Origin of the sequence: Larkinella knui (assembly GCF_003858645.1) — a bacterium.
GTDB classification, from domain to species: Bacteria; Bacteroidota; Bacteroidia; order Cytophagales; family Spirosomataceae; genus Larkinella; species Larkinella knui.
Genome location: NZ_RQJP01000001.1, coordinates 403,701 through 519,043, shown reverse-complemented (window position 1 = coordinate 519,043; position 115,343 = coordinate 403,701). Strand labels below are relative to the sequence as shown.

Annotated in this window: 88 protein-coding genes (2 of these 88 cut by a window edge); 50 read left to right on the top strand and 38 right to left on the bottom strand. The window is 51.3% G+C overall.

Annotated features, from left to right (window positions below):
- Window positions 1-1,117: the 5' portion of a molecular chaperone HtpG gene (gene htpG / locus EHT87_RS02050; RefSeq protein ID WP_124903332.1), read on the bottom strand. 713 nt of this gene lie to the left of the window's left edge; 1,117 of the gene's 1,830 nt are visible here — the first part of the coding sequence; it begins with the start codon at window positions 1,115-1,117; the stop codon falls past the left edge of the window.
- A 403-nt stretch (window positions 1,118-1,520) separates the two neighbouring features.
- Here htpG and EHT87_RS02045 point away from each other — a divergent pair, with 403 nt between their 5' ends.
- Window positions 1,521-2,945, top strand: coding sequence for an arylsulfatase (locus EHT87_RS02045; RefSeq protein ID WP_124903330.1), 1,425 nt, complete (start codon window positions 1,521-1,523; stop codon window positions 2,943-2,945).
- Window positions 2,946-3,058: 113 nt separating this feature from the next.
- Complete coding sequence (locus EHT87_RS02040) at window positions 3,059-3,367, top strand: rhodanese-like domain-containing protein (RefSeq protein ID WP_124903328.1); 309 nt, start codon at window positions 3,059-3,061, stop codon at window positions 3,365-3,367.
- A gap of 4 nt (window positions 3,368-3,371) precedes the next feature.
- Here EHT87_RS02040 and dapF read toward each other — a convergent pair whose 3' ends face one another.
- Both dapF and rplS read right to left on the bottom strand, forming a co-directional pair.
- Window positions 3,372-4,157 (bottom strand): diaminopimelate epimerase, encoded by a 786-nt coding sequence (gene dapF, locus EHT87_RS02035; protein ID WP_124905979.1) that lies wholly within the window; start codon window positions 4,155-4,157, stop codon window positions 3,372-3,374.
- 146 nt (window positions 4,158-4,303) lie between these two features.
- Complete coding sequence (rplS, locus tag EHT87_RS02030; RefSeq protein ID WP_124905977.1) at window positions 4,304-4,681, bottom strand: 50S ribosomal protein L19; 378 nt, start codon at window positions 4,679-4,681, stop codon at window positions 4,304-4,306.
- Between the two features lie 179 nt (window positions 4,682-4,860).
- Here rplS and EHT87_RS02025 point away from each other — a divergent pair, with 179 nt between their 5' ends.
- Together EHT87_RS02025 and EHT87_RS31200 are read left to right on the top strand one after the other, a co-directional pair.
- Complete coding sequence (locus EHT87_RS02025; protein ID WP_124903326.1) at window positions 4,861-6,360, top strand: NAD(P)H-hydrate dehydratase; 1,500 nt, start codon at window positions 4,861-4,863, stop codon at window positions 6,358-6,360.
- A 474-nt stretch (window positions 6,361-6,834) separates the two neighbouring features.
- Window positions 6,835-6,999 (top strand): hypothetical protein, encoded by a 165-nt coding sequence (locus tag EHT87_RS31200; RefSeq protein WP_185716119.1) that lies wholly within the window; start codon window positions 6,835-6,837, stop codon window positions 6,997-6,999.
- An 83-nt stretch (window positions 7,000-7,082) separates the two neighbouring features.
- Here EHT87_RS31200 and feoB read toward each other — a convergent pair whose 3' ends face one another.
- Both feoB and EHT87_RS02015 read right to left on the bottom strand, forming a co-directional pair.
- Complete coding sequence (feoB, locus tag EHT87_RS02020) at window positions 7,083-9,221, bottom strand: ferrous iron transport protein B (protein ID WP_124903324.1); 2,139 nt, start codon at window positions 9,219-9,221, stop codon at window positions 7,083-7,085.
- Window positions 9,222-9,283: 62 nt separating this feature from the next.
- Window positions 9,284-9,508: a FeoA family protein gene (locus EHT87_RS02015; RefSeq protein WP_124905975.1), complete on the bottom strand. Its 225-nt coding sequence runs from the start codon at window positions 9,506-9,508 to the stop codon at window positions 9,284-9,286.
- Between the two features lie 326 nt (window positions 9,509-9,834).
- Between EHT87_RS02015 and EHT87_RS02010 the strand changes: the two genes are divergently transcribed.
- The 7 genes from EHT87_RS02010 to EHT87_RS01980 all read left to right on the top strand — a co-directional run bounded on the left by EHT87_RS02010 (window position 9,835) and on the right by EHT87_RS01980 (window position 16,333).
- Window positions 9,835-10,503 (top strand): heme exporter protein CcmB, encoded by a 669-nt coding sequence (locus tag EHT87_RS02010; RefSeq protein ID WP_124903322.1) that lies wholly within the window; start codon window positions 9,835-9,837, stop codon window positions 10,501-10,503.
- A 7-nt stretch (window positions 10,504-10,510) separates the two neighbouring features.
- Window positions 10,511-11,209: a cytochrome c biogenesis protein CcsA gene (ccsA, locus tag EHT87_RS02005; RefSeq protein ID WP_124903320.1), complete on the top strand. Its 699-nt coding sequence runs from the start codon at window positions 10,511-10,513 to the stop codon at window positions 11,207-11,209.
- A 42-nt stretch (window positions 11,210-11,251) separates the two neighbouring features.
- Entirely contained in the window at window positions 11,252-11,461 is a 210-nt protein-coding gene (locus EHT87_RS02000) for a CcmD family protein (RefSeq protein ID WP_124903318.1), read from the top strand.
- A gap of 71 nt (window positions 11,462-11,532) precedes the next feature.
- Window positions 11,533-11,973, top strand: a complete 441-nt coding sequence (locus tag EHT87_RS01995; RefSeq protein ID WP_124903316.1) for a cytochrome c maturation protein CcmE domain-containing protein — start codon at window positions 11,533-11,535, stop codon at window positions 11,971-11,973.
- A gap of 110 nt (window positions 11,974-12,083) precedes the next feature.
- Entirely contained in the window at window positions 12,084-14,720 is a 2,637-nt protein-coding gene (gene ccsA / locus EHT87_RS01990; protein ID WP_124903314.1) for a cytochrome c biogenesis protein CcsA, read from the top strand.
- Between the two features lie 7 nt (window positions 14,721-14,727).
- Window positions 14,728-14,952 (top strand): hypothetical protein, encoded by a 225-nt coding sequence (locus EHT87_RS01985; protein ID WP_124903312.1) that lies wholly within the window; start codon window positions 14,728-14,730, stop codon window positions 14,950-14,952.
- Between the two features lie 85 nt (window positions 14,953-15,037).
- Entirely contained in the window at window positions 15,038-16,333 is a 1,296-nt protein-coding gene (locus tag EHT87_RS01980; protein ID WP_124903310.1) for a hemolysin family protein, read from the top strand.
- 11 nt (window positions 16,334-16,344) lie between these two features.
- Here the strand turns inward: EHT87_RS01980 and EHT87_RS01975 are convergent, their stop codons facing one another.
- The gene (locus EHT87_RS01975; RefSeq protein ID WP_124903308.1) at window positions 16,345-17,130 is read right to left on the bottom strand and encodes a LytR/AlgR family response regulator transcription factor; all 786 of its coding nucleotides are present in this window, start codon (window positions 17,128-17,130) and stop codon (window positions 16,345-16,347) included.
- 86 nt (window positions 17,131-17,216) lie between these two features.
- On the opposite strand from EHT87_RS01975, the gene EHT87_RS01970 reads away from it, so the two are divergent.
- Entirely contained in the window at window positions 17,217-17,666 is a 450-nt protein-coding gene (locus EHT87_RS01970) for a ferritin-like domain-containing protein (protein ID WP_124903306.1), read from the top strand.
- A 26-nt stretch (window positions 17,667-17,692) separates the two neighbouring features.
- Window positions 17,693-18,145 carry a ferritin-like domain-containing protein gene (locus EHT87_RS01965; RefSeq protein WP_310587503.1) on the top strand — a complete coding sequence of 151 codons (453 nt, stop codon included), beginning with the start codon at window positions 17,693-17,695 and terminating at the stop codon, window positions 18,143-18,145.
- Window positions 18,146-18,242: 97 nt separating this feature from the next.
- Here EHT87_RS01965 and EHT87_RS01960 read toward each other — a convergent pair whose 3' ends face one another.
- The 7 genes from EHT87_RS01960 to EHT87_RS01930 all read right to left on the bottom strand — a co-directional run bounded on the left by EHT87_RS01960 (window position 18,243) and on the right by EHT87_RS01930 (window position 25,135).
- Window positions 18,243-18,587 (bottom strand): hypothetical protein, encoded by a 345-nt coding sequence (locus EHT87_RS01960; RefSeq protein WP_124903302.1) that lies wholly within the window; start codon window positions 18,585-18,587, stop codon window positions 18,243-18,245.
- Window positions 18,588-18,667: 80 nt separating this feature from the next.
- A complete protein-coding gene (locus tag EHT87_RS01955) occupies window positions 18,668-19,693 on the bottom strand; it encodes a sensor histidine kinase (protein WP_124903300.1) in 1,026 nt (341 codons plus the stop codon).
- Window positions 19,683-20,369: an ABC transporter ATP-binding protein gene (locus EHT87_RS01950; RefSeq protein WP_124903298.1), complete on the bottom strand. Its 687-nt coding sequence runs from the start codon at window positions 20,367-20,369 to the stop codon at window positions 19,683-19,685. Before EHT87_RS01950 ends, EHT87_RS01955 begins: the two co-directional genes overlap by 11 nt.
- Before the next feature lie 2 nt (window positions 20,370-20,371).
- Window positions 20,372-21,628 carry an ABC transporter permease gene (locus EHT87_RS01945; RefSeq protein ID WP_124903296.1) on the bottom strand — a complete coding sequence of 419 codons (1,257 nt, stop codon included), beginning with the start codon at window positions 21,626-21,628 and terminating at the stop codon, window positions 20,372-20,374.
- 97 nt (window positions 21,629-21,725) lie between these two features.
- Window positions 21,726-22,886 carry an efflux RND transporter periplasmic adaptor subunit gene (locus EHT87_RS01940; RefSeq protein WP_124903294.1) on the bottom strand — a complete coding sequence of 387 codons (1,161 nt, stop codon included), beginning with the start codon at window positions 22,884-22,886 and terminating at the stop codon, window positions 21,726-21,728.
- Window positions 22,876-24,186, bottom strand: coding sequence for a TolC family protein (locus tag EHT87_RS01935; protein ID WP_124903292.1), 1,311 nt, complete (start codon window positions 24,184-24,186; stop codon window positions 22,876-22,878). Before EHT87_RS01935 ends, EHT87_RS01940 begins: the two co-directional genes overlap by 11 nt.
- 172 nt (window positions 24,187-24,358) lie before the next feature.
- Window positions 24,359-25,135 (bottom strand): hypothetical protein, encoded by a 777-nt coding sequence (locus EHT87_RS01930; RefSeq protein ID WP_124903290.1) that lies wholly within the window; start codon window positions 25,133-25,135, stop codon window positions 24,359-24,361.
- A gap of 348 nt (window positions 25,136-25,483) precedes the next feature.
- Between EHT87_RS01930 and EHT87_RS01925 the strand changes: the two genes are divergently transcribed.
- The gene (locus EHT87_RS01925; protein ID WP_124903288.1) at window positions 25,484-26,725 is read left to right on the top strand and encodes a GTPase family protein; all 1,242 of its coding nucleotides are present in this window, start codon (window positions 25,484-25,486) and stop codon (window positions 26,723-26,725) included.
- An 88-nt stretch (window positions 26,726-26,813) separates the two neighbouring features.
- Here EHT87_RS01925 and EHT87_RS01920 read toward each other — a convergent pair whose 3' ends face one another.
- The 9 genes from EHT87_RS01920 to EHT87_RS01880 form a co-directional block, all read right to left on the bottom strand.
- Window positions 26,814-27,671 (bottom strand): prephenate dehydrogenase, encoded by an 858-nt coding sequence (locus tag EHT87_RS01920; RefSeq protein WP_124903286.1) that lies wholly within the window; start codon window positions 27,669-27,671, stop codon window positions 26,814-26,816.
- A 78-nt stretch (window positions 27,672-27,749) separates the two neighbouring features.
- On the bottom strand, window positions 27,750-28,925 hold the full coding sequence (locus EHT87_RS01915) for a pyridoxal phosphate-dependent aminotransferase (protein WP_124903284.1): 1,176 nt from the start codon (window positions 28,923-28,925) through the stop codon (window positions 27,750-27,752).
- 149 nt (window positions 28,926-29,074) lie between these two features.
- Complete coding sequence (locus EHT87_RS01910; protein ID WP_185716118.1) at window positions 29,075-31,747, bottom strand: ABC transporter permease; 2,673 nt, start codon at window positions 31,745-31,747, stop codon at window positions 29,075-29,077.
- An 84-nt stretch (window positions 31,748-31,831) separates the two neighbouring features.
- On the bottom strand, window positions 31,832-34,450 hold the full coding sequence (locus EHT87_RS01905) for an ABC transporter permease (protein WP_221621973.1): 2,619 nt from the start codon (window positions 34,448-34,450) through the stop codon (window positions 31,832-31,834).
- A gap of 77 nt (window positions 34,451-34,527) precedes the next feature.
- Window positions 34,528-37,152, bottom strand: a complete 2,625-nt coding sequence (locus EHT87_RS01900) for an ABC transporter permease (RefSeq protein WP_221621972.1) — start codon at window positions 37,150-37,152, stop codon at window positions 34,528-34,530.
- A gap of 88 nt (window positions 37,153-37,240) precedes the next feature.
- The gene (locus tag EHT87_RS01895; RefSeq protein WP_221621971.1) at window positions 37,241-39,826 is read right to left on the bottom strand and encodes an ABC transporter permease; all 2,586 of its coding nucleotides are present in this window, start codon (window positions 39,824-39,826) and stop codon (window positions 37,241-37,243) included.
- Complete coding sequence (locus EHT87_RS01890; protein ID WP_124903282.1) at window positions 39,823-40,161, bottom strand: PadR family transcriptional regulator; 339 nt, start codon at window positions 40,159-40,161, stop codon at window positions 39,823-39,825. The genes EHT87_RS01895 and EHT87_RS01890 overlap by 4 nt, the downstream gene beginning before the upstream one ends.
- A 193-nt stretch (window positions 40,162-40,354) precedes the next feature.
- Complete coding sequence (locus EHT87_RS01885; protein ID WP_124903280.1) at window positions 40,355-41,059, bottom strand: hypothetical protein; 705 nt, start codon at window positions 41,057-41,059, stop codon at window positions 40,355-40,357.
- Window positions 41,060-41,354: 295 nt separating this feature from the next.
- On the bottom strand, window positions 41,355-42,068 hold the full coding sequence (locus tag EHT87_RS01880) for a T9SS type A sorting domain-containing protein (protein WP_124903278.1): 714 nt from the start codon (window positions 42,066-42,068) through the stop codon (window positions 41,355-41,357).
- Window positions 42,069-42,357: 289 nt separating this feature from the next.
- Between EHT87_RS01880 and EHT87_RS01875 the strand changes: the two genes are divergently transcribed.
- The 4 genes from EHT87_RS01875 (at window position 42,358) to EHT87_RS01860 (ending at window position 45,188) form a co-directional block, all read left to right on the top strand.
- Window positions 42,358-43,227 (top strand): GNAT family N-acetyltransferase, encoded by an 870-nt coding sequence (locus EHT87_RS01875; protein WP_124903276.1) that lies wholly within the window; start codon window positions 42,358-42,360, stop codon window positions 43,225-43,227.
- 97 nt (window positions 43,228-43,324) lie between these two features.
- Window positions 43,325-43,888 (top strand): Crp/Fnr family transcriptional regulator, encoded by a 564-nt coding sequence (locus EHT87_RS01870; protein ID WP_124903274.1) that lies wholly within the window; start codon window positions 43,325-43,327, stop codon window positions 43,886-43,888.
- Window positions 43,889-43,967: 79 nt separating this feature from the next.
- On the top strand, window positions 43,968-44,435 hold the full coding sequence (locus EHT87_RS01865) for a hypothetical protein (RefSeq protein ID WP_124903272.1): 468 nt from the start codon (window positions 43,968-43,970) through the stop codon (window positions 44,433-44,435).
- A 24-nt stretch (window positions 44,436-44,459) separates the two neighbouring features.
- A complete protein-coding gene (locus EHT87_RS01860; RefSeq protein WP_124903270.1) occupies window positions 44,460-45,188 on the top strand; it encodes a DUF4386 domain-containing protein in 729 nt (242 codons plus the stop codon).
- On the opposite strand, the gene EHT87_RS01855 is transcribed toward EHT87_RS01860, so the two are convergent.
- Window positions 45,180-45,920 carry a hypothetical protein gene (locus EHT87_RS01855; RefSeq protein WP_124903268.1) on the bottom strand — a complete coding sequence of 247 codons (741 nt, stop codon included), beginning with the start codon at window positions 45,918-45,920 and terminating at the stop codon, window positions 45,180-45,182. The two genes, EHT87_RS01860 and EHT87_RS01855, sit on opposite strands and share 9 nt — an antisense overlap.
- A 294-nt stretch (window positions 45,921-46,214) precedes the next feature.
- Here EHT87_RS01855 and EHT87_RS01850 point away from each other — a divergent pair, with 294 nt between their 5' ends.
- From EHT87_RS01850 to EHT87_RS01835, 4 genes are all read left to right on the top strand, one after another.
- Window positions 46,215-46,508, top strand: coding sequence for a co-chaperone GroES (locus tag EHT87_RS01850; RefSeq protein WP_114407921.1), 294 nt, complete (start codon window positions 46,215-46,217; stop codon window positions 46,506-46,508).
- Window positions 46,509-46,603: 95 nt separating this feature from the next.
- Entirely contained in the window at window positions 46,604-48,238 is a 1,635-nt protein-coding gene (gene groL / locus EHT87_RS01845; RefSeq protein WP_124903266.1) for a chaperonin GroEL, read from the top strand.
- Between the two features lie 243 nt (window positions 48,239-48,481).
- Complete coding sequence (locus EHT87_RS01840; protein ID WP_124903264.1) at window positions 48,482-48,646, top strand: lmo0937 family membrane protein; 165 nt, start codon at window positions 48,482-48,484, stop codon at window positions 48,644-48,646.
- A 142-nt stretch (window positions 48,647-48,788) separates the two neighbouring features.
- Window positions 48,789-49,181: a hypothetical protein gene (locus EHT87_RS01835; RefSeq protein WP_124903262.1), complete on the top strand. Its 393-nt coding sequence runs from the start codon at window positions 48,789-48,791 to the stop codon at window positions 49,179-49,181.
- Between the two features lie 123 nt (window positions 49,182-49,304).
- Here the strand turns inward: EHT87_RS01835 and EHT87_RS01830 are convergent, their stop codons facing one another.
- Window positions 49,305-50,870 (bottom strand): glycoside hydrolase family 43 protein, encoded by a 1,566-nt coding sequence (locus tag EHT87_RS01830; protein WP_124903260.1) that lies wholly within the window; start codon window positions 50,868-50,870, stop codon window positions 49,305-49,307.
- 180 nt (window positions 50,871-51,050) lie between these two features.
- Here EHT87_RS01830 and EHT87_RS01825 point away from each other — a divergent pair, with 180 nt between their 5' ends.
- Together EHT87_RS01825 and EHT87_RS01820 are read left to right on the top strand one after the other, a co-directional pair.
- A complete protein-coding gene (locus tag EHT87_RS01825) occupies window positions 51,051-51,824 on the top strand; it encodes a toxin-antitoxin system YwqK family antitoxin (protein WP_124903258.1) in 774 nt (257 codons plus the stop codon).
- A 347-nt stretch (window positions 51,825-52,171) separates the two neighbouring features.
- A complete protein-coding gene (locus EHT87_RS01820; RefSeq protein WP_124903256.1) occupies window positions 52,172-52,939 on the top strand; it encodes a DUF2490 domain-containing protein in 768 nt (255 codons plus the stop codon).
- Window positions 52,940-53,044: 105 nt separating this feature from the next.
- Here the strand turns inward: EHT87_RS01820 and EHT87_RS01815 are convergent, their stop codons facing one another.
- From EHT87_RS01815 to EHT87_RS01800, 4 genes are all read right to left on the bottom strand, one after another.
- Window positions 53,045-55,264: a hypothetical protein gene (locus EHT87_RS01815; protein WP_124903254.1), complete on the bottom strand. Its 2,220-nt coding sequence runs from the start codon at window positions 55,262-55,264 to the stop codon at window positions 53,045-53,047.
- A 107-nt stretch (window positions 55,265-55,371) separates the two neighbouring features.
- The gene (locus EHT87_RS01810) at window positions 55,372-57,600 is read right to left on the bottom strand and encodes a ligand-binding sensor domain-containing protein (RefSeq protein WP_124903252.1); all 2,229 of its coding nucleotides are present in this window, start codon (window positions 57,598-57,600) and stop codon (window positions 55,372-55,374) included.
- A gap of 88 nt (window positions 57,601-57,688) precedes the next feature.
- Window positions 57,689-58,744: a polysaccharide deacetylase family protein gene (locus tag EHT87_RS01805; protein WP_124903250.1), complete on the bottom strand. Its 1,056-nt coding sequence runs from the start codon at window positions 58,742-58,744 to the stop codon at window positions 57,689-57,691.
- 105 nt (window positions 58,745-58,849) lie between these two features.
- The gene (locus EHT87_RS01800; protein ID WP_124903248.1) at window positions 58,850-61,099 is read right to left on the bottom strand and encodes a ligand-binding sensor domain-containing protein; all 2,250 of its coding nucleotides are present in this window, start codon (window positions 61,097-61,099) and stop codon (window positions 58,850-58,852) included.
- 164 nt (window positions 61,100-61,263) lie between these two features.
- Between EHT87_RS01800 and EHT87_RS01795 the strand changes: the two genes are divergently transcribed.
- From EHT87_RS01795 to aac(6'), 12 genes are all read left to right on the top strand, one after another.
- Window positions 61,264-62,658: a purple acid phosphatase family protein gene (locus EHT87_RS01795; protein ID WP_124903246.1), complete on the top strand. Its 1,395-nt coding sequence runs from the start codon at window positions 61,264-61,266 to the stop codon at window positions 62,656-62,658.
- 181 nt (window positions 62,659-62,839) lie between these two features.
- The gene (locus EHT87_RS01790) at window positions 62,840-63,379 is read left to right on the top strand and encodes an RNA polymerase sigma factor (RefSeq protein ID WP_124903244.1); all 540 of its coding nucleotides are present in this window, start codon (window positions 62,840-62,842) and stop codon (window positions 63,377-63,379) included.
- A 181-nt stretch (window positions 63,380-63,560) separates the two neighbouring features.
- Complete coding sequence (locus EHT87_RS01785) at window positions 63,561-64,607, top strand: FecR family protein (RefSeq protein WP_124903242.1); 1,047 nt, start codon at window positions 63,561-63,563, stop codon at window positions 64,605-64,607.
- A 129-nt stretch (window positions 64,608-64,736) separates the two neighbouring features.
- A complete protein-coding gene (locus EHT87_RS01780; protein WP_124903240.1) occupies window positions 64,737-68,414 on the top strand; it encodes a SusC/RagA family TonB-linked outer membrane protein in 3,678 nt (1,225 codons plus the stop codon).
- A gap of 21 nt (window positions 68,415-68,435) precedes the next feature.
- Window positions 68,436-70,076 carry a SusD/RagB family nutrient-binding outer membrane lipoprotein gene (locus tag EHT87_RS01775; RefSeq protein ID WP_124903238.1) on the top strand — a complete coding sequence of 547 codons (1,641 nt, stop codon included), beginning with the start codon at window positions 68,436-68,438 and terminating at the stop codon, window positions 70,074-70,076.
- A 115-nt stretch (window positions 70,077-70,191) separates the two neighbouring features.
- On the top strand, window positions 70,192-73,599 hold the full coding sequence (locus EHT87_RS01770) for a SusC/RagA family TonB-linked outer membrane protein (RefSeq protein WP_124903236.1): 3,408 nt from the start codon (window positions 70,192-70,194) through the stop codon (window positions 73,597-73,599).
- Window positions 73,600-73,622: 23 nt separating this feature from the next.
- The gene (locus EHT87_RS01765; RefSeq protein WP_124903234.1) at window positions 73,623-75,263 is read left to right on the top strand and encodes a SusD/RagB family nutrient-binding outer membrane lipoprotein; all 1,641 of its coding nucleotides are present in this window, start codon (window positions 73,623-73,625) and stop codon (window positions 75,261-75,263) included.
- Window positions 75,264-75,374: 111 nt separating this feature from the next.
- A complete protein-coding gene (locus EHT87_RS01760) occupies window positions 75,375-76,640 on the top strand; it encodes a hypothetical protein (RefSeq protein WP_124903232.1) in 1,266 nt (421 codons plus the stop codon).
- A gap of 64 nt (window positions 76,641-76,704) precedes the next feature.
- Window positions 76,705-78,081 carry a PhoPQ-activated pathogenicity-related family protein gene (locus EHT87_RS01755; protein ID WP_124903230.1) on the top strand — a complete coding sequence of 459 codons (1,377 nt, stop codon included), beginning with the start codon at window positions 76,705-76,707 and terminating at the stop codon, window positions 78,079-78,081.
- A gap of 72 nt (window positions 78,082-78,153) precedes the next feature.
- Window positions 78,154-79,935, top strand: coding sequence for a purple acid phosphatase family protein (locus EHT87_RS01750; RefSeq protein ID WP_124903228.1), 1,782 nt, complete (start codon window positions 78,154-78,156; stop codon window positions 79,933-79,935).
- Window positions 79,935-80,744, top strand: a complete 810-nt coding sequence (locus EHT87_RS01745) for a glycerophosphodiester phosphodiesterase (protein ID WP_124903226.1) — start codon at window positions 79,935-79,937, stop codon at window positions 80,742-80,744. Before EHT87_RS01750 ends, EHT87_RS01745 begins: the two co-directional genes overlap by 1 nt.
- Window positions 80,745-80,900: 156 nt before the next feature.
- Window positions 80,901-81,338 (top strand): aminoglycoside 6'-N-acetyltransferase, encoded by a 438-nt coding sequence (gene aac(6'), locus EHT87_RS01740; protein WP_124903224.1) that lies wholly within the window; start codon window positions 80,901-80,903, stop codon window positions 81,336-81,338.
- A gap of 50 nt (window positions 81,339-81,388) precedes the next feature.
- Here aac(6') and EHT87_RS31195 read toward each other — a convergent pair whose 3' ends face one another.
- A complete protein-coding gene (locus tag EHT87_RS31195) occupies window positions 81,389-81,970 on the bottom strand; it encodes an energy transducer TonB (protein ID WP_185716117.1) in 582 nt (193 codons plus the stop codon).
- Between the two features lie 686 nt (window positions 81,971-82,656).
- Window positions 82,657-83,940: a hypothetical protein gene (locus tag EHT87_RS01730; RefSeq protein WP_124903220.1), complete on the bottom strand. Its 1,284-nt coding sequence runs from the start codon at window positions 83,938-83,940 to the stop codon at window positions 82,657-82,659.
- Window positions 83,941-84,076: 136 nt separating this feature from the next.
- Between EHT87_RS01730 and EHT87_RS01725 the strand changes: the two genes are divergently transcribed.
- Both EHT87_RS01725 and EHT87_RS01720 read left to right on the top strand, forming a co-directional pair.
- Window positions 84,077-85,306: a DegT/DnrJ/EryC1/StrS family aminotransferase gene (locus EHT87_RS01725; RefSeq protein WP_124903218.1), complete on the top strand. Its 1,230-nt coding sequence runs from the start codon at window positions 84,077-84,079 to the stop codon at window positions 85,304-85,306.
- Window positions 85,307-85,414: 108 nt separating this feature from the next.
- A complete protein-coding gene (locus EHT87_RS01720) occupies window positions 85,415-87,733 on the top strand; it encodes a hypothetical protein (protein WP_124903216.1) in 2,319 nt (772 codons plus the stop codon).
- Between the two features lie 42 nt (window positions 87,734-87,775).
- Here EHT87_RS01720 and EHT87_RS01715 read toward each other — a convergent pair whose 3' ends face one another.
- The 6 genes from EHT87_RS01715 to EHT87_RS01690 all read right to left on the bottom strand — a co-directional run bounded on the left by EHT87_RS01715 (window position 87,776) and on the right by EHT87_RS01690 (window position 96,992).
- Window positions 87,776-88,483, bottom strand: a complete 708-nt coding sequence (locus EHT87_RS01715; protein ID WP_124903214.1) for a 3-keto-disaccharide hydrolase — start codon at window positions 88,481-88,483, stop codon at window positions 87,776-87,778.
- 33 nt (window positions 88,484-88,516) lie between these two features.
- Entirely contained in the window at window positions 88,517-88,975 is a 459-nt protein-coding gene (locus tag EHT87_RS01710) for a DUF1440 domain-containing protein (protein WP_124903212.1), read from the bottom strand.
- A gap of 188 nt (window positions 88,976-89,163) precedes the next feature.
- The gene (gene katG, locus EHT87_RS01705) at window positions 89,164-91,437 is read right to left on the bottom strand and encodes a catalase/peroxidase HPI (protein WP_124903210.1); all 2,274 of its coding nucleotides are present in this window, start codon (window positions 91,435-91,437) and stop codon (window positions 89,164-89,166) included.
- 338 nt (window positions 91,438-91,775) lie between these two features.
- On the bottom strand, window positions 91,776-92,939 hold the full coding sequence (locus EHT87_RS01700; protein WP_124903208.1) for a DNA-binding transcriptional regulator: 1,164 nt from the start codon (window positions 92,937-92,939) through the stop codon (window positions 91,776-91,778).
- Window positions 92,940-93,047: 108 nt separating this feature from the next.
- A complete protein-coding gene (locus EHT87_RS01695) occupies window positions 93,048-94,301 on the bottom strand; it encodes an MFS transporter (RefSeq protein ID WP_124903206.1) in 1,254 nt (417 codons plus the stop codon).
- Window positions 94,302-94,412: 111 nt separating this feature from the next.
- Window positions 94,413-96,992: a family 20 glycosylhydrolase gene (locus EHT87_RS01690; RefSeq protein ID WP_124903204.1), complete on the bottom strand. Its 2,580-nt coding sequence runs from the start codon at window positions 96,990-96,992 to the stop codon at window positions 94,413-94,415.
- An 88-nt stretch (window positions 96,993-97,080) separates the two neighbouring features.
- On the opposite strand from EHT87_RS01690, the gene EHT87_RS01685 reads away from it, so the two are divergent.
- Genes EHT87_RS01685 through EHT87_RS01665 form a run of 5 tightly spaced genes read left to right on the top strand, consistent with a single transcriptional unit; the run spans window position 97,081 to window position 105,084 of the window.
- Window positions 97,081-98,220, top strand: coding sequence for an acyltransferase family protein (locus tag EHT87_RS01685; protein ID WP_124903202.1), 1,140 nt, complete (start codon window positions 97,081-97,083; stop codon window positions 98,218-98,220).
- A 12-nt stretch (window positions 98,221-98,232) separates the two neighbouring features.
- Window positions 98,233-99,192 (top strand): metallophosphoesterase family protein, encoded by a 960-nt coding sequence (locus EHT87_RS01680; RefSeq protein ID WP_124903200.1) that lies wholly within the window; start codon window positions 98,233-98,235, stop codon window positions 99,190-99,192.
- A gap of 2 nt (window positions 99,193-99,194) precedes the next feature.
- Window positions 99,195-101,072, top strand: coding sequence for a sialidase/neuraminidase family protein (locus EHT87_RS01675; RefSeq protein ID WP_124903198.1), 1,878 nt, complete (start codon window positions 99,195-99,197; stop codon window positions 101,070-101,072).
- 1 nt (window position 101,073) lies between these two features.
- The gene (locus EHT87_RS01670; protein WP_229320795.1) at window positions 101,074-103,506 is read left to right on the top strand and encodes a beta-N-acetylhexosaminidase family protein; all 2,433 of its coding nucleotides are present in this window, start codon (window positions 101,074-101,076) and stop codon (window positions 103,504-103,506) included.
- 18 nt (window positions 103,507-103,524) lie between these two features.
- Window positions 103,525-105,084 carry a calcineurin-like phosphoesterase C-terminal domain-containing protein gene (locus tag EHT87_RS01665; protein ID WP_124903196.1) on the top strand — a complete coding sequence of 520 codons (1,560 nt, stop codon included), beginning with the start codon at window positions 103,525-103,527 and terminating at the stop codon, window positions 105,082-105,084.
- Between the two features lie 18 nt (window positions 105,085-105,102).
- Here the strand turns inward: EHT87_RS01665 and EHT87_RS01660 are convergent, their stop codons facing one another.
- Together EHT87_RS01660 and EHT87_RS01655 are read right to left on the bottom strand one after the other, a co-directional pair.
- Entirely contained in the window at window positions 105,103-106,083 is a 981-nt protein-coding gene (locus EHT87_RS01660) for a Gfo/Idh/MocA family protein (RefSeq protein WP_124905963.1), read from the bottom strand.
- A 92-nt stretch (window positions 106,084-106,175) separates the two neighbouring features.
- Window positions 106,176-106,994, bottom strand: a complete 819-nt coding sequence (locus EHT87_RS01655) for an HpcH/HpaI aldolase family protein (protein ID WP_124903194.1) — start codon at window positions 106,992-106,994, stop codon at window positions 106,176-106,178.
- Window positions 106,995-107,205: 211 nt separating this feature from the next.
- Here EHT87_RS01655 and EHT87_RS01650 point away from each other — a divergent pair, with 211 nt between their 5' ends.
- The 7 genes from EHT87_RS01650 to EHT87_RS01620 all read left to right on the top strand — a co-directional run.
- Window positions 107,206-107,910: an orotidine 5'-phosphate decarboxylase / HUMPS family protein gene (locus EHT87_RS01650; protein ID WP_124903192.1), complete on the top strand. Its 705-nt coding sequence runs from the start codon at window positions 107,206-107,208 to the stop codon at window positions 107,908-107,910.
- 61 nt (window positions 107,911-107,971) lie between these two features.
- Window positions 107,972-108,997, top strand: coding sequence for a zinc-binding dehydrogenase (locus EHT87_RS01645; RefSeq protein ID WP_124903190.1), 1,026 nt, complete (start codon window positions 107,972-107,974; stop codon window positions 108,995-108,997).
- A 72-nt stretch (window positions 108,998-109,069) separates the two neighbouring features.
- Window positions 109,070-109,846 carry an SDR family NAD(P)-dependent oxidoreductase gene (locus EHT87_RS01640; RefSeq protein WP_124903188.1) on the top strand — a complete coding sequence of 259 codons (777 nt, stop codon included), beginning with the start codon at window positions 109,070-109,072 and terminating at the stop codon, window positions 109,844-109,846.
- A gap of 112 nt (window positions 109,847-109,958) precedes the next feature.
- Window positions 109,959-110,849 carry a sugar phosphate isomerase/epimerase family protein gene (locus EHT87_RS01635; RefSeq protein ID WP_124903186.1) on the top strand — a complete coding sequence of 297 codons (891 nt, stop codon included), beginning with the start codon at window positions 109,959-109,961 and terminating at the stop codon, window positions 110,847-110,849.
- A 382-nt stretch (window positions 110,850-111,231) separates the two neighbouring features.
- Window positions 111,232-111,570, top strand: a complete 339-nt coding sequence (locus EHT87_RS01630; RefSeq protein WP_124903184.1) for an antibiotic biosynthesis monooxygenase family protein — start codon at window positions 111,232-111,234, stop codon at window positions 111,568-111,570.
- 30 nt (window positions 111,571-111,600) lie between these two features.
- Complete coding sequence (locus EHT87_RS01625) at window positions 111,601-112,575, top strand: hypothetical protein (protein WP_124903182.1); 975 nt, start codon at window positions 111,601-111,603, stop codon at window positions 112,573-112,575.
- A gap of 89 nt (window positions 112,576-112,664) precedes the next feature.
- On the top strand, window positions 112,665-115,343 hold the 5' portion of the coding sequence (locus EHT87_RS01620; protein WP_124903180.1) for a hypothetical protein. Its footprint extends 1,059 nt past the window's final position; the window shows 2,679 of its 3,738 coding nt (coding positions 1-2,679); the start codon lies at window positions 112,665-112,667; its stop codon lies beyond the right edge, outside the window.

Here is a 115,343-nt window from a genome sequence, read left to right as displayed (position 1 = left end):
TGATAATACCGTATTTCACAAACAAGCCGATGTCATCGAACTTCTGTTCAAAACCGGCGCGGTCGTTGCGGAAGAGCTCGCCCAGCTTATCGGCGACCTTGCGGGTGATATAGCCATTGATTTTCTTGACGTTGCTGTCTGCCTGAAGAAAACTCCGCGAAACGTTCAATGGAATATCCGGTGAATCAATCACCCCGTGCAACATCATCAGGAAGTCCGGAACAATGTCTTTTACTTCATCTGTAATAAAAACCTGACGGCTATACAACTGGATTTTTTCGCGCCGGATCTGAAAATCGTTCTTAACCCTCGGAAAATACAGGACGCCCGTCAGATTGAATGGGTAATCGACGTTCAGGTGAATCCAGAACAAGGGTTCTTCCGACATTGGATAGAGCTCCTTGTAAAAGTTCTGGTAATCTTCATCCGTCAGCTCAGAGGGCGACTTGGTCCAGATCGGGGTAGTATTATTGATGACGGTTCCGTCAAATTCGATTGGAATCGGCAGAAAACGCCCGTATTTGTCCAGAATGGACTGAAGGCGGTTTTTGTCCAGAAATTCTTCCGAGTCGGCGGCAATGTGCAGAATCACATCCGTGCCGTGTTCAGCGCGTTCGGCTTCGGTAATTTCAAACTCGGTCGAGCCATCACAAATCCAGCGGGCCGCTTCCGAACCTTCCCGAAATGATTTCGTAATGATTTCGACATGATCGGCCACCATGAACGAAGAATAAAAGCCCAGGCCAAAATGACCGATTATGGCCCCTTTTTCGTCCAGCTTGTCCTTGTACTTTTCCAGAAACTCGGAAGCTCCCGAGAACGCAATCTGGTTGATGTACTTTTTAATTTCCTCGGCCGTCATCCCGATGCCCCGGTCGCTGACCGTGATGGTTTTGGCTTCTTCATCGAGCGTTACGGTTACTTTTAAATCGCCCAGCTCACCGTTGAATTCGCCAAACCCTGACAGTTTTTTCAGCTTTTGGGATGCATCGACGGCATTTGAAACCAATTCCCGCAAAAAAATCTCGTGGTCTGAGTAGAGAAATTTTTTAATAATCGGAAAGATGTTTTCCGTATGAATCGAAATTTGACCTTTTTCCTGAATGGTCGAGCTCATGACAATAAAAATTAGAGTATGATTGACGCGATAAACTGATGCCCAGACGGTACCAACAACTGTTCCAGAGCGTACCGATGTGACAAGTTGGCAGACAATCGGGCTATCCTTTTACAAAACGGTTCATCAGCGGTTCTGCCACCCTTCCTCCGGCTGTTTCCGCAACCCGGTCTGCTTTTTTTCCCATTCATGTCGCATCCGCCACTTTTGACCTGTCCATGAGCAACCTGTCCAACAAATACAGGGTAGCCTTTTAATTATAAGGAATCTGGTAATAGAGCCACTGGCCGGTTTCGTCCATAAATTGGGGTCAGTAAAAATTTGATTTGGTAATCCCCGATGAGTTTTGTTTTTTGTCTATCCATAGCGCTTTTTGAGTAGCTCCTCCCTTCCCCTACTGTTTATGAAACAACTGACCTGTTTTCTTCTTGCCCTTGTTGGGTTGATACATAATCTGTCACTAGCGCAGGCTCCGGTAAAACGGCGTAACGACCGGCCCAACATTATTTATATCATGGCCGACGATCTGGGATACGGCAACCTGAGTTGTTACAACCCCGAGAGTCCGGTGAAGACGCCCAACCTCGACCAACTGGCTCGTGAAGGAACCCGTTTTACCCGTTTTTACGCGGGCAGCACGGTTTGCGCGCCTTCACGCTGCGCACTCATGACGGGCAAGCACATGGGCCATGCCTACATTCGGGGCAATGCGCCGGGCGGTGAGGTGCCCCTTCGGGACCAGGATACGACGCTGGCTCAACGACTGCAAAAAGCCGGTTATGCGACGGGCATGTTTGGCAAATGGGGCCTCGGAGCCGAAGAAACGACGGGCGCTCCGCACCTGAAAGGCTTCGACGCTTTTTATGGCTATCTGAATCAGCGGCACGCACACCATTATTTTACGGATCATGTATGGGAAGTGCAAAACCGGCAACTCCGGAAGGTACCGCTCGACTCGACAAAATATACCCACGACCTGATCATGGACAAAGCCTTCTCATTTGTGCGTTCCCATCAGGCCGAACCCTTCTTTTTGTATTTGCCCATCACGCTGGTTCACGCAGAATTGTTGTTGCCGGAGAAGGATATGAAGCCATTTTTGAAGCCCGATGGAAGCAGCATCTATCCCGAAAAACCATTCTACCGACAACCCAACGGAACCTACCATACCCAGTTGAAACCGCATGCGGCTTTTGCTGCGATGGTCACCAAAATGGATCAGGATATGGGGCGTTTAGGGGCGCTATTGAAGGAATTAGGGCTGGACGACAACACCTATGTTTTTTTTACCAGTGATAACGGGCCACATAAAGAAGGCGGTGCCGACCCGGAGTTTTTCAACAGCAGCGGTCCCTTGAAAGGCATCAAGCGGGATCTGTACGAAGGCGGTATTCGGGTTCCGATGATTGTCAAAGCACCGGGAAAGATTCCGGCTAACCAGGTTAGTTCGGCCATTTGGGCCAGTTGGGACGTTCTGCCCACCATCTGTCAGCTCGCTACTGTGGCAGTTCCCAAAGCCATCGACGGTGTTTCGTCCGTTACTATTCTGACCAACACCCTGCCGCCCGCCCGTCAACCGCTCTATTGGCAATTTAACGAAGGCCAGTTGAAAGAGGCTGTTCTGGTCAACAACTGGAAGTTGATCCGGTTTAAAACCAAAAACAAGCCGGAAGTGCTTGAGTTGTACAACCTGACCACTGACCTGGGAGAAAGCATCAATCTGGCGCAAAGCAATCCGGACCAGGTAAAGGAATTATACGAAGCCCTGCGGCAATCAAAACAGGTTGCCGAACATCCGCTTTTCGACTGGTCGGCCGTAGAACAATAAATGGGTTCCGGGGTCAATATTTTCCGGACAAACGTAAACACCGCTTGCCTTTTTCGCGTTTCGTGTGTAGTGAAGTCGGATAACACAGCCCGTCTATACCAGCCTTGTTACCTGTGAGCACGAAAACGTATACCGACATTACAACCGAGGAAATGGAATCGCTGGTGATGGCCCCGGAAACCGTCATCGTCGATGTGCGCGACGAATGGGAATTTGAAGAATTCAACATTGGCGGCCTGAATATTCCGCTTTCCGAAATTCGCAACAAACGGCATTATCTAGCACCGTACGACAATGTTATTGTGGTTTGTACCAACGGCGTTCGAAGCCGGGTGGCCGTTAAGGATTTTTGCCGACATCCCGAAATGGCCGAAAAACAGATTTACCACCTCAAAGGCGGTATTCTGGGCTCCGAAGACTAGGAAATCAGTCTGCAAGAAATTCATCCGGTATAGAACCTGTGAATACGCGAACAGCAGGGCCGGTCAGATACAGATCGTTAAAACTGCCATCGGCGGTAACCTCAAAAGAAACGCGTAAATTTCCACCAATCGTCTGGATGAGAACCGGGCTGTTCATTCCGAGTTGCTGATGGGCCACCAGCGCGGAGGCCGTCACACCCGTACCACAGGAATAGGTTTCGTCCTCAACACCCCGCTCATACGTTCTGACAAACAGCGTGTTACTACCAATCGGCTCAATAAAATTGGCATTGGTGCCCCCGGGCGCAAAACGATCATCGTACCGAACCGGCCGTCCTTCTGCCACCACATCCATCGACTCGACATCTTCCACCACTTTCACATAATGGGGTGAGCCTGTATTCAGAAAGGAATAGTCGGGTTGATGGTCGATACCGGAAATTTCGTTCATTTTCAGGGACACTTCCTCCTCCGTCACGACGGCATAATGCTCCCCATCGACGGCCAGGAAACGGGTTTCCTTTTCGAACAAACCCAAATCGTGGGCAAACCGGACAATGCACCGTCCGCCATTTCCACACATGCTGCCTTCAGCACCGTCGGCATTGAAATAAACCATCTGAAAATCGTATTCCGAATGATTTCGGAGCAGAATCAACCCATCGGCGCCAATCCCAAACCGCCGGTGGCAAAGCCGCGCAATGCGTTCCTGCGATGCGGGGAAAGTTTCGTCGCGATCGTCGATGAGGATAAAATCATTGCCGGTTCCCTGGTATTTGAAGAAGTCGATCATTGAAAATCAAAAGTTGAAAGAAGATTGAAATTCTTGTTTTCAGCCTGCGTTAGCCCACTTTTAACTTATAATTCTACCTGTTTTTTGGGGCACAAAAAAAGCCGCCTTTACGGGCAGCTTCCTTCCTGATGAGCAGTGCAGTACTACGCCTGTGGCTGAGTTACTTTTACCTTGCGCTCCTTGATCCGTGCGGCTTTGCCCTGACGACCACGCAGGTAGAACAAACGGGCGCGACGAACCCGGCCCATGCGAACCAATTCAACTTTGTCGATATTCGGTGAAAGAATCGGGAAAATCCGCTCTACACCGACACCATTTGAAATTTTGCGTACTGTAAACGTCTCTCCATTGGTGTTCGGATTCCGGCGTTGAATAACCGTACCCGAATAAACCTGAATCCGCTCTTTGTTTCCTTCACGGATTTTAACGTGTACATTCACTGTGTCGCCTGATTGAAAGGCCGGGAAGTTAGTCCGGCGACTTGCGTTTTCAGCTTCGACCAGTTTAATCAATTCACTCATGACCGTAGATATCTTCGGGGGTATGAAATTTCTTAATAAGCCGCAAATATAGCCATAAGTTTCCGTTTTATAAATAGTTGGCCTGAAATAAATTGAATGACGAACGAACCGTTGGAAGGTTAGCGGGTTTTTAGCTAATTCGCCATCGAAGACCATGATCAGCCATTTTACTAAATCGGATGAAGATTCTGAGTGTTGAACAAACCCGTACCCTCGATCAATACACCATCGAACATGAACCCATTGCGCCCATCAATCTCATGGAGAGGGCCGCTCAGGCGTTTACCGACTGGTATACGGCCCGTTTCGATAAAAGCCGGCCCGTCCGGATTTTCTGCGGATTAGGAAATAACGGGGGCGATGGTTTGGCGATTGCACGTCTGTTGACTCAACTGGAATATTCGGTTCAGACGTATGTGGTCCGGTATGCGCCCCGCGAATCGGAGGACTTTATGCACAACCACCGCCGTTTGAAGCTGATTTCGTCCATTACCTATATTGAGAATGAACGCGATATTCCGGTTATTCGCAACCGGGAAGTGGCCATCGACGCGATCCTGGGCCTGGGCCTGTCCCGAACCACGGAGGGCATTGTCCAATCGGTGATCGACGCCATTAACCACAGTCCGGCCACAGTGATTGCGGTCGATATTGCCAGCGGCCTTTTTGCCGATACCGCCAACGGCCCCAACTCTACGATTATTCAGCCGGATTACACGGTTACGTTTCATTTGCCCAAACTGGCTTTTCTACAGCCTACGCTTGGTCTCTACGTGGGCGAATGGCATTGGGTCGACATTGGACTGAGCCGGGCTTTTATTGAACGAACGCCCACCACGTATTTTTATACTACCGAAAAAGAAGTACGGCATTTGCTGCGTCCGCGAAACCGGTTTTCCCACAAAGGATCATTCGGTCACGCCCTTCTGCTGGTCGGTAGTTACGGAAAAATGGGCGCGGGCGTTCTCGCTTCCAGAGCCTGTCTGCGATCCGGTGTCGGTTTATTGACCGTACAGGTACCCCGCTGCGGGTACGAAATTTTACAAACCACCGTGCCGGAAGCCATGTGTCAGCCCGACGGCCATCTACACATTTTGTCGGGGCAACCTGATCTGGAAGCTCCGGAATTGAGCACCTATTCGGCGATTGGTGTTGGACCCGGCATCGGCACGGCCCCCGAAACGCTGGCGATGCTGCGCAAGCTCCTTTCCGAGGCCCAAAAACCGATGGTGATCGACGCTGATGCCATCAACCTGATTGCTAAAAACCGGGATCTAATCGACAAAATACCCAAAAACAGTATTTTAACACCGCACCCCAAAGAGTTTGAGCGATTGACCCGGCGTTGGACCAGTGATTATGATAAACTGGGAATTCTGCGGGATTTTGCTCAGCGAAACCGGTTCGTAGTTGTGCTGAAAGGAGCGCATACGGCCATTGCTACACCCGATGGAACCACTCATTTTAATTCGACCGGGAATCCGGGGATGAGTACCGGCGGCACCGGTGACGTTTTGACGGGAATTCTGACGGCTTTAATTGCTCAGGGATATGATCCGGTTGAAGCCGCCGTACTGGGCGTTTTTGAACATGGCCGCGCGGGCGATCGGGCTGCCCAGAACCGGGGGCAAATTGGCCTGATGGCTTCCGATATCACCGATTCCCTGCGCTGGGATTAACAAACCTGCTTTGCCTTTAGCCTGCTGACGTTTTCCCGATTCAACCGCGTTGAATCGGGAAAATACCCATGTCCAGAAATAAATTTCTATTTCTAAGTCTATTTCGCTTCCAACCCTCGTATATATTACCGGGTCCTGACTGTGTAAGGGATTCCCGATTGGTGTGGATATTATTCCACAATCTGCTTTCTTTTTTAAGGTTATCAGGAGGCAGCGAACAACCTTTTATGAATTTTTATCCGGGTAATCGTCTAGCAATCAAGCCGGTCTGTCTATTTATCAGACAAGACTCAAAATAGGTTTACATTGGAATACTATTTGAGCCAGAATTTAAGTACACAGGCTGATTTTCGATGTGAAAACTACTTGTTTTTAAAATCACGTAGTAGTACGCATTTCAAAATCGACCGGTTTGTTCAATTTTGTACCACATATCCAACACATACTATATCAACACCATAATTTGAAGTTACCATGAGAAATGTCGTACCCAAAGAATGGAGAGTAAACCGCCCAAGTCGCCGTTTTCGCTTTGAAATTGATCAGATTTCATTGCTGGGTGTACTGACGGTGATGATTTTTGCCTATATTCTTTTTCACTTCATTTATCCGATCATTTCGAAAGGATTGCTCTGGTAACGCATCTATTTTACAGTAGATACAAACAGATTTCATCAAGGGATATAGCCTTTAAAAACGGCTTTCTTGATGAAATCTGTTTTTTATTTCATGATCTGGTACACCAGAAACGCCGAGACGTAGGCCAGAACGCTCATGTACGCTAACTGAATCAGCGGCCATTTCCATCCTTTTGTTTCCCGGTAAACGGTTGCAATCGTACTCATGCACATCATGGCGAATACGTAAAAAACCAGCAACGAAAATGCCACCGCTGGCGTAAACATCGGACCGCCCGTTTCCGGATTGATTTCGGCAGCCAGTTTCTCCTTGATCGTACTACTGTTGTCGCCGTCGGCGCTGCCAATGCTGTAAATCGTCGCGATGGTTCCAACAAATACCTCCCGGGCGGCAAATGAACTGATGAGTGCGATACCGATTTTCCAGTCGTATCCCAATGGTTTTATGACCGGTTCCAGAATTTTCCCGAACCGCCCGGCATACGACGCTTCTAATTTCTCAGAAGCAACGCGGTTTTCAATCTGTTCAGCCGAAAGCTGGCGGTAGTCGCGCCGAACCCGGTTTTCGGCTTGCTCGAGTGCATCGCCGGGACCATAGGACGCCAGAACCCAGAGAACAATTGAAATCGCAATGATAACCCGACCGGCTTGCCAGACAAATGACGTAACGCTGTCCCAAACTGTAATGCCGACATGGTTCCAGCGCGGCCACTTGTAAGTCGGCAATTCCATCACAAACAGGCTTCTTTCCCTGGCTTTGATGATAAGTTTGAACGCGTAGGCTGCCACCAGAGCCGCTACCAGCCCGAGCAGATACAGGCCCATCATCACGATTCCCTGTAAATTCAGAAAACCCAGCACGGTTCTTCCCGGTACCACCAACGCGATTAGAATGGTATAAATCGGTAAACGAGCCGAACAACTCATCAAGGGCGTAACCAGAATGGTAATCAGTCGCTCGCGCCACGAACCGATGCTTCGGGTTGCCATTATGGCCGGAACAGCGCAGGCGACGCCCGAAATGAGCGGTACGACACTTCGACCGTTCAGGCCAAACTGCCGCATGATGCGATCCATCAAAACCATAACGCGCGACATATAACCGGATTCTTCCAGGAGGGAAACGAGCAGGAACAGAAAGGCGATCTGCGGTATAAAAACGATTACGCCCCCCACCCCGGCAATGATACCGTCGGTTAGCAAATCGGTTAACGGACCAGCGGGAAGTCGGTCGTGCAACGTGCCGTTTAGCCAGGCCACTCCCCCGTCGATCCCATCGACAAACGGCTGGGCCCAGGCGAAAATCGCCTGAAAAATCAGGAGAAGCACCGTAGCAAAAATGGCATAGCCCCAGACGGGATGCAGCAAAATCCGGTCGATTCGCTGGCTCCAGGTCGACTGGTCGAGCGGGCGCCTGTCGGTCACGACCGCTTTCACCACCTCGCCGATTCGCTTGTACCGCCCGATGGTTTCTTTTGCCTGAAAATCCACCTCGTTGAAATGGTATTTTTCAATCAAACCATCCAGTTTAACCCGCTGCGGACGAGCCAGGAAGGAAAAACCGTCGTGTTGAATGAGGTACTGCAAGGCCAGGTAATTGTTAGTCAACTGGTAGTGGTGGCGCACATCGGTAATCAATCCCTTCAGATCCTGATCGGGCGTGGATGCTGCCAGTTCCGGATCGAAAAAGAGTTCTTTGGTGATGACCGGTTGGCCGATTTGCTGCTCAATGGCTTGTTTCAGGAGTTCAAGTCCCTCTCCGACCCGCGCATTGATTTTTACCACCGGTACCTTCAACTGCATCGCTAACCGGACGGCATTGATTTCCAATTGCTGCTGTCGGGCAATATCCAGCATGTTCAAAGCCATAACAACCGGCACGCCCAGATCCTGAATCTGACTAAACAGCAACAAATTCCGGTTCAGATTGGAGGCATCCACGACCACAACGGCCACATCCGGATAATCGGGATGCTGCGGATTGGCCAGAATGTCCGTAACCACTTGTTCATCCGCTGATTTGGGATAGATGCTATAAACGCCCGGCAGGTCGATGACCGACATTTCGGTGGTATCATTCAGAACAGCGGTTCCTGACTTTTTATCGACGGTTACTCCCGGAAAGTTGCCTACTTTTTGACGAAGGCCGGTCAATTGGTTAAACAACGATGATTTTCCGGAATTCGGATTGCCCACAAGGGCGATTACAGGTCTTGATTTCAATGATGCAATAGAAGGTGAAAGCCGGTAACTAACGCGCAATCTCCGGCCAGACAGTGTTGATTTTATTCGACCAATATCGTAGCAGCTTCCGACTTTCGCATCGAAAGACAGTAACCGGAAACATTCAGACAAATGGGGTCGCCTAACGGCGCTTTACAGTGCAGACAAACCTCCGTGCCCGGTAAGCAACCCATTTCGAGTAGCTTTAGCGACATCCACTGATCACTGAACGAATCGATCACCGCTTTTTCACCAATTTTCAAATCCGCTACACTGCGCTTCTGTATTTTACGGTGGGGCATGAAATTATGATATTTAGACTCATTACAAATTAATGCAAGTTAACGGATATCCGTTCGCTTTTACAACAAATGACATAAAAATTCCCGGTTTGAAAGCGACTTCGTCTTAACGATAGATATAGTTAAAATCAGCAGTCGACCGGAAAACGATCAATTAATCGCAGACCTGTTTATGAATCTTGAAAAAACCGGTCTATTGATCAAGCTGAACTGGGGTTTGTGTTGTAATTTTGTAAAATCTGGTTTGAGCACTTGAATTAAGTAAATTTTGACCAGGTCAGGTAGGGATAAATGCCCTGCGCCCCAGTACGATGCAACAGATCCGGGTATTAATTGGTAAAGAGTTTCGGTTGGAATGGCGGCAACGCTACGCCCTGAACGGTATGCTGCTTTACATCGTCAGTACGGTATTTGTCTGCTTTCTGAGTTTCAGTCTCCGCCGGAATCAATTGACTCCCATGGTCTGGAACGCGCTGTTCTGGATCATTCTATTGTTCACGGCCATCAATGCCATTGCCAAAAGCTTTGTTCAGGAGCGTTCAGGGCGTCTTTTGTATTACTACACCCTGATCAGTCCGCAAAAAATCATCATTTCAAAAATTGTGTACAACACATTGCTGATGCTGGTTTTGGCCGGGCTGGGATTCAGCTTTTATACTCTGGTGATGGGGGTTCCGGGCGAAGGCATGGACATGCCCCTGTTTGTGGGCAATCTTTTACTGGGCGCGATCGGTTTTGCCGCTTCGTTGACCCTGGTGGCCGGCATTGCTTCCAAAGCCGAAAATAGTGCCACGCTGATGGCGGTTTTGAGTTTTCCGGTGGTGCTTCCTTTGCTGCTTATGCTGATTCGGGTATCAAAAAATGCACTTGATGGCTTAGATCGTAGCGTTAGTCTGGATGAAATCGGTACTTTGCTGGCAATCGATGTCATCGTTCTGGCCTTGTCGGTGATGTTATTTCCCTATTTGTGGAGAAGTTAAAATGACTATGAAAAAAAACTGGTGGAAAGCCCTGGCCGTTGTCATTATGACGTACGTAATCTGGGTCGGTCTTCTGGGAACGGTTCCCCGTCAACCTATTCTGAATGAGAGCATTCGAAACGTTTATTTCCACGTTCCGCTCTGGTTTTCGATGGTCATCCTGATGCTGACGTCCATGATTTTTGCGATCCGTTATCTGCGGAAAGGACAGCTGAACGACGATCATATCTCCGTGGAGTTTGCCAATACGGCCATTTTATTCGGTATTCTGGGCTGTGCTACCGGTTCACTCTGGGCCAGCGTGACCTGGGGAGATCCCTGGCCGAACGACCCGAAACTGAATAGCGTCGCCGTGGGAATGCTCATGTATTTTGCCTACCTGATTCTGCGTAATTCGTTTGATGATGAACTGCGTCGGGCCCGTATTTCGGCGATTTACAACATTTTTGCCTTTGCGGTTTTTGTACCACTCATTTTCATTCTGCCCCGGCTCACCGATTCGTTGCACCCGGGCAACGGCGGCAACCCGGCTTTTGGCAAATACGATATGGATAACGCGATGCGGCTGGTGTTGTATCCCAGTGTAATCGGGATGACGCTGATCGGCGTCTGGATTACCCAACTGCGGGTGAGGGTGCGTCGGCTGCGCGACCGGCTGGATCATGTCAATGATTCGGTACCCAGAGCCCATTCCACTGCGGAATGATTCGCGGTTCAAACTTGTTACCACTTTAGATCAATCATTACTATGATACCTAGATTCCTTATCCTGTTTTCTCTTTTGTTACTCTCGTTCAGCAGCCAGGCTCAGGAGATCGAGATGGCTGACCGGCTTCGGGCCGATGGTAAAATATGGGTTGTGGTCGCCGTGTTTTTAGTCACGTTTGCGGGTGTTATTTTTTACCTCATTCGACTGGACACGAAGATCAGTAAACTGGAAAAGGAGATTACTAAATAAGCCCTGGCGGTTTGACAAGAAAAACCGCCTTTCTGGCCTTTATTCCTGATCTAATCGCTTTCTTCTCAATCATGAAAAAAACACATATTCTCGGTATTATCGTAATTGCGCTCGCAATCGGCATTATAATCTCAACCGCTGGTGATGCCAGTTCGTATGTTACCTTTACCCAAGCCGCCGAGCTAGCAAAAAGTGGCGAATCCGATGGCGTCCACGTGGTTGGAAAACTGACCAAAAACGCCCAGGGGAAAATCATCAACATGGTTTACCAGCCGCAGGTCGATCCCAATCGTTTTGAATTTACGCTGATCGATAACGAAAACCACATGCAAAAAGTGGTGTATAACTCGCCCAAACCCCAGGATTTCGACCGTTCGGAACAAGTGGTCGTCATTGGCAGCATGCAGGGCGATCATTTCCGGGCCGACAAGATTTTGCTAAAATGCCCATCGAAATACCAGGAAAACAAACTGGAAACGAAGGAGTATGAAGCGAAAACGGCAACGTTATAAAATGCAGGATGGCGAAGGGTCGAATGGTTAAAAATGGCTGACTGAAATTTTGACCATTTTACCCATTTAACACTTTTGTCCCTCCTTTTAGCCATTCGAACCAATCAACCATGATTCATACGACTGTCGGTAATATCGGCCACCTTTTTGTCATTATTTCATTTGTAACGGCGCTGATGGCCACGTTCGCTTACCTCCGGATTTCTCTGGCGGGAAACGATCTATTGCAGAACAAGCGGGAAATAACCCAATGGCGCTGGCTGGCCCGTGGTGCTTTTTATGTTCACGGTGTGGCTATTTTTGGTATTGTCGCCTGCCTGTTCTACATCATTTCCAACCATTATTACGAGTACCATTACGCCTGGAGTTATTCATCACGGGCGCTACCGGCAGAATACATTATCTCCAGTTTCTGGCACGGTCAGGAAGGTAGTTTTCTGCTCTGGTTGTTCTGGAACGTGGTTTTGGGCATTATTCTGATTCATACTAACCGCGACGACCGTCCCCGCAGCCAGGGTTCGCGTCAATGGGAAGCCCCCATGATGACGGTTTTTGCTTTAGTACAGGCGTTTCTGGCTTCCATGATTTTAGGGGTTGTTTTTGGTGATACGTTCAAAATCGGGAGCTCACCATTTCTGTTACTGCGCGATGCCATGGCCGATGCGCCCATCTTCACGAGTAATCCCAATTACATCCCGGAAGACGGCAAGGGCATGAACCCGCTGCTGCAAAATTACTGGATGGTCATTCACCCGCCTACCTTGTTTCTGGGGTATGCAACGACGTTGATCCCGTTTGCTTTCTGCATTGCCGGTTTGTGGAAAAACGAACCGAAAGAGTGGATGCGCCCCGCCCTGCCCTGGGCCTTGTTCTCGGCGATGGTCTTGGGTGTCGGTATTCTGATGGGCGGTTACTGGGCTTATGAAACCCTCAATTTTGGTGGATACTGGAACTGGGACCCGGTCGAAAACTCGGTATTGGTGCCCTGGATGGTTTTGATTGCTGCCATCCACTCCATGCTGATTGCTAAAAAGAGCTCGACGGGTTTGAAAACCGCCATTATTTTGTCGGTTGCCACCTTCCTGCTGATTCTGTATTCTACCTTCCTGACCCGCAGCGGTATTCTGGGCAATGCCTCCGTCCACTCCTTTACGGATTTAGGACTGTCGGGCCAGTTGCTGATTTACATGCTGGTTTTTGTGGTGATGGCGGTCGTTCTAATCAGCGTCAAGTGGAAATTGATCGAAAAAGACGAAGAAGAAACTTCGGTTTATTCCAAAGAGTTCTGGCTGTTCATAGGTGCCATCATTCTTTGTCTGGCCGGTTTTCAGGTATTGAATACCACATCCTTCCCGGTTTACAACAAGATTGGTGAAGCCTTTGGTTTTAGTCCCAACATCGCCATGCCCGCCGATCAGGTGGCGCACTATAACAAATTCCAGATATGGTTTTTCTCCGCCATTGCTCTCCTGACGGGCATCGGTCAGTATGTCTGGTGGCGGAAAGTGGGCAAAGGAAACCTGAATGCCCTCATTACCTCCGCCATTATCACAATGTTTATCAGCGGTGGCCTGATTGCTTACGGCAACATCACCAAACCGGCGTTTATGGTTCTGCTCACCGCTTCGGTTTTTGCCATGGTGGCCAACGGGAGTATTTTGTGGGGCATTATCCGGGGCAATTACCGGCTTTCCGGTGGTGCCGTAGCCCATATGGGCGTAGCGTTGATGCTGATCGGTATTTTGTTTTCGTCGGGTTATTCAAAAATCGTCTCCCTGAACAATACGGGATTGCTGATTTCAAAAGGGGAAGATTTTACCAAAAATGACAATAAAGAAAACAAGGAAAACGTCATTTTGTGGCTGAATCAACCGCAGAAAATGAGTGGCTACCTGCTGACCTATCGGGGCCAGCGGATTGAGATTCGCGACGTGCCGGAATACGTCCCCCGCGACTGGGTTGAGCCCATTATTGGCGCAACGCCCGAACTCAGTTTCCATGGCATTGCACTGCGCGATATTGAACAGAACGGCAAGCTGTATCACAAAAAAGGGGACACCGTTGCCCTCCATCCCGAAAACACGTACTACGAAGTGGAATACCGCGAACCGGGTGGCAAGATTTTTACCTTGTATCCGCGCGGCCAGATCAACGAACAAATGGGAGCCGGTGGTTTTCTTCCGTCGCCGGATATTCGCCGGATGCCGGGAAAAGACTTGTACACCTACGTTGCCACGGTTCCTGACCCCAGTAGCGAAGGCACCTGGAGTCCGACCGAGACTTACCGGATTGCTCCCAAAGACACGTTCTTTGTGAACGATTACGTAGCGGTTTTTGACAACGTCGTGCAAACCCGCGACATTGAAGGAACGCCCCTTGGGCCCAACGATGCGGCCGTAAAAGCCGTGATTCGCGTCCTGGACAAAGAGCGGGAATACACCTTGTCTCCGGCGTTTATCATCAAAGACCGGATGGTGGGTCGGCAGGCTGAAACCAATACCGAACTCGGCCTGCGAATTCAGCTGAATGAAATCGACCCGCGTACGGGCCTGTTTACCTTCACAGCCAACACGACCCAGCGCGATTATATCGTGATGAAGGCCAAGGAAATGCCCCTGATCAACCTGCTTTGGATCGGCACGTTTGTGCTGGTGATCGGTTTTTCCATGGCGGCCATCCGTCGCTACCGCGAGTTTACCAAAATGAGGGACAAAAAGAAGCCGTCCCTAGTCAGCAGTTCTCAGTAGACCGTTTATGAAAGTATCTGAAACTGTCCTTGGCGCGCTTTCCATCGGGTGTCTGATTCTGTGGGTGCTGGAGTTCCGCCGAACCGGTACGTTTGGCGAACATTACTGGCTAATTATGCTATGTCTGGCGTTTTTGCTGGCTTTTATGTATGTTCGTGGAGTACACCTGAACCGGCCTGCCCAAAAACCGTCCGTTCCGGTGAAACAATCCAAACGCAAGAAGAAGAAATGAGCTGTAATTACGGTGATGTATAGACGATGAGGCTCTTTTTTGATCCTGACTCATCCTTTGCCTCACCGTAATCATAGTCCTTTATATGGAATCTTACAGTATTCTCCTCGGAGCATTCGTGGCACTGGTGTTGGCAGGCTTTTTCTCGGCGGTCGAGATGGCTTATCAGTCCGTAAACCGACTCTACTTTGAGCTACACAGCAAACAGGGGCCGTTGGGTGAAAAACTGGTTTCGACCTTTCTGAAGCAGCCTATTCTGTTTATAGGGACAACGCTGACGGGAAATACACTTTTTCTGGTCCTGTATGGCGTTCTGGGCGTAACGGTGCTCAACCCGTTTCTGTCGGCTTACCTTCCGGTTTCATTGACAAATCCCATCGCGCTGATCCTGATCGAGACGCTGATTCTGACTGTGCTGTTCATGCCATTTGCGGATTATGTGCCCAAAAGTCTGGCGCTGATTCATCCTGACGCGTTTATGGAGCGGCTGGCAATTCCGATCTGGGTCATTTACAAAGCCATTGCTCCGATTGTCCGGCTCATGGTCTGGTTGACCAAAGGCATCGTCAAAATTATTCCGGGAAGTCAGTATTCCGAGGTTCGGCCGGTATTTGGGCTGATCGACCTCAACCATTATCTCCAGCAATTCAATCAACAGAAGCAGCAGGACGATTCGAACGTTGAAGAAATCGATATCGATACTGAAATCCTGAACAACGCCATTGACTTCCGTAACGTGGCCGTACGCGATTGTATGATTCCGCGAACCGAAATAACGGCGGTGGATGTAGAAGACGACATCGAGGAATTAAAACGCTGTTTTCAGGAAAGCGGTCACTCGAAAATTGTCGTCTACCGCGATAACATCGACGATGTGATTGGGTATTGCCACGCCCTGGCCCTCTTCCAGAAACCGCAATCCATCGAGAGCATTTTGACTCCGATTCGCGTCGTTCCCGACAGTATGCCGGCCCGCTTGCTGCTCGAAAAATTTCTGGCCGAACGCAAAAGTCTGGCGTTGGTGGTCGATGAATTTGGCGGCACTTCGGGTCTGGTGAGCGTGGAAGACCTGGTTGAACAGATTTTCGGCGAAATTCAGGACGAATACGATACCAACGAAGACTGGGACGAACGGCAACTGGACGACACGACCTGGTTGCTGAGTGCGCGGCACGAAATCGAAAATCTGAACGAAAAATACGGCTGGAATATTCCGGAAGGCGATTACGATACGCTCGGCGGATTGATTTTGTCCATTAATGGTGAGATACCAAACGTGAATGATGTCATTGAAATGCCGCCTTTTACGTTTACCATTCTTTCCATGAATGAAGCCCGAATCGATCTGGTACGGGTTACAATCACGCCAGTCGAAGAATAACCGCCTGCTAATCAACCCTGCTCAAACCACTCCCGGAACAAAGCCGCCTTTTCTTTGCTAATGGTCAATTCCGAACTGGCCGGTTTCTGGAGCATCACAATCAGCTTCCCGCTATAATGCGATTGATACCCGGCAATGGCCTTCTGGTTGACCAGACACTGGCGGTTGGCCCGAATAAAAACCGCCGGATCAACCAATTCTTCCAGTTCGTCTAAAGAACCGTAATCCGTCACCAGTTTCTGGCCATCCATCGTATAAAGATAAATTAGCTCATCACGGCAGAAATACGCCACGTTTTCCTCGTCGACCGGAACAATAGTTCGGAGGTAGTGGGCGGTGAAGCGATGCTTGTATTTTTTGGTTGGAGCCGCTACATCAGCCAGTAAACTCCGGAGCTGATCCCGAAAATCGGTGGCGTTGCCTCCCTGTCTCCAGCGGTGGTATTTTTCAAAAGCCGCCTTCAATTCATCCGGTCCGATTGGCTTCAGCAGGTAATCAATGCTATTGAGTTTGAAGGCCCGAATGGCGTATTCGTCGTAAGCCGTGGTGAAGATGATGGGACATTTTGGATTGACTTCGCGGTAAATATCGAAACTCACGCCATCGGAAAGTTGAATATCGGACAGGATCAAATCCGGCTCGGGCTGATCCGACGCCCGCTGGCGACCAAACCAGTCAATAGCCGCCTGAACACTTTCCAGCGGACCCAGCAAATGGGCTTCGGGCTCCAGCTGACGAACAAGTCGCGCTAACGTTCTGGCAACCAGCAATTCATCTTCAATTAGTAAAATAGTCATTATCGTCTATACGAGTAAATATGAAGGCAGCAGCAAACAATTGACAGCCAGGGTTGTTTAAAATAGACGTCTATAAAACTACTGCAATGATTACGAACAAAGAAATTGTTGATTCGCTCAACGACCTGGTCAAAATCAATAACGACCGGATTCAAGGTTACGAAAAATCCGTTGAAGATACCGATGATGCTAATCTTGACGACATCTTCCGCCACAATATCATTCAAAGCCAGCAATTTCGCAGCGAACTGGCGGATCACATCGTCCGCATCGATGGCACTGGTGTATCCGATGCTACCTCGACCGACGTTTCCAGCAAAATTCACCGCGCCTGGATCGATATCAAATCGGCCCTGACTTCCAAGGACGATCAGGCGGTTTTGAGCTCCGTTGAGTTTGGCGAAAATGCCGCCATTGAAGCCTACGAAGAAGCCATTGAAAAAGATCACATTCCGGCCTACATCCGTGAAGTTCTGCAAAACCAGCTGAACCAGCTCAAAATTGCCCGCGACCGGGTGGTGGCACTGCGTAAATAAGTATCTTCTTACAATCTTATAGTATCATGACTAACGACGAAATTGTTGATTCACTGAACGATCTGGTTAAAATTAATAACGACCGGATCAATGGCTTTGAAAAAGCCGCCGAAGATATTAAAGATGCTGAACTGGCCTTGCTCTTCAAAAATCTGACGTCCCAAAGCCGGAAGTTCCGGAGTGAACTGGCTGATGATATCGTTCGATTTGGTGGGGTTGTACCCGGTATCGACGAAACCAGCACCGGCAGCAAAATACACCGCGCCTGGATCGACATCAAGTCCGCTTTTACGGGTAAAGACCGGAATGCGGTATTGGAATCCTGCGTTTTTGGCGAAAATGCCGCCGTTGAGGAATATGAAGAAACGCTGGAAGACGAAAAAATACCGTCTTACATCCGCGAAACCCTCAGCACCCAACTTGATGAACTCCGTCAAACCCGTGATCAAATCGCAACCCTGCGGGATGTTACGGAATAAGGTTTAACAACCGATAACTACCGAATAGGGACGAATGAAAAACGAACACGGGTACGTTCAGGACATTGTTGTTCACTATTCGGTAGTTTCACAATAGCTATTTTGATTTCCTTCCCAATCCCGTCGAAACGGCATCCAGTACCTTCGCCAGTTCTTCAAGTTTCACTTTCATTCCTTCATCCGCATCGTCGAGACTTTTCCGGGTCAGTTTGGCGAGCGAATGCAATGATTCCGCAATCAATAGGCTTTTTCCACTAGTCAATGCCGCTTTTAGCTGCTCCAGTTCGTCCGAAATGTCATCCAAAACCAGGTGGCCTGATCCAAGCGCGCGTACCCATTGGTCAATGAAGCTGCTGGCCAGCGGTTGCAACTGAACCGGATCGTTGTTCAACTCCCGAAGCGTAATGTCCAGAAGCTGGTCTGCGTTATTTGCGTGCGTCATAGCTTTGCTATAAATTGATGATGGCGCACAATGTACGACGATTGACCAATCATTTTCTACTTTTCGGGGTTCAAATTTAATTAAATCAAGGGAACACACACCCGAAACGATTCCTTTTGCTCTTCAACTTTCACTTCTCTTTCGCTTAAAAAATGGTATAAAGCTTTCAAGTTTGTCAACCCCTGACCATTGGACGTTTCAACCCGCTGTTTGCGTTGCAAATTATTTTCAACGATCACACAATCATCGACCGCCATAATGTGAATTGCCAGCGGTTGTCCGGTAGTAGCCACGTTGTGCTTGATGGCATTTTCGATCAGAATCTGCAACGTCACCGGCACAATGGCTTTATCGGCATACACGGATGGTATTTCTATCTGAATATCCAGTGAACCGTTAAACCGCGTTTTTAAAAGTAAAACGTAGTTATTTATAAAGTCTACTTCCGTTGTTAAGGTAACCAGGTCCTTGTCTTTATGCTGAATAACATAGCGGAATACTTTTGATAACTGTCGCAAAAACTGCGATGCTAAATCCGGATTTTCGTGAATCAATCCGTCGAGAGATGATAAGCTATTAAAAAGAAAATGGGGACTGATTTGATTTTTTAAACTATCGAGTTGAACCTGAACTTTCTCTTTTTCCAGTTGTGTTGCACGGATTGCATCTTCCTGCCAGCGTTTGAGAAAATGGCTGGCCATAAAGCCCAGGCAAACGACCGTATTGGCCAGAAAAATCGTAAAGCCAATGATGATGATCCCAAACCGATTTTTTTGACTAATGTCAGTAAATTGGGTTGAGAAATAAAACGTGGATACAATGTAGCCGGCAACCACAGAGATTGTTTTTACGATACTCCAACCACCAATTACCTGGACAAAAAACCGCAGTTTAATATTTTTTTCAAATGGTAAACGCCGGTTCAGAAAGTCGTTAAACCAGTAATGAAAACCCCAGATGGCGTTCAAAACAAGGAACGAAAGAAAAAATAAAATAACCTGAATTGGCCAGGTAATATCAGGAATCAGCCATTGACGTACAATAACCCCACCAATAGCCGCCCATACCAAAGCAATCTCGACGTATTTGTTAAACTTAATTTTCATGGCTGGAAATAATCATACCGTCCGACATTTCGATCACCCGGTCGCAACCGGCGGCAAAGTCGGGATCGTGGGTAACGGCAATAATGGTCTGGTGGTTTTCCCGGGCGATTTCGCGGAAAATATCGAAGACGATTCCGGTATTGGTTTTATCCAGATTTCCCGTCGGTTCATCGCCCATCACAATGGTCGGGTCGTTGATCAACGCGCGGGCAATGGCTACGCGTTGTTGCTGACCACCGGAGAGTTTGCTCGATAATTTTTTGGCGTGGTCTTCCATCCCAATCATTTTCAACTTTTCGTAGGCCCGGTGTTCCACCTCTTTTTCCGAATATTTCCCCAACTTTAAAGCCGGGAGCATGACGTTTTGCAAGGTGGTAAATTCGGGCAATAAAAAGTGAAACTGAAAAACAAATCCCAGGTGTTCATTCCGAAACTTCGATAAAAAATCCTGATTACGCCCGCTTAATAGCTGCCCATTGATTTCGAGCTTTCCTTCATACTCCGTATCCATCGTTGAAAGTAAATATAAAAGCGTCGATTTTCCACAACCCGACTTACCAACAATGGCCAGGAATTCACCTTTATCTACCTCAAATGATACGTCTTTCAAAACCTGAAATTTATCAGGTTCGTAAAAGTATTTATTGAAGTGTGATGCTTTTAAAACCTTTTCCATAATTACCCTCTTAATATCGAAACCGGATCCACCTTCGAAGCTTTCCGGGAAGGAAAATAACCCGCTAAAACCGTAGTAATCAACCCAAACAAAATACCCATTCCGTAGTATTTAGGTTCGAAAATAACGGGGAAGGTTTTGATGGTTATAAAGTCGCCGGTATTGAATGGCGTGATCGACAATAAATAGCTGAGCGTAAAGCCAATCAGCAAACCCAGTAAACCGCCTAACAGGCCAATAAAAATAGCCTGAAAGAGAAAAATCAGGACAATATCTTTTCCTTCAAAACCGGTCGCTTTCAGAATGGCGATGTCTTTTATTTTATTGATTACGTTCATGTTCATGATGTTGTAAATACCGAATCCGGCCACAACCAACAGGGTCATCGACACCACAAACGTCATCACATTTCGAATTTGCTCGCCCGCCAGAATAGCAGAATTGGCCGTTGCCCAATCTTCGGTGTAATACCCGTACATGGCCCGCAGTTTCCTGCCAAACGGGATTGCCTGCAAGGGATCGATCATCTTGATGTGAATGTCGGTAATGTAACCGGCGTCTTTTTGCAAAATCTCCTGGACCGTCGATAAATTGGCGTAACTCTTCGAATTATCGAGCGTCCCGATGCCAAAGCCAAACGTGCCCACTACCCGCAAAATCATCGTTCCGCCCGTCGGCGTCGTCACACTCACTTTATCACCCGTGTGCACATTGAGCTTTCGGGCCAGCACGTGACCCATAATCAGCCCGTTCGGATTGCTTTGCAAGGCGCCGATGGTTCCGGATTTTAACCGCGATTTCAGATTGTAAAGCCGGTTCTCCCGATCGATGTCGACACCGGCGATGGTACCCGAAATCTGAATTGGGCCATTGTTGTAGAAAACCTGCGTGCTGAGTTGGGGCGAAACGCCCAGAACACCCGGTTCCCTGCCAATGCGCCGGGCAATGAGCAACCCGTTTTTCAGGCGCGACAATTGCTCTTTCGGTTTCTGGTGGTAAATGACGTTAAAAGCCGAGTCGCTCCGGTTCAACTGGTCGATCAAAGCGGGCCGCTGCGTGTTCACTTCGTTATACATCCGGACGTGCGGGCTGGCGTCCAGTGCCGAATCTTCCAGGAACTGGTTGACGCCCTGCATGAACGAAATCATGGTGATGAACATAGCAATCCCGAACGTTACGCCCAGCATGGCAACGAGCGTTTGCCGCTTCTTCGCCATTAAATGGGTGCGGGCAATCTGGGTTGTAATTTTGAGATTCATAGACTTTAGAGAGTTATTTCGAGGAGGTCAGCGGAGGAAAAAGAGGTGAGCGAAGTTCTATTTTCTTTGCTAAACTCCGCGATACCACTTTTCAGCTTTATTCCGGATTAACGATCACCGACTTCTCGTTCAAACCGCCTTTCACCTGGACCAGATCGAAATTTTCGGCTCCTTTCACAATTTTTACTTTCTTTTTATCCCCGTTTTCGGTCACCCAAACGCTGTCGTTTCCCACAACATACGACTTGGGAATGGTCAGCACCCGGTTATTCTGGCTGATGATGATGTTAGCTTCGACCGTCAGGCCGTAATACGCATCGGGAAGCTCCCCCTCGAAATCAGCATCAACCCGAAACGACTGATCGACCCGGTTCAGTTTCGGATAGATTTTTCGAACCCGGGCCTTGAATACTTTATCGGGGTACACATCCGCTTTCACCATGACGGCCTGCCCTACCCGGATTTTACCAAAATCACTTTCGTCGACGGCCAGTTTCACAAACACGTCCCGCCCGCTGCCGATCAACGCCAGCTGGTCGTTCCGGCGAACCACCTCGCCCGGCTCTTTCAAAATTTCGTACACTTTACCATCCACAAAACTCCGAACGCGGGTGTTGCCCTGCTCCTGCCCCGTAGCCACGTATTGACTCCTGGAGTTTTGCAGATCGACATACAACTGATTCCGGGTTCGTTGCAGAGAACTGCGCCGGGCCGCATAGTCATTTCGCGACGTCTGATAAGCCAGTTGCGCACGCTCCAGTTCGGCTTTGGAAGTGGCATTCTGCTGGTACAAATCCCGGAACCGGCTGTAATTGACCGAGTCATTGGCCAGGCGGGTTTGGGCGGTCCGAACCTGCGCTTCGAGTTCAGCCAAAACCGGCGAGTTGGCCCCCAGATTGGCCTGTGACTGCCGGTAAATGTTGGCCGCAGCCTGTTCGCGCGCGCCCTGCGTAATGCCTTCCAGCACAAACAACAGTTGGTTCCGGCGCACGGAATCGCCTTCACTCACCAGTTTTTGCTGCAACGTTCCGTCGGCATTGGCCAGCACTTTGTATTCATTTCTCGGATAAATGCTGCCCGACGCGTATACCGCTTCGGTCAGGTCTTTCAATGCCGGATGGATGCCTTCTTCTTTTCGGTTACAGCCATACGCGATGGCAAAAGCCAGAAGCGTTCCAAGAATACCGGCAGTAGGTTTCCAGACAAAACCCGAACGGATGCGCCCGTTCGAAGCCTTGCGGTTTGATTCAGTGTCCATTTCTAATCTGCAAAATCGTCTGATAGATAAATACATTTGACAAAGTATTCAGGTAGCGGTTTTGGGCGTTCAGTGCTTCATTGAAAACGTTCAAATACTGGTCATACGCAAAGATGCCCGCCCGGTATTTAATCAGCGCGATTCGGGTATTTTGTTCGTTTAACTCGTAATTCTGACGATTAAAATTCAGTGAGCTGACGGCCTGGTTATACGTATTCACCACATCCTTCTGATCGGCCTCCGCCCGCGTCTGCTCATAAGCCAGTTCGGCCTGGGCCTGTTCAATCCGAAGCCGGGCGCGGGTCAGGTTCGCCAATCGCAAACCGCCCGAATAAATGGGAATGTTGAGTTGCAAACCGGCGACCCCAATGGGAAACCACTTCTGGCTAAAATCAAAAAAATTGAACTGCTTCCGCTGGGCCTGCGCCGAATACCGCGCATAGACCGAAAGCGTCGGCCAGCGCAGGGCATTTTCCCGGTTCAGTTGCTGCCGGAACAGCTCCAGTTGCGACCGCCGAACCGTCACCTGCGGGCGTTCGCCAAAACTGGTCGAAACGGAAAAACCGGTTTGCGTCACGGCCTCAAAGTCCTGTTCCAGCACCAGCGAATCCGACAAAGTGAGTCCCAATAACACCTTCATTTGATTCAGATTGCGGATATAAGTGAGTTCATTTTGCCGCAGAACATCCTCCGCCGTCAGCCGGATGGATTGCAGCCGGTTGTATTCCAGCGGTTCAATCTGGCCTTTTTCCAGCCGCTGCCGGGCGATGGTCGAAATGGTGTCGGCGTTGGCAACGTTTCGGCGGGTGATGTCGATGGCCGAGCGGGTCAGCAAAGTCGCGTGGTAAAATCGGGCTACCTGCGTCGAGGCTTCATCCTGCAACACCAGATTCTGGTCGTCGATAATCCGCAGATTCTGACTGGCTACTCCAACGTCCAGGCGGTTTGGACGACTCAGGATGGGCATCGTCACCTCCACCCCCGCTGTCAAATTGAACGGAACGCCAAACTGCAGCGACCGGAATTCGCCGGGCTTTCCACCCAGAAATTCGGCCGGAATCAATTGCGTCGGCAGGGCATAATTGTAATCCAGATTGGAGAAAGCCCGGGCCGTTGGCAAAAGCAGGGCTTGGGAAACGGCGCGTTGCTGATCCTGGGTAACGCGGTTTTGGCGGGCAATCGTCAGATCCGGGTTTCGCTGACGGGCCAGCTGAATGGCGTCCTGCACCGTCCGAAGAACGGTCTGCGCTCCCAGCTCACGGCTGACGATCAACAACAGAACGATGAATGCTTTTTTCATACACGAATCGAAATTCATGTACAAAGCAAAAAAACGTTTGCTCCCCGGCTTTTTTTACTTGAGCGAACCGGAAGAAATACCGCCCAAACCGGATGATTTGTCAGGCGAGTAAAAAAGAAAGGCAATCCAGGGGATTGCCTTTTTGTCAACAGCTGTAGCCAAGGATACAGCGTCAGTATTCATACCGGATGATTCCCGCGACCATGGCACAGAGCAACGGATTGTTTACCTTGGTTTCTTCCGTAGAAAGCCGTCCCTGTTTGTCATACGTTTTTTCAATCAGGGCAATCTGGTCGTTGCTGTTGGGCATATGTTCGCTGATCTGCCGACGATTTCCCGCAAACGAATGGGTAAATAACCGGGTAATTTTGTCGGTATCCGAATACCAGGTTTCACGAATCAGGACATTGTCTTTGTAGTCATTAACCACCCGGCGGTTTAACTTTCTGTTGGCATCAAACCATTTCTGTTCCACGATTTTACCGTCCTCGAACCTGTATTCGCTCAGGCCCGTCAGGACCCTTTTCTCCGGGTTTCGCTGGTTAAAATAATTCAGCTCGGTTTTTAAAACCCCATCCGCATACTCATATTCAGACTCATCGTAGGCGACCCACCCGGCATCATCACCATACTTCCCAAACCGGGTTTTACCCAGAAGCTGACCCTTCTGATTGTAGGTATATTCAACATAGGCGTACGTCTCGGTTTTTCCACTGGCAACCCGCCCGATGTACTCGATCCGCGTTAGTTTTCCGTCCGCGTTATAAGAATACTGCTCGAAGTTGTTGGGGCTGTCACAATTGGTGCCGTTACAAAACAGTTTCCGTTTTGGTGCCGCTTCGTCATTGTAGGTATTTCCGCCGGGTTCAATCCCAAAATCAGCCGAATCATTGGGCTGGCAGGCCAACCAGAAGGAAGCGGAAAGCAGCAGAAGGAGTCGTTTTTTCATAGTAGATCGGGGTTTGGTCGTTTAGAGGGTAGACCCCGTAGTAACCTGAACCGTTGGAAGTTATCCTGTTTTTTTGATTTACCCGTCTCCCAAAACCAATACCCCTTCAACAACACAAGCCCAAAGGGCTGACAATCATTAGCCCCGGACAACGTCCGGGGTATTAGGCGGATCGAAAAATTCCATAAATCGGGGATTTGAAATCCCCGGACCTCATCGGGCCTCACGAGACCATCGAGATGGCCTCCAGGGTCATCCAAACAAAAATAATGCAGATGATTCCGGCTAATTGACCAGTGATGTAGTTTACCTTCAAGATACCACCTGTTTTACCTATCATTGAGTACTATGAGCGTACCCCTGCAATCCCAAATCAGTGAGGTTCTCCAAAAGCTGGAATCCTTGCTGGACCGCCTACCGGAATCGGTTGGTAAAGACGTCCGCCATCAAATCAGTGAGTTTCGGCAGCTGCTTGTCGAAACCCGCTCGCCCCGGTTTGCGCTGGTGGGACGGCGGGGAAGCGGAAAATCGTCGCTGATCAACGCGATTTTTGGTCGGAAGGTGGCCGAAGTCGGTCACGAAAAAGCCCAAACCGGTGAGGCTACCTGGTGGCCGTTTTCAAGCGGTTTGGGAACCATCGAAATTCTGGACACCCGGGGTTTACAGGAAGGGTCGCGGCCCAGCGAGGCTGATGCAGCGGCTTCGCCCATCGAGTCGATCATGGCGGCCCTGACCCAGAAAGCACCCGATATGATCCTGTTTCTGATCAAAGCCACCGAAGCCGATGCGGGTATCGACCATGATCTCGAAGCCCTGAAGGAAATCAGTAAAACAGTCGAAAAAGTCCACAAATACCGTCCGCCCATTCTGGTGGTAGCAACGCACTGCGATACGCTCGAACCCAAAAATGTGCACTTGCACAAACCGGAGGGAGAAAATCTGGACGACCTGAACGAGAAACTACAGCGGGTGGTGGTCATCGAAAATATGCTGATTACCAAATTCATGGCCGACCCTGTGCTCAAAGAGCAGCTGGTGACGGTATTGGGCGTGTCGTCGTATCAATCCTGGAAAAATGACATACTCCGCACCGATGAACGCTGGCGAATCGACAAGTTACTCGACTACCTGTATAATGAATTACCGAAAGAAGGAAAACTGGAATTTGCCCGCCTGAGCCAGATGCGTACGTTACAGGAATCGATTTCGAACCGCCTGACGCAGGTGGTCGCGGCCATTTGTGGTGGCATTGCCGCCGTTCCCATTCCGTTGGGCGATATTATTCCGATCACGTCGTTGCAAATCACGCTCATCATCGCCATTGCCTACGTATCCGGGCGACAATTGAGTACCGAAAGTGCGAAAGAGTTCCTGACGGCCATCGGCGCAACCATCAGTGCCGGGCTGGTTCTGCGCGAGCTTGCCCGGGCGTCCATCAAATTCCTGTTTCCGGGCGGAGGCAGTGTGATTTCCGCCGGTATTGCCACCACGGCAACCCTGGGTATTGGAAAAGCCGCCATTGCTCATTTTGTTCAGAAGACAAGCATCGAAAAAGCAAAGCAGGTGTTTGAGGGCGAACGAAGGACGTGATGGGAACAGGGATGTAACGGATTGGACGGATTTGCACCGATAAAAAAATCCGTTCGGATCCGTCCAATCCACTGAATCCGTGTTCCCATCACTTCCGATCAATTCCTTCCAGAACCCGCCGGATCTGGTTGGCTTTGGCCATAAACTCAAACGAATCCTGCAAATTCTGATCGTCGATGACGGCCTTGAACTGTTGCAGAAACTCGATGTAATCCGCCAGCGCCTGCGACACATTTGTGCGATTCTGGTCGAAAATCGGTGCCCACATTTGCGGAGAACTTTTTGCCAGGCGCACCGTTGAACTGAAACCGGTACTGGCCATATCGAAAATCGCCTGCTCGTCTTTTTCCTTTTCCAATACCGTCAGTCCCAGCGCGAAAGCACTGATGTGGCTCAGGTGCGAAACGTAGGCCAGGTGCAGATCGTGTTCCTGCGGACTCATGTAAAAGAGTTTCATCCCAATGTCGCTAAACAGGGCTTCCACCAGTTTCAGGCTATCGGAATCGCTTTTCTCCCGGTCGCAAATGATGAGGTTTTTGCCGGGCAGCAACTCCCGAAAAGCCGCCCCCGGACCCGAATTTTCGGTTCCCGCCATCGGGTGGATGGCGACAAACTGCGATCGTTTCGGATGATTGTCAACCAGTTGGCAGATCAACTCTTTGGTTGAACCCAGATCCGTGACGGTTGCGCCTTTCGGCAATTGATCCAGAACCTGGGGCAGCAATTCCAGAATGATATTGACCGGGGTTGCCAGAACCACCAGATCGCTCACCGCGATGGCTTCGTCCAGCGGCTTCATTTCATCGACAAGGCCTTTGGCCAACGCCAGTTTTCCATGCACCGGCGAAGCATCCACGCCGACAAACCGGGCTTTCGGATATTTCTCCCGAACCGCCAGCGCGAACGACCCGCCCAATAAACCCACACCCACAATCGTGATTTTCATAGTCTTTTCTCTGATTACCTCTGATGCTCCCTGGTCAACTCTGAGAAACAATTATTACACAGAGTTAATCAGGGAGTATCAGAGGTAATCAGGGTTTTGGTTTGAGATTCTTTGTACGGCTTCCCAAATTCGTTCTTTCGGCATGCACAACGAGAGCCGGATGTACCGCGCCCCTTTCGGGCCGAAGATAAAACCGGGGGCAATGAAAATGTGCTTGTTGTAGAGCAGATCGTCCACCAGACTTTCCGCCGATTCAATGGATTCCGGCAGTTTGGCCCACAAAAACATACCCTCCTGGTCGTTGGTATAGGTGCAGTTCAGCGCATCCAGAAAAGCCGTGGCGGCTTCCAGTCGGCCTTCATACACGGCATTGCGGGCCTCATGCCACGAATCCGGATTGGTAAGAGCCTCGGCCGCTGCGTCCATCACCGGTTTGAACATCCCCGAATCAACATTGCTTTTGATCGACAAAACCGCATCGATGTACGGTTTCGAGGATGCCATCCAGCCAACCCGCCAACCCGCCATGTTGTGCGACTTGCTCATCGAGTTCAATTCGATCACAACGTCTTTGGCGCCGTCGATGGAGAGCAGACTGATGGGCGGTTTTTTATTCAGAACCAGGCTATACGGATTATCGTGGCAAAGCAGCAGGCTGTAATCGTAGGCAAACCGGACAGCCTGCTCGAATAACTTCTGCGTGGCCGGAGCACCCGTGGGCATGTGCGGGTAATTCAGCCAGAGAATCTTCGCATTGTCAGACACCAATTCTTCCATCGCTTCCCAATCCGGTTGCCAGCCCTGGTTTTCCAGCAGGGGATAATTCCGCACGTGTGCTCCCACCATTTTGCTCACGGCATTATAAGCCGGATAGCCCAGTTCCGGCACCAGAACCTCGTCACCTTCGTTCAGATAGGTCAGCGAAATGTGAGTAATGCCTTCTTTTGAACCCAGAAGTGGTAAAATTTCGGTTTCAGGATCCAGCGTAACCCGATAGGTGTGCGCGTAATAACCGGCAATGGCGTTTCGAAAACCGGGCGTTCCTTTGTAGGACTGATACCCGTGAGCATTGGGTTGCTGCGCCGAATGGGTCAGTGCCTGAAGAGTAGTATCGGACGGCATCATATCCGGATTACCGATACCGATGTTAATCACATCATGCCCGGCTGCTAGCAATTTACGAACCTCAGCCAGTTTAACCGAGAAGTAATATTCCTGCGTTTGTCCGGCACGGTGAGCTAATGGAATGATCATTTCTGAATTGGGTCGCCGAAACGACGGTAATTACACGGATTAAGTAATTTTGACGCGTACAAAACGTACAGAAACGCAAAAGTACAGATTTACAAATCCCGAAAATCATTTCATCCGTGTAATCGTGCCGATTTTGCCATTCAGACTCCCTATTCGCTCCTTAAACTTTTTACCGGGTTGGTCAAAGCCGCCCGAATGCTCTGGAAACTAATCGTTAGTAAGGCAATCGCAACCGCCATCAGCCCGGCCAGCGCGAAAATCCACCATTCAATGCCCACTTTGTAGGCAAAGCTTTGCAGCCATTGATCCATGGCCCACCAGGCAACGGGCGCGGCCAGAATCAGGGCGATAAACACCAGTTTGAGAAAGTTTCCGGACAGCAGCATAACAATACCGGTAACCGATGCGCCCAGCACTTTCCGGATACTGATTTCTTTCGTGCGCTGCTCGGCCGTAAACGTCGCCAGACCAAACAAACCCATACAGGAAATCAGAATGGCGATACCCGTTGCCGTGTTGACCAGCCGACTGGTTTTTTCTTCTTTTTCGTACAGTCTGGCAATGCGGTCGTCCAGGAACTCGTACTCGAATTTTTTATCGGGATGGACTTCCTTCCATTGCTGCTCGATTTGCGCCAGGGTTGCTTTCAAATCACGCATTGTCTTGCCTTTACTCGTTAATTTAACCCCCAGATTTTGGGCTTGCCGTGGCATATAAGCCAGAAACGTGGCGTTGATTTTATCATGAAAAGACTGCTCATGAAAATCAGCTACGACGCCGACAATCGGGTATTTCCGGCCCTGAAAATCCAGAAATTGATTCAACGCATCCGCCGGTTTTTGGAACCCCAGCACTTTGGCGTACGTCGCATTGATGACAAATTCCTTGAGTGAATCGCTTTTCACGTAATTCCGACCCGCCAGCAGGCGAATACCGTATAAGGGAATAAAATTCTCATCCCCGATTTTGGCCGACACGTCGGTTTCGATTTCGGTTTTGCCGGTGTATTTTAATTTGGTCATCATATAACTTAAGCCCATTGGCGGAAACCATTGCATCGACACCAGCTCGACACCGGACAATTGCCTGATTTTCTCCGCCAGAATGTCGGATTTGCCCACCCGACCCGCATCGATGGAAACAATGGCATCTTTCGAAAAACCGAGTTCTTTGTTGCGGATGTAACTGAGTTGCCGGTCAACGATGAGTGTGGCGATGATGAACACCAGCGAAACCGTAAACTGAAAGACAATCAACCCCTTGCGCAAATAGCCTTTCTGACCGCCTTTCAGCGCACTTTGGCCTTTGAGGGTCAAAGCCGGCAGGTACGAAGACAGCACCAGCGAAGGGTAAAAACCGGCCAGCAGCGACGTCGTTACGGTTACCGACAGCAGAAAAACCAGCGTTTGAAGACTGAATAAATCAAACGTCAATCCCCTGGGTGTGAGCGATTGAAAAGCCGTCAGAATAGGACTGACGAGTGCCAGGGCGATGACGACGGCCAGGAGCGTCAACAGCGTTGTTTCGCCCAAAAACTGAAAAACCAGGCTTTTCCGACTGCTTCCCAGCACTTTCCGAACGCCAATTTCTTTGGCCCGCTGCACCGACTGGGCCGTTGATAAATTGATGAAGTTGATGGCCGCAATCAGCAAAATAAACAGGGCAACGCCCATCATGCCATAGAGCGTCGGCAGGTGCGCTTTATGGGTGTAATTATCCCCGTACTCTTCATTAAAATGCAGATCGGAAAGGGGTTGAAGACCCGGTATAAACTTAAAATCCTTCTGAAAATGCTTACTGGAAAATTGCTGAAACGAAGCCGTCAATTGCTCGGGTCTGGTGCCTTCCGGTAATTTAACAAAAGCCTGTGATGACGACCAGATGTCTTCCCAATCGTCCAGATTGATGCTTTCTTTCATCTTGCTGCTCCGAACGGTGGCCATGGAGATGAAATCCGTGAAGGTAAAATCGGTCGGTTTGTCCCACTCTTTTACGATACCGGACACCTTGACCCGGATCGAATCCCAGTAGATGACTTCTTTGCCGAGGATCTGTTCGAGGGGCAGATCGCCGAAATAGGTACGGGCTTTTCGCTCCGAAAGCACGAGTTGAAACGGCTCGTTCAGGGCGGTTTTGGGATTTCCCGCCAGCCACTGGTACTTGAAAACAGCAAAGTACTGCGGGTCGGCAACCACAATTTCTTCATTGCTGACGTCGCGTTTTCCTTCTTCAAACTTCTTCGGCTTTTCGGTACCATTCGGAATCAAAACCGCCGATTTGATATTGTGAAAAGCCGCCACCGTTTCCAGTCCCGCGATCTCTTCCCGAACTCCCTTTGGAACGGCGTTGGGAACAAATCCCACCGGATGGGTTTCCTCGTTGGATCCCCTTGTTTCGGTTCCAACCAACCGAAAAATCCGCTCCCGATCGGCGTGAAACGTGTCGTAACTCAGTTCATAGTTCGTAATGAGGTAAATAATCAGACAGGCGGTTACGCCCAGGCTAAGCCCGAAGAGGTTGATGAGCGCACTGACTTTATTTTTCGTCAGGTTGCGAAATGACGTTTTGAGGTAATTGCGGATCATAACGGGATGCAGAAAAGAGGGTGAAGAATACGCACGCGGTTGCCGTTTCAGGGCAAATGGTCTTAAAAAACTCAGCACTTCCCGCGCATATTGCCGCCGGGCGTAGGAGATTCCAAAAAGCCTTGCATTGCGCAAAAACCGCTCGTACAAATCCCCCTGAATCTCCTCAAAAAGATGAGGAGCGCAGACGATTTCTAAAAATCGTTCGGCCCAGCGGGGTGGCAGTTTGGCGCTCATTTCTTTCGTTAGTGAAGCGTGAGGAGTGAAGAGTTAAAAAGCATCGTACCCGTTTTTAACTCTTCATTCTTAACTTTTAATTTGTCACTCCGACCGCAGGGAGGTAACCGGGTTCATCAGGGCGGCTTTGATGCTTTGGAAACTGATTGTCAGCAAGGCAATGCCGACCGCCAGCAGTCCGGCTACCGCAAAAATCCACCATTCGATGTCAATTTTGTAGGCATAATCCTGCAACCACCGGCTCATGGCATACCACGCCAGGGGCGAAGAAATCAGGATAGCCAGCAACACCAGTTTGAGGAAATCCTGCGAAAGCAGAGCCACGATGCTGGGCACTGAAGCCCCCAGCACTTTACGAACGCCAATCTCTTTCGTGCGCTGTTCGGCCATGAAAGCCGCCAGCCCGAATAAACCCAGGCAGGAGATAAAGATCGCCAGAAACGCAAAGTAATTGGCCAAAGTGCCGACCACGGTTTCGCTGTGATACAACCGCTGAAAGGCCTCATCGGCAAACTTGTAGGAAAACGGAAACTTCGGATTGAGTTGCCGCCACAGGGTTTCCAGACTCGCTAAAGCCTGCTTCGTCTGGCCCGGTTGCGTGCGAACGATGATGCTTTTACCCTCCGCCGTCGGACTTAATTTAGCAATGAAAGGTTCGATGGCCTGGTGCAGGGAGTTCTGGTGGAAGTCGTCGACTACGCCGATGATCAGCCCCGGTTTGCCCCACAACGTCAGCGGTTTTCCAATCGGTTCACGGTAGCCAATCCGCCGGGCAGCGGTTTCATTGATCAGATAACCAACCGAATCCGTGGAAAAATCACGGGAAAAATCGCGCCCGGTTACCTTGACTTTCAGCGTCTTCGTGAAATCATAATCGACTTGCGAAAACTGAAACTGAACGCTGGTATTGGGGTCCTTGCCCGTCCATTGAACGTTGCCCGTACTGCCAAACGTGTTGGTTGGCGTTCCGTTCATAAATGTTACCGTCTGAATGCCCGGCATCCGGAGCAGTTCCTGCTTGAAGGTCGCATAGTGGCTGGCTAAATCACCTTCAGCAGCAAGGTAAATCAGGCCCTCGCGGTCATAACCCAGATTCTTGGTCTGGATAAAATCGATTTGCCGGTAGACGACGATGGTTCCGATAATGAGCAACATCGACAGGGCAAACTGAAAAACCACCAGCCCCTGCCGGAACAAACGGGCACCGGTGCCAAACCGGATGGCTCCTTTCAAGACCCGGATCGGATTCAGTGATGATAGGAAGAGCGCCGGATAACTGCCGGCAATCAGGCCGGTCAGGAACGTCATTCCCAGCAAGGTTATCCAGAATGACGCATTGGCAAACTGGAAAGTAATGTGCTTTTCGGTCAGGCTGTTGAAGATCGGCAGCAACAGCCCGACGAGCGCCAGTGCGATGAGCAACGACAGGGAAGTCAAAACCAGGGCTTCCCCAATAAATTGCCCGATCAGCCAGTTGCGGCCCGCACCGACCACCTTGCGAACACCCACTTCGCGCGCCCGTTTGACGGACCGGGCCGTGGCCAGATTCATGAAATTGATGCAGGCAATCAGCAGAATAAATACCGCCACGATGCCAAACAGCCGCACGTATTCGATGCGCCCGCCGTCCTGATAGCCATTTTTGAAATTGGAATACAGATACGCATCCTGATACGGTTGCAGAAAAAGCTGAATGTCATAACCGTTTTTGGCCATATTCGGATTGTGGCTTTTCATCAACGGCTTCATCTTCGCTTCCAGCCGGTCCGGATCGGCCGTTACGCCATTTCGGTCCGTCCGAAGCTGAATGCGGGTCTGAAGTGCATTGTTGCCCCAGTCTTTGAGCCATTCATTGCGCTTTATAAAATCGGCCCAGCTCAGCACATAATCGTAGGTTTCCGAGCTGTTTTGCGGCATGTAATACACCGCACTGACCTGATAATCATCTTTGTTATCGAGCCGGATACTCTGACCCAAAGCCGCCTGTGGACTACCAAAATAATGGTCCGCGAGTTTCCGCGAGATGGCGATGTTCGCAGGACCGTTCAGGGCGGTTTCGGCCGTTCCGGCTACTACCGGCAGGCTATACATTTTGAACCAGTCGGCCCCGGCAGACCGCCCTTTCTCCTTGTTCAGCTTCTCGCCTACCGAAAACGTATGTTCCTGCTCCCAGGAAAGTCCGGCGGCATACTCAATCTCGGGAAACTGTTTTTTCAATTCCTCCGCCAGTAAACCGGGAGTTCCGGGGCTGGCTTCGACTTTGCCATCGTAGAACTGGCGTTCCATGACGTTGTAGAGCTGCGGACCATTGGCGTGGTAGGCATCGACGCTGAATTCGTCCTGAATCCAGAGTAAAATGAGCAGGCTGCACGCCATGCCGAGGGCCAGGCCCAGGATGTTGATGGCCGAAAAGGATTTGTTGTGGGCGATGTTCCGCCAGGCGATTTTGAGGTAATTGCGAATCATACCGGGATTCAGTAAAGAGATGGATGGATGTTCACCAGGTTGTCGTTTCAGGGCAAATGGTCTTAAAAAACTCAGCACTTCCCGCGCATATTGCCGCCGGGCGTAGGGGATTCCAAAAAGCCTTGCATTGCGCAAAAACCGCTCGTACAAATCCCCCTGAATCTCCTCAAAAAGATGAGGAGCGCAGACGATTTTCAAAAACCGTTCGGCCCAGCGGGGTGGCAGTTTGGCGCTCATTTCTTTCGTTAGTAAAGTTTTAAGAGTGATGAGTTAAAAAGCATCGTACCCGTTTTTAACTCTTCATTTTTAATTTGTCACTCCGAGCGCAGGGAGGTAACCGGGTTCATCAGGGCGGCTTTGATGCTTTGGAAACTGACCGTCAGCAGAGCGATGGCCAGCGCCAGCAGGCCCGCCAAAGCAAACATCCACCAGTGAATCGTTATCCGGTAGGCAAACCCCTGAAGCCACTGATCCATGGCGTACCAGGCCACCGGAACGGCGAGCACAATGGCGATCAAAACCAGCTTGACAAAATCCCTGGCGAGCAGTTGAATAATGCCCGGCACGCTGGCTCCCAGCACTTTCCGAACGCCAATTTCGCGGGTGCGGACCTGGGCGGTGTAGGCAACCAGGCCGAACAAACCGAGGCAGGAAATCACGATGGCGATGGTGGCAAAAACGTTGAAGAGCGTTCCGGTGCGTTGCTCGGTTTTGTAGAGATCATCAAAAGTCTGATCCAGGAATGTATAGTTGAACGGAAAATCCGGATTGTACTGCTTCCACAAACGTTCGGTCGCGGCAATGGCACCGGCGGCCTCTTTTCCCGTCGTTTTTACATAAATCCGGCTTTCATTTTCCGGTTTATAGTAGAAAACAGCGGGCTCGATTTTTTGCTTCAGGGAAGCCAGATGAAAATCTTTCACGACGCCGATAATTGTTCCCTCCTGATCCCAGAGCTTGAACCGTTTTCCGATCGGATTTTTAATTCGGGCGGCTTTTATGGCGGTTTCATTCAGAATAAAATGCGAGGAATCCGCTACTGAACCCGTGAAATTATTACCCAGTGGCAGCTTCATTTTAAAGAAAGAAATAAAATCCTTGTCGATCGCCATCGGGCGCACCATCATCGTTTCACCTACGGCCTTTCCATCCCAATCACTACTACCGGTTTGCTGATTGATGGAAACAATATTGGCACTCGAACGCGTCACATCCGTTACCCCCGGCTGTTTGAGTAATTCCGCTTTTGCCACCTCATAATGTGAATTCATATCGCGCATGTAAAAAGAAAACGTATGGCTTTTATCGTAGCCCAATTCCTTCGAACGGATGTATTCCAACTGGTTGCCGATGATCAGCGTGCCGGAAATCAGAATAACCGTAAAAGTGAACTGCGTTATGACCAATAGTTTTCGAAACGTTGCATCGGTTAAACGCGCCGATACTTTCCCTTTCAAGGCTTTTAAAGGTTCGAACGAAGAGAGTAACAAAGCAGGATAAATGCTCGACGCCAGCAGGGTTCCGGCAATGGTTACGCCAATAACCAGCCACAAACGGTAATTAGAAAAATCGATGACGAGCTCTTTTCCCGAAATCTGGTTATAAACCGGCATCAGCAGACTCATCAGGCCAATTGCCAGGGCGGCCGACAAGACAAAAAGGAGCGCGGTTTCAACGATAAACTGCATGAATAGCTGCCCTTTAGCCGCCCCCACAATCTTCCGCATACTCACTTCCTTGGAACGCAGCATGGAGCGGGCCGTAGAGAGATTCACGTAATTAATGCAGGCAATAACCAGGATTAAGAGTGCAATAATGACGAACATCCGAACCGATTCAATACCGCCATCCGTGCCATCGGCCCGGTATAAATGCATCTCGGGAAGGGCCTGTAACAAATATGTAAGGTCCGTATCATCCGGTTTATTCCGAAGATGAATCGTGCGTAACTTATCCGCCAATGCGGTTGTATTTACGCCCGGCTGAAGCAATAAAAAAGTTACGTAAGAGAACTCGTGAAAGTCGTTATCCTTGTTTCTTCCGTCTTTCCGGTTGGTGTAGATGGTTTTGAACCAGAGCGATATAGGTAGAAACAAGTCGCCTTTAAAACTAGAATTTTTCGGAAAATCGTGAATAATACCGCTTACCGTAAAGCTGGTTTTTCCGTCGGCCGTAATCACTTTTCCAATCGGTTCATCCGTACCAAAATACCGTCTGGCGGTGGTTTCGGTCAGAACAATAGACTGGTCATCCGGAAAAGGTTTGGCGGGATTGCCTTTGATTAATTTAAAATCAAACAGGGTGAACAGAGAAGGGTCCACAAAAGCCGAATGATCTTCCGCAAACGTCTTTTCCTTGTACTTAAACAGAGCATACAAATTACCATCGGTGACCCGAACCGCATCTTTTATTTCGGGGAGTTCCTTTTTTCCCATTTCTGCAATCGGGGCCACAGTTGTGGTCCAGATTTGCTGGCTGCTTCCGGTTCCGACCCGGTTTTCGAGCCGGTAGATCTGATCGGCTTTTGAATGAAAGCGGTCAAAGCTCAATTCGTCCTGAACCCACAATAAAATCAGCATGCCAACGGCCAGGCCAACCGTCAGGCCCGTCATGTTGATCAGCGAATAAAAGCGGTTTTTGAGCAAATTGCGCCAGGCGGTTTTGAAATAATTACGGATCATAGCGGGTTGAAATAAGGAAGCTGACGGATGGTGATTGATGGTATTTTTTACGACGACCGCAGCCTTCCGGCCTGGTCGGTGCCTGACAAAGCCCAGCACATCCCGAACGAATTGCCGCCGGGCGTAGGGGATTCCAAAAAGCGTTGCATTTCGCAAAAACCGCTCGTATAAATCGCCCTGACTCTCCTCAAAAAGTTCGGGAGCGCAGACGAATTGCAAAAGTTTATCGGCCCAGCGGGGCGGTTTTTTGGAATCCATTCCTTTTTTTAGTGAAGAGTTAAGAATGAAGAGTTAATGCGTCAGCCAACTCTTCATTCTTAACTCTTCATTTTTAACTCATAAGTCTTCATTCCGAACGCAGTGACTTGACCGGATCGACCAAAGCCGCCCGGATGCTTTGATAGCTCACGGTCAGGGCGGCAATGACAAACGTGACCAGGATCGCAATCAGGAAAATCGCTGGCCCAATCTGAATGTGGTAGGCGTACTCCTGAAGCCAGGCATCCATTGCATACCACGCCAGCGGAGCCGCAAGAACGAAGGCAATCAGCATCAGCCAGACAAACTCGCGGGAGAACAGTACGACGATACTGCCCACCGAAGCCCCCAGCACTTTGCGAATCCCGACCTCCTTGGTCCGCTGAACGGCCATCAATGACACCAGTCCGAACAGGCCCAAACCACCAATGATGATGGCAATGGCGGAGAAAAGCCGGAACGCATTGTACATGGTTTCTTCCTGCTTGTAGAGTTTTGCAATGTGCTCATCCACAAACTCATACCGGAAGATTGACTCCGGATTCAATTCCGTCCAGTCTTTCTCGATCGTCGCCAGCGTTTCGCGCATGTTCTGCGGGTTCAGTTTGACACCCACCTGCCAGAAGGCCCGCGGATTGTAGACCAGGACGCAGGCCCGGATTTTGCCATGCTTGGATTCGCTCTGAAAATCCCGGACCACTCCCCGGATAATGGCCGGCCTGTTCCCTGCCCGCACTCGCTTACCGACGGCGTCGGCATCGTTCTGAATACCCAGCCGACGAACCAGCGTCTGGTTTACCACGACATTGTTGACGGTATCGCCTTCAGGAGTTTTGATGATCGGCTCACCCGCCAGGACCGCCAGATGGTACATCGGAATGTAATTTTCATCGACCATCTTAAGCTCGGTGACATCGTTTTCGTTCATGCCCAGTTCGGGTGAAGAAAAGGGCATGAAGTTGTTATTGAAAGCCGGTCCGGCAGACGCAAAACTGAGTTGTTGAACGCCGGGATTGTCCTGCAATTTCTGCCGCAATACATCAGCCTTACTTCCCGTCGGGAATGACACGATGGCCTCTTTTTCAAAACCCATGTCCTGATTCAGGAAAAAATCCATCTGACTCGCCACCACGAGCGTCCCGATAATCATCACTTGTGTAATGGCGAACTGAATGATGACCAGCCCTTTACGAAGGGTCAGGTTTCCAAATCCCACCTCGGTATTGCGGGACTTTAAGGCTTTGATAGGTTGAAAACCGGACTGAATGAAGGCCGGGTACAGACCCGCCAGCAGAATGGTTGCCAGAACAATACTGGCAATGACGGCCATCACCAGCGGTTCGGTCAGTTGACTCGCATCGATTCGGATGTTGAGCATCGGTTTCGTGAGCGGCAGAAAAGCGAAAACCGCCCCCAGTGCCAATACCGTGGCCAGGCCCACCAGCAAGGTCGTTTCGCCCAGCACCTGCCCAACCAGTTGCCGACGGAACGCGCCCAGGGCCTTCCGGATGCCCACTTCCTTCGACCGCCGAACGGCCTGCGCCGTGGCCAGATTGACAAAATTGATGCAGGCCGTCAGAATAATGACGAGCGCGACTCCGGCCAAACCGTAAATGGTTTCTTTGGAACGCGGCATGGTGATTTGCGTGAGGTAGCGTTTATCGAAATGAATTTCCCGCACCGGCTGCAAAATCAGGTCGCCCTTATCCTGCGTCAGTTGGTTACCCCAGTTTTTCTGAACAAAAGCCGGCAATCGGGCTTCAACGCGCTCGGCCCATAATTTCTCCGGCAATACCACGTAGAGATAGCCCCCATTGATCGACCAGAAATTAGTCGTAGCAGACTCTTTTCGGATGGTTTCCCACGACACCAGAAAATTGAAAATCAAATGGGTATTGGACGGAAGATCGTTGATGACGCCGTTTACCTTCAAATTCCACTGGTTATCCAGGCGGACGATTTTACCGAGTGCTTGTTGGTCACCGAAATATTTCCGGGCCATGGTTTGCGTTAAAACGATTGAATTCGGTTCCTGCAAGGCCGTTTTTGGATTTCCCGCCAGCCAGTCAAAATCAAAAACCTGCGGAAAATCTCCGTCGGCGAAGGCGTAGCTTTCTTCCAGGTACCGTTCGTTCCCTACCTGAATCTGGCCTTCTCCGCGGTAATAATACTGGGACACCTGCTCCGCTTCGGGAAAATCGGTGCGAAAAGCTGGTGCAATGGCAAATGAAACGCTCGGATTATAGTCTAACCCATGAACCGTAACCCGGTAGGTGCGGTCTGCTTTCTGGTTGAAGGCATCATACGTCAGTTCATTCCGGACTACCAGAAAAATCAGAATGCAGGCCGACAGACCCAGCGCCAAGCCCATAACATTGATGAAGGCGTAGCTTTTTTGCTGAAGAATCGTCCGGTAGGCAATCGTAAAATAGTTGCGTAACATAGCGGTCGTTTGCGGTTTTCCGGAATCATCCGGTTTTCTTTTCAGGAATTGGGGTTGCATAAACTTCAACACGTCCCAGGTGTACTGCCAGCGGGCCTCCTGCTCGCCGAACAGCCTGGCCCGGCGCACAAATCGCTCGTGCAAATCACCCTGGATTTCTTCGAGCAGATGCGGAGCGCAAAACCATTCCAGCAGTCGGCTAGCCAGGCGGGGTGGCTGAACAGGTTTCATAAACTCACAGCCGGCAACCCTTGTGGTGAAATCGAATCCCAGAGCTGGTCGCGAACGGCCCGAATATCGTGGAGTGTCCGGCTGCCCAAAATCGTAACCGAAAACAGCCGTTTGCGTCGCCCTCCGCGTTCGGCGGTTGCTTCGCCGAGGTGCGATTTGAGCATGCCTTTTTCTTCCAGCCGGTGCAAAGCCGCGTGAACGGCACTGATGCTGACGGCCCGGCCCGTTTGCCGGTCCAGCTCGTCGGTGATGGCCACGCCATAAGCGCCGGTACCCAAAACCGCCACGGTCAGCAAGACCACTTCTTCAAACTCGCCTAAGTAGGATCGTCTCATGGAAAAAGATATAATTAACTTCTGTAGAACAAATCTTCTGCCAGAAATAAAAAATGGCCTGATCAGGCCATTTAAGCGGGTTTTGGAAAAACCGCTGTCCGAATTCGTACAGTTCTCCTGTCCGAACCCGAACAGGGTCACGGTTTACGGTTTTCAGTTTATGGCGGCCCGGCGTAAACTGAAAACCGTGACCTTATTTTGCCGCTTTCAATTCGTATTCATGATACGGTTTGTTGATGGTCAGCCAGTAAGCCAGCGTTTTGTCCGGGCTTTTCAGGAGCAGCCGGTATTTACCACTGATCAGGTGCCGGGTGTCAAAATAGCGGCTATACCCAGCTACATGCGTCCATTCCGTATAATAAACCGTCTGGGATACGTCATCGGTGATTTCGATGAGTACCTTTTTTTGATCGGGATTGGCGAAGTTGATCCGAAGCCTACCGAGCTCATTGACAAAGGGATTCGCTAAAAACTCCCGGTTTTCGATGGGCGTAAAAACCGCTGGCACTTCCTCGGGTACGTAGCTGGTGGATGTTGCCGTGCCGGTGTAGCGGCCATCGGTGGTCGCCACCAAATCATACGCCTTGACCTGCGACGCCAGCAGCTCACTATTGACCACCCGATTCAGCATTTCGTCGAACAGCCGCACATTGCGCTTTGTCAATTTCACGTATTTTCCCCGGAGCGTTTCCTGATACACGGCTTCGTGCCGGGCGTTGAAAAACCGGATGACGGTATTACGGGTGGCATAATCGGTTTGAATTTTCCAGTATCCTTTGCCCGGATTGGTTTCGGCACGGTAGTCCGGCTGGGCTCTGCCGACCAGCGTAGTGAACAGGAGCAACAGAACCAGCAGGGTTCTGAACAATCGGGCGGTTTTTTCTTGAACAGTTTTCATGGGTGTTGTGCGTGTTGTTTACAGGGTATTAGCTTGACTTCTATTATTTCAAAGTTTGTAAAACAAATCTGTTGCCAGAAAGGAAAATGGCGTTTAAAGCAAATCAAGAGGCATTTTTAAACTTATCGCTGTCCGAAACCGTACAATACTGTCCGATTTTACAAGCGGTTTCAAGACTTCGATTTTCTACCACAAAGCAGCGTAATTGCCGGCAAACGGCTAAACCAAAGGGACGAACGAGCGGAAAAATGGGACAGAAAGGCGGTAATGGCTTACAAACCCAATGCTGGATTCGTCAGGGAATGGCCCGAAGCTGATACGATTGGGGATTGGATTGAACAACCAGGCGGTAATAGTATTTTTTTTGTAAACCGATCACCTCAAACCGAAACGTACCTTCCTGCAACTGGCTCAGATTCAGCGTCCGGTTGTAGGTTGGGGCAACGGTTTTTTGTTTGAAAATAGACCGTCCCTGATCGTCCAGGATGGTTACCAGTACAGGCTCCTGCCGAAGATTTACGGCGTGAATTTTCAATTTTCCGGTACTACTGATCGACACATCAGTACGTAACGGATTGGTTTCCAGCGATTCGGTGGGAGAAGCCAGCACGTAGGAAGTGGAAATGGGATGAGTCAGGGGCGCCGAAACGGCGTAGTCAGGAACGCCGGTGCTGGAAGCCACCAATTCGTGGCTTTTGACTTCGGCCGACAGCAACTGGTTGGTCAACAGCCGCTCCAGCATCGAGTCGAATAACCGGATCGTCCGATTCGTCAGTTTAACATAACGACCCGCCAGGTTTTCCTGATAGATGGGTTCGTGCTGGCTGTTAAAAAACCGAATCCGGGTTTGCTGACTTGCAAAGTCGGTTTGAATTTTCCAGTATCCTTTCGTCGAATCCGTTCTGATGTAATAATCCGGTTGGGCCATGGCCGTAAAACCGTAGAAGAAGAAACTCACGAGCAGGAAGTTCCGAAGTTTGCGGGTTGTTTTGGGGTTGAAAGTTCTCATGATTCGTGTACTTGTTGTTTAGAAATAAAAAGGAAAACCATTAGTTCAATATTTGCAGAACAAATCTTTTGCCAAATCCGAAATTAGGCTTTGTATAGATCAAAAACGGGGTTTTTACGTTTAGGTCGAGGCAAACTCGTCCATTTGTGGACACCTTTTGTCCCGGAATGGACACTTGGATGGCTCACCGGAGCCGGAGTTGCAAGGATACTTCCAATAGAGGAGGAAAAAGTCGCGGGCGTTGCATCATTCCAGACCGGCATTTCCCTTTTTAGCGTAAGTTTGTAAAATGAAAATTCTTTCTCTGACCGACCTTAACGAGGAACAATACCTGGCTGCCCAGGCCCTTGAAATACGTTGTAAAGCCGATAATGGGTTACAGGGACACATTCACTGGGATAAGTCGATGAATTATTTTCAGTCGATGTGTCACTGGTTTTTGCTGTACAAGAATGAGGTGTTAATTGGGCTTTTGTCAGCCTTTGCTCCTACTACGCAGCTGGTGGAATTTAGCGGTTATACGCTACCCAAAGCCCGGCGAAAAGGGTGTTTTACCACTTTACTAGAGGTCGCATCCGAAGAAGCGCGCAACTATGGTTATACGGAAATGCTGTTGATTACGGAACGGTCGTCCGAATCGGGTCAGGCTTTTGTCAGACAGCTGGGAGCGACGTATTCCAACACTGAATTTCAATTACGCTGGCAACCGCAGCCAGAGAGTCCCCTCCCGGTAGTTTTGCCACACACCGTCCGGCTGATTCCAGCGACTCTCGCTGATCTGGAACCGCTTACGGAGTTGAGCCGCACCATTTTCGGGGGAACGATCGATGAAGCCCGCCGTTTACTGGAAACGACCATCACAACGCCACAATTGACGCAATACATAGCCTCACTCGATGGAAAATCGATTGGAATGGTTGCGACCAACTTTGTGCAAAACGACGTCTGGATTATCGGTTTAGGCGTTTGCCCGGAATACCAGGGGAGGGGAATTGGCAAAAATATTCTGTTCCAGATCCTGGCGATTCTTCAGCAATCGCCAGCTGAAACCATCCTGATCGAAGTGGATTCCAGTAATGCAGCCGCTCTGCACTTGTACCAGAAATCCGGTTTTACGATTCAGATGGGGCAGGATTATTTCCGTCTGCCGCTAAAATGAGTTGTATCGCGGAGATAAGCGGAGAAAAAGGGAGATAAGCAGAGATTTTTAAGTTTCTCCGCTTATCTCCGCGATATAACCCTCTTTTCTAAAAATCATGAACACTTTAGAATCGTATTTCCAACAAATCGGAGTTTCCAGCCTTGATCAGGAAATAATTCTTTCCGGTGTTGCGCCCAAAGCTTTTCAGAAAGGCGACTATTTTTTACAGGAAGGCCAGATTAGCCCGCAAATTGGCTTTATCCTGAAAGGCGTTTTCCAGTATTTCTACAACCATGATGGCGATGAAATTACAACCTACATCGCGTTAGAGAACAATTTTGTAGTATCGCTCGGCTGCTTTCTGAAACAGATTCCGGCCAAGGAAAATATCCGGGCTCTCACCGACACTGAAGTACTAGTTATTTCCAAAGCGCAATTTGATGCACTTCGGACCCAAAGTGCAGCGTTTCGTCAGTTTTACATCGAACTGCTGGAACATGAGATCGTTTGCATCGATGAAAGCCGCTTCAACCTCATTACGCTTACCGCCGAAGAACGGTACCTGAAGCTGGTGGCCGAGGAACCTCAATTACTGCAAAAAGTGCCCCAGCAATACCTGGCTTCCATTCTGGGCATCACACCCCGCCATATGAGCCGCATTCGAAAAAATATCCGGTAACCGCATTTATAGACATTTGTCCGGTAGACTGGCCGGGGCATGACCGAATTTTGTATCGTCCATTTAATCAAAACACGATATGAAAAAGGTCATCATCTTCTGGCTGCTTGCAGCGAACGGCGTTTACGCCCAACGTTCCTTCTCAAAGAATGAACTGGCTGTCAATGCCTTCCGAAATCCTTCCGTTGGTCTGGAATATCGTCATCGGCAGATCTCGGTCCACGTTGGATATTATCCCACTGTTGTTTCCAAAAACAGCGAAGGCGTCAACCAAACTACATCCTTTGTCCGCGCCGGTGTCAGCCTGTGGTTTCTTCCGGTGGGACGCAACGAAAATCCGTCTTCATTCTACACATCGCTCTCGTACGTCCGCGGTCTGAACCAACCCTACAAAAACGACAACGGCCTGATGGCCGACGCCGGGTTTCGCTGGATGATCTGGAAAGGGCTGAATTTCCGGATTGGCGCAGCACTGCTGGCATCACCCCATCACACGGTAAAAGTCAATCCTACTCCGGGCCTTAGTTACTCTTTCTTCTTCAAGTAATTCATTACCAAAACGATACAAATCATGAACACGAGTAAGTCTACCGGAAATCTATTCATCACGGGTTCAATACTGGTGCTGATCCCCTACATAATTCTTACGATCATTTTCGATTACCCCCACATTTTACGGCATGAGCCAGGGATCATTCTGACCCAATTCCACGAAGGTGGCCCCCAACTCATTGCCGTCTGGTGGGCATTTGCCCTGAGCGGTTTACCGCTGCTGATTGCATTTATCAAGCTGGGACAACAGTTTGAACATCAACACCCTTATGTTCGTTGGGCAACAACAGTTGGCGTCATTTCAGGGATCGTTCAGATTATCGGACTCTTGCGCTGGGTATTTGTCGTACCGGTGCTGGCCGACCATTACCTTCATACCTCCAATCCTGTTGTCCGGGAGTCGATTTCTATTGTTTTCCAGGCTGTACACCAATTCGGCGGGGTGCTTCTCGGCGAGCACATCGGGCAATTGTTCACGATCATCTGGACGGTTTTAATGGCGCGGGTCTTCGATCAGCTCCGGCTATTCCCACGTTGGGTAGCGGTTTTGGGGTACGTCGCTTCCGGGATTTATCTGCTGGCACAAACTGAATTAGTAGCCACGGTGATTCCCGGCTTTCCGGTTTTTGGTTTGGCAGGATTGATTGGCAGTACGTTGTGGCTGATCTGGTTGATGAGTATTGGAGTGAAAATCAAACGGGTTGTATCGCGGACGGGCGAACCCGTCCGCGATACAACCTTATTCTAATACCTCCCGCTCCACCAGCTTTTCGGCCATCGGCAGCAGCGTTTCCTCCAACGGCAACCGGCGTTTCGACTCCACCATGAACGTTGCCGGGTTGGGTAGAAACGGCCGCCGGCGGATCAATTCCAGTTTCAGCGTTTCGTAGGTTCGTCCCACGCCCTTCCGCACCGAGTCGATGTAGCGCGTCCGGATCGGTTGGCTGCCCGTCTGACTGGTGTTGGGTAAAGCCAGTCCCGGCAGCGCCAATCCCGACCAGGCCAGGTTAAAATAATAGATATGCGTTTGGGAGTGCGCGGTCCAGTGCAGAAAAATATAGCCTTCATCCCGGCGCAACGGCAGCATCCCGATGGGTGTCAGGGTCAGATTAGCCGCCAGTTCGTCGGCCATTTGCTGCCCTTTCGTCAGGGCCTGTCCGAATCGGGGCAGCGCAAAATTAATGATCGAGTCAATTTCTGACATATACTCATCGTCTTCCTGCCGGGATTGGTACCGTACCGTAAGACTTTCGGGGTCAATTCCGGTGGCATCCTTGGGGAATGAAGCAGAAAGCGTACCTTTGCGGTTCCGAAAACGGAGACCGGTCTCGTAATGATCCCGCAATTCCGTCAGGTCAGGGTATAACTTTTTGTCAGAGAAGTGTTGCTGAACGTTTTGCAGATAGGCCAGAACGACAAACTTTTTGTACTCTAAATCTATTAACCCTTGCGTCAACCAGTCTTTCTGAAGTTTTTTCATAATTAAAACGAATGAAGAACAGACAGTCTTGTTGTTAAGTAAGTTAACGAAAAATCCCAATCTGCCAAATAGTGTTTGGCGTTTTTTTTCTCCGGCAAAAAAGGATTCTCCCTAACCCATTGATTACCAAACTGACATCATAAATCGGAAATTTTGTCAGTATTACCCGAAAAAAGTGGTCTGGCACAATAAGTGACCAAAATCGACCGTCAGTTCGACCGTAAACGGTCTGCCGTTGCAGTCGGACAATTGTTAAGCATAAAACAATTTTAACTTTTAAAACTCAAGCCCATTATGGAAGCACTAACGGAAAGTAAAGTAAACGTAAGACCGTTGGCTGACCGGGTGCTGGTTGAACCAGCTCCTGCTGAAGAAAAAACCGCATTTGGTATCATCATCCCCGACACCGCCAAGGAAAAACCACAACGTGGAACGATTGTAGCCGTTGGCACGGGCAAGAAAGATGAGCCTCTGACCGTTCAGGTTGGCGATACCGTTTTGTACGGTAAGTATGCCGGTACCGAAATCACCGTTGAGGGAAAAGAATACCTCATCATGCGTGAGTCGGACATTTTTGCCATTATCTAAGGTTCTCCCGCCAGCCCCGGTTCGGTTAAACTGACCATTGGCTCCCCGGAAACCCGTTTGCATTACTCGTTAAAACCATTAATTCCTTTTCACTCATGTCTAAGAAAATATTTTTTGATATCGACGCCCGCGATCGGATCAAGAAGGGTGTTGATACCCTCGCCGACGCCGTTAAAGTAACGTTGGGACCTAAAGGCCGGAACGTTATTCTGGATAAAAAATTCGGCTCACCGGCCATCACCAAAGACGGTGTTACCGTTGCCAAAGAAATTGAACTGAAAGACGCCATTGAAAACATGGGCGCTCAGTTGGTAAAAGAAGTGGCTTCCAAAACCGCTGATTCAGCCGGTGATGGTACGACGACGGCTACTGTTCTGGCCCAGGCGATCTACTCGATCGGTGTGAAAAACGTGGCCGCCGGTGCCAATCCGATGGACTTGAAACGCGGTATCGACAAAGCGGTGATTGCCGTGGTCGATAACCTGCGTACGCAGTCCCGCGCCATTGAAACGTCGAAAGAAATTGCTCAGGTAGCAACGATCTCGGCCAACAGCGACGAGGAAATCGGCCAGATGATTGCCGATGCCATGGAAAAAGTGGGCAAAGAAGGCGTTATCACCGTCGAAGAAGCACGTGGTACGGAAACGGAAGTAAAAACCGTGGAAGGGATGCAGTTCGACCGCGGTTATCTGTCGGCTTACTTCGTGACCAACACCGACAAAATGGAAGTTGAACTGGACCGTCCGTTCATTCTGATCTCGGAGAAAAAAGTTTCTTCGATGAAAGAATTGCTGCCGGTTCTGGAGCAGGTTGCTCAAACCGGCCGTCCGTTGCTGATCATCGCCGAAGATGTCGATGGTGAAGCACTGGCGACGCTGGTTGTCAACAAAATCCGGGGTGCTCTCAAAGTGGCGGCTGTAAAAGCACCGGGCTTTGGCGATCGCCGGAAAGCCATGCTCGAAGACATCGCGATCCTGACCGGTGGTCAGGTGATCGCCGAAGAGCGTGGTTTCAAACTGGAAAACACTTCCATTGAGTTTTTAGGCACTGCCGAAAAAATCATCATCGACAAAGATAACACGACTGTTATCAATGGTTCCGGTGAGAAGGAAAACATTACGGGCCGTGTGAACCAGATCAAATCTCAGATCGAAAACACGACTTCCGATTACGACAAGGAAAAACTGCAGGAACGTCTGGCAAAACTGTCGGGCGGTGTAGCGATTCTGTACATCGGTGCTGCTACCGAAGTAGAAATGAAAGAAAAGAAAGACCGCGTTGATGATGCCCTGCACGCTACCCGCGCTGCCGTTGAAGAAGGTATCGTTGCCGGTGGTGGTGTGGCTTTCATCCGGTCGATCAAGGCGCTGGATGCCGTTGACACCCGCAATGAAGACGAAAAAACCGGTGTGAACATCATCCGGGTTGCCCTGGAATCTCCGCTGCGGACGATCGTATCGAACGCCGGTGGCGAAAGCTCCGTGGTAGTTAACGCGGTGAAAGCCGGCGAAGGCGACTACGGTTATAACGCCCGCGAAGATCGTTACGAAAACATGGTTGGCGCCGGTATTATCGACCCAACGAAAGTAACGCGTCTGGCCCTGGAAAATGCCGCTTCGATCGCGGGTCTGTTGCTGACCACCGAATGTGTGATCGCCGACGAACCCGAAGAAGCACCCGCTGGTGGTGGCGGACATGGCCACCCCGGTGGCATGGGTGGCATGATGTAATCATCCCTCCACTTCATCATACGAAAGCCCCCGGCCCTGGTGTCGGGGGCTTTTTGTTTTGAGAGGTATGGGGATTATTCTCCACACTTCGACCCTACTTTGTGTCAATCTTGGGTATAACTTTATACGAGAAAAGTTGATAATCGCCTCAAAAAGCTCAAAAACGGCCATTTTCGTATTTGGCACGTATTTTTCTTACTCTACTGCGTATAACCATTAATTAAACCAAAACAAGGGAACGTCATGGGAAATTTGCTTTATGTCATCGCGGTGGTTTTAATCATCATTTGGCTTGTTGGGCTATTAGGTTTTGGTAGTTTTGGTATGGGCAATGTCATCCATGTTCTGCTGGTGATTGCTGTCATTGCCATTATCTTAAGATTGATTCGTGGAGACAGAGTCGTGTAGATAGAAGTAATCAACAAGATATACGGTAAAAGCCTTCGGAGATTCCGGAGGCTTTTTGTTTGGCATTAATTTCCAACATCTATTAAACCTTCCTGATTCATATCGATCCAAAACGCATAAACAACCAATAGAAGATACGAACATGAAAAAGGCAATGATACTGGTGGCAACCGTTACACTTCTGATTGGAGGCTGTACGACGCAACGCCCAACGACGACCAATGACCGGTACGACCGCTACGACCGGCGTGATGACCGCTACGGCCGTTATGACAACCCTGACGTTCGGGAAATCCCCCTCGAAAATAAACTGGAACGCTGGCAGGCCGAACTGAACCTGAGCAATCGCCAGAAACGCGAAATCAGGAACATTCAGGAGCGTTATGAACGCCGGGGCCTGACCCGGGATGAACGCAACGACCGCCGGGAGTACCGCGAGTTGCAACAACAGAAACGAAAAGAGTTGCTGTCTGTTCTGACTTCCCGTCAACGCGACCGACTCAATCAACTGGAGCAACGGAACCGCCGAAGCTAAACCCAACGAAGACGATGAACGAAGGGCACCCGAACGGTGCCCTTTTTCTTTTTTCGGGAAATGAATACCTTGCCTCCCCACTCTTTTCCTGAAGCTTCATGAAAACCGGTGGTTTGCCCTGAGTCAATCATACTGCAAAAGCAGTGAACGAACCGCACCATGCCCCGGTTTCTCCCCCGAAACGCTGAGGCCAATCCGCGGAGCGCGGTCCCAGCGGGGCAGATACGCACCATCGACGGGGTTCGGCGTGAGCGGTTCAGGCTTCCCTCCTTCCGTCGACCAGGAAAAATCATAAAACCGCCCGACCCGGCTTTTTACCTGCAACCTGACCGCTGCCGTTGTGGCCGGCAACGGCAACGATTTTACAACCTGCCGCACACCTTCTTTCACCTGCCAGAGTTCCAGCGTTCCCTTGCGCACCCCCAGCCCCAGCGCATTCCCGGCGTCACCGTATAAACTGATGCTTTGCAGCACATCCGACTGTGGGGTAACGACTGCCGAAAAGGTGTAACTCCCTTTTTCAAGCACCAATCCCAGAAAATTCCCGCTGGTGCCGGAGCCGGTACTTTGCAGTTGCAGCGTCCCTCCGGCAACGGAAAATTCCGGTTTCGGCAAACTCACATCCCAAACCCAGCGTGCGTTTGAAACCGGTTTTTTAAAATCTATGGCGATGTTTGGCTCATGCTGCTGCAACCGCTGGGTGGGTGATTCGGCCTGCACAGGTGTTGATGTGCCATTGCGAAAAACCGGCCATTGTGTCTTTTCATCCCAAACCAGTTCACTCAAAACGCCCTGACGGCCCGTAAAAATAAAATCGGTCCCGTTATAGGCATGATGGAGGTAGAAATAGCGGTTATCGGGCGTCGTCACCACCGTGCCGTGTCCGGGACATTTCCACGCATCATCGCCCACCAGAACCGGGTTTCCGGCGTATTTTTCCCAGGGACCCCGGAGTTTTTCCGCCCGCGCCAAGCCGACCTGATAATTGCAATTGGCACCGCAACAGGTATTCCCGGAATAGGTCATGTAAAAATACCGCCCGTGTTTAAACAGCGCCTGCCCTTCCGCGCCACCGGCTTCCCACGTATTTCGTTCGGCCGTCACTAACGTAAATTCTTTTCCCGTCACCTTTAACCCATCCGAGGCCAGTTCAGCCCCCAGAATCTCGATGGCTTTGCCTTTGTCCAATCCGTAAGCTTTCCAGGTGATATACAATTTCCCCTGGTCTTCCAGCACAAAGGCGTCGATGGCTTCGGACGTCCATTCGAGCAAAACCCCGTGATCGGTAAATCCTTTCCGGAGGTCATGGGTCGATGCCACGCCGATGTAGGAATGCTTGTCCGATTTCCGCCGGGCGGTGTAATAGACGTAAAAAATACCGTTGCGGTGGAACAGTTCCGGTGCCCAGTAGCTCCCCATCGTCCATTCGGGCAAGCTTGTAAAAACCGGTCCCACATAAGTCCAGTTGACCAGATCGCGGGAGGTATAAATTGGATAGGCCGGTGCCCATTCGGAAGACGTACCGACCGCATAATAGGTATCGCCCACGCGAATGACCGACGGATCGGCAAAATCACCCGCAATAACCGGATTGCGATAGGTGGCCGTTTTGGGAGTCTGGTGAGCAGGCTGCGCCAGTGCCCGACTAAAAAATACCATCAGCAAAAAACCGATACTGACAACCTTCATGCGTTTCTGTTAGTTTATCACTTCGAACAAAAGTACTAATTCGTGCATCTGAATAGGTGAAAAAGTTAAGATCGTACTACGCAACCCGTTTGTCTGGTGCGGTAATTTCATCCCATTGAATGAGTAGGCCGCTAAAACTGGCGGCTTCTAGGAATGGTTTCACGCTGATTCGTTCTTCCAATGAACAGTTTCTTTCTTCTCTGCCTGACGACCTTGCTGGTTGTCCAACCCGGCGACGATGCCCGGCAGAATCGCCGGATGAAAAACCGTGTGGAACGGCGTGAACTCCAGAACTCGATCGAGGAAGTTACGTACCACGACCGGCGGCATAAAGTGGCAACGGTCCGCATTTACGATAAAGCCAACCGGCAACGATCCGAAGAACTGTACAGTGATTATCAGCAGCGAATCCGGCACGGACGAACCCGCTCCTGGTACCAGAACGGGCAACTTCACTGGACCTGCGATTTTAAAGAAAACCAGATTAACGGCCCTTTCTTTTCTTACTATGAAGATGGTTCACTGAAACGCCGGGAATATTACCGCATGGGCACCGTTCGGAAAGGCGAATGTTTTTTGCAGGATGGCACCTCTGTTGCCTGCCAGCCGCTTGTGCAAAGTGTTGAATTTGAGGGCGGTCAGAAGAAATTCGTTCAATTTTTGCAGCAACGTCTGGGCCACATTCAGTCCGCCGATCCGGCTTTTTTCATCACCCTCGAAGCGACCGTCTCGGAAGAGGGCATCCTGTATAGCCTTCGGCCGTTGGCTTATCTCGAAAACCGGCCCGAATCGGAACGCCAACTGGCAAAGCAACTCATCGCCGGACTGCGGGATATGCCCCTCTGGAAGCCCATGATTGTCGATGATCAACCCGTTCAAACTGATTTACTCATCAGCATTCATATCAACGCCGGGAAGGTGTTCAATGCAAGTTACGGACTCAATTTGATGTAAATTCTTACAAGCTGTTTGCGTTACCTGGCAAGCCCTGGAAGGGCGTTCTGTTCCTGGAAAAACGGCCAATCAAACACCGGGTAGCTCCGGAGGAGCGGCCTGAGGATGTTGCGTAGACCGCTCCTCCGGAGCTATCGACCGATACAGGCTCTGGTAACTAGCAATAGGAAAGATCTCCGGCCTTCATTCAATCCTTTTTTTAGTAAGTAGCCCGTTCATTCCAGCAAAACCATTCTTTCTTTGGCCTGTTTTTGCATGTATTGCAACCGATTGGCGCAGGCACCGAAGTTTATTTACGGATCTTACCCAACGGTTAATCCTTCCGGCTCCTGGTTAGTTAGTAGGAAATGAGTCTACGAAATTTTGGGGTCATAACGGCCTGCTGGCTGGTGCCCTTCCTGAGCTTGGGTCAGCAAAAACGCCTGGTCGATCACAATTCGATTGGCTGGTTCGTCTACAATGGCGATCATAAACTGAGCAAAAAATGGTCGCTCCATACGGAATACCAATGGCGTCGCATTCATTATATCCGGACCTGGCAGCAGTCGCTGGCCCGTTTGGGAGCCAATTATAAACTCACGGACAAAGTCAAACTGGGCGGTGGTTACACCTATTTCGTCACCTTTCCCTACGGCGAACACCCCGTAGCCGACCAGGGCGTGCCCACACCGGAACACCGGTTGTATCAGGATATTCAGCTGGCCGACACCCTGGGTCGGTTGACGCTCAGCCACCGGTTTCGTTTCGAGGAACGCTGGCTCAGTCAACTGGCCGAAACCGGTTCGCGCCGGATCAGTGGCTGGGCGTATGAAAACCGGATCCGCTACCAGATTACCGCCAATTTTCCTTTGCAGGGCGTTTCCATCGACGACAACGAATTTTACCTGACTTTCTTCGACGAACTTTTCATCAGTTTTGGCAGGAACGCGGGCGTCAACATCTTCAATCAGAACCGGATCTTGGGCGGTTTGGGCTATCAATTCCGGGACAATTTCAGCCTTGAACTGGGGTATCTCAACCAGATTACGCAGCACGCGGAAACCGATCCGGTGTCTGGCAACCCGGTTTTTGAGTTCAACAACGGGTTCCGGTTGAATGTGGTGTTTGGTTTTTGAGTAGTGAGTTGTATCGCGGAGTTGAGCGGAGAAAAAGGGAGGTAAGCGGAGTAATTAATTTTCTCTGCTTAACTCTTTTCTCTCCGCTCACCTCCGCGATACAACTCATTTTACCGGTGCCGAGATCACGCCCAGGTACCGGCCCATCCAGTAGGGCAATAAGAACGAATCACCGGCGCTCAGTTCGCTCATGCCGTTGTTGCCGGGGCGGTCGAGTTTGAAGAGGTTGCGGTTGTGTTTAAGCTCGGGACGCTCGTCGGGGGGCAGAACGGAGGTGATGGTTTGTTCGCGGAAGTTTTCCGGCACAAATTCCAGGTCTTTGCGGTGGCTGTTCATCACGCTCCACTCAATCATGTCCAGCGGAAATTCCTGCAAATGCCAGATGCTTTCCTCCAGATCGAACGCTTTGGCGCCCGTTGTAGCGTATATGAAGTTCCAGAGGCTGTTTTTCTCCGGCCGCTCAAATTCCCAGTGTTCTTTAATGGTTGCGGCAAATTTGGTTTTCAACTCGTTATCAAACGCGTAACGATACAGGCAGCCATACGCCAGAAAATACATTTCATCGTCGGAATGGTTCCATTCCTTCGACAGCATTTTGGCCCAGTCACTGGCGTTGGGCGGTGTTTTGCCGATCTCGCCCATCGGTCGCAGCAGGTTTTCGAGATACCCGTGTTTCTGCATCAATTCGTAGGCTTTCGCCTTGTAAAGCGGTTTTTGGGTAAAATGGTAAGCCGCCTGCAAAAACGCAATGATGTTGGACGAGTTAATTTTCCGGTCGCCCACCATCGTCGGAAAACCATTCACGTAATCCGGGTGCCACTTCGCCCAAAGCGTTGGTTTGCCATCGAAATCGATCAGATACCAGTCATTTTCGATGATGTTCGTCATCAATTGATCGATGAGATTGACGGCTCTTTTTCGGGTATCGCCGTCCGTTAATTCGGCAATATGGGTGAGCGCAAAAAACTGGCCGACGGTCTGGTCGCTGCTGGTGGTGCCGCGCCAGTCCCAAATCCCGTCTTTGGCGTGGGTCCAGCCGTTGGTCAGCCCGCCGTCCCATTTCTCCGGTTTAAATTTGAAGTAGCCCTTCCGCTCGAAGCCCCGCGCAAAGTAGCCTTTCATGCTGGTGATCGTAAAAAGCCGCTCCATCGCTTCAAACGACTCCATCCAGTTTTGCAACGCTTCCGGGTCGCCGGTTACTTTGTGTCGATACAACTGGCTAACCAGATACATGGCCGTCCAGAGGTTGTCACTGTCGCGCTGGCCCATTTCAAAGGTGGACAAATCGCCGTTTTTGAGCGTCGAGACATCGCAGTTAAAGCCGTACCGAATGTGCCGCTGCCGCACCTGTTTTTCATACACCAACGATTTTTCGTGCAGCGTCATGGCTTGAAACCGGATCTCAGCCAGCCCTTTGTCCGTCAAAATCAAAACGCTGTTTTCCGGCCCTTCCGAAATATGACGAATCCGGTTTCCCGGCACCCAGCGTTCGCCGTAATAATAATTGAATTTACCGTCCGGACGGAGCATAAAAGCGCCCCGATTAGAGCCAAACCAGAGGTTGCCGTGCACATACGCAATCGTGGTCAGATCCGTAACCGGGAGTTTGTTCTGAAGCAATCCAGGGGGTTTGTTCAGCGCCGGATCGAAAATCCGATAGCCGTCGTGCGTTCCGAGGTAAAGCTGGTTTTTAACCACTTCGAAACAGGTCAGTCCGGTTTGGCGAAAGATGGTTTTCAGGCTTTTATCAGACACTGAATAAGAACTAAGCGACTGTTCTCCTAAAATCCAGAAGCGGTTTTTGTCGGCATCGAACCGAATGTCTTTCACCCGATCGTTGTCGAGTTTACCGGTCCAGACGACCGCCGAATCCTGAAGCATTTTCAAGGTAGTACCGTCCGAAACCAGGAACGAAAACCGGTCAGAACCCGGACAGAAAACCCGCGCTTTCGGCAGGTTGTGCCGGGCGAATAGCTTCCCGGCCCAGGCGTTGCTCAGTACGGTTTCGTCGTCCAGATAAACGAATTGCTGCTGAAAAATGCCGAGACTCGCGAGCTTTTTATCAGCCATCGGCCGGTAGGCGCGCGCCGGTTCCAGGGTGCCCGGATACTGAAACTGCCCGCCGTTGGGTTGCAGCAGCCCTTTGGCCGAGAGCACCTGAATGACGCCATTGCGATCGGCGAAAACCCGGGATAGTGCGAGGGTGGTGTCTTTCAGATAATGCTTGACGCTGTAGTCCTGCCGGTAAGGAACATCCTGATAAACGGGCTGTTGCGCATTTACCTGAAAGCAGGTTAAGGTTACAAAGAAGACAAAGTTCTTCATATTTTTAAGAAATTATTTCGCGAAGTTGAGCGGAGAAAAAATGAGTAAGCAGAGAGAAAAACGCTGATAAACTCTTTTTAACTCCGCTCAACTCTGCGAAACATTTTTTACTTGACTGGTGCCGAGATCACGCCCAGGTACCGCCCCATCCAGTAGGGCAACAGCCAGATGTCGCCCGCGCTGTGTTCGTTCCCCCCGCTGCGGCCCTTGCGGTCGAGGGTGAACATATTGCCATTGTGCCGTTGCACGGGCCGTTCGTCGGGCGGAAGCACGTCTTTGGTCGTTTGTCTGCGGAAGTTTTCCGGCAACAATTCAATGTCTTTGCGGTGGCTGTTCTGGATCGACCAGTCGATGAGATCGAGCGGATGTTCGCGCAGATACCAGACGGCCTCGTTCAGGTCGAACTCCTTTGTGCCGGTCATGGCCGTGAAAATATTCCAGGCTCCCTCCTTTTCGGGCCGCTCTGCCCGCCAGTGATCGATGATCTGCTGTTTGTATTTGGCTTTCAGGGTGTCGTTCAACGCATAGCGGTACAGGCCCCAATATCCCACAAAATACATTTCATCGTCGGAGTGATTCCAGCCGTCCGACATGTGTTTGGCGTGTTCATCGGCATCGGCAGGCGCTTTTCCAATTTCGTTCATCGACCGCATCTGGTTGGTCAGATAGCCGTGTTTCTGCATCAATTCCAGGAGCTTCTTTTTGTACTTTTCCTTTTTGGTAAAATGATAAGCGGTTTGCAGCATCGCCGTAATGTTCGATGAATTCAGCTTGCGATCGCCCACGTTGGTCGGAAACGAATTGACATACGACGGATTCCATTTGCCCCACATCGTCGGCTTTCCGTCGTAATCGATCAGGTACATATCGTGGCTGATGATGTGGCTCATGAGCGTATCGATGAGCGTGATGGCGCGGCTTTTCAGGTTCTTGTCCGGAATCAGTTCGGCCATGGCTCCGAAGGCGAAAATATGCCCGATCACTTCATCACTGCTCGTGGTCGATTTCCAATCCCACTCCCGGTCTTTGGCGTGCTGCCAGCGTTCGGAGTCGGAGAGTTCCTTGATGTGGCCGCTGCGTTCGAACGAGCGGGCCGGAAAACCGGGAATCGATGTAATGGTGTACAGACGCTCCATGGCGTCGAGCGACTCCCGGCAGTTTTGCAACGCTTCCGGATCTTTGGTAACCGCATACCGGAAAATCTCCCCGCCCAGATACATGGCCGTCCACAAGCCGTCGTTGTCCGAATCTTCCAGATAACCGGTTGCCAGATTGCCTTTTTCCATGCGTTCGAGCGTCGAATTGAAGCCAACCCGAATGTGGCGGCTCCGAACCTGATGATCAAAAAATACCGCCTTGTCGTGGAGCGTCATTTTCTCGAAAACGATTTGCCCCAAACCGGCTTCGGTCAGAACTAACACCGAATTTTTCGGCCCTTTCGAAATGTGCGTCACCGCATCGCCCGGCAACCAGCGTTCGCCGTTGTAATAATCGAACTTTCCGTCCGAACGCAGCGCAAATGCGCCTTTGGTTGATCCAAACCACACTTTTCCATCCACTTCTGCCACCGCCGTAATGTCGGTCCAGGGAAGTTTCCGGCGAACCGCTCCCACTTGCTTTTTCGTCGCCACATCAAATTCCAGGTAGCCGTTGCTGGTACCCACAATGATTTTTTTACCCTGATTGCTCAAATCAAAAGCCGTAAAATCCGTTCCGTCCAGCACTTTAGTCAGCGACTTTGTGGCAACCGGCAACGTATGAAGCGACTTTTTGCCCAGAATCCAGAACTGGCTGGCCCCCGGCTGGTAGCGAATTCCAACAATTTCATCGCCCGACAGGCTCCCTTTCCAGACGCTTTTGGAATCTTTCAGCAGGTTGAGCGATTTTCCGTCGGACACCAGAAACGTAAAATCCGGCCCACCCTGAAAGTATTTCGCGTTGGAGAGACCGTGTTCAGAAAACAGCTTGCCCGCCCAGGCATTGCTCAACACCACCTGGTCGCTGAGGTAGACGAACTGCTGGTTATAAACGCCCAAAGCCGCCAGCTTTTTGTCCTTCATAAACCGGTAGGTATTGTCGGGCTGCAAGGTGCCGGGATACAGAAACTGGCCGTCGTGCGGGTGCAGCAAATCGCCTTTTGAGGTCAGAATCTGGATGGCCCCGTTGCGGTCGGCCTGGGCTTCGAGCAGGTCTCCGTGGTTTTTGTCGATATAATATTTTATGCTGTAATCCTGCCAGTACGGTTTATCCTGGTAAACCGGCGGGGTCTGTGCCTGGCAAATGACTGACAGGAAGGTAAAGAAGGCAAAGAAGATTCCGTAAAGTGGTGTTCGCATGAGAATTGGAGGTTGTATTCTTTCGGTTTCCCCATCAGTTCCGGGTCGTCGCTGACAGGGTTTGATTGTTTTCAGCTTTTCAATCTGGTTATTTGATGGCTTTCCGACGCTGCATCAGTTCGCGCCAGGTCGTCAGCACGATGCCTTCCGACTCGATGAAGGTTTTCAGTTCGGGGTCCATCATCGACAGCATGTCGGCATACCGCGACCCGCCGGAACCGCTGATGTATTTGAACGTTTCGTTGAGGTCGTTGCTGTGGATAATGATCATGGCGACGCCGGGTTTCATTTTCGTCAGGATCTCTTTAAACCGCTTCGTTTTGTATTTCCCCCAGGCTTCCGGGCTGGGGTTCGGGTCATCTTTCGGTTTCCACTGGCCCGTATCGGCGTAGAGATCATCGAGAACGGGCAACCCGGCTTTCCAGATTTTTTCACCAATCGCCGGGGCCTGTTTGAGCGACTCCGGAATGGGCAGGTTCATGCCTTCCCGGTATTTTCCTTCGGCTTTCAGTTTATCGATCACCGGCTGAATTTCGCTGTCGACCAGCAGCGTGTTGTTGCCGCCGGGAAACATGACCGGAATCCCGTAATCGACGCCAACCTTAATGTATTTTTCTAAAAAAGCCGGGGTGGCAAACAGCGTTCCCATGTGCGAATCGAGGTGTGTCGGCTTCAGGCCCATTTTGATGGCCCGGTCAATTTGCGCCCGCATTTCCATCTCCAGTTCGTCGGGCTTGGCGTGCTTCACCACATCGGCGACCTCCGGCCACAGCGCGCCTTCGGTATCGGTCAGACTCGGAACCTGCTTGATGCCGGCCAGCGGTGCCCAGCGGTAATCCTTCCATTCGGAGGTGAGCGTCAGGTGAATACCGGCATCGACCGTCGGATTTTTCAGCACGTATTTGATAAAACTGGCCGACCACGCACAGGGCATCATGATGCTGGTGGACGTTGCCACGCCCTGCTCAATGGACTTGATGGTGCCCTGATTGGCCGAAAGAAACATACCGGCATCATCGACGTGGAAGATGACAATTTTCTTGCCCTTCGGATAGCCGAGTTGTTCGGCGTAGGTGGTTTTCGGTTGCGCGGAGACGCTGGAAATGGTAGCCAGAACTAGGATACTTGTTAGTAATTTGTTCATATAATTAAAATTTACTGTTTCACAGAGTTAATCAGAGAATATCAGAGGTAATCCAAGTTTTCCCTGTGTAGCCCTGATATTCTCTGATCAACTCTGCGTAGTAACTCATTCAATCATTTGCAAATACCGCCCCATCCAATAGGGCAGCAACCAGAAAACCGGTTCGCGCTCGATGCCGGGGTCGCCGTTGATGGCTGCCCACGGATTTTTGTCCCACCGCACCACCGTCCGGATGCTGGCGGGTGGCAATTCGTTGATTTGTAATTCATCCAGAACCGGGCTTCGCGCGATGTGAACATCTTCCCGCTTCGTATGATCGACAGTCCAGTTGACCAGATCCAGGGGCGTGTCGACCAGAAAATCCACCGATGCGGTCAGGTCGGTTTTCGTGTTTCGGGCGTAACAGTAAAAGAAATTGACCAGCGGATTGCGGTCGCCCCGGCGTCGTTCCATCCACGCGTCCATGTGGTTTTCGTACACCGCCCGCAGCTTGGGATCTTTCTCGCACCGGATCAGAATCGGGTAGACGTAAGCCTGCAACATGACGTCGAAATAGATAAACCAGGCCGGGTTCTGGTTCGCAATCTGCCCCATGTTGTCGAGGTAATGCGCCTGATCGATCAGCCGCCGGTATTCTTTTTCGTACTTAGCCTGACCCGTTACGTGGTAGGCCAGTTTCAGAAACGACAGCAGTTCCATCGAATTCTGGCTGCGGTCGGGCGTCCATTCCGGATCGTGATTGAGTTGCTCCGGCGACCAAACCGCCCATCGCGTCGGCTTGCCATCGACATCCACCAAATTGTACTGGTGTTTCATCAGGTAATCCACAAGCCGGGCAATGTGCTGACGGACAACGGTTTTTTCGGCTTCATCGGCCACCAGTTCGTAGTAGAGATAATAGCCAATCATGTGGCCGCACAGTTCATCACTGCTCGTGTCGCCTTTCCAGAGCCATTTCCCGTCTTTTGATTTTCGCCAGCGGATCTCGACCGGTTTAAAACGCGGTTCTTTCACCAGTTCGTCGGCCCGTTCCCGCGCGGTAAAGGTGCGGTTTCCATCGTCGACCGCCGTCCAGCTGGCGGGGACGATGGTGCGGGCAAAAAAACCGTCGGTGCCGGTTACTTCCTGCAATAGTTTCAAAAACCGGAAGGCTTTGGCGGCTTTTTGCCGGGCATCCGGCTTTTTGGTTGCCGCATACCGGAAGCATTCCATCGCCAGGTAATTGCCGGTGTATTCGCCGTCGTTGTCGTCGTCATCGGGTGCCCAGGTCGTTACGTCGCCGGGCGTCAGCAATTTGCACTGACCCGCAATCCACGGTTCGCGGATGTGGCGTTTCATGAGCACATCGTAGAAATAATCGTTTTTCTGCGCCAGCGTCATCTTCCGCTTTCTGATCGCACTAACGCCCTGGGGCGTCGCAATCCAGGCGGTTCCTTCCGAATCGAACGCCATGGCATTGACGTGATCGTCGAGTAACCAGCGACGGCTAAAGCGGAGCGAATGGCTACCATCCGGGCGGTACCGAACGATTCCGACCTCCGACCCCACCCACATGGAACTATCGGGCGCCAGTTTGACGCAGGTGACGAAATTAGACGGTATTCCGTTTTCCGGCCGGAGCGTTTTTTCTTTTTGATGCTGATTCAGGACGGTGACGCCACCCAACCCGCCCGCCCATAAATTCCGGTCGGCATCGAACGCGATTCCTTTGATATAGGCGCTGATCAGGTGATCGGTTTTGTAGATATGCTCGGTCGAATCCGCCCGGCTATGATACAAGCCAACATCCGTAGCCACCCAGATACCGCCCTGACGATCCGAAATCACATCCCGAACCGAACGCGCCAGCGGGTATTTTTTGGGTTCCCAGCCCGAAGCGGTATGCAGCCAGACGCCATTGGGACCGAGTGCATAAACGCCCTCGCTGGCAACACAGATCGCGGAAATGGGTGCGGTTGGCCCGGTCATTCGTTCCAGCTTGTTGTCTTTAAACCGGAAAACCCCGTTCCAGGTCCCCATCCAGACGGCAGATTCTCCGTCGGATGCCACGGCAAAAGCCGGGCCCTGGTCGGCTTCCGGCAGGATGCTTACCCAGTTGCTCTGGCCGGCAGCTTTCCTGAAAACACCGCCCGCCGTGGCCACCCAAACCGTGGATTGATGATCGACCGTGATGCTCCGCGCCTGGTTTTCGTCCGGATTGGTGCTGATCGGATACGCTTCGTGAAATTCCTGCCAGAAGGCCGAATCCTGATAAAGCGCGCGCTCTTCCGCCCCTTTCCCACCCGGTTTACAAGACCAGAACAGGGCAATGAGCAGATAGAAAGAAATGAAAGAAAGACTTCGCTTTTTGTTCATACCAGCCGGAACGCATTCTGATGTAGTATACTCCGCAATCGGAATTCCGGGCTATCGGGCAGGAGGAGCAAATTTCGGGTTTTCCGAAAACGAAAAGTTTAATGTAGCGGTAATAGTCCTTTTGACACCTTTGCCAGTATTTCCATAGGTAAAATTGTCTCTCTATGAAATTCCGTCTACCGGTTATACTTCTTTCTGCTTCTTTTCTATTGTGTATTCCAGGCTCCCATCTGTCACACGCACAGGAACATAAACCTTATTTACCATCGGCGTATCCGGACCGGCTGACTTTGGGCTGGCAGGAAAGTCCGGCCACTTCACAGTCGGTCAACTGGCGCACCGACTCGACGGTTACCAATGCCGTCGGTGCCATTGCCGAAGCCGATCCTTCTCCCGAAGTCGCCACGAAAGCCACGACCGTTGCCGCAACTACCCAGCAGATCAGGCTGGACGGAACGACGAAATCGTACCACACGGTTCATTTTAAAGGGCTGAAACCGGCGACGAAATACAACTACCGCGTTGGCAACGGAACGGAGTGGACGGAATGGTTTCAATTCACAACCGCCAGCACGGGCCCGGTTCCGTTTTCATTCATCTATTTCGGGGATGCGCAAAATGACATCCGTTCCTTGTGGTCGCGGGCCATTCGCGGGGCTTATTCCACGATGCCCAAAGCGGCTTTGATGATTCACGCGGGCGACCTCATTACGACCTCCAACGCCGACTGGCAGTGGGGCGAGTGGTTCGAAGCCGGGGGCTGGATCAACGGCATGGTGCCTACACTGGCGACACCCGGCAATCACGAATATTTTAAGGATGACGACGACCAGCGGAAGGTTTCGCGGCACTGGCGACCGTCGTTTGTCCTGCCCGAAAATGGCCCCGAGAAACTCCGGGAAACCGCCTATTACCTCGATTACCAGGGCACCCGGTTTGTCATGCTCGATTCGCAGGCGGCTTTGCTCGACTCCACGGTTCTGGATCAGCAGGCCGACTGGCTGGTGAAGGTTTTAAGCTCAAACCCCAACCGCTGGACGATCGTGACGCATCACCACCCGATTTATTCGACCAAAAGTGGCCGCGACAATCCGGAATGGCGCGCCAAAATGGAGCCTATCTATAAAAAGTACGGTGTCGATCTGGTTTTGCAGGGCCACGATCATACGTACGGCCGCGGGCTGAACATGCCGTTGGGCAAAAGCCGCAAATACCCCGATGGACCGGTTTACGTTGTTTCGGTGAGCGGACCCAAAATGTATGACATCGGTTTGCAGGACTGGATGGATCGGGCGGCTTCCAATACGCAACTCTACCAGATTGTTTCCATCGACGGCGGGAAACTTTCTTACCAGTCGTTTACGGTAACGGGCGATGTATACGACTCCTTTGAACTCACCAAAAACGCCAAAGGTCAGAACCAGCTTACCGATCGGTCGCCCGCCCTCAAAGCCGAGCGGCTCGACTTACCAGCCGAGTATCTGAAACGCTTTAAGCCCGAACAGTTGGAAGAATATAACCGGAAGTACAAAGAATACAAAGCCCGAAAAAGCCAATAATATCACCGAATAAACACATTGCGCAAATTGAGGGTAGATTTACGCATTTTGCGACGCATTTTTAAAATAAAATCGTCTATTTTAGCTTACCAACAGGCCATTAGCCTGGTCAGTCCATACCGTTGAAGTGTATCAGTACCCAACCGCCCGTAATTTTAACGATTCCTAATCACCCACTACAATGGATTGTCTTAACGAACGTATTCTCCGCAAAGTGATCCAGGGCGATCAGGCTGCATTCGCGGAGCTATATAAGTACTACCGGACACCGGCCCTTAAGTTCTGCATTACCCTCCTCAAAGACGAAGAAGAGGCAGAAAACATGATCCATGAAGTATTTATTAAAATCTGGGATCGCCGATCGCAAATTAACCCTGCCCTTAATTTTACCTCCTATTTATTTACCTGCTTACGCAATATGGCCTTCGACCATCTGAAAAAGGTGGAAAAAAACAACCAGTTGAAGCAGCAATACCTGGAGAAAATGACCGCCCTCCGCGATGAAGAATTGGAAGACAAGGAAATGAAGTTTCAGATTCTCTACAGAGCGGTAAATCTTCTGTCGGAAAAACGGAAACAAATTCTATTTCTCAATATTGAAGAAGGAAAATCGTATCAGGAGATTGCCGAAATGCTGATGATTTCAAAAAATACCGTCAAGAATCAGTTGGTCAAGGCCAAGCAGTTTCTGCGGGAGAAGGTCGACATGGCCGCTCTTTGAGTACGACTATCCACTTCCCCGACTTTGGGTACGGAAAACCATTCGACACACCGGTTCGAGTGGTTTTTTGCTGCTACAAAAACCCAATCATACCGGGCTCTCATCAAAAATATTTCTCTGAGCAATAGTCTTTTACAGCATCGGCACAGTATTATAGACAACTTACCAAACTACGACGGGAATGGTACGGTCTCGCGCCGAATATTTAATTAATAAGCTCATCAGCAATACGCTGACGGAGAAAGAACTGGATGAATTACTGGAAGGATTGGGGAAAGATGAGATGCTGGAGCCTTATTCATCGGTTCTCGAAAACTATTTTAATGCCCTGATTGAAGAAGAAAATCCTGCTTCCAAACCCGAACTGACCATCAACCCGGATCGTGACAATCAAGGTGCCCAGGCAAAGCGAACCACGACCCGGTTACCCGTTCAAAAGTTTTATACCGATTATAAAGGAATAGCGGCCTTTATCGCGCTGCTTTTCAGTCTGGGAACCCTGTATTATTTCGTTTCTGCCAGCAAGTCCTATCCCCTGACGGCCCTGAATCGAACCACCAAAGCAGCCTCTACCGCAAGTCCTCATACCAAGGAAGAAACGGTGCCGCGCGGAAAACGCAAAAATTTACGACTGAGCGACGGCAGTCTGGTCAAGTTAAATTCGGACACCAAATTACGTTTTCCCAAAGCCTTTGATCACACCGTACGAACGGTATATCTACAGGGTGAAGCCTTTTTTAATGTGGAACGGGATGAATCAAAACCGTTCGTTATTTCGGCCGGCGATTTAAAGATAAAAGTACTCGGAACATCTTTTAACGTAAAGAATTATAACGACGAAAATGAAGTCGAAATAACGGTACGGTCGGGCCGGGTTAGTGTTAATTTAAATTCCAATTCATCGACTCCAATTATTCTTATAAAAGACCAAAAACTTATCTATAACAAAGCCTCAGGAGAGTTTAAGATTACCGATGTAAATGCGGCTCAGGAAAGCAGCTGGGTGAACGGTTCGCTCCAATTTAATAATACGCCCATGCTCAGTGTCGAACGGGCCATTGAAAAGTGGTACGATGTCGATATAATTATTGAAAATAAGGCCCTTTACAACACGTCTTTTACCGGTGTTCATTTCAATGAAAGTCTTACTTCCATGCTGGAATCAATTACGTATGCCATTGATGCTCAGTATGAAATAAACGGCAGAACGGTTGTGATCAGAAATTAACAATATCTTAAAAAGAGAAAAGATGAAAATGACGGAAAACACCTCTTAATTTGACCCCGCAAGCGACTTAAAGGATAAAATTAAATGCATTTTTATCTTCTGGATTATCACTACCTAATCAATACATCTATGAACTCGAACTCTATTATTCCACGAATGCTAAGGCATTTGTGTACAGTAGCATTGCTAACGGGATTGTGCCTCCCGGCAGCTTGGGCTGATCGACCCGAAACCGATTTGGAAAACGTCAAAATAACCCTGGTCCGGGAAGAAGGATCGATCAGTCGAATCATCGAAAAGATCACCAAAACGACCGGTTATGTTTTTCTTTACGAGGATAATTTAAAAAGCGATCTGGAAAAGCGTGTTAAAATTGAAAATGGAACAAATCTACAAAGCATTCTAGCCAGCATTTCGCAGCAGTCGACGCTGGAATTCAAGGCGATTAATAAGAACATCGTTATCCGGAAAAAAACCGGTGCGGCCGAATCAAACGATGCCAAACAAACCCGCAAGGTGAGTGGCCGCGTTACCTCGAGCAAGGATGGTTCGGGCCTGCCGGGTGTCAACATTGTCCTGAAGGGCACCCAGACGGGTTCCAACACCGACGGCAATGGCCGGTATACCATCGACATCAGCGGTACGAATCCCGTACTGGTTTTTTCCTACATCGGTTTTGTGAGCCAGGAAGTTGCCGTTGGCAGCCGGAACACGGTTGACCTTTCGATGGAAGAAAGCGCGGAAACCTTACAGGAAGCCGTTGTTACGGCCCTCGGTATCAAACGCGAAAAACGGTCACTGGGGTATGCCGTTGGCGAAGTGGAAGGAAAGGAAGTAAGCCGGATCGCTCCTGAAAACGTACTGACCTCCATGGCCGGTAAAGTGGCCGGGGTGACCATCAGCCAGACCGGCGGAACGGGCTCGTCGGTGAGTATGGTGATCCGCGGTGCCAAATCCCTGAGCAACGACAACCAGCCACTGTTTGTGGTGGACGGTGTGCCCATCGCCAATACGCTCAACAACGTCAGTCAGGCCGGTAGCGACAACCGGGTGGATTACGGTAACGCCATTTCCAGCATCAACCCCGACGATGTCGAAAGCATTTCCATCCTGAAAGGTCCCAGTGCTGCGGCTCTGTATGGTTCACGCGCGGGCAATGGGGTGGTGCTGATTACGACCAAAAGCGGAGGCTCGGCCAAGAAGATGACGGTCAATATCAACTCCAATACGGTTTTTGACCGCCCGTATAAGTTTCTGGACATGCACTCCAAATTTGCCACGGGAATTCTGCCCTTTACGCCCGACAAGAACCCGTATCCGGGTGGAATCCTGATGATCGATGAAAAATCGGCCGGCGGTGTCGGTCCGGAACTGGACAAGGGCTACAAAGCCATTCAGTGGAATAGCCCGCGGGATGCCAGCGGCAAACAGATTCCGACCGATCTGGTTTCGCACCCCAACAACGTCCGGGATTTTGTCAGAACCGGTATCACGACCACCAACGGGGTGTCAATTTCGAACAGCAATGACCTGGTTACGTACCGGTTATCGTATTCGAACATGACCAACCGGGGAATCATCCCCAACTCGGATTTGTTCAGAAATACGCTGAACCTGAGCTCGTCGGTCAAACTGAGTAATAAATTGCGGGTGAGCACGAACCTCGACTTTAGCCGCAACAATTCCAACAACCGCCCCGCCGGCGAACGCGGTACGAACCCGTTGCAGTGGGCGTATGCGGTATCTCCGCACATCGACATCAATGAACTGAAGAACTACTGGGTGCCGGGCAAAGAAGGTTTGCAGCAAAATTCACAGGCCATCGGCAATTATAACAACCCGTACTTTATCGCCAACGAAGTCAACAATGCTTTCACCCGTGACCGTCTTTTCGGAAACCTGAAAGCCGACTGGCAGATCACCAAAGACCTGAGCTTCATGGCCCGGTATGCACTGGATACGTATCAGGAAGACCGCACGACCACCATGGCCAACAGCTATACCGGTGAACCCCGCGGCTTTTACGGAATTCGGAACCTGGGACGCTACGAACGCAATGCCGATTTTTTGTTGACCTACAAGAAAGACATCAAGGATTTCAGTGTATCGGTTTCCGGTGGTGGCAACTTGCGGTATCAGAAATACACCGATGTGTATAACGGCAGCAAATCCGGAACCGGTCTGGTGATTCCCGGTTTGTTTACGTTGCAGAACATCGCCACGGCCAACATCCAATACGAAAGCAGCTGGAATCAGAAGGGTGTCAACAGCTTGTATGCACTGGGTACGCTGGGTTACAAAGACATGATTTTCCTTGACGCGTCGGCCCGGAATGACTGGTCGAGTACGTTACCGGAAAACGCCCGGTCTTATTTCTATCCGGCCGTTTCGCTCAGTGTGCTGCTGAATGAAATGATCCCGATTTCCAACCACATCAACCTGTTGAAAATCCGGGGTAATGTGGCCCGTTCGGGTAACGATACGAGTCCTTATAACTTGATCAGCACGCTGGGAAGCTATGAATCCTGGGACGGACTGACCCGTCTGTTCAAACCCGGTTCGAACCTTCTGAAGGATTTGAAACCCGAACTGGCAACATCCTACGAAGTCGGGGCTGACCTGGCGATGTTCCGCAATCGTCTGCGGGTCTCCGGGTCGTATTACGTGATGGAAAACCGTAACCAGATCATCCCGACCAAACTACCCCCTTCATCGGGCTTCACCTCCAAAAACATCAACGCCGGTTTGCTGGTCAGCAAAGGCTTTGAATTCAACGTGGGTGGTACGCCACTCGAGAAAAACGGCTGGAGACTGGACCTCAACGCCAACCTGAGCCGGAACGTAACGACCATCAAGGAACTGTCGCCGGGCCTGGATTTCTACACCTTGTGGACGGATGCCAAAGGCGGTGCCTGGACGTACGTGGGCGAAAAAATAGGGGATATTTACGATTCGCAAATCGTTACGGTAACCGACCAAAGCTCGCCCTATTACGGCTATCCGATTCTGGACAGCGACGGCTCATGGCAATCGGTTAGTGCCAGCAATGCGCGCAATAAGATCGGGAATTTCAACCCCAATTTCATCCTTGGTCTGCAGACGTCCCTGTCGTACCGGGGCTTCCACCTGAACATGACGTTCGACTGGCGGAACGGCGGTGATTTTGTTTCGCAAACCTACCGCTACAGCGAATCGGACCTGAGATCGCAGCGTTTCCTGGATCAACTGATCAATCCGAACGGTTTGTCGGGTGATGCCCTGGCCAACATGCTGAAATCTGATCCTGATAAATACATCAAAGTTACGGGCAATCACTTCCCGATTGTCGGTGGCCCAACGGCCGAATACGGCGGTTTCCCTTTCGAATACGGTGGCAACACCTACCCTTACGGCGTGTTTAACCCCGGCGTTATCGCTACGTATGATGCCGAAGGAAAGGTTACCGGTTACAAAGAAAACCTGGGCGGTACGGGCACGAAAATCATTCCGTATGGCGACAACTATCCCTGGGACTTTACGCGGGCGGCTTTGTTCGATGCGTCGTTTATCAAGCTGAGAGAAGTATCGCTGGCGTATGATCTGCCCGCAACGTTCACCAAACGAATGGGTATCCAGAATGCGCAAATCGGTGTCTACAGCCGGAACATCATTCTGTGGACGGCCGCCAAAATCGGTATCGATCCCGAAATGGCTTTCCAGCCACAGGCCGGAGCGCAGGCCGGTACGCAGTTCAAACAAGGTATCGAACGCTACAACGTGATGCCCTGGGTGATGCCGGTCGGGTTCAAGCTTAACTTAACTTTTTAAGCCATTATAAACTTCATGAGTATGAAGATCTTGTCTAAAAAATCCATTGTTTTCGTCGCGCTGTTAACGACCTTCTTTTCCTGTAAGGACTTAACCGAGCTGAACGTAAACCCCAACGGTGTTGAGCCCGAAACGGTGAACCCGAACCTGGTGCTGCCGTCGGTCCTGACCGAAACCGGGAAAGCATTTGTGAACTTAGGCTACATGGACATCGCCGGGGTGATGCAACACACGCAGAAAGACGCGTGGTCGAGCGGTCACAACGACTACGACTGGACCGACGGCCAGAGCTGGAGCGGCTATTACGATATTCTGCGCAACAACCAGTTGCTGTATGATCGGGCCGTTGATCAGAAGCTCGAATTTCATCAGGGTGTTTCCCTGGTGATGAAGTCGATGGTCTTTGGTTTGATTACGGACCTGTACGGCGATGCTCCCTATACCAATGCACTGAAAGGCGACCTGGGCGGAGTCGAAAATATCACGCCAGTCTACGATTCGCAGGAAGTTATTTATGCCGGCATTATCGCCGATCTGGAAAAAGCGAACACCTTGTTGTCAAAAACCAAGGCCGAATACTCCAGCATCGTCGATGAAGCGGACGTATACTACAAAGGTGATCCGACCAAATGGCGGAAGCTGGCCAACTCGCTCCTGCTGCGGTATTACATGCGCATTTCGAGCAAGAAAGCCGACGTAGCCAAAGCCGGTATCGAAAAGATTGTTGCCGGTGCGGCTCAATATCCGATCATTTCGGTCGAAACCGACGACGCCACCATGAGCTTCCCCGGAACGAGTGACGGAACGTCATGGCCCGCCAACTCGGTATACGACATCAGTGGCAGCAACTACCGCCGGATTAAAATGAGCGCCCCGTTTGTGAAAGCCTTGCAGGCGTTGAAAGACCCCCGGTTGGCGATCTGGGCGAATAAAGTCGAAATACCGCTCGTTGTTGATGCTACTTTACCGGCCGGAACCGACAAGATCGTGAATGGAAAGCGGTATTTGTCACCCGACAAAGTGGGCACTACGGTTATCGACACCGATCCGGATTACGTGGGTTTGCCACCGAGCGTTTCAGCGCTGCCGTCAGCCTACAACCTCAACCCGACACCGGGTCAGACGTCCTTCAATCCGCACGTATCGTTCCTGAACGATATTTACAAAGCCGCCAAAGGGCCTCTGCTGAAATCACGGCTGGTTTCGGCCGCCGAAGTTCACTTCATTCTGGCCGAAGCGGCTCTGAAAGGCTGGGCTGCGGGTGATGCCAAAGCCCATTACGAAGCGGGTATTAAAGCGTCGCTGAACACCTGGACGGTGGGTAGTAATTACGCTACGTACATTACCAATCCGGGCGTAGCCTTTGACAAAACGATCAAGCAGGTGATTCAGCAAAAATGGATTGCCAGCTGGACAGCTGCCACAGAAGCCTGGTTTGACTACCGCCGGACCGGTTTCCCGGAACTGAAAGCGGGCCCTGCGGCCAAAAGAGCGGTGTTGCCCGTTCGTTTCTATTACATGAAAGATGAGATGAACATCAACGCTAAAAATGCAACGGCCGCTGCCGACAAACTGGAAACAACCACCTATTCGCAGGCCCAGGGCAAAAACAGCCCCTGGTCAAAGCCCTGGCTGATTCAGGGAACCGGTAAGCCCTGGTAGTCGTACTTAGTTATTTTTACGGATAAAAATTGTAAAAAGGGTGGATTACTCCACCCTTTTTACATACTAATAATTATATTTAAGCTTTTTATCTTCCTAATCACACCTAATTACTATGACCAAAACATCTATTGTTCTACTGAGGTATTTGTTTGTCGCCACATGGTTGCTGGCGGGTTGCCTCACGCCAGCCTGGGCGCAGTCCCGGCGAATCACCGGCACCATCAAATTGGGAACCGACAACTCCCCCATCCCCGGCGTCAATGTGCTCATCAAAGGTTCCACCGTTGGAACCACCAGTGATATCAACGGCCGGTATTCGCTGGAAGTCAGTGGCTCCAGTCCCGCACTCGTTTATTCGTACATTGGGTACAAAACCGAAGAAGTTCAGATTGGGAACCGTAACACCATTGACGTAACGATGACGGAAAGCGCCGAAACCTTGCAGGAAGCCGTCGTAACCGCCCTCGGTATCAAACGCGAAGAACGATCGCTGGGCTACTCGGTGGGAAAAATCGACGGCAAGGACCTCACGCGCGTGGTTCAGGAAAACGTGCTCAACAGCATGGCCGGGAAAGTGGCGGGGGTTACTATCAGCGCCACGGGCGGAACCGGTTCGTCGGTCAGCATGGTCATTCGGGGTGCCAAATCGCTCAGCAGCGACAATCAGCCGCTGTTCGTCGTCGACGGTGTTCCGATTGCCAACACGCTCAACAACGTGAGTCAGGTGGGGAACGACAACCGCGTGGATTATGGCAACGCCATTTCCGGTCTGAACCCCGACGATATCGAAACGATCTCCATCCTGAAAGGCCCCAGCGCAGCCGCCCTGTATGGCACACGGGCCGGAAACGGGGTGGTGCTGATCACGACCAAAAGTGGGTCGAAAGTCAAAAAGCTGACGGTAACCATCACCTCCAATACGGTTTTTGACAAACCCTACAAATTCCTGAAATGGCAAACCAGCTTTGGCTCGGGCCAGTATTCGGCCATTCCGGTTTCCATCAGCAAAAACCCGCTCACCAACCCGTTCGGCAAGCTGATCGAGGAGCAGATTGGCGCAACCTACGGGGCGGCTCTGGACAAAGGGTACGAAGAAGTGCAGTGGAACAGCCCGCTGGATGCGAACGGAAAACCCATTCCGATGCCGCTGGTGTCGCATCCCAACAACGTGAAGAATTTTGTACAGACCGGCATCACCACCACCAACGGAATTTCCGTTGCCAACAGCAACGACCAGATTACGTACCGGATTTCGTATTCGAACATGCAGAACCACGGGATCATCCCGAATTCGGACCTCTTCAAAAATACGCTGAATCTCAGTACATCGATGAAGTTGAACAACCAGTTGCGTCTGAGCACTAATCTGGACATCAGCCGCAACAGTTCGAACAACCGCCCGGCCGGAAACCGCGGAAGTAATCCGCTTCAGGCGGCTTACAATACGTCTCCCCACATCGATCTGCGGGATTTGAAAGACTACTGGATGCCCGGCCAGGTGGGGTTGCAGCAACGTACGCAATACAACGGCATTTACAATAACCCGTATTTTCTGGCCAATGAAGTCAACAACGGATTCACCCGCGACCGGCTTTTCGGGAACATGAAACTGGACTGGCAGATTACCAAAGACCTGAGCTTTATGGGCCGGTATGCGCTGGATACGTACACGGAAGAGCGGGAAACCAAAATTGCCAATAGTTACACCAACGATCCCCGCGGAGCTTACGGCGTAATCAACCTCAAACCGTTTGAAAACAACATCGACTTTCTGGCTTCGTACAAAAAAGAAGTCAGTCATTTTGGCATCTCCTTCTCGGTGGGTGGCAATTACCGGTATCAGAAAGGCTCGAACGTTACCACCGCAACCCGGGGCGGTACGGGCCTGATTGTACCGGGCGTGTTCACGATTCAGAACATTTCGCCAGCCAACCTCGACTACAACAGCACCCGCTATGAGCGCGGTATTTACAGCCTGTATGGCTTGGCCAACCTGAGCTTCAAGGACATGGTGTATCTGGACCTGACGGCCCGGAACGACTGGTCGAGCACGCTGCCGGCCGCCAACCGCTCCTATTTCTATCCCTCGGCTTCGCTGAGTGTGCTGTTGAATGAAATTCTGCCGGTTTCGAGCTCCATTAGCTTGCTCAAACTGCGGGGTGGTATCGCCCAGGTGGGGAACGATGCCAATCCGTACATGCTCCTGAGCACGCTGGACAACGCCGGGAGTTGGGACGGTATTCCCCGGTTGAACGTTCCGGGAACGCTGCTGATCTCGAACCTGAAACCGGAAATTGCGACCTCAAAGGAAGTTGGTCTGGATGTCAGTCTGTTCAGAAACCGGCTGCGGGCCAGTGCCACGTATTACGTTTCGGAAAACCGCAACCAGATCCTGAGCACCAAAACCCCGCCGTCTTCGGGCTACTCCTTGAAAAACATCAACGCCGGGTTACTGGTCAGCAAAGGCTATGAGTTTACTCTGGGCGGAACACCCATCGAGAAAAACGGCTGGCGCCTGGATGTGAACGCCAACCTGACCCGCAACCGTACCACCATCAAAAAACTATCCGACGACCTCCCCTATTTCACGCTCTGGACCGATGCCAAAGGCGGTGCCTGGACCTACGTAGGGGATGAAATCGGCGATCTTTACGACGCGAAAGTTGTGACGGTGGAAGACAAAAATTCACCGTATTACGGCTACCCGATTCTGGACCAAACCGGCAAATGGCAGGCCATCGATGCCATCAACACCAGAAACAAAATCGGCAATTTTAACCCGCGCTTTATTCTCGGAATGCAAACGTCGCTTACCTACCGGGGTTTCAGCCTGAACATGACGTTCGACTGGCGCAACGGTGGTGATTTTGTTTCGCAAACCTATCGCTACGGCGAAGAAGACGGCCGGTCGCAGTTGTTTCTGGATAAATTGATCAACCCGAACGGGCTGACCGGCGACGCCTTGCGGAATTACCTGGTTGCCAACCAGGACAAAATGATTTTAATGAACGGTAATAACTTCCCGCTGGTGGGTGGACCAACGCCCGACTACGGCGGCTATCCGTTCAAATATGGCCCGTATACGCTGCCCCACGGCGGGGTATTCATCCCGGGCGTGCTGGCAACGGGTTACGATGAAACCGGAAAACCAACCGGTTACAAAGAGAATTTAGGGGGTCCGGGAACGCTGATGCTGCCCTTTGCGGGAGCAACCTCCTGGGCTTTTTCGCGGGCCGTCATGTTTGATGCCTCGTTCCTGAAACTCCGCGAAGTGTCCCTGGGCTATGAACTGCCGCAGGGCTTTGTGAAACGTCTGGGGTTGCAAAATGCGAACGTATCGGTCTACAGCCGGAACATTATTCTGTGGACGGCGGCCAAAATCGGCATCGATCCGGAAATGGCTTTTCAGCTGGAATCGGGCGTGCAAAGCTCCGGTATTCAGTTCAAACAAGGCATTGAGCGGTATAACGTAACGCCCTGGGTGATTCCGGTTGGCTTCCGGCTTGGTTTAACATTTTAAGTAACCCGATCTTCTCAAAAACCATGAAAATTTTCACCCATAAACTGCTGATTCCCGTTGTTCTGTTTGCCCTGACGGTTTTTTCCTGCAGAGATTTAACCGATCTGAACGTGAATCCCAACGGCGTGCAACCGACAACGGCGCACCCGAACCTGGTTTTATCGACCGTCCTGACCGAAACCGGCAAAGCCTTCGTAAACCTGGGCTATCAGGACATTGCTGGCGTCATGCAACATACCCAGAAAGACGGCTGGAGCGGTGGTCACAACGATTACGACTGGGGTGGTAGTCAAAGCTGGAGCAGTTATTACGATATTCTGCGCAACAACCAGTTCGTCTACAACCGCTCGGTGGAATTGAATTTCGAACTCCATCAGGGCATTGCGCTGGTCATGAAGTCCATGGTGTTCGGTCTGATCACCGACCTCTGGGGCGATGCGCCCTACAGCCAGGCCTTGAAAGGGGCCGTGGGTGGTACAGAAAACACGTTTCCGGTTTATGACACCCAGGAAGCCATTTACACCGGCATTCTGGCCGATCTGGAAAAAGCCAACACCCTGCTGTCGAAAGCCAAAAGCGCCTACAACAGCACTGCCGAATCGGCGGATGTCTATTACAAAGGCGACCCGGCCAAATGGCGGAAACTGGCCAACTCGCTGGCGTTGCGGTATTACATGCGGCTTTCGCTGAAAAAACCGGATGTGGCCAAAGCCGGTATCGAAAAAATCATCGCCAACGCCACGCAGTATCCGATCATTACGGCTTCTGCCGACGATGCCGCCATGCCGTTTGCCGGCAACAGCGATTCCGATTCGTGGCCAGCCAATACGACCTACGACGCCAGCGAAAGCAATTACCGCCGGTTGAAAATGAGTGATACGTTCGTGAAAGCACTGCTGGCGGTCAGCGACCCGCGCCTGCCGGTCTGGGCCAACAAAGTGCAGATTCCGCTGGTAGTCGATGCCACGCTTCCGGCCGGTACCGATAAAATCATTGATGGCAAACGGTATTTGTCGCCGGATAAAGTGGTGGGAAAAGACGTCAATACGGATCCAAACTACGTAGGACTACCAACGGCCATTGTCGGTGGGGCGTCCTACAACCTGAGCCCAACGGCTGAACAGGCGGCTAAAAATCCGCACGTTTCGTGGCTGAACGACATCTACAAAGCCGCCAAGGGTCCACTGCTGAAAGCCCGGCTGATGTCGGCGTCGGAAGTGAACTTCATTCTGGCCGAAGCTGCCCAAAAAGGCTGGGCCGCGGGGGATGCCAAAGCGCGGTACGAAGCGGGCGTCAAAGCTTCCATGGAAACCTGGGGCGTCGCCAGTGCGTATCCGGCCTACATCGCCCAGAAAGCGGTTGCTTATAACGGAACCCAGCAGCAGATTATCGAGCAGAAATGGATGGCCAGCTGGACAGCCGCCACCGAAGCCTGGTTCGATTACCGCCGGACCGGTTTTCCGGTATTGAAAACCGGCCCGAGTTCCAAGCGCAAAGTGCTGCCCGTCCGGTTTTATTACATGCTCGATGAGCGGAATCTGAACAAAGCCAATTCCGATGTCGCCATTGGCCGTCTGGAATTGACACCTAACTCGGAAGCCGATGGTAAAAACAGCCCCTGGTCGAAACCGTGGGTTTTACAGGGCACCGGTAAACCGTGGTAATAGCCTGAAAAGTAAAAAGAAGAGTATAGACAAGGGAGGAAAGCAAACCGGCCGGCAACGTGGCCTTTCACTCGCCATCTCTTGTCTATACTCTTTGTCGTTTTAAAATCCATGAAAAAGACCCTGCTTGTTTGTTTTGTTTTCACGCTGCTCACCTTTTCCGTCCGGGCCCAGCAGCTTCGGGCGGGGGCGGCTCTGCGGGTCATCACGCCCAGTCCGTTGCTGCCCATTTCAGGCGGAATCGGAACGCCTAAACCCGCCACGGAGAAAAAAGGCGATCTGTTCGTTCGGGCGTTTGTGCTGGAAAAAGGCGCGACGCGCATTGCGATTGTCAGCGTCGATAACCTCGGCTGGCCTTCCGTTTTGGGCAACAAATCCCGGGCGCTGATCAAGAGTATTCCACCAGGCAATGTGCTCATTGGTGCCACCCATACGCACAGCGGTCCGGACGCTTACGGTTTTCCGGATCAGTCGGGAAAGGCGCTGGCAGATCTGCCCTACCTGAATAAATGCGTAGCGCAAATTGCCGAAGCCGTTGAAGAAGCCGTTAAGAACCTGCAACCCGCCAGTCTGAAAATAGCCGTTGGGGAAGCAAAAGGAAAAATCGCGTTTAATTATTATGCCCCCGATTTATACGATCCGCGCTGTGGCGTTATTCAGGCCATCGCGTCGGCGGGTGCCAGCAAAGGCAAACCGATTGTTACGCTGGTCAATTATGCCATTCACCCCGAAGTCATCGGCTCGGCACGCGGTATTCTGAGTCCGGATTTGTGCGGCCCGTTGTACGACAAAATCGAATCCAAAACCGGCGGCATGGCAATTTTCATGAACGGCGCCCAGGGCGGTATGGTCACGGCGGACGTCCGGCGCGAGGGCGGAACCGAAGCCAACACCTGGGAAGAATGCATCCGGATTGGGGAGTTGCTGGGCGACGAAGCCTTGCGGATTGTCAGTACCGCTCCGGTTTTGGAAAACCCGTCAGTCTATTGCGCCAGTCGAATGATCGAATTTCCGATTCAATCGGATCTGATGAAATACATCATCAAAAATTCGCCGTTGGGGTATAAACTCAGTAGCTCCGATAACGTGACGACCCAACTGAATTTGCTGAACATCGGCCCGGCCCAGATTCTGACCGTTCCGGGGGAAGCCTTACCGAACATCGGTTTTTATGTAAAGCGACACATGAATACCAAATACCCGTTTTTGTTCGGACTCACCAACGATGCTTTTGGCTACATGCTGACCAAAGTCGATTTTAACAGCTTTAAACGGTACGACTACATCAGCCGAACCAGCCTGGGCGAACTGACCGGCGAAATTTACATGGAACAGGCTTTAAAAGCCGTAGCGGAAAGCCCTAAACCCGAGCAATAAAAACCGTACAGAACCTTCACAACTGAAAATTAAAATCCCCAATAACTAAAAACCAAATACTGCAATGAAACGATTGTTAACCCCATTGACTCTGTTTTTAACGCTATTTTTTCTGTCGTTTGATTCCCCGAAAAAAGGACCTGTTACGCCGGAAACGGCACTCCAGAGTTACCTGCACAACGATGATAAAACCTATACCTGGGAGTTGAAAGATTCCTTCGATATGGGCGATGTAAAAGCGTATAACCTGCTGCTGACTTCGCAGAAATGGCGCGAACATACCTGGCGGCATCAAATGACCGTTCTGGTTCCGAAAGAAAACAAGTACGACGGTGCGCTTTTGTTCATTACCGGCGGCTCCAACAAAAACGAGCAACCGAACTGGAACGCTAAAGGCCAGGAAGACAAAGTGTTGCAGGGACTGGCCGGCATTGCCACCAAGAACAAAGCGATTGTGACCCTCCTGAAACAAACGCCCAATCAACCGTTGTATGACAACCTGACGGAAGATGCGCTGATCTCGTATACGCTCCATCAGTTTAAAAAAGACGGCGATTATACCTGGCCTTTGCTGTTTCCAATGGTGAAAAGTGCAGTTCGGGCGATGGATGCCGTTCAGGAATTCTCGAAACAAACGCTGAAACATGACATCACCCGGTTTGTGGTTTCGGGCGCTTCGAAACGCGGCTGGACAACCTGGCTAACGGGCGCAAACGACAAACGGGTGGCCGCCATTGCCCCGATGGTGATCGACATTCTGAACATGCCGGTTAGCCTGGATTATCAGGTAAAAGTGTGGAAAGAATACAGCATCCAGATTGAGGATTATGTTAAACTCGGCATTCCGCAGGCGGCCCGGACAGCGAGCGGAAATGCGATCAATACGATGGTCGATCCGTATTCATACCGGAAGAATTTAACGATGCCAAAGATGATTATTATGGGCACCAACGACGAGTATTGGGTGGTGGATAACATCAAAAATTATTTCGATGATATTCCGGGCGACAACATGATTCATTACGTGCCGAACGCCGGTCACAGCCTGGGCGACGGCAAGTCGGCTTTCGAAGGATTGGGCGCTTTCTTTGGCATGACGATGGCGAAAAAGTCGTATCCGGTTTGCAAATGGAATGCAACGAGCACGAAAAAAGGAGTCGATGTTTCGATCAAAACCACGTCTGATGCGTTGGTCGATGTCATCGTCTGGTCGGCCAATTCGACCGATACCGATTTTCGGAATGAAACCTGGACCAGCAAAAGCCTGGGCCTGAAAAACAAAGCGAAAGTGGACGTTTCGGAAGCCTATCCCGCATCCGGCTACCACGCGTTTTACGTGGATCTGAAATACGCCGATCCCAACGGTGGCACCTATACCGAAAGTACGCGCATGTTTGTGTCGGATAATGACGAAGTATTTTTGAAACCGAGTTCGATTTAACATTTTCCCCGGCTGCCGCTGACAGGGTCCTTGACCGCTGTCAGCGGTTATTTTGTAGCCCTAAACCGACCAATGAAGCCCACCTTACCGTTCTTATTCGGCCTTCTTTCGCTCTACTTTTCATCCTGCCAAACCCCTTCCAACCCAACCACTGCCTCGGTAAAGGACGTCATGGATGGGGCCGTAACCCGGCTCTATAAAACCCTCAAACCGGAACAGCTGGACACGATCAGTCAGTCGTATGTCCTTCATTTTCTGACCGATGACGAGAAAAAAGTCCTGGCTACCCGGTATGTAACCTTCGAGGTCGACGCTCCGGTAACGGTTTCTCTGATGCGCCATCAGGAGCAGAAAGTACAGCCCTTCTGGCTGGAAAACAGCGGTTTTAAGAAAACCGATCGGATTGTCAAAAACGAAGAATTCACGTACGAAGTCTGGCAGAAAAATTTCGATGCCGGGAAAGTGGAGTTGGGGATCAACGGATTCGACAAACACCGGCCGGTTTATTTCATCAGTGTCGGCCCGCAGAAACCGGGGGATAAAGTCACCATTTCCAACGTCTTTCCGGCTTCGCAGACGCTGGACACCATGCGGGTTGGGGCTTTTACCTACCACGACTGGAGCGACCTTAGGCTGACCGAAGTACCGGAATCCTTGCGCGGCCAAACGCTCTTCCAGACCATTCGGGGGCGCGCGCGGGAAGCCCACGTAGTCGGTGCTTTTCGGAAAACCCCGAATCCTGCTACCGACCAACCGGATCAAATCCTGTTGACCTGGAGCGGTGATCCGACGAGTACGATGGATGTACAGTGGCGGACAGCCGCAACGGTTTCGGACGGACTCGTGAAGTATTGGCTCACGGGGACAACAGATACGCTGACAGCTTCGGCAACGGCTTTTCGGATGGAAGACCGGTTGTTGCAGAATGACCGGTATGTAAACCGGTTTACGGCGGGGCTTTCCGGACTCAAGTCCGGGGGGACGTACGGCTACTGCGTGGGGTCCAAATCGGGAAGCTGGTCAGCACCGGCTTCGTTTCAAACGCAGTCGGCATCGGCCACCGGTTTTTCGTTCATCTGGTTTGGGGACACGCACAAATCGCCGGATTGGGGTTCGATGGCCCGCAAAACCCTCGTTCGTCACCCCGAAATTGCGTTTTATTCCATCGCCGGTGATTTGGTCAGCACCGGCTTGCACCGCAACGAATGGGATGAATTGTGGCTCTATTCCGGCGGCATTTTCCGGCAAAAACCGCTCATGCCGATTCCCGGCAACCACGACAGCCAGGACGGTTTGGGAGCCTGGATGTATCAGGAAATGTTCAGCTTACCCAAAAACGGACCCAAAACGACGGACGTCCCGACCGAACAAACGTACGCATTTACCTACCAGAATGCCCTCTTTTTGATGATCGATGCCACCTCGCCGGTTGAAGCCCAAACGGCCTGGATCAGGGAACAGCTGGCTGGTTCAAAAGCCGTGTGGAAGTTCGCGTTTTTCCATTTTCCGCCTTATAATTTTGAAGAAGACTATCCCGACATCCGGAAAGAATGGTGCCGCTTATTCGATCAATACCACGTCGATATGGTGATGAGCGGCCACGTTCATTATTACCAGCGCACCCAACCGATGTTTGCCGAAAAACCGGTTTCCTCCCCGGCTCAGGGTACGATTTACACCATTTCGATTGGCATTCCGAGTGAGCACAAAGTCTGGCCGGACGCCGATTATGCCGTGGTTCGGTATAAAAACGGGCCGCTTTATCAGCATCTGAAAATCGATGGAAAGACGCTGGTATACACCTGCTTTGACCAGGATGGAAAGGTGAAGGATGAATTAACCATTAAAAAATAATGTACGCACGTCAATTCCTTTTAACAGCACTTGGGGCTCTATTTTTCAGCCTTGCCAACGCCCAACCCTTCATTTCGGCCCACCGGGGCTCGTCACTGGTGGCGCCGGAAAACACACTGGCGACCTTCAAGGCGGTTTTGGCCATGCCCGTCCGTTATATTGAAATCGACGTTCGGACCACCAAAGACGGCCAACTGGTGATTCTGCACGACGGCAAACTCGACCGGACCACGAGCGGTTCGGGGCCGGTTCAGAACCTGACGCTGGCCGAGGTGAAACAGCTCTCGGCCGGAAAAGGCTTCGACGAACACTACAAAGACGAGCGGATTCCTACCCTGAAAGAAGTCTGCCAACTGATCCGCGACTGGAACGCCGGCCATACCGCGAAAGTAAATCTGTACGTCGATTGCAAGGACGTAGCCCCGGCACCGTTGGTGGCCGAACTGACGGCCTTCGACGTTCTGACCGATGCGATTTTCTACGGCTCCGACGATTTTTTGCTGACCCTGAAACAGGAGGCCCCGAAAGCGAAGCTGATGCCGTCGTTACGCAATGCCGAAGAATTGAAGGGCAAAATTGAAAAGCTCCACCCCTACGCGTTCGATGTGCGGTGGCCGTCGCTCACCAGCGAGTTAATCCAGCAAATTCACGGCAACGGTATTCAGGTATTTTCGGATGCGCTCGGCTTTTTCGAGACGGCCGAACAGTATCAGAAAGCCGCCCGGATGGGCATCGACGTGATTCAAACGGATTATGTGTTGAAAGTGAGTCAGGCGCTGCGTGAGCTGAAGATTGAAAGCAAAAAGTAGAGAGGCCAGGGTGGTTGCCCGTGTAACCGCCCCGCCCTGTTTTTTGCCCGGAAAAATTTTAATTCCCGGCCATTCATCCGTGCCCACTTCTAAACAAAATGAGGCATCAGGTGGTCTATTTACCGGATTAAAAGAGCGCAGGAAAAAGACACTAAAATGACCATCGACGTACTTTCAGCGGACACCATTCGCCCGTTAACCGAACTGGCTCTGGAACTTTGGCCAGACTGCACCTTTGATGAAGAATACGACTATTTTACGCAGGTTCTGCATTCAGAGAATGCGATTTGTTACCTCGCCAGAGACCAGAACCGCTACATTGGCTTTATTCATGTAACGCTTCGGACGGATTACGTCGAAGGAGCCGACGAATCACCGGTGGCTTATCTTGAAGCGGTCTATGTGAAACCGGACTATCAACAACTCGGAATTGGCAAAAAGTTAGTAAGTCTTGGTGAAGAATGGGGCCGACAAAAGGGGTGTCGACACCTTGCTTCGGATGCCGAACTGACCAATTCAGCGAGTATCGACTTTCACAGGAAAATCGGATTTAACGAAGCCAACCGGATCGTTTGTTTTATAAAAGAGTTATAATCTGAATGCCATTGAGCGCCTGGTGGACCAGTTTTGACCAATGAACAGCGCTATTTGTAATACCCCCAAACTTCCCTCCCTTCTGGACGTTGGGTGAAGCTTTCACCAACCGGTACAGAAACCGTAATTTCTTCCAGTTCTATCCGTTCGGCCAGCCGGTCTGCCGGAAGTCGGTTAACGGGCACCTGAACGGTCTTATTTTTAGACGGATTGGTGAATGTAAAGGCAACCGGTAACGCATATTTCCCCGCGTATTCAGGGCTTAAAACCGGCAGCTTCTTTAGCGCTTGCTTCACGGCATAATCAAAGCCAAAGCCGACATTTTCGGGGCTTAGAAGGACAATATTCTGAACTTGGCCCCGCTCATCAATTTCAAATCCGGCGTAAACCCGCCCATAAACGCGCTCACTTCTGGCCAATCCCGGATATGAAATTTTATTTTGAATAACCTGATTAAAAAGTAGATCTCGGCTTAAAGCAGGCTTTGTTGCCAATTCATCCGAAAGAACCTGTTCATTCGGGTTTAACGTATCGTAATACTTTAATACGTCAATGATGGCTTCCGGGCTCATCTTCTCACTATCCAACCGGGTAGAAAGTCGCGCCGACTGGTCCTTCAGAACCTCCAGCACCGATTTACCGGTTAACTTGATGGCTTCGGGAAACGCATTTCCCTTTTTAATAAAATACCGTTCCTGGACATGGTAATGCCCTTGAAATTCGTCGGCTTTTGCGTAGCCATTATCCCCTTTTCCAACCCGCAATTCGCTTTTTATATTTTTCAGGAGTTTGGTTTTTCCATCCTTTAAAACCATAAAATAACTCTCATACCGGGTTCGATCGTTTATGGGCTGCCGGATAAACCGATAACCGCCGAGTGTAAAAGCCTCAGGCTGAACCCGTTCAACCGTTGTTGTATGCATTAACCGATAAGTAACTTCATTCTTAGCCACGCTGTAAGCAAGCTGGCACGGAAATTCTTTCTCTCCAAGAAGTACCGTCCCCGGCTGCATAACCGGGAACGTAAAATATTCTGTTCCTTCATAAATGACCTGAATATGGTTGCCGGTTAAAATACCGCCATTATCCCGGTTATATACCTGACACGTGGTAATTACCCGCCCTTTGCCATCTTGAGAGACCACACATTGGGCGGAAGCCCAGATAAAGCACCCGTGCAGGATCAAGACTATCAGACTAAAACGCAACATGAAATACCGGTTAAGCATACGATTGAATTCGGCTAGGCCTTCCACGTTAACGGGTATCAACGCAGAGTATAATTTACTACCAGGTGCAAAATAAACTAAAAATGAGACTATTCAAATCGCCGGTTCATGCCCTTCATTTCGCCGTGCAGGTTGATGGCAACCAGGGTTAATAACGCAATAAAAACGAGTAGCAACGCGAAGCCCATTGCCAACCTGCTGCCATACAATCCCCGATTTGAAAAACGCGGTTTTGCGTTCCCGATCAGCAACGTTACGAAGCCCAGATTCACCAGGTACAGATATTGTTCCGGCCGGTATCCGCTCATAAACGCGCCGGTTATCAGAAAGCTAAACGCGGCATACAAACTGAAATGGCCGATAAAAAACGTCCGGACGTCGCTATAGTCATAGCTGACAAATTCCGTTCTTTTCGTTCGGTAATACAGCATAAACCAGCTGATGCCCGCAATCAGTAGGGCAGCCAGCGCCACCCATTGAATGGTTTGGGCCAATGCCGTAACATCCCCCGCCGTAATTTTGGTATAGATTTCCTCCAGCCGTTTTCGTTCAAACGTCTGCTCCCAGACGATGAAGGGAATAACCAGCGTCAGCGTCAGCAACGGAAACCACTGGCTACGGCGTTTCTGAGGGTCCTCGGCCGGTTCCCAACGTGAGGTAAAGGTTCCGTACGCCATGCCAGCGCCCCCGAAAAATCCGATCGAATATTCCATCACATTCCAGAAATTGAACTTGAAGGTGGAAACTCCGCCCATCACTTGCAGGAAATTCCCGAAAGCAAATCCGAAGCCCGCGCCCAACCCGGCAAACACGGCCACCCGTAACGCGGAATACTGTTCGGTGCGGTAGATAAACCAGGTCAGTGCAAAGGCCATTCCCAGACAAGCGGCCCACATTTCCGAACGCGGAGGAGTCATCAGCCAGCCCCATTCTTCGATGAGAAAGAAGTAAACTACCACCGCGCCCACGAACATTTCAACGATCAACTGAGGCCATAAAACCCGTTTTCTTGACGAATCGGCCAACGCCAGACCGAACAAACCACCCCCGATGAACCCGTATAACCCGCCGATGATGAACAGCATAACCAGACCGTAGTAGACATTTACAAAGTCGACGCCCCGGCCGTAGCCGACCACAATGCCGTAGCTCATGATGCCGCCAATGCCCCAGCCTGCCGCAGCCGCCAGCGTTGCTTTAAACACCCGGGAATACCAGTCGGCCCGCTTGGCCACCAGCAGCACACTCAGGGCACCGATGGAACCGGCCCAGGCCGCACCCTGCTCGTGACCAAACTGACCCCGGATGGCCCAGGCCGTTCCCATTGACATACCCGCAACCAGCAGGCTGATTAAAAGCGATTTAGAATTCATGGTGGTTCAGGAAAAGGGTTTGAACTTAGTACGTTACGGGCTGCAAAACAGGCTATTCACCCGAAAATTTATCCGGTTGCAATAGCCTGAAACCCATCGAAACCCGTAGTTTAGGAGAGTGCATTCGGACAGAAAAATGAAAAGTACACTGGAAACCCTGGCCATCGACGGTGGAGAAAAAACCGTCCAGACAACCTTCCCCTGGCCCATTTACGATGAAAACGAAGTTCAAGCCGTGGCCGAAGTGATTCGGAGCGGGCGGTGGGCCAATCCCGACTGCGGAGAAGCCGTGGCCGCTTTCGAGCAGGAATTCGCGGCTTATTGCGGTACCAAATACGCGGTTAGCTGCGTCAACGGTTCCGTTTCGCTCCGGCTGGCGCTGATGGCCTGCGGAGTGAAACCGGGCGACGAGGTGATCGTTCCCCCCTATACGTTCATCGCTACGGCGTCGACGGTTCTGGAAGTCAACTGTGTGCCGGTATTCGTCGACATCGATCCCGAAACCTATAACCTCGATCCGAAAGCCATTGAAGCGGCCATTACGGAACGAACCAAAGTCATTATTCCCGTTCATTTTGCCGGTTTGGCCTGCAATATGGACGCCATCATGGACATTGCCCACCGGCATAATTTAAAAGTTATCGAAGACGCGGCCCACGCCCACGGAGCCGAATACAAGGGCCGTAAACTGGGCTCCATCGGCGATGCGGGCAGTTTTAGCTTTCAGTCGTCCAAAAATCTGACCAGTGGCGAAGGCGGTATAGTGGTCACCAACGACGAAAATCTGTACCGGATGATGGCGTCGCTGCGTAACGTCGGGCGGATGGAAGGCGGTCAATGGTACGACCATTTTAACCCCGGCTGTAACTACCGCATCACCCAGATGCAGGCGGTTTTGCTCTCCCAGCAACTCAAACGCCTGGAAGAGCAGACGGTTTTGAGAAACAACAACGGCCTGTATCTGAACGAATTGCTGGCAGACATCGACGGAATTACCCCCTTGAGCCGGGGTGATGGAGAAATCCGCCATTGTTATCACCTCTACATTTTCAAGTACGATTCGTCGGCGTTTGGCCCGCTTTCCCGTTCCGAATTTGTGGCCCGGCTGTCGGCAGAAGGCGTTCCGTGTTCGACGGGCTATCCGCATCCGCTGTACACACAGCCGGTTTTTCAGAACCGGAATTTCATGTGTTACGCCATCCCGGAATCGGTCGATTACACGTCGGTACATTGCCCCATAGCCGAACGCGCGTGCCGCGACGAAGCCGTCTGGATTTTTCAGCACGCCATGCTGGGAAGTCGGGAAGACATGCGCGCATTTGCCGAAGCGATCCGTAAAATCCAACGAGTTGTATCGCAGAGTTGAGCGAAGAAAAAAGGAGTTTAGCAGAGTTTTTATTTAGCTCCGCGTAACTCTTCTTTTCTCCGCTCAACTCCGCGAAATAACGAATACTCTTATTTCCTCAAACCCACCATGACCCCTCGCATTACACTCCTGTTCATACTCCTTGCCTTTCAGCTTGCGGCTCAACCCGTTAGCCTCAAAAATGCCGTGATTCTGGTTTCGCCCTCCATCCCATCGCCCATGCGGACCACCGCCCCGCAGATGCTGGTGGAAGAGATTGCCAAACGAACCAACAGCAGTCTGAAGCTGGCGCAGGCGTGGCCCACCGGCTCTTCAGCCACCATCGCCCTGGCGCTTTCATCCGACAAAGCGGTGGCCGGAAAACCGGTTCCGAGCCGTACGGGCACCGATTTAGCGGAACAAAAACCGGAAGGTTTTCGCATCGTAACCGAAGGCGCAACACTCTGGATCATCGGCGCGGATGCCCGCGGAATCCTGTTCGGCTCCGGCTGGCTGCTGCGGAATTTGAAAATGGACGGCAAACGGCTCGAACTCGCCGGGCCCGTCGATGTAGCCACTTCGCCTGCTTACCCGATTCGCGGGCACCAGTTGGGCTACCGGACCACCGCCAACTCCTACGATGCCTGGACCGTGGCCCAATTTGAACAGTATTACCGCGACCTAGCGGTTTTCGGCACCAACGCCATCGAGGGAATTCCGTTTCACGAAGAAGAAAAAGCCAGTCCGCATTTTAAAATACCGGCCGCTCAAATGCAGGTGCGCCTAAGTGAACTGTGCCAGAAATACGACCTGGATTACTGGGTCTGGACACCGGCGGAGTTCGAGCTGACCGACGAAGCGAAACGGAAAGCTGAGATTGAGAAGCATGAGGCTTTTTACCAATCCTGCCCCCGACTCGACCATATTTTCTTCCCCGGTGGTGACCCCGGCGACAACCACCCGCGCGAGGTGATGGCTTTTCTGAAGGATCTGCAAGGCAGGCTGGTGAAATACCATCCTAAAGCCAAAGTCTGGATTTCGTTGCAGGGTTTTAGTACCGAACAGATCGATTATTTTTACAAATACCTCGAGCAAAACAAACCGACCTGGTTGCAGGGCGTGGTGTCGGGACCAAGCAGTCCGCCGATGGCCGAAACCCGCTTTCGGCTACCAAAAAACTACCAGCACCGCGAATATCCGGACCTGACGCACAACGTTCGCTGTGAGTTTCCGGTGGAGCGCTGGGATCAGGCGTATACGCTGACGCTGGGGCGGGAAGCCATCAATCCGCGGCCCTTTTTCTTCGCCGGTATTCACGGAAAATACGCGCCGTTCACGGACGGTTTTGTGTCGTATTCCGATGGGTGTCACGATGATATCAACAAAATAACGTGGAGTCAGCGGGCCTGGGACCCCGCCCGAAGTGTCAACGAAATTCTGGCCGATTACGGGCGGTTTTTCTTCGGCTGGCCGCTGGCAACCGAGGTGGCCGACGGGATTGCGGCCCTCGAAAACAACTGGCAGGGGCCTCTGGCGCAAAATGGCGGTGTTGAAGCGACCTTCTCCTTCTGGAAAACACTGGAAACCGCCCATCCTGAGCTAAAAAACAACTGGCGCTGGCAGATGCTGGTTCTTCGTGCCTATTACGACACCTACACGCGTCGGCGGTTGATTTATGAGCAGGGACTCGAAAAAACCGCCAATGCATTGCTGGCTCAGGCTACCGAAACCGGTATTGAAAATACCCTAAATTTGGCACTGGCCACGGAAGAGAAAGCCGATAAAGAACGCATTTCGGTCGATCTTCGGAAGAGAATCGAAACGTTATGCGCCGATTTATACGCGTCTATCGGCCTGCAAACCAGCGTTCCCAAATACAAAGCGAAGAATTACGAACGCGGCTGTTTGCTGGATTTTGTCGATTATCCGCTCAACAACCGCTGGTGGCTGGCCGACGAATTCAAGAAAATCCGGGCGATGAAAACGCCGAAAGAGCAGGTGGAACGGATGCACGTCATCGGTAACTGGGAAACGCCCGGCGTTGGCAGCTTTTACGACGATGTGTCGAGTGGCGGCAACAGCCCGCGGGTGAAAACGATCTCCGAAGATGCCACCGACATTGCGTGGTGGGACAACGGTTCGAGTCGCGCGCGGCTTTCGACGCAGACCTTCCAGAACGACCCGGCTTTGGATTATGACAACCTCGATCCCGGTGCGCGCTACATCATTCGGGTGGCCGGTTCGGGCGACGCCCTGCTGCGGGTCGACGGTTACCGCCTGAAACCCCTGATTTACAACAAAGCGCCCGAAACTTTCAAGGAATGGATTGTCCCGCTGTCGCTGACGCAGGATGGCCGCATTTCCGTCACCTTCGACGAACCGGAAGAATCGCACCTGAACTGGCGGCAACACTCGAAGATTTCGGATGTCTGGTTATTGAAGCAATAAAACGTCGCTGGTCGGGATTTCAAATCCCGACCAGCGGGCTTTTTAGGGCGTTGGGGGCAATTCCCGAATCCGAATCTGGCGGAAAGCCGATTCATCTCCGTGGTCCTGCAACAACAAAAAGCCTTCGTCCATAACGCCAAAATCCTCGACGGATTTGAATTTACTCTGCGCCTTGGCCGCGTTAAACCGCTCATCACCGCGCTCATACTCAACCACTTTAACGCCATTCAGCCAGTGTTCGACGTGCTTTCCATTGACGACAATCCGGCCTTCGTTCCACTGACCAATCGGTTTGAGTTTCCGCGCTGAGGGTGCAAACAATTCGTATAAACCCGCGGTCCGACGCTTATCGTCTTTGTCCCCGGCAATGTCTTTGTTTCCCTGATCGTCGATGATCTGGTATTCGCAGCCCAGCCAGGCACCGTCGGGGTATTTTTTAACGAAATACTTCAGGCCGCTGTTAGCGCCGGGGGTCAGTTTAAATTCAAACCGCAAATCGAAATTTCTGAATTTCTGGCGCGAAACGAGGTCTCCACCCCGTTTCGATTTATCCCCGCCTTTGTTCGCAACCAGGGTTTTATTTTCGATGCTCCAGCCTTCTTTCGGAAAATCCGTCGATTTGGCGCTGATCCACTGACTCGTATTGGTGCCGTCGAAAAGCCAGATCCAATCCGACTGAGCCGGATGAGGATCGTTTGAAAAACCAAAGAAAAACCGGGCAAACAGGCCAAGTATGAGCAGACCATGCATGGATTTAGGAGTTAAGTTAAGCGAGTCTGAAAATTAATGTTTTAATGCATAATACCGGTGGACAAGGAACGAAATTGGCAAACCAACACAAATCATCAGGATTGCCATGTTCAGTAAAGCACTCTGCAGTTGAATCGGCCCCCGCGATACGTTGGTCATCGGCACGACAACGAGATTCATGACCACCCAAACCACCGCACCGTAGAGCAACCCACTCAGCAATTTATGTTTCCGGAGCAGGGGCACATAGGGAAAAATCAGAAAATAGGCGATGGCAAATGAAAAGGCGATAAGATAGTGAAAAAGAAGTCCAAGCCAGGCCATTTCAATGCCTCCGGCAAAGGCTTCTTTGCCAAAAACACCGCTGGCAATGTAGTTTAAGACCGGTATTGGCTTCATCTTCCCCAGCAGACTGATGGCCGCAAGGATATCCAGCGTACCGGCGGTAAAACCAGCCAATAAAATCGTTTTCAGCGGTGATTGAGTTGACATGTTTTATAACGCAAAATTGAGCGGAGTTAAAAAGAGTTGAGCCGATTTCTTAAAAGTAAAGAAAAACTCTCTGCCAGACTCTTTTTAACTCCGCTCAACTCAGCGAAACGACCTTACCTGTTTCGGGCGGTTCAGCAAGGGGCCGTCTCAGATTACCTGAGTCGGCCCTTTTTGCTGATCTATTTTAATCAAGCTAACTCAAACCGGTCCAGATTCATCACTTTATTCCAGGCCGCCACAAAGTCTTTGACAAATTTGCCCTGTGCATCGGCGCTGCCGTACACTTCGGCAATGGCTCTCAGTTCGGAGTTGGAGCCAAACACCAGGTCGGCACGCGTGGCCGTCCATTTGGGTTGGCCGGTGGCACGGTCGCTTCCCAGATACACTTCTTTGTCTTCGGAAATGGCTTTCCAGGCGGTGTTCATATCCAGTAGATTGACAAAAAAATCGTTGGTAAGCTGGCCCGGACGCTGCGTGAAAACCCCATTTTTGGAGCCGTCGAAATTCGCATTCAATGCGCGCATACCGCCCACCAGAACCGTTAATTCAGGTGCCGTAAGCGTCAGCAATTGCGCTTTGTCGATCAGCAGCTCTTCGGTAGATACCGTCAATCTTGACTTGCGATAGTTGCGGAAACCGTCGGCAATAGGCTCCAGGTAGCCGACCGATTCCACATCGGTTTGCTCCTGCGAAGCATCCATACGGCCTGGCGTGAACGGAACGGCGATGGGATAACCCGCATCTTTCGCGGCTTTTTCAACACCAGCCACACCGGCCAGGACAATCAAATCGGCCAGAGAAACTTTTTTACCACCGGTCTGCACAGCGTTAAATTCATTCCGGATACTTTCCAACGTAGCCAATACTTTTTGCAGCTGCACCGGATTGTTTACCTGCCAGTCTTTCTGAGGAGCCAGGCGAATCCGGGCACCATTGGCACCACCACGCTTGTCGGAACCACGGAAGGTAGAAGCCGAAGCCCAGGCCGTTGAAACCAGCTCAGACACGCTCAATCCGGAGGCCAATACGTTCGCTTTCAGGGCTTCCAGATCACTTTCATCGATCAATACATGATCGACGGCCGGAATAGGGTCCTGCCAGATCAACACTTCGGCCGGCACATCAGGACCCAGGTAGCGGGCACGGGGTCCCATATCGCGGTGCGTCAGTTTAAACCAGGCCCGGGCAAAAGCATCGGCAAAAGCGTCAGGGTTTTCCAGAAAATGGCGGGATATTTTTTCGTAAGCCGGATCGAGCTTCAACGCGAGGTCGGTCGTCAGCATGGTCGGTGCGTGCTTTTTGGAGGGGTCATACGCATCAGGGATAATACTCCCTGCGTCTTTAGCCACCCACTGGTGCGCACCACCCGGACTTTTGGTCAATTCCCAGTCAAAGGCAAACAGGTTCTCGAAGAAATTATTGCTCCATTGGGTGGGCGTTTTCGTCCAGATGACTTCCAGTCCGCTGGTAATGGTGTCGGCACCTTTACCCGAACCATAGCTGTTGCTCCAGCCAAAACCCTGCAATTCCACATCGGCAGCTTCCGGCTCTTTGCCCACATGCTCGGAAGAAGCAGCGCCGTGGGTTTTGCCGAAACTGTGTCCGCCAGCGATCAGGGCCACCGTTTCTTCATCATTCATGGCCATACGGCCAAAGGTTTCGCGAATATCGCGTGCGGCTGCTACGGGATCCGGATTGCCATCGGGACCTTCCGGATTTACGTAAATCAGGCCCATATGGGCGGCACCGAGCGGTTTTTCCAGGTTGCGGGAATGGATGTTGCGTCCTGGATCTTCATCCGATGATACGACCCCATGCTCCGCAACGCCGGGCGAACCGTCGGCGTAGCGATGGTCGTTGCCCAGCCAGGTGGTTTCCGAGCCCCAGTACACATCTTCGTCCGGCTCCCATACATCGGCCCGTCCACCGGCAAAACCAAATGTTTTAAAGCCCATCGATTCCAGGGCTACATTACCGGTCAGGATCATCAAGTCCGCCCATGAAAGGTTGCGGCCATATTTTTGTTTGATCGGCCAAAGCAGCCTGCGGGCTTTATCGAGGCTCACGTTATCGGGCCAGCTATTGAGCGGAGCAAACCGTTGCTGTCCGGCACCGGCACCGCCCCGGCCATCACCCACCCGATAGGTACCGGCGCTATGCCAGGCCATTCGGATGAACAGGGGGCCATAATGCCCGAAGTCGGCCGGCCACCAGTCCTGTGAATCGGTCATGAGGGCATGAAGGTCGTTCTTCACGGCTTGCAGGTCAAGGCTTTTAAAGGCTTCGGCATAGTTGAAATCCTCATCCATCGGGTTGGATTTGGACGAGTGCTGGCGCAGGATATTGAGTTTTAACTGATTAGGCCACCAGTCACGGTTTCGGGTACCATTTCCGCCCACATTGTGTTTCATACTCCCATTGTGAACCGGGCATTTGCTAATGTCATTTGATCCGTTTTCCATTTTAATTAATTCATGTGTTAAAACCCAATTTTTCCTGCACGGGGTACGATGCAGTGCGCTAAAGTTATAGCATTGAAACTAATAATCACAATCGATAAATTCTATATTTAAATAGTAAAAATCTATCACCTCAGGATCAATCATCCGAAAAATCCGGGCTTCAGGGGTTTCAAACAAAAATGTAAAACCAGCCGGTAAAACGTTTTTCAGTGAAACATCATCGGTTTAAAGAGTTATTTCGCAGAGTTGAACAGAGAAATCAGAGGTAAGAGGAGAAAAATTTTACTCTGCTAAACTCTTTTTTTCTCCGTTCAACTCTGCGAAACAACTTTAAAACTCTATTTCCCCGCCACGTATTTATCCCGGAATTCGCTGGGAGAACATCCCTTCACCTGCCGAAACTGCCGCGCAATGTTCTTGCTGTCACTCAGCCCCATATCGAGCGCAATTTCAAAAACCGTCATGTCGGTTTCCAGTAATTTCTGGGTAAATTTTTCGATCCTCAGGTTAAAGATATACTTATAAATTGGATACCCGGTAATCGTATGAAACCGCTTTTCCAACGCCCGTCGCGACAGTGGAACCTGTCTGACAACTTCATCCACCTGGAGGTTTTTATCGATGTTCTGGTGAATGTATTTCAGCGAAGAAGCAATGTAATGATCGTTGGTTGCGTAGATGTCGGTCGAGTGGCGCGTCACCACCTGCGTTGGTTTCACCACAATATCGTAGAAACCGGCCACGCCCATCCGAATCATGTGATCGAGCAGCTTGGCCGAATCGTAGCCGCCTTTTTCCGCATCCAGCGCAATGCTCGACAGGGGCGGGTCCGACAGTTCGCAGATCGTTTCGTCATTGTCGACGCCCAGCACGGCCACTTCCTCGGGAATACGAATACCGGTTTGCCGACACGCTTCCGTAATGTGCTGACCCTGACGGTCATCGCAGGCCATGATCGCAATCGGCTTGGGCAACGATTGCAGCCATTTGCTCAGGGAACTGGGTTTGTAATACCACAATTCGCTGGATTGTGCTTTGGTATGTTCGAACGAATGCACCGAATAACCGGCACTTTTAATCCGGTTTTCAAACCCTTCGGCCCGCTCCCGCGACCAGACAATGTCTTTAAAACCGTAAAAAGCAAACTGAGTAAATCCCTTTTTCAGAAAATAATCGGCTGCCATCGCCCCGGCTTCGTGGTAGGCTCCGGTGATGTTCGGAATTTCGTCAAACCGCTCCTTGAAGTCCTGCGCAATGACCGCGATACCGGCTTTTATGATCTCAGAAATTTCGTTGTCGTTATAAAACTGTCCGATAATACCGTCAGCACCCCACTCCTGCGCCCACTGCAAAATGCCTTTAATGCCGATGGTTTCCCGGTAAAAAAGCGGCATCCGGCAAAACACCCACGGGCCATGTTCCCGCGAATATTTCGTAACGCCTTTCAGCAGGTTCTTGCTGTAATCCTCGGCAAAATCGATCAGGAGGATGATTTTATACATAGAAATTGTTTCGCAGAGTTGAGCGGAGAAAAAGGGCGGTACGCAAAGGACTAGTTTTACTCTGCTAAACTCTGTATTTCTCCGCTCAACTCTGCGAAATAACCCTTTTTACTCAAATAATTCCCGAAAACTTTTCACCGTGGCATTGTTCACCAACGGCCGGGCCCAGAGGCCGATGCTGAAAATATAGCCCAGGGTAATGAGCAGAAACAACATCGCCAGTCGCAGGCCAACCAGCTCGCCCAAACCGCCGATGATGAGCGGCACGACGGCCCCACCGGCAATGCCCGAACACAAAATACCGGAGAAGGTCCCGTGGTGGTGCGGCACCGAATTGAGCGCCAGCGACACCGTGATCGACCACATGACGGAAGCGAAAAAACCGGTGAGCGGAAAGGCGTAAATCGCCAGATCCCGGGTGCCGAACAAGCCGGCCAGCAGCGAAACGATGGCCCCGGCGGCAAACAGCATCAGGACCCGGCGGCTGTCGAAAATCTTCAGCAGCAACAAACCGAGCAGACAGCCGACCGTCAGCAGGCCCCAGAAATACGCGATCACCGAGGCCCCGGTTGTGGCCGGATCAACGCCGTGGTAGGTTTGCAGAAATTGCGATGTCCAGTTGGCAATGCCCTGTTCGGTACCGACATACGCGAAAATTCCGCAGAAAAACAGCCAGACGGTTTTATTCCCCAGCAGGTCTTTAAACGCCTTACCGGTATCGATTTTTTCGTCTTCCTTCAGCTCCACTTCCGGGAAACGCACGAAGTAAATTACCACCACCATCAGCAGCGCCGTCACGGCGAAAACCCAGTACAATGACACCCATTTCAGGTTGGCCGGAACGAGTTGATTAAACAGCGCAATCACCGGGGAAGACGTCGCACCCGAATGAACATTGCTCACCAGATAGCTGTATAACATCGGGCTAAGAAACGATGCCGCACCAAAAAAAAGCTGCGCCAGCACCGAATTGAACGCAAACTGCGCTTCGCCACCCGCCACCCGCAACAACGGATTGATCACCACCTGAAGCATGGCCATTCCGATTCCAATCAGAAAAAGGGACACCAGGGCAATGGCAAAACCGGGTACCAGCGCAAACAGCAAAGCACCCAGAAAAGCCAGAAAAAAGGCCCCCAGCAACACCGGTTTTTCCCGGTATTTCTCGACCAGAAGGCCGGACGGAATCGACATCACCCCGTAGGCAACGAAGAAGGCAAACGGCAGAAATCCGGCCAGGCCGATGCTCAGATCGAAACTTTTGATGATGTCCGGAATGAGTGGGCCCAGAATATTGGTCAGAAAAGAAATGACAAAAAAGATCAGCAGAATTAAAATAACAATCAGGGTGTTGGGCTTCATGGCCTGGATTTTTTTGGATGGGAACGCAGCCGGGTCGCCGGTGCGATGAACGGATTGAACGGATTAATAAGCGGATTTTAATTTTAATCGGTGTAAATCCGTTTAATCCGTTCAATCCGCGTTCCCATTCACAACGGCCGTCCGGCTCGACCGGCCAGCCGCGTCGAAACTCTTTATTTTAACTGTCCCCGAAACCGCTACCGGAGCCGTATACAAAGCCGATTGCGCCGTTGGTTCGGAGCCGTCGGTGGTGTAGCGAATCGCCAGGCCCGGATATTCGACATTCGCTTTTAAAGTGCCGTTATCGAGAATCGCACCCGGCATCGGAAGCCGGTAATTATAACCGCCATTCAATACCGCCAGTCGTGGTATGTCTTTCTGTGCCAGCGTATTGGCAAAAATATTCCAACCCGACTGGATGGCTTTTTCCCGCGCATCCCGGTTCTCGATGGTTTCCCAGGGGCGTTCCGCTGCCCAGGCACTCTCGACAAATCCGAGCAATTTGGGCAGGATATAATACTCGATCATATCCCGGCCTTTGACGGTTTCGCTCCACAGCTGCGCTTCCAGTCCAATGACGTTTTTGCGGGCTTCCGGTTTCATTTTTTCCAACCCGCTAAAATCCAGCGGTTTACCCATCGACGTCTTATACGTGGTTTTGAACATATCGAACGGCGCAAACGCCCAGTTGGCCCGCGTGTCAACAAAGCCGCCCCAATACAGCCCCGGTTCCATCGGGTCGTTGTTGTAAGCCAGATCGAAATAAAAATTGGTTACGTTGCACAACACCACCGGATAGCCCGCATTCGCCAGCCGGTTGCCCAGGTCCAAATCATAAATATTGTTCCAGATGTAGGGCACCACCTTGCGACCCACAAACGCAGGATTGGCCACGTATTTCCCCTCCGCCGATTTGTTGAGCGCCACCTCTTCCCAGCCGTGAATTTCCAGATTCCGCTTTTCGAGCCGTTTCAAGAGCTTCCCGAAAAAGTACGTTTGCAGGTTTTTAGGGTCTTTGATCGCCGGATTTTCTTTCAGCAACTGAGCCGCCAGCGGGGATTTGGTCCAGGCTCCTTCGGCTACTTCGTCGCCCCCGGCGTGGAAAACATCCAGTTTCAAACCGGCTTCCGCATACATTTTGGTGATCTCGTCGACCACTTTTTCGTAGAAATGATACGTCGATTCCTTCGCTACGCTCACCACGTTATCGGTATACGCCTGGGCCGACAAATAGACGGATTTGTCCGCCGGATCGATCAGGCGGTATTCGTTCGCTTCGGCTTCTTTGCCTTCCTTCATCAGCCGCTCATACCGCGCTTCCATCGCCTTGATGGCCGCCCGTGCGTGGCCGGGAAAGTTCAGTTCCGGTATTACCTTGATGTGCCGCTCGTTGGCGTATTTCAGAATTTCGATGAAGTCGGCTTTCGTATAAAAACCGCTGCCGTATTTCCCTTCCTCATAGGCTTTCGGCCCCGAACCGTACGACGGATGCAGCACGGACGTTTCTTTGCCGGTCGTGTGTTCACGCTGCGCTCCGACCTTGGTCAGCTCCGGCAACCCGTCAATTTCGAGCCGCCAGCCCTCGTCTTCCGTCGTGTAAAACAGAAAGTGGTTCACTTTGTAGGTCGCCAGCAAATCGAGAAGCCGCAGAATGGTTTCCTTGGTCTGAAAATTCCGGCTGACGTCCACGTGCAAACTCCGGAAGTGAAACCGGGGCGCATCCTCCACCTGTACGTAATTGAGGGCCACCGAAGCCGCCGGTTTCAGATACGTTGTGGTCGGAATCAGGGCCAGCAGGCTCTGTGTGCCATAAAACACCCCGGCCGCATCACTGCCGGTGATGGAAATACCGTTGCCGTCGATGCTCAGTTTATACGCTTCTTTGGCAATTCCATTCACCGAAACCGGCCCGGTTTTAAGGACAATTCCTTTCCCGGCGGGTGCGGTAGCGGCAATCGTAAAGTCGGTTCCGGTCAGCGTTTTCAACTTCTGACTGAGCAACTTTGCTTCATTTTCCAGACCGGTTTGGTAATAAATCGAGAGTTTATTATCCAGATTGAACGTGCCCGCGCCCGACGTAATCTTTACCGGCGAAGGAATGATTTTCTGCAATTGAGACGCGTCGACCAGGCTGAGTGCCAGGTTGTCCTGATACCGTTTGGCCGCCGTCTGCAACGGCATCAGATCGCCTTTTCCCCGCAGCTGCTGCTCCTTTTTAGAGAACGGCAAAACCGTGTAATTCGCCACCTGAACGATGTTTTCCTCCTTGCCGTCTTTGTCGTAGAAAACGAAATAAAGCCCGAGTGGCGCATCGGTTACTTTGATAATGGCTTCCGTCCCCGAATACCGGATTTCGGTCGAATCGCCGGGTGCCAGGGCAAACCCGGCGTTTGGCGTCATTTTATACCAATCGCCGTTAATATGCTGAACTGTAGCCGGTTGCGGGGTTTTTGAGGTACTGATGGGCCGGGGAGACATATTGAAGAACAAAGCCCAATTTTTGTCGGTGAGTGCCGATCCGCTGTGATTGTTCAGGATAAACCGGGCTTCAAAACCGCCTTCGACCTCGGTAAAATTGCTCACCAGTTCCCAGGAAACGGCAATGTCCTTTGTCGTATTTTCGGATGATTTGCACCCGTTCAGGAGGAGTAAAACCGTGAATAAAGCCGTGAGGCAAAAAAAGTTACGCATGGAGGGGTCAGTTAAGTAGCCTTAATAATACGGAATAGCGTATTAAAAATACCACTGGCTTTCAAAGACTTTTTCAACTTCCGATTCGATGATTACCCAAACGAACCAGTTGACCCCGCCCGCCGATGTTTTGGAACCAGCACCGCACCGGTTGATCTCGCTCGATGCCCTGCGCGGTTTTACCATCGCAGCCATGATTCTGGTGAATTTCCCGGGCGATGGTGACCACGTTTACTTTCAATTGCAGCACACCAAATGGAACGGTTTGTCGTTCACCGACCTGATTGCGCCGTTCTTCCTGTTCATCATCGGTGTTTCCATTACGCTGGCCTACGCAAAACGGCTGGAGAAGGATGATCCGAAAGGGGAAATGTACAAAAAAATCATCCTGCGGTCCGTCAAGATATTCGCCGTCGGTATGTTCCTGAATCTGCTGCCCACCTTCGATTTCTCAGACATTCGCTGGACCGGCACGCTGCACCGGATCGCCTTTGTTTTTCTTATCTGTGCGGTTTTATTTCTGAACACCACCTGGAAACAGCAAGCCTGGATTGGGGCCGTTACACTCATCATTTACTGGCTGGCCCTAACGCTGATTCCAACCCCGGGCGTCGGAAGAGTCATGCTGGAACCGGGCGTCAATCTGGTGGCCTGGTTCGACAGCCTGTATCTGCCGGGGCGGATGTGGCAGGGCACCTGGGACCCTGAAAGCATCCTCAGCACCTTTCCTTCGGCAGTTTCGGGCATTACCGGAATGCTGGCCGGACGCCTGATGATCAGCAACTTCACTAAAAATGAAAAAGTAAATTACCTGATGACGACCGGCTTATTTACGGCGGTCCTCGGTTTTTGCTGGAACCTGACGTTCCCTACGAACGAAAACCTCTGGACCAGTTCGTTCGTGCTGGTCACCTCCGGTTTTGCCGCCTTGGTATTGGGTGCGGTTTATTTTCTGGTCGACATTCTGGGAAACACCAACGGCACCAAACCGGGTATCATTTTCGGTGCCAATGCCATCACGGTCTTTGTGCTGGCCGATGTACTTTCCATTCTTTTCTATTACCTGAAATTCGGCGGACACTCCTTAAACGAACACGGCGTGGCCGCTTTGACGGACCTGGGATTCGATCCGCGACTGGCCAGTATGGCGTATGCGCTGTTCTTCGTTTTTGTCAATTTCATCCCGGCGTATCTGCTGTACCGAAAAAAGATATTCATCAAGCTTTAGAGAAAATTACCAATGAAATGCCTCCATTTTCTTTTACCTATTCTTTGTCTGATTACTACCTTTTCTTTTTCGCAGAAAAAAGAAATAAAAAAGGTAAAAATCGGGCTATTTTCCGATGTCCACATCCCGACCATGCACGACAGCCAGGCCCGGCTGACGGCTTTCATGGACAGTATGAAAACCGCCAAACCGGACTTCATCATCGAACTCGGTGATTTCAGTACGCCCGCCGAAAAATACGCGTATGCCTTCGCGATCTGGGATGCGTATCCCGGCCCGAAATACCACCTCATCGGCAACCACGAAATGGACGGTGGCACATCCCTGGCGCAGGCTTTGGCTACTCGAAAAATGCCTTCATCGTATTATACCTTTGACCAACAGGGCTTTCGATTTATCGTGCTCGATGGCAACGACAAAAAATCCCCGGAGCTGAAAGGTTATCAGGAACACATTGGAACCACGCAACTGGCCTGGCTGAAAGCGGAACTGGCGCAGGCCACCACCCCCATCGTCATCTTTTCGCACCAGGGTTTAGGACTCGACGGGGTCGATAACGCTGCCGAGGTCCGGGCGATACTGGAAGCGCATAACGCCAAAACCAAAACAGCGAAAATCATCGCCAATTTCTACGGCCACATCCACTACGACCGGGCCGAAGAAGTGAACGGAATCTGGTATATCTGCATCAACTCCATGTCTTACAAATGGCTCGGCGAAGACTACGGCCATGTTCGGTACAGCGACGAAATTGACAAAAATTTCAAGTGGATCAAATACACCGCCCCCTATAAAGACCCGCTGTATACGGTGGTCGAAATTTCAACTGATGGTGTGATCGACATTGCCGGTAAAAAGTCGGAATGGGTCGGCCCGTCGCCCTGGGACATTGGCTTTCCTGACAAAAACAAAGCCTACGACCGACCCGAAATCCGGGCAAAAAAACTGCGCTTTTCCCCCGTGAATCAATAAAAATGAAAGTCCCCCTAAACCCGGCCTGTTTCCTTTTATTCACGCTGCTTTGTGGTTCCGGTGTCCGGGCGCAAACCGGAAGCCCGGCCGAACCGGTACGCTACGTGGGCGGTGAAACCATCGACCCGAATGTGCACGACGGCCGGCTGCGGTACGCAATCGGTGTCGAAAGCCGCCAAACGATGCGCGCCAACCGCACCCATCCCGAACTGGCCGACGGCCAGGGCTGGACGTATAACCACGGGTCCAATCTCTGTTATTGGAACAATACGTTTTACCAGCAATACCTGAGCAATCCGGTCGATGAACACATTGCGCCGGGGCAAACCCTTGTCATGACTTCCAAAGACGGTCGCCAATGGAGCAAACCGGAAGTGGTTTTTCCGCCCTACGTGGCCCCCGCCGGCGTGAAAATTCCGGACAAATCCAAAGGGTACATGATGCACCAGCGGATGGGTTTTTACTCGGCACCCAACGGCCGGTTGCTCGTGCTGGCCTTCTACGGTCACACGGAAGATCCGTTCGGTCAGGGCGGAATCGGGCGGGTGGTTCGGGAAGTGTTGAAAAACGGCAGTTATGGCCCGATTTATTTCATCCGGTACAGCAGCCATACGACGGTCAACGGGGTGAAATGGGACGAAACCAACACGAGTTATCCCTTCTACAAAAAATCGCAGGATACCGGTTTCCGGGAAGCCTGCGATGCGCTTTTAGCCGACAAACTCATGACGTTTCAGTGGTGGGATGAGGACCGGGGCGTAGACGATTTCTATGGTGGCAAGGAAGGTCAGAAAGCCCTGTCGTATTACCACCGGAAGGACGGAAAAGTGGTGGCCCTGTGGAAACGTTCGTTCAGCGCCCTGTCGACTGATGAAGGAAAAACTTTCTCCAAACCGGTCAAGGTGCCGACGCTCATCATGGCGGGAGGCAAGCAGTGGGGACAACGCACCGACGACGGCCGGTTTGCCATTTGTTACAACCCCATCGACTCGGACAAATACCGCTATCCGCTCACGATCATCACCGGCAACGACGGTATTCTTTTCGATAACCTGCTGATTGTGCAGGGCGAAGTACCGGTTCGACGGTTTTTTGGCCGCTGGAAAGACTTTGGCCCCTGCTACATGCGCGGTATTGAAGAAGGCAACGGCAATCCGCCGGGCAACGACCTCTGGCTCAGCTACAGCATGAACAAAGAAGACATCTGGATCAGTCGGATTCCCACGCCGGTGCGGTATGCGGTCACCGGCCCGGTTGCCGATCGGTTCGACGGTTTAACCCTGAATGGCGCGGTTACAGACTGGAATATTTATGCCCCGAAATGGGCACCGGTTTCGGTGGTCAGCACACCGGATGCAGGCGGAAAATGCCTGGAATTAACCGACAAAGATGCTTATGATTATGCCCGCGCCATTCGGGTGTTTAAAGAAGGAAACCGCATCGAAACGAAGCTAAAAATCCGGGCTTCCCAGAACGATTCGGGCACACTGGAAATTGATCTTACCGACCGCTACGGCAACCGCCCCGTCCGGCTGCGGTTCGACGAAAAAGGCCACATTGTGGCCACCGATGGCAGCGCCGAAAAACCGGTTCAACGCTATAAACCGGGCCAATGGTATGAACTCACCTTTAGCGTGAATGCAACGCTGGCTGGCCATTACGACCTCAGTATCGACGGCAAAAAAGTGTTGGAAAAAGCCGCCCTGGCCGAAGCCGTTCAATCCATCGAGCGATTGTCGCTTCGGACGGGGCCATACCGGGATCTGCCCAACCGCAAAACCCCCAATGAAGAGCCGGGGCCACCGCTTCCGGGTGCCGACGAACCGGTAAAGGCCGCCGTTTTTCACGTTGATGATGTTCAGATTAAGGCGATTAAATAACATGCGTAAGTTTTCAGTTCTGCTGCTTTTTTTGCTTATCCATGGTTTTGATTTGCTGGCGATGCGGACGTATGCCAACCCCATCGACCTGGCCCGGGCCCAGATATACTGTCTGGTAAAAGACAAAAAAGTGTTGCTCCGCAGCCTGGAAATTCTGCAACAGGAAGTAGAAAAACGGAGCCAAATCCGCCTGCCGGTTGCGAAGAAAATGCCGGCATCCGGGCAACCCCTAATTTGTTTAACCACCGAAAATGAGTTAGCAACCCTGCCGGAGTCGTTTCAAAAGGCCCTGGACGGATTGCCCGCCATTGCGCATGAAGGCTATAAATTGCTGATTTTGTCAGATGCGAAAACCGCCCTGGTGGTGGGGAAAGATGCGCGGGGATTGCTCTATGGCGTAGGCCGGTTGTTGCGCAAACTCGAGATGACACCCGGCAAAATTCTGATTTCCGGCGCAACCGCAATGGCAACCAGCCCCCGGTATCCGATTCGCGGCCACCAACTGGGGTATCGTCCAAAAACCAATGCTTACGACGCCTTTTCGGTCGTGCAATTTGACCAATACATCCGCGATCTGGCGCTATTTGGGGCGAATAGCATCGAAATTATGCCCCCGCGCACAGACGATGATTTCACCAGCCGGCATATGAAACTGCCCGCTATCAAGATGATTGGTGAGCAGTCGCGGATTTGCAGGGAATATGGGCTGGACGTCTGGATGTGGTATCCGAACATGGGTCTGGATTACGTCCATCCCGATTCGATTCAACAGGAATTGAAGGAACGTCACGCCGTTTTTGCCGCCATACCGAAGCTGGACGCGTTGTTTGTACCCGGCGGTGATCCCGGCGAACTGGAACCCGATGTGCTGTTCGCGTGGCTCGAAAAAGAAGCTGCCGTATTGAATAAATACCATCCAAAAGCCAAAATCTGGGTTTCTCCGCAGGTTTTTCGGCCGACGCAAGCCTGGTTCGATGCGTTTTATAAACACGTTAACAGGGAATATCCGTGGTTTGGCGGAGTGGTTTTCGGACCCTGGGTCAAAATGTCGGTGCAGGAGATCCGGAAGGTCGTAAAACCGTCGATCCCAATTCGTCATTACCCCGACATTACGCATAATTACAGCTCACAATACCCCGTTCCGCACTGGGATCTGGCCTGGGCGATGACGTGTGGCCGTGAGAGCATCAATCCCCGGCCCCACGATGAGAAGGCGATACATAACGCCCTTGACGAATTTGGCGCGGGCAGCATCAGCTACTCGGAGGGCACCAACGACGACGTCAATAAGTTTGTCTGGAGCGATCAGGACTGGGACCCCGAAACGCCGGTGATCGAAACCCTGCGCGACTACGCCCGGCTGTTTATTGGCCCGGATTATTGCGAAACCGTTGCTCAGGGATTGCTTTCACTGGAAGAAAACTGGCGCGGCAATCTGCTCACCAATCAGGCCATTTCCCAGACACTGACCCACTGGCAATCACTGGAAAAACAAGCGCCTTTGAACGTACTCCAAAATCCGCGTTTTCAGATGGGCTTGATTCGGGCGTACTACGATGCCTATACGAAGCGACGGCTTTTGTACGAAACAGAATTGGAACAGCAGGCGCGGGATGTGCTGATTTCAACCAAAACCGGAGGTTCTTTACAAGCTATCATCCAGGCAAGAGCTATTCTTGAAAAAGCCTGGAAGGCCCCGGTCCTGGCTGAATATCGGACAAAATGCTTTGCCCTCGCCGATTCACTTTTCAGTTCGATCGGCGCGCAACTGACGGTTGAAAAACACGGAGCGATGTCGGGGCGTGGTAATTTTGTGGACAACATCGACATCCCGCTCAACGATTCTCCCTGGCTGCTGGATCAACTCACTCAAATTGAGAGACTGACTGAAGAAAACGATAGGCTACTGAAAATTAATGAATTATTGCACCGAACCGACCCTGGACCGGGCGGTTTTTACGACCATTTCGGCGCACCGGAAAGCTGGCACCGGGTGGTTTCACACACAAGTTGGGAAGTTGATCCCGGAAGTCTAAAATCGCCCCGAATAGGTTTTGGTGTGGGATTAGTCGGTGTCGAATGGGTCGATGAAATCAAGGCAACCGGTTTTAAAGGACAGATTACTCCTCGCGCCTGGATGAAACAGGTTAAGACGTTATACGATCAGCCTTTGAAAATTGCTTACGACGAACTGGACCCAACGGCAGCGTATAAGCTCCGGATTTCCTACACCGGGCGGTTTCGCTCCCGCATGAAACTGACGACCGACGACGGCTCGCTCATCCATGATTTTATGCAGACCGGTGAACAACCAACCTACGAATTCGAAGTCCCTCAAGCGGCTTTGTCAGACGGAAATGTAACGTTCATCTGGACCTGTGGTGAAGGGGAACTCGGTTCGCAGGTGACAGAAATCTGGCTGATTCGAAAGTAGATATTCATCCTGAATCCAATGAAACAAGCTCTCCCTCTCTCGCTTCTCAGTATGTTCCTGGCGCAGTTTGCCTTTGCCCAAACTTCGGCAATCGGGACGGTTTACAATGACCTCAATAAAAACCGCATCAAAGACAAAAATGAAACCGGTATAGCCAATGTTTGTGTATCGAACGGGCGGGATGTAACGCTGACTGACAAGTCGGGCCAATGGCGACTTCCGGCGGGTGACGACACGGGTTTTTTCGTCATTAAACCCGCCGGTTATGGTGTACCGGTCAATGCCGATCAGATTCCGCAGCATTATTACCTGCACAAACCCAACGGCTCGCCGGTAACCAAAACCGACGGCGTTGCGCCTACGGGACCGTTGCCCGGTTCCATCGACTTTCCGCTCTGGCAACAGAAGGAAGAAAACCGGTTTTCGGCGTTTCTCTTCGGCGACCCGCAGGTTCGGGGCATCACGGAGGTCAATTACGTCATGCACGACGTGGTGGAAGAATGCCTGGGCACGCCGGCAAAATTCGGCATTTCGCTCGGTGACATCGTGGCCGACGACCCCAATCTGTTTGCTGAAGTCAATGCCGGTATTGGTCAGATCGGGGTGCCGTGGTATACGACCTTCGGCAACCACGATTTTAACCGGGGTGCCACCGACGACCGGTTTAGTGACGAAACGTTCGAGCGGTTTTACGGGCCGAGTTCCTACGCGTTCGAGTACGGGCAGGTGGCCTTTATCGTGCTGAAAAACATTTATTTTACGCCCGACGGAAAATACAAAGCGCACTTTGTCGAATCGCAGCTCGATTTTGTTCGCAATTACCTGACGCACGTTCCGGAAAACAAGCTGGTGGTGATGGTGATGCACGCACCGGTTGTAATCTGCGACAACCGGAAGGCGCTTTTTCAACTCATCGAAAAACGACCGAATCTATTCTCGGTGTCCGGCCATTCGCACACGATGGCGCACCTTTTTGTGGGCGAAAAATGGGGCTGGACCGGTGCAAAACCGCACCACCATTTCATCAATGCGACGGTTTGCGGCAGCTGGTGGGCGGGGCTGAAAGACGAACTCGGCATCCCGCACGCTACCATGAACGACGGAGCGCCCAACGGCTATTCCATGCTGACCTTCAACGGGAATCAGTATTCGATTCGGTTCAAAGCCGCCCGGCGACCGGCTGATTACCAGATGAATATCTATTTGCCCGACGAGCAACCCAAAACCGCCTGGGACACGACGCACGTCCTTGTCAACGTCTTTGCCGGTTCACCCCGCTCGAAAGTCGAAATGCAACTTGCCGGACAAACCGACTGGATTCCGCTACAAATTACGCCGTTGGGCGATCCGGCCGTGGCAACGATGCACCGGCTCAGTCCGTATCTCGACGCCACGGTAGACGGCACGAAGCTCGACAACGTTCTGGGCTGGAAAATGGACGAACCCGAAATCTCGTACCACATCTGGCGGGGTGCGATGCCTAAAAACCTACCGACGGGAACACACCGGATTACGGTTCGAACGACGGATCAGTTTGGGCAGACGGATACCGCACACCGGATTTTCAGAGTGCGGTAAACGGCAAACAGCCGTAGTTTATTTCGCCGTAATTAAGTCCATAATCAGGTTGGCCCGCGCCCCGGTTTCGCCCGAACTCGGCGATTTGCCTTCGCCCCGCAATTCGCTGACAATGGTTTCGATCAGGGGTTGCTGGACGTGTGGCGGATAAGGCAGGTTAAATTCTTCCACACCCGCTGCGGTTTCCACTTTGATGATGAATTTCTCGAAGAACGAAAAGGTAATTTTCCCCTCCGAACCAATGAGTTGCGCTTCGTCGATGCGCTGCTCTTTGTTCACGGTATAACACCAGCTGCCGGTTCCGAGAACACCGGATTCGAATTCGTAATTGGCGATTACAATGTCGTCGGCGTTGTATAACCCCGCCTGATTCCGCGCCATACCGCGGGCGGTTTTGATCGGCCCTAACGCAAATTCCAGGAAATCGAACTGGTGCGACGCCAGATCGTGAAAGTGGCCACCGCCGGAGATTTCCGGAAAAACGCGCCATTTTGGTTTCGGATTCTCCCCCACTTCCTCGGCATACGGCTGCCAGTGCAACTGGATGTTCACCAGCCGAATGTCGCCAATGGCTTTCTGGTCGATCAACTCCTTGACCTTCAGAAAGTACGGCAGCGAACGGCGGTAGAACGCGACAAATACCGGCAAGCCGGTTTTGTAACCCATCTGGTTGATGGCGTCACATTCTTCCCAATTCCGGGCCATCGGCTTTTCAATATACACCGGTTTGCCCGCCCGCATGGCGCGAATGGCGTAATCGGTATGAACATCCGGGGGCGTGGCAATGTAAATGGCGTTGACATCCGGATCATTGATCAGATCGTCGACATCGTCATACCAGCGGGGAACGCCGTGGCGCATGGCATAATCGGCGGCCAGTTCGCCGTCTCTCCGCATCACCGCCACCAGCGATGAGTTCGGCACTTTATTAAAAGCGGGGCCGCTTTTGACTTCGGTTACGTTGCCGCAACCGATAATTCCCCATTTTATCTGATCCATCATGCGTTCATAAGGGTCCTAAACCCGGAATTTACTGATTAGGGCTTGCTCTTTTACCCTTCGATCCCGAAGCGTCGAATTCCATCCGGGTTTTAAATAACCAGGGAAGAGTCGCCTTCCGTTGTCAACTGATCGCCAACGGCTTTTTTGATACTGCCAATGTCATCCCGCAACCGCTGTCCAAACAGAGCGACGTCGAAACTGTGAACCACGATATTTATGCCTTCTTTGACCCAGTAAATCTGGCGCTCCGGTGACTGTGAAAAGTGAATGCCGACGGATAACCCTTTCCGCCGTGTCGTCTGGATAATCTTCCGGACGGCCGCTTTAAATTCGGGATGATCATATTGCTCGGGAAGGCCCAGACTGACGGACAAATCATGCGGGCCGATGAAAACCGCATCGAGGCCGGGGACGGACAAAAGGGCGTCCAGACGCTCCAGCGCCGGAACACTTTCGATGTTGGCGATGCAGATGTTTCCGGCATTATGAGCTTCGATGTACTGCCGGAGATCGTCGGGCATCTGTTCTTTTCCGCTCAGAAACCGGGCGAGCCGTTCGCCTTTCAGCGGGCGGTATTTGGTGGCTCCTACCAGCTCATTAACCTGATTGACCGACTCCAGATAGGGTGCAATGACGCCCACCGCGCCACTGTCGATGACCTGACAGGCCAGATACGGATCGGGTTTGGGAATGCGGACAATGGGCGTGATGTGGTAAGCGCGAAAAATCTGACACAGCCGCGCCAGTTCGGACCGGTCCAGGGGAATGTGTTCAGTATCTAAAAAAACGAAGTCAAGACCGGCTCGCTGGAGGGAAACCGGCCACATGGGTGCGGTGGAGGTGATGCAGGTGCCGTATACATTCTGCCCGTTTTTCAATTTTTGAAGTAACGTTGAAGTCGATGCCATTGGAATCTTTTTTCAAAATTTGAAGTGCGCCGGTTCTGCCCGCTAAACCGCTCACAATCATAGTACTATTATATCCCCAATTACGACTATTTTGAGCTGATTTATTTAGGGTTTAATGGCCTTTTTTGTAAAAAATGAGTAATCATTACGAAAAAAAGCCTATTGGGGCTTAACAACGTCCCCATTTATATCACCCAATTCAACCCTGTTAATGAAACCCATTGTTCAAATTTCCCTGGACCTGACCAACATCGATGAAGCGCTCGAAACGGCGGCTATGGCCATGCGTGCCGGGGTCGACTGGCTCGAAGCCGGAACGCCACTGATTCTGGCGGAAGGACTACACGGTGTCCGAAAATTGCGCGAAGCGTTCCCGAATGTTCCCATTGTGGCCGATTTGAAAACCATGGACGGCGGTTATCTCGAAGTCGAAATGATGGCCAAAGCCGGAGCGTCTTACGTCGTGGTGATGGCCCGCGCCCATGCCGAAACGGTTAAATGCGTGGTGAAAGCCGGGCGCGATTTTGGGGTGCAGGTGATGGGCGACAACATGGTTTGCCCGGACATGGTGGAGGGGGCCAAATGGCTCGAAGATCTGGGGTGCGATTTCATCATTCACCACATCGGTTACGACGAACGCCGGGGCATTGCCGCCCAGGGAAAACGGATGCCCAGCCCGCTCGATCAACTGCGCGAGGTGGTGCAGGCCGTAAAGATTCCGGTGCAGGCCGTCGGTGGGCTTTCGCTGGAGCAGGCCATTCGTTGTCCGGAATATGGTGCTCCACTGGTCGTTCTGGGTGCTCCGCTGACCATCGACGCCGATTCGTTCAAGACCGCCGACGGTGACCTGGAAAGCTCGCTTCGCCTGATTTGCGAAAAAATTCACGCCTACGGCGATGTTGCCGTTGGAAGATAAAACCGACCCGTCGAGGGAGGACGATTGGAGCGTCCTCCCGCTTAAACACTAAAAATACGCCATGAAATCTGCTGCTGTTGTCAATTTTGCTCCCGAGAAAGGCTCGGTTGAAATCCGTGAAATTCCCCGGCCAACCCTTGGCGACGAGGATGTGCTGCTGGAAGTTGCCAACGTCGGCGTGTGTGGCAGCGACCTCCACCAGTGGACCGCCGATCATAGCTGGCCGGTCAATTATCCCGTTGTCCTGGGTCACGAATTCGGCGGTCACATCGTCGAATTGGGCAGCCGGGTAGTGGGTTGGAAAGAAGGCGACCGCGTTGTGAGCGAAACGGCCGCCGTGATCGACCCGAACAATCCGATGTCGCGGCAGGGGCTTTATAACCTCGATCCTACCCGCAAGGGTTTCGGCTACGGCGTCAACGGTGCGATGACCCGGTTTGTGCGGGTACCGATGCGCTGCCTGCACCAGGTGCCGGAATCGCTGGCGTTTGAGGAAGCCTGCCTGACCGAACCCTGCTGCGTGGCCTACAACGCCGTGGTCAACAATTCCCACCTCAAACCCGGCGACCGCGTCATTGTGCTCGGCCCGGGCACCATCGGGATTTTGTGCGCGGCCATGGCGCGGCTTTGCGGTGCCGAAGTGGCCGTGGTGGGTCTGGAAGCCGACCGCCACCGCCTGGCCATTGCGCAGCAATACGGGTGCGAAGCGATCATTGGCGATGCTACGGAATGGGCTAAAAAACGCGACGGTCTGGGGGCCGATTGCATTATCGATGCCGCCGGTGCGAGCATCACGCTAAAAATTGCGCTTCAGCTGGTCCGGCCCAACGGCCACATCACTAAAGTGGGCTGGGGACCGCAACCACTCGGTTTTTCGCTCGACGCGCTGGTGCAGAAAAACGTTACGCTGCAAGGCAGTTTCAGCCACAACTGGCCCATCTGGGAGCGCGTTCTGGCGTTGTTAGCCAGCGGTCAGCTCGACGTAAAACCCATCATCGGTGGCGTCTGGCCGATCTCGGAATGGCATGAAGCGTTTGAAAAAATGCACCACGGCGACGTGATCAAAAGCGTGCTGAAACCGGTGTAGCTTTTTAGCATAAAGAGGTGATTATAAAGACAAAAGACTCACCTCTTTATGCTCACCTCTCTATTCTAACTCATGCGCTTAAACCAGAAAGTCATCATCATTACCGGCAGTTGTACCGGGATTGGGAAAGCCATTGCGAAACGCTGCGTTGAAGAAGGTGCGCGGGTGGTCGTTCACGGTCTGGAACCGGAACTGGGGGCAGACGTTGTGCAGGAATTGGGGCCCGGCAATGCGGTTTTGCACATTGAAGATCTGGCGCAGGAAGGCGTTGCGGAACGGCTGGTTGCTCGGGCCATTCAAACCTTCGGCCGGCTGGATGCGGTGGTCAACAATGCGGCTCTGGTGGCAACTTCCAACCTCCACACCACGGATCTGGCGTTTTTCAGGCATATCCTTGAAGTGAACACCCTCGCTCCTTTCGCACTCATCAAAGCGGCCTTACCGCACTTAAAGGCAACAAAGGGGTGCGTGCTGAACATTGGCTCGGTCAACGGCTGGAGCGGTGAGCCGGATCTGATGGCCTACAGCGTTTCGAAAGGCGCGTTGATGACCCTGACCCGCAACCTCGGCGACACGCTCCACCGCGAAGACGGGGTGCGCGTGAACCAGATCAATCCGGGCTGGGTACTTACCGAAAATGAAGCCCGACGCAAACATGAACAGGGTTTTGCGGCCGATTGGTACAAGGACGTTCCAGCGGTATTTGCGCCATCCGGCCGAATACTATGGCCCGCCGAAATTGCCGCAGCCGCCGTGTACTGGCTGGCTGATGAAAGCGGGCCGATCAGTGGCCAGATCGTTGATCTGGAGCAACACCCGTTGATCGGACGAAATCCGCCGAAGAACTAACTGTTTACGATTCGGTTTACGGTAGTCGGTGGCTGACGTATGGTTTTTAACTCGCGTCAGCCACCGACTACCGTAAACCGACTACCGTAAACCTAAACCTTAAACTATAAAAATGCCAAAACTAGCTGCTTTTCCTAAAGCCTTTATGCAAGCCCTCTGCAAAGACGGCACCATGCGTGTTTCGGAATGGATCGAACTCGCTGTTCAACTCGATATCGACGGACTCGAATGGTACGCGGGATTTCTCGAAATGGCCGATGAAACCAACTGGGCGCGGTTTCGTCAACACGTGGAAAGTCACGGAAAAGTGATTCCGATGATGTGCTGCTCGCCGGATTTTACGCATCCCGATGCGGTTTTTCGGGCCGCCGAAATTGCCAAACAGAAACGCTGGATCGACATGACCTACGCGCTGGGGGGGTCCTATTGCCGCGTTCTTTCCGGACAGCGCCGACCCGAACTGACCATCGACGAAGGCGTCAATCTGGCCGCCGAATGCATTGAAGCCTGTTTGCCCTACGCCCGCGAGCACGGTATTACGCTCATTATCGAAAACCATTACAAAGACGACTTTTGGGAATACCCGGAATTTGCGCAGAAAATGGATGTCTTCTGTCAGTTGGTCGATCAAATTCAGGACCCAAATTTTGGGGTAAATTATGACCCGAGCAACACCTTTCTGGCGGGAGAAGATCCGCTGGAGTTACTCGGACGCGTGGCCAATCGGGTTGTCACCATGCACGCCAGCGACCGGTATCTGCTTTCGGGAACCATCGAGGATTTGCGGAATGAAGAAGGTGGTGCGGTCGGCTACGCAAAACGGCTCAGTCATGGTGAAATTGGCAAAGGGCTGAATGACTATGACGCCATTTTTACGACCTTGAAAGGCGTTGGCTTCGACGGCTGGATCAGCATTGAGGACGGCGTCGACGGCATGGCGCAACTGGAACGCAGCGTGGCGTTTCTCCGCCGGAAAATGGCGCAGTACTGGCCGGAAGCGTAAAGTATCGAAAGAAGACGGTGGTTGTAAGAAGGCCGGAGGCCTTTCCTGTTACTAGTCCCACCGCCGGTTCATCCACGAGCAGGTAGCTCCGGAGGAGCGTTCTAAGATTCCCTCAGGCCGCTCCTCCGGAGCTACAGGACCGCAGAAACCAGGCCGGGACTAGTAACAGACCGCCCTTCCAGGGCTTTTCAGTCTACTTAAGCTGCTTGTAAAAGGTCGCAGAAGCGGCCCATTCGGAATTCATTTTCTGAATGGGCCGCTTTTTGCGAAATGACACTTTTCAGGGACAAGTGATACGTTTACAACGACAATTTTCCATCTTTGCTTTCCAAACAAAACGCACCGCCCTTTCGATGCGTCACCGTCTCTAAACCATACGGCCATGTATACTCCGATTGCCCAAACGCCCGAACCACCGTATTACGTCGTTGTTTTCACCATCGTTCATGCCGAAAACCTCGATGGATACGAACAAATGGGTGAAAAGATGGTACAGCTGGCCAGTGAGCAACCCGGTTTTTTAGGACTGGAATACGGGATCGGCGATGTTGAACTCACGATTTCGTATTGGGAAAGTTCGGAAGCCATCCGCCAATGGTACGCTCATGCCGAACATACCATTGCCCGGGATATGGGCCGGGAGAAATGGTTTCAGGCGTTTAAGGTTCGGGTTGCCCGGGTCGAAAGAGATTATGAATTTAACCGCTCCGTTTCAGAGTAGTTACCACACACCAAAACACCCTTGTTACGTATGAATACCGCGTCCGCCGTCCGGGATGAGTCATCTCAAACCGCACACCCCTATGAGCAAGACAGTTATGAAATAACCTGGATTACCAAACCGGAAGATTTGCAAACGCATGCCGCGTTGATCGATGCTTTTTTTGCGCTGTATGAACATCCGTCGAATTTTCCGGACCCCGACGAACGGGAAGATCCGGATTTCATAAAAGAGCGGATTGCGGAAGGCACCGACGACCCTCACACCCACCTCATGGCCTGCTCACTGGTGAGTCCGGCGGGCGAAAAAACGTTTGTCGCCGGTTGTATCGTTGAGCTGTATCCCGACAGCGCCTGTGGCTTGGTCACGTATCTATTTGTCAATCAGCACTATCGCGGAGTTCGAATTGGTTCCGATCAGAAAAAAATTGCCGAATCGCTGATTCAGAGCGAACAGGGGCTGACGGGTTTGATCCGGTATTTCGCCGGGCAGTATGGCAAAACCGTAAACGCCGTGCTGTTCGAATCGAACAACCCGTTTGAAACCGATGCCGAAAATGACTCGATGCCGCCCGCCAAACGACTGAAATTTTTTAGCCGGATGGGGGCCAAACGCATCGATTTCGACTACATCCAGCCTCCGCTCGGCGACGACAAAGGCATCGTTACCAACCTGTATCTCCTCACGTTTCCGTGGCTGACTAATCTCACCGACACCATTCCGGTGACCGTTGTCATGCGTTTCGTGATGGAGTTGGCCAAGAGTCTCGATCGCAACAAAGAACCCGACTCACTAACGCGCTACGGCTACGATAATTATAGCCACGACCTTGCGGCTTTGCAACAACTGCAGGGAACCCACAAACTGAATCCGGCGGCTCCCGAACTAACCGGGCTGGCGGCTGAAGGGCGCAATATTCTGCGGGAAATGTATGACAATCTGGTTGATCAGCGCGTCGACGACCAGTCTGTTGCCCTGACGGAAATACCCGGTATCGACCTTTAAAATTATTGAGTAGTTCCCGTTGCGATTCAGATGTTAATTGATTAAGATTATGGGTAACTTTTCTCCTGAACCTACCCTGATCTTTTTGGATGGACTCTACTTTTAGGCTACAACAACAAGCGTTTTTTAAGCAGTTCAATGAGTTCTCGGACCGGGCAAAAAAGCACTGGCCGATTCCCGATGCGCTAAAAAAAGTAGAAAAAGAGCCGGAAATAGGCTACATTTTTGAGATTATAGTCGATCAGGCGGGTTTACATGCGAATGTCGAACTGGTTGACGACTTCTTTGAGCTGTATCAGAATGAAGAGCATTTTTTCAGCGGTACTCTGGACGAAAACAGCCCTCAGGGTGCGTCCTCCTTTGAGGAAAAACAAAGGAAAATTCGCAGCCAAATCCCGACAACAGAAAATCTTCAGAAATGCAAAGATCGGCTACGGAAATGCAATAGCCTGAAACTGGATGCTACGCAGGAGCGCCAGAAATTAAAAAACGAGCTTGATATACCCCAGATCTGCACATTTCTGATTCTTGCCTATAAACCTGTCAATGACGAATATAAGCAGGTGGCCCGTAAAATCCAGGCGGGTTTTGTCGGGCATTTCTTTCCGAAATCCGGAACCATTTTATTGGAAACCATTCTCATTGCCAGCGTATTGCAATCCGATGGGGAACAAAAAGTAGCCGGTTTACTGAAAGAATATGGTATTAACAACCGAATCGTCGACAACAACAAGGAAAAGAATAGACAGACGGTAATAGACTGGTTGTTAACCTTTCAGCATCCGCAGAAAGCAAACCAGCGCTCGGCGCTCATCACATTGATCGAAAAGATTGGTGCGGATCTCGTCAACGGCGTTTTTCATGAGATTCAGAATCCGGTTCTTGCCCCGGACAAAGACGCTCAGCAAAAGGCGGCTACCAGTCTGGAAGCCTTCCACGCCATTAATGCCCGGTATCTCAAGTTTGCCTATCATCACCCGGTACCCGACACGGATACCGATAAAAATGCACATCTGCGGAAATCCCGGCAGTATTTCCTGCTGACTTTCCCGCAGGTTCTGCAAAAAAGCAATAACCTCGTTATTGAATCCGGAACGGTGATGAGCTTCATTACCGACTATGGCAAATACCTGTATTCGGACTATCCTGAGCCGAATTACAAGCAAGATTTGGCCGCTAGTGCGAAGTTCAAACCGAAAAGCAAGTCCAGCATCGAGGGTTTCTGGAAAGGTTCGGATCCGATTTCACTCAACAATGCGTCCTTGTTTGATCATCGGCTCGACGACAATTTTACGGTTTTGTACCTGCACAATGTTCCCCGACTCGAGCAGCCCCGGTTTATCTACCGCCGGGCCAGCGTCGGTTTCGAGATTCTGGTCGACGAAGATTATTTTGAACCGATCGGCATCCATCCCTATCACGACATGACTCCGCCCCAACCGGAATTGACCCGTTTAGGACGAATCTGGAGCATTATCCGGAAAGAATGGGGGCACAAAAACCGCCCTAAGCCGGATACCTTATACTGCCCGGTTGCGCACTCGGGCGAAACGGACCTTTTTTCGTATAAATACCAGGCCGAGCCCCCTTATTTCACCCGGTATTATGCGGTTCCGGAACAAACCGTGACGGTGAAATTTCCGTCCCATTTTGAGTTTACATCGGAAGGGCGTATGGAATGTTTTTATCAGCTGCCTCAAACCGATGAAAACTCGCCCCATCAAAAAGAACTCAAAAAATCCCTTCGGAAAGACGACGTGCTTCCGCGGTTCTCCCATTCGGTGAAGATGACGGCCTGCGTTAGTTACACGTATTTTTTGAAAAGCGCCGTTCGGGTCTGGCATCTGGTTTTGAAGCCCAATACCGAAGACATCAGTGAGCTGGACATTGTCAAATTGATGCGGTTTTTCAGCGGATCGCAGGAACACGAAGATGAAGATGAACGGCGGAAATTGATGCGCCAGATTGAGTTTTCTTTGCCCAATCGGGCAGCTGCTCATTCGGATGCGGATGCAGGCCAGCAACCGGAATGGTACTCGTTTCTTTCGCGGTGGTTTTCACTTCCCGTTTTCACGCCCGACCCCAGCTACCACGAGTCGTTCGAGCAAAAGCTACAGAAATGGGTCTGGCGGGTCAAGACCTGGGGACGGGTTACGTTCTGGTTTTTAGCCGGGCTGGCGGTTTTGTGGCTTTGGCAACGGCAACTGCCAATCTGGCTGGCTGAGGGCTGGAAGTGGCAACTACCGACCTGGACGGCCGTTTTTCAGAACCGAGAACCGCTAGAAATCCTGGAAAAAACCCTGTATTGGGCGGTCGGCTTATTCATTCTGGGCAAAACCTGGAGTTGGCTTTTTCAGGGTCTGTACGGTGCGTTTCGGGATGGCTTCGGATTTATAAAATCCAGGATCATCGGGTTGTTTATCAAAAATGAGGTCGCTGATGAAATGACCTGGCTGGATAAACCCGATAACCTCATTCAGTTATTGCAGGATCTGACGGGCGTGAAATACGAGTTTAACCAGAATAATAAATTCGGGCGGCTCATTGAAAAGGCGGATCAGGCCGTTTCGCTGCGGAACATCCGGTCGGGCGTCGTTGAAATTGATACGGGCGACACCTCACCCGAAGAAAACAAGACCGATAGCCCGCCCGATCCGGAAAATGACTCGACGGAAGAAACCGATCTCTCAGATGTCGACAGCTTTTTAGGATTCCGCAAGGAACTGGATCCGCATTTAGACCCGGCGAAACGAAATGAGATCCGGAAC

Coding starts and splice junctions, on each gene's coding strand:
- EHT87_RS02045 (WP_124903330.1), top strand. CDS start 1,521: ATGAAACAACTGACCTGTTTTCTTCTTGCCCTTGTTGGGTTGATACAT.
- rplS (WP_124905977.1), bottom strand. CDS start 4,681: ATGAGTGAATTGATTAAACTGGTCGAAGCTGAAAACGCAAGTCGCCGG.
- EHT87_RS02025 (WP_124903326.1), top strand. CDS start 4,861: ATGAAGATTCTGAGTGTTGAACAAACCCGTACCCTCGATCAATACACC.
- EHT87_RS31200 (WP_185716119.1), top strand. CDS start 6,835: ATGAGAAATGTCGTACCCAAAGAATGGAGAGTAAACCGCCCAAGTCGC.
- EHT87_RS02010 (WP_124903322.1), top strand. CDS start 9,835: ATGCAACAGATCCGGGTATTAATTGGTAAAGAGTTTCGGTTGGAATGG.
- ccsA (WP_124903320.1), top strand. CDS start 10,511: ATGAAAAAAAACTGGTGGAAAGCCCTGGCCGTTGTCATTATGACGTAC.
- EHT87_RS02000 (WP_124903318.1), top strand. CDS start 11,252: ATGATACCTAGATTCCTTATCCTGTTTTCTCTTTTGTTACTCTCGTTC.
- EHT87_RS01995 (WP_124903316.1), top strand. CDS start 11,533: ATGAAAAAAACACATATTCTCGGTATTATCGTAATTGCGCTCGCAATC.
- ccsA (WP_124903314.1), top strand. CDS start 12,084: ATGATTCATACGACTGTCGGTAATATCGGCCACCTTTTTGTCATTATT.
- EHT87_RS01985 (WP_124903312.1), top strand. CDS start 14,728: ATGAAAGTATCTGAAACTGTCCTTGGCGCGCTTTCCATCGGGTGTCTG.
- EHT87_RS01980 (WP_124903310.1), top strand. CDS start 15,038: ATGGAATCTTACAGTATTCTCCTCGGAGCATTCGTGGCACTGGTGTTG.
- EHT87_RS01975 (WP_124903308.1), bottom strand. CDS start 17,130: ATGACTATTTTACTAATTGAAGATGAATTGCTGGTTGCCAGAACGTTA.
- EHT87_RS01970 (WP_124903306.1), top strand. CDS start 17,217: ATGATTACGAACAAAGAAATTGTTGATTCGCTCAACGACCTGGTCAAA.
- EHT87_RS01965 (WP_310587503.1), top strand. CDS start 17,693: ATGACTAACGACGAAATTGTTGATTCACTGAACGATCTGGTTAAAATT.
- EHT87_RS01960 (WP_124903302.1), bottom strand. CDS start 18,587: ATGACGCACGCAAATAACGCAGACCAGCTTCTGGACATTACGCTTCGG.
- EHT87_RS01955 (WP_124903300.1), bottom strand. CDS start 19,693: ATGAAAATTAAGTTTAACAAATACGTCGAGATTGCTTTGGTATGGGCG.
- EHT87_RS01950 (WP_124903298.1), bottom strand. CDS start 20,369: ATGGAAAAGGTTTTAAAAGCATCACACTTCAATAAATACTTTTACGAA.
- EHT87_RS01945 (WP_124903296.1), bottom strand. CDS start 21,628: ATGAATCTCAAAATTACAACCCAGATTGCCCGCACCCATTTAATGGCG.
- EHT87_RS01940 (WP_124903294.1), bottom strand. CDS start 22,886: ATGGACACTGAATCAAACCGCAAGGCTTCGAACGGGCGCATCCGTTCG.
- EHT87_RS01935 (WP_124903292.1), bottom strand. CDS start 24,186: ATGAAAAAAGCATTCATCGTTCTGTTGTTGATCGTCAGCCGTGAGCTG.
- EHT87_RS01930 (WP_124903290.1), bottom strand. CDS start 25,135: ATGAAAAAACGACTCCTTCTGCTGCTTTCCGCTTCCTTCTGGTTGGCC.
- EHT87_RS01925 (WP_124903288.1), top strand. CDS start 25,484: ATGAGCGTACCCCTGCAATCCCAAATCAGTGAGGTTCTCCAAAAGCTG.
- EHT87_RS01920 (WP_124903286.1), bottom strand. CDS start 27,671: ATGAAAATCACGATTGTGGGTGTGGGTTTATTGGGCGGGTCGTTCGCG.
- EHT87_RS01915 (WP_124903284.1), bottom strand. CDS start 28,925: ATGATCATTCCATTAGCTCACCGTGCCGGACAAACGCAGGAATATTAC.
- EHT87_RS01910 (WP_185716118.1), bottom strand. CDS start 31,747: ATGAGCGCCAAACTGCCACCCCGCTGGGCCGAACGATTTTTAGAAATC.
- EHT87_RS01905 (WP_221621973.1), bottom strand. CDS start 34,450: ATGAGCGCCAAACTGCCACCCCGCTGGGCCGAACGGTTTTTGAAAATC.
- EHT87_RS01900 (WP_221621972.1), bottom strand. CDS start 37,152: ATGGATTCCAAAAAACCGCCCCGCTGGGCCGATAAACTTTTGCAATTC.
- EHT87_RS01895 (WP_221621971.1), bottom strand. CDS start 39,826: ATGAAACCTGTTCAGCCACCCCGCCTGGCTAGCCGACTGCTGGAATGG.
- EHT87_RS01890 (WP_124903282.1), bottom strand. CDS start 40,161: ATGAGACGATCCTACTTAGGCGAGTTTGAAGAAGTGGTCTTGCTGACC.
- EHT87_RS01885 (WP_124903280.1), bottom strand. CDS start 41,059: ATGAAAACTGTTCAAGAAAAAACCGCCCGATTGTTCAGAACCCTGCTG.
- EHT87_RS01880 (WP_124903278.1), bottom strand. CDS start 42,068: ATGAGAACTTTCAACCCCAAAACAACCCGCAAACTTCGGAACTTCCTG.
- EHT87_RS01875 (WP_124903276.1), top strand. CDS start 42,358: ATGAAAATTCTTTCTCTGACCGACCTTAACGAGGAACAATACCTGGCT.
- EHT87_RS01870 (WP_124903274.1), top strand. CDS start 43,325: ATGAACACTTTAGAATCGTATTTCCAACAAATCGGAGTTTCCAGCCTT.
- EHT87_RS01865 (WP_124903272.1), top strand. CDS start 43,968: ATGAAAAAGGTCATCATCTTCTGGCTGCTTGCAGCGAACGGCGTTTAC.
- EHT87_RS01860 (WP_124903270.1), top strand. CDS start 44,460: ATGAACACGAGTAAGTCTACCGGAAATCTATTCATCACGGGTTCAATA.
- EHT87_RS01855 (WP_124903268.1), bottom strand. CDS start 45,920: ATGAAAAAACTTCAGAAAGACTGGTTGACGCAAGGGTTAATAGATTTA.
- EHT87_RS01850 (WP_114407921.1), top strand. CDS start 46,215: ATGGAAGCACTAACGGAAAGTAAAGTAAACGTAAGACCGTTGGCTGAC.
- groL (WP_124903266.1), top strand. CDS start 46,604: ATGTCTAAGAAAATATTTTTTGATATCGACGCCCGCGATCGGATCAAG.
- EHT87_RS01840 (WP_124903264.1), top strand. CDS start 48,482: ATGGGAAATTTGCTTTATGTCATCGCGGTGGTTTTAATCATCATTTGG.
- EHT87_RS01835 (WP_124903262.1), top strand. CDS start 48,789: ATGAAAAAGGCAATGATACTGGTGGCAACCGTTACACTTCTGATTGGA.
- EHT87_RS01830 (WP_124903260.1), bottom strand. CDS start 50,870: ATGAAGGTTGTCAGTATCGGTTTTTTGCTGATGGTATTTTTTAGTCGG.
- EHT87_RS01825 (WP_124903258.1), top strand. CDS start 51,051: ATGAACAGTTTCTTTCTTCTCTGCCTGACGACCTTGCTGGTTGTCCAA.
- EHT87_RS01820 (WP_124903256.1), top strand. CDS start 52,172: ATGAGTCTACGAAATTTTGGGGTCATAACGGCCTGCTGGCTGGTGCCC.
- EHT87_RS01815 (WP_124903254.1), bottom strand. CDS start 55,264: ATGAAGAACTTTGTCTTCTTTGTAACCTTAACCTGCTTTCAGGTAAAT.
- EHT87_RS01810 (WP_124903252.1), bottom strand. CDS start 57,600: ATGCGAACACCACTTTACGGAATCTTCTTTGCCTTCTTTACCTTCCTG.
- EHT87_RS01805 (WP_124903250.1), bottom strand. CDS start 58,744: ATGAACAAATTACTAACAAGTATCCTAGTTCTGGCTACCATTTCCAGC.
- EHT87_RS01800 (WP_124903248.1), bottom strand. CDS start 61,099: ATGAACAAAAAGCGAAGTCTTTCTTTCATTTCTTTCTATCTGCTCATT.
- EHT87_RS01795 (WP_124903246.1), top strand. CDS start 61,264: ATGAAATTCCGTCTACCGGTTATACTTCTTTCTGCTTCTTTTCTATTG.
- EHT87_RS01790 (WP_124903244.1), top strand. CDS start 62,840: ATGGATTGTCTTAACGAACGTATTCTCCGCAAAGTGATCCAGGGCGAT.
- EHT87_RS01785 (WP_124903242.1), top strand. CDS start 63,561: ATGGTACGGTCTCGCGCCGAATATTTAATTAATAAGCTCATCAGCAAT.
- EHT87_RS01780 (WP_124903240.1), top strand. CDS start 64,737: ATGAACTCGAACTCTATTATTCCACGAATGCTAAGGCATTTGTGTACA.
- EHT87_RS01775 (WP_124903238.1), top strand. CDS start 68,436: ATGAAGATCTTGTCTAAAAAATCCATTGTTTTCGTCGCGCTGTTAACG.
- EHT87_RS01770 (WP_124903236.1), top strand. CDS start 70,192: ATGACCAAAACATCTATTGTTCTACTGAGGTATTTGTTTGTCGCCACA.
- EHT87_RS01765 (WP_124903234.1), top strand. CDS start 73,623: ATGAAAATTTTCACCCATAAACTGCTGATTCCCGTTGTTCTGTTTGCC.
- EHT87_RS01760 (WP_124903232.1), top strand. CDS start 75,375: ATGAAAAAGACCCTGCTTGTTTGTTTTGTTTTCACGCTGCTCACCTTT.
- EHT87_RS01755 (WP_124903230.1), top strand. CDS start 76,705: ATGAAACGATTGTTAACCCCATTGACTCTGTTTTTAACGCTATTTTTT.
- EHT87_RS01750 (WP_124903228.1), top strand. CDS start 78,154: ATGAAGCCCACCTTACCGTTCTTATTCGGCCTTCTTTCGCTCTACTTT.
- EHT87_RS01745 (WP_124903226.1), top strand. CDS start 79,935: ATGTACGCACGTCAATTCCTTTTAACAGCACTTGGGGCTCTATTTTTC.
- EHT87_RS01730 (WP_124903220.1), bottom strand. CDS start 83,940: ATGAATTCTAAATCGCTTTTAATCAGCCTGCTGGTTGCGGGTATGTCA.
- EHT87_RS01725 (WP_124903218.1), top strand. CDS start 84,077: ATGAAAAGTACACTGGAAACCCTGGCCATCGACGGTGGAGAAAAAACC.
- EHT87_RS01720 (WP_124903216.1), top strand. CDS start 85,415: ATGACCCCTCGCATTACACTCCTGTTCATACTCCTTGCCTTTCAGCTT.
- EHT87_RS01715 (WP_124903214.1), bottom strand. CDS start 88,483: ATGCATGGTCTGCTCATACTTGGCCTGTTTGCCCGGTTTTTCTTTGGT.
- EHT87_RS01710 (WP_124903212.1), bottom strand. CDS start 88,975: ATGTCAACTCAATCACCGCTGAAAACGATTTTATTGGCTGGTTTTACC.
- katG (WP_124903210.1), bottom strand. CDS start 91,437: ATGGAAAACGGATCAAATGACATTAGCAAATGCCCGGTTCACAATGGG.
- EHT87_RS01700 (WP_124903208.1), bottom strand. CDS start 92,939: ATGTATAAAATCATCCTCCTGATCGATTTTGCCGAGGATTACAGCAAG.
- EHT87_RS01695 (WP_124903206.1), bottom strand. CDS start 94,301: ATGAAGCCCAACACCCTGATTGTTATTTTAATTCTGCTGATCTTTTTT.
- EHT87_RS01690 (WP_124903204.1), bottom strand. CDS start 96,992: ATGCGTAACTTTTTTTGCCTCACGGCTTTATTCACGGTTTTACTCCTC.
- EHT87_RS01685 (WP_124903202.1), top strand. CDS start 97,081: ATGATTACCCAAACGAACCAGTTGACCCCGCCCGCCGATGTTTTGGAA.
- EHT87_RS01680 (WP_124903200.1), top strand. CDS start 98,233: ATGAAATGCCTCCATTTTCTTTTACCTATTCTTTGTCTGATTACTACC.
- EHT87_RS01675 (WP_124903198.1), top strand. CDS start 99,195: ATGAAAGTCCCCCTAAACCCGGCCTGTTTCCTTTTATTCACGCTGCTT.
- EHT87_RS01670 (WP_229320795.1), top strand. CDS start 101,074: ATGCGTAAGTTTTCAGTTCTGCTGCTTTTTTTGCTTATCCATGGTTTT.
- EHT87_RS01665 (WP_124903196.1), top strand. CDS start 103,525: ATGAAACAAGCTCTCCCTCTCTCGCTTCTCAGTATGTTCCTGGCGCAG.
- EHT87_RS01660 (WP_124905963.1), bottom strand. CDS start 106,083: ATGGATCAGATAAAATGGGGAATTATCGGTTGCGGCAACGTAACCGAA.
- EHT87_RS01655 (WP_124903194.1), bottom strand. CDS start 106,994: ATGGCATCGACTTCAACGTTACTTCAAAAATTGAAAAACGGGCAGAAT.
- EHT87_RS01650 (WP_124903192.1), top strand. CDS start 107,206: ATGAAACCCATTGTTCAAATTTCCCTGGACCTGACCAACATCGATGAA.
- EHT87_RS01645 (WP_124903190.1), top strand. CDS start 107,972: ATGAAATCTGCTGCTGTTGTCAATTTTGCTCCCGAGAAAGGCTCGGTT.
- EHT87_RS01640 (WP_124903188.1), top strand. CDS start 109,070: ATGCGCTTAAACCAGAAAGTCATCATCATTACCGGCAGTTGTACCGGG.
- EHT87_RS01635 (WP_124903186.1), top strand. CDS start 109,959: ATGCCAAAACTAGCTGCTTTTCCTAAAGCCTTTATGCAAGCCCTCTGC.
- EHT87_RS01630 (WP_124903184.1), top strand. CDS start 111,232: ATGTATACTCCGATTGCCCAAACGCCCGAACCACCGTATTACGTCGTT.
- EHT87_RS01625 (WP_124903182.1), top strand. CDS start 111,601: ATGAATACCGCGTCCGCCGTCCGGGATGAGTCATCTCAAACCGCACAC.